Origin of the sequence: Natronocella acetinitrilica (genome assembly GCF_024170285.1) — a bacterium.
Taxonomy (GTDB): domain Bacteria; phylum Pseudomonadota; class Gammaproteobacteria; order Nitrococcales; family Aquisalimonadaceae; genus Natronocella; species Natronocella acetinitrilica.
Genome location: NZ_JALJXV010000003.1, coordinates 54,686 through 166,779, shown reverse-complemented (window position 1 = coordinate 166,779; position 112,094 = coordinate 54,686). Strand labels below are relative to the sequence as shown.

Below are 112,094 nucleotides of genomic sequence, written 5' to 3'. Positions count from 1 at the left end.
CGCTGATCGGCAAGCCCGTGTGCAGCACCTGGGGGGGTGTCCCGCGAATCAAGGTGACCCCGGGCAGCCAGCGCTTTGACGTCACCGCGACGGGACAAACGGCGGCCGGGCGCTCGCGCCGCGGACAGATCTGGGCGTTCGCGGAGAATGCGCCTGCGACACTTGCCAGCAGTTACTGGGTGGTCCGCGCCTCCGACCAGGTCGGCGGTCATACCGGCCAGGTCACTGCGGATGTGTACTGTGAGTTCTGACCGGTTGGACCAGAGACTGCTTGCAGAGACAGAGTCTTTATTTTATATTTGTTTAAATATAGAGACCCGATTGGCCAATGGAGGGCCGAGATCATGAAGATCATCCAAACGCTTCTCGCAACGGCATTGCTGGCGCTCGCCCCCCAGGGTGCGGCCTTGGGCGGTTCGCTTGACCCGACAGCGCCGGATCTCGCCGCGACACTGCTCGCCGAGACGCCGGTGCTCGCCTGGAATTTCAACCAGCTCGAGGCCAATCGTCCCGGTGCACGGAACAACGCCGCCATGGGCCCGAACGGATCGCTCGCCCCGAACTACAACGGTGCCACCGCACGGCGTGACAGCACCACAAGCACCGGCTCCCACACGGCCTGGTCCTGTGGTGTGTCCTGCCAGTCGGCCCCACCGCCACCACCACCGCCGAGCTGCGAGTGGAACGAGACCGGAACCTGGCCAAACTGCCAGTCTAACATTGGCGGCATCTAGGGCCGATCGACGTTCCGACAGTGGATCACGTCGGGACACCTCGCACCGCCTGAAACGCTTGCTCAAGCAGGCATAGCTTGGGAGACAACGAATCATGAAGATCATCCGAACGCTTCTCGCAACGGCATTGCTCGCGCTTGCCCCCCAGGGGGCGGCACTTGGCGGCGCGCTCGACCCGGCAGCGCCGGATCTCGCGGCGACACTGCTTGCCGAGACGCCGGTGCTCGCCTGGAATTTCAACCAGCTCGAGTCGAACCGGCCCGGTGCGCGGAACAACGCCGCCATGGGCCCGAACGGATCGCTCGCCCCGAACTACAACGGCGCCACCGCACGGCGTGACAGCACCACCAGCACCGGCTCCCATACGGCCTGGTCCTGTGGTGTGTCCTGCGAATCGGCGCCTCCGCCACCGCCGCCCCCGAGCTGCACGTGGCCGGAGGAAGGGACCTGGCCACATTGCTACTGGAGTGGCGGCGGCGCCGGCGCCTTTTAAGTACTGGCGTACAAGGGTGGCGCATGAGACGGGCCATCGGAGACACCCAGCCCCCTGTCGCCAAACCGCACAAAGGCCCTTCAGGGCCTTTGTGCACTCTTGAAACGCAGCGTGAGAGATCAGGCAGCCTCTCGCTTGTCGCCCTCTTCCTCCGCTACGTCCCCGGTCATCTCGTCAGCAAGCGCCGCGGCGAGCCGGGCCGCCCGACGTCGCTCACCCTCGGCCTGCCAGTTGTCGTACTCGGCTTCGGCGAGCAGAATGCGCTCAAGCGCCATCTGCGGCGCCAGGTCGGCGAGCTCCTCGCCCAGCAGCTCGCGGGCGATCTGGCGGCAGACGTTGTAGGCCTGCTCCAGGGTGATGGTTGCGTCCACGCTCTCGACCGCGGCCTGAAGACCCTTGTTCTCAAGCATGCATTCGGCGAGGCGGTCGGTGTCGTGTCCGGAAAGTCCGAGACGTCCTGTCAGTCGTGCAAGTTGCATGGCAACACTCCTTGTTCTTGTTGTTATGCTGGCACAATAGCACCGCATATTTATTTTCGCAAATATATTTTAAGCCCGCGGCATCAGAGCCGCGGGGCCATGGCGAAGCGCGGCTTCGCATCGAGCGTGTTCTCCTGGACGGGCTCATCGCCCTTCTCGAAATCCGCCCCGAGCTCGGCGCGCGCCTTCTTCGGATTGCCAAGCGCCTGGTCGAGCGCTGCCTGCAGCGCCTTCGCCATCTCCGGCAGCGTCCCCATGAGCGCCCAGAGCATGAGGTAGGTCTCGACCTTGGTCCCCTGTCCGGAGTCATCAATCGGGGATGTCAGGCGCTTCGCCGTCGGCGGGGTAATGCCGAGGATCTCCGCAAGCTGGCTGTGGTTGATCGGGTCGCGGCGGGCATACTCAAGATAGAGCTCGGCGCCAAGCGCGAGCTGGAGGAGTGCCGATGCCACCGCGGAGTCGCGGTCTTTCTCCTGCTCGCTCGCGGCCATCTGCACGATCATCTCATGGACACGCTCCGGCCTCTGGCCCGCCTGCTCGATCGCCGCCTGGACCTTCGGCGTCTTTGACCAGGCGTGCAGGCGCCGATAGTAGCCCTTCATCGCCGGCTCAAGCATGCCCGCGCGATGCCAGGCCGCAAGCCAGCTCTTGATGGCAACCCCACTCGCCCCGGGGCGGCTTGCATCGAGGATCCGGCCAACGGTTGGGTGGCGCACCCCGATCAACTCGGCGAGTCGCGTGTCGCTTGTCTTTTGCACCTGCTGCTTCATCGTTCGCAGCTGGGTGCTGAAGTCCGTCAGCGCCTCCGCTGCCTGCTGCTTGAGTCGGTCGCGAAGCGCGACAACGGACACGCGATTGGTGGTCATGGGCCATCCTCCTCTTATATTATTATTGTAAATATATTTTCAGCAATACGCAAATCTGCTATGATGAGAAAAAGACAGACGACCAGTCAGGTGCCCGCATGAGCAGACCATCGATCTTCAATCGTTACGTGAGCCTCGACCTTGAGACCGACTCGACCGACCAGCGCTTCGGTCAGCCGCTCCAGTTCGCCGGCATCGCCTATGACCCCAACTTCAGGGAGCTCGAGCGCCTGGAGATCTTCTCGCGACAGCGCCTGGACGTGGTCGGCCACCCCAAGGCAAACCTGGTCCATGGCATAAGCCCCCTCTGGCTTGCCGAGAACGGGGTTGGCGAGATGGCGCTCTTCCGGGCCGCTAAGCGCTTTCTGATGAAGGCTGAGCGCACGCTGCTCATGACCTACAACGGGGAGGGGTTCGACATCCCCATGATCCGCCATGGGCTCTTCCGCAACCTCACCGACCCGTACGAGCATGAGTACAAGAATGGCAACCGGCGCTTTGACCTCTATCCGTTCATGATGATGGTCCGGGCCCTGCGCCCGGAGCTCCTGAACTGGCCGGCGCCCGATCCCGAGACCGGTGCCGTTCGCCTGCGCCTTGCCGACATTGCCGCGGTCAACGGGATTGATGCGGAGAAGGCCCATGATGCGATCGCCGATGTCGCCATGGTGGCCGAGATTGGCGCCCGCGTTCGCGCCGGCAACCCGCGTCTGTGGAGCTATGCCACCGAGGTGCTGACCGACAAGAACCTCGCGAAATCGACGCTGGCCGAGCGAAAGCCCGTGATGCACTTCTCCTCGATCTATGGCGCAGCCAGGAACTGTGCCTCGGTGGTGCTGCCGATCATGAACGACCCGCGCACCGACAATCGCATCATCTGCGTCGACCTGACCCAGGACCCGAGCGATATGCTCACCCTCGACCACGAGCAGATCCGCCATTACCTCTATACCCCGAAGACGGAGCTGCCCGAGGGCAGCCCGCGGATTCCACTGGTGACCATCGCCGCCAACGCCTCGCCCATGTTCGTGCCGACCGACGGCATGCTGACCCAGGAGGTCATCGATCGCCTCGGCCTCGACATGGACGCGATCAACCGCCACGCAGAGATCCTTGGCGGTGCCGGCAACGACTTCAAGCGCCGCGCCTCCCAGGCCATGACCTCGAGCTTCCCCCCGGCGCGCCACGCAATTGGCTCGCTCTTCGATGGCTTCATGAGCCGTGGCGACAGCGCCGCACTGCACCAGCAGGTGCAGAAGAACGCAGATCACAACCCCCAGTCGCTTCGCCTGCACACCGCCGATGTCTTCAGCATTGCCGACAAGTGCGCGGACAAGGCCCGGGTGGCCGAGCTCCTCATCCACGCCAAGTACAGCCTCTTCTTCGACACCTACCACAAGCCCGAGGTGTTCGCGGAGACGCTCGATCGGCTACTGAACGCCGATGGCGAGGGCGGCGCAGGCCGCTTCTCCCCCAATGAGCTCCTCGCCTACACGCGCTATCTCGATGAGCGCGTCCATGGTGAGCAGAGCGGTGCTGCCATCAACGCCGAGGGGTTTGCCGAGGCGCTGAAGGAGGTCCGCATGGAGCCGCTCACCGACCGGGAGCTGAAGCTCCTCGATGCGGTGGAGGAGGACATGCGCCGGCGCCTGACCGCCGTTGACGTCCTGAAGGAGCTCTGTGAGGCGCTCACGCCCGAGGCCCTCGAAGAGCGCCAGCGCCGGCCGGAGATCGACCGCGTGCTTGCTTCGATCGCCGAGCGCCGTGGCGAGTCCTACGACCCCGAGTCGAAGGCCAAGCGCTGGGCGCGCCAGGGCGTTGATGCCCTGGAGCTTGGTTGAGCGAACGGCAGGCCGGCACCCGCCGGCCTGCCCGCATTGACGTCATCCACTATTCTGACTATAATATCCATTAAATTAACGTGGAGGGTTGCCAGTGTCAGGCGAACGTACAGTGAAGGTGGAATTCGAGCTCGATCAGGAGACCGCGCACAAGATGCGCCTTCTCGGCGGCGTGGGTGACTACAACGACGCAGCCCGGGGCATCGTTCTCTGGGCCATTCGCCGGGAGGAGCGTGCGCGTGGGGAGATCACCACCGAGCGCGGCCTCGGCGAGGAGACTCCCCAGGGCAAGGACAGCGGCGAGGAGCTTCGCTTCGACGACGAGCAATAGCGCAGGCGAGCGCCGCGCATGGCAAGCCGCCTGCACCGCTGGACATGAAAAACCCCTGCGCCGGGAGACCGGGCAGGGGTTTTTAGCGTCCGGCACGATCCGGTCAGCCGTTGCCGTAGCTGTAGCCGACCTGGTTCTGGTTGGCGGCGCGGCGGGCGAAATCAAGCCCCGCCTTGGCACTGCCAGCGCTGATGGTCACCGCCCGCGGTGCGGCCTCGGCCCCATCCAGGTGGTGGCCAATCGGCCGCCCAAGGCCGCTCGTCAGGCGCCGCGCGGTGCCAGCCGAGAGCATGCCACTCGCGTCGAGCTCGCGCACGGTGGCGACGAAGGCCTTGCTCGCGCTTCGCGCCCGGGCGAAGGACTGCTCGGCGCCGTGGCGATCGATCTCTGCGCGCACACCGATCATGGTGTTTCGCTCGATGAGATCCTCAAGGCTCGCGCTGGCCGGCACCACGCCCTCGAAACCGCCGGCGGCAATGTCCGCCCGGTTGGCGGCGTTGAGGTGATCTGGCTGGTAGCCATTGCGGGCGCTGTCGATCTCAACACGCAGCTCGCCATCGCCCTTGATGGTGGCGATGTAGCCCGGCCCGCTGGTGCTGGTCGCACCAAGCAGCGGGGCGAGCATGGCGGCCGCCTGCGCATTGATCGCCTCGGCGCGGCTACCAAGCCTCGCCTGAACGTCGATTGCGCGCTCCCAGGCCATGTTGGCCTGGCGGGCATTGCCGGCAGGCGCCATCCGGCGCACCTGCTCTGCGCTCAGCACGACCGCGCCGGCGTACATGTGCGAGCGGCGCACGCGGAAGCCCTCGGCGGTCTGCTGGGGCTTGATGAGCGGCGCCCCTGCACGATCGCGCACCAGGTAGAGCGCGCCTGACTGCGCATCCTCGACCAGGCTCGCCTCGCCCCGGGTCATGCCAGCGGCGTGCATGGCCTTGATGCTCGCATACTGGATGGCGAGCGCGTCGCGCCCGTTTGCATCGCTTGCCGAGGACACCTCGACCGCCACCAGGCGCGCCTCGCCATCAGCACCCCGGGTTTGGCGGAGGATCGGCTCGCCGCCGCCCTGCTCGAGCGCACGGCGCAGGACGCCGAGATCATCACCGCCGCCGAGCACCTGGCCGCGCTCGACGCTCACCGCCTCATTGAGGCTCGCCTCGAGGCGCTTGGCGCTCGCACCCACCCGGAAGCTCGAGAGCTCGGGGTTGCGGAGCACCGCGCGCATCAGATCGCCGACGTCCATGCGCTCGACGGCCATGCCCGCGCGATCACCAAGCGTTGCCTGCGCGGCGCCTGAGAGCCCAAGGAGCTCGGCGACGCGCTGCGCCGAGGCATCAGCACCCTCAAGCGTCATCACGCCACCGCGCGGTGCCTGCTCCCGCAGACTCACGCCGAGCAGATCGATGCCGGCCCCCTTTAGCTGCACCCGGGTCACGGGCTCCCCGCCCTGCTCAAGGGGGCCATTCACCAGGCGCGCAAGCTCGATGAAGCGGCCGTGCTGGTCGACGTGGCCGACACAGGCCTGGGCCGGGCGCGCGACGCTCTTCTCGAGCTCGGCGACTGCGGCGTTGAGATCTTCGTATGCCATGGTTGCTCTCCTATCCATCACTTTCCTTATTTTACCACTTATTTAATTTCTCGTGCCGTTTGCCGCTGATCCTGGCGCTCGCGGCGCAGAGCGGCCCGGTGCGCCGAGTGCTCAGTTTGTGAACTGCATCACAGTCTGGCTATTTTTTGTTATTGACAAATTAAATATTGGTCGTTATAATGGAGAAAGCTGAGGAGACCATACCGATGATTCTGACAATTCTATTCTACGCGTTGCTGTTCCTGCTGAACAACAGCGTTCACAAGCTTGCGACACCGCTGGAGACCTGGTTCGCGGCCTACGATCTGAGCGACCAGCTTCGGGCCTGGGGCTTTGGCATGGCGGACGGCGTGAATGACATCCTGATCTTTGTGTTCTTCACGCACCTCTTCCTGAACGCGATCAATGTCCGTCCGGTGCGCGCGCTGATCCTGCTCTTCTCGACGCGCTCTTTCCGGGAGCGCTACCGGGAGCAGGAGCGGATCGACCGCGGCGAAGGCTAAAAGAGGGGCCAGTGACCTGGCCCCTCTTTATTGTCACTAGCGCCGACCGCCTCCGAGCCGGTTCGCCAGGTTGTCCGCAAGGCGGTCGAATCGGCGGTCTTCGCGCTCCTCACGCGCCTGATCCTGCCGCTTGGCGGCCGCCTGCTGAGCCTGACTCTCTGCGCGCTTCTGATCCGAGGACACCTTGCCCGCGGCGCGCTCTGCCGCGCCCTTGTGAATCGATCCTGCGGCAGTCTTCATGGTCCCCTCCTGATCGAGCCCCGCCGCCCCGTTGTCCCCGCCGAAGGCGCCACCGACACCGGAACTGAACCAGGTGAGGATGGTGTCGGGCAGGGTCGCCATCACCTCGATGCACTTCTTCAGGATCATGACCGCCATTGCCGGGTAGAGGATCAGGATGGCGAGCACCTCCCAGATGCCGGTCGTCGTGTTGAGATCGACCACGGTCCACCAGATGCTGTTCATGATGGCAAAGCCCACGTAGCTGATCGTCATCGCGGCGACCAGTCCCACCACCATGAGCGGCGGGCGCGCTACCATTGCCGCCATGAGTGCCCAGGCGCGCTCCATGCGCGTGCCGCTAATACCCTCACCCTCCGGGGTCACCATCTGGGCAACCGCAAGCGGTGCCGCGACGAACCCCTCGATGACGGTGATGAGGTACTTCACCAGCATGACGATCCAGATGGTTGCCGGCATGAACGGGATGACAAAGGCGAGTGTGAAACCTGCGCCGAACATGAGGACGATCATCCCGGTGATGAGCGGGGCGATGGCCCGATAGGCGCCCTCAAGCCCGCCGGCACCGAAGAAACTTGCCGCCACGTTGCCGGACGCCCCAAAGGCCCCCGCGGCGATCCCGATGTTGGCGAGCGTCACCGTGGTCGTCACTGTCTGAATACCATGTCCGAGGCTTGTCACAACCTGGAACGGATTGGTGATCCCGGTATCCGAGGTCATGCTGCTGGAGAGCCCGAACTCCGTCACTGCGGGGTTCTTGATGGTGCCAAGCCCCGTGAGTGCGTCGAGGAGGGCTCGGGCGATGCTCCCGGAGAGGTTCGACCAGATCCCCCGCGCCGTGCAGTCACCCTCGCACCCAAGGACTGCCATGACGTCAGTATGGGTGGGCGAGGAGCCCATGCGCTCGATCTTGGCCTGCTCCACCAGCTTTGAGACGGCCGAGACGTCCTTTACGATTGCCTCACAGCCTGCCGATGAGTTACGGCTGAACCAGGAGCGCTGCCCCTGGCAATTGCCGATGTTGCCGACGTACTTTGCACTGCTTTTGACACCCTCGACGCTGGAAGAGGCCAGGTTCTGAAAGCGGTCGAGCTGCAGGAACCAGGCGCCGGCCATCGGCCAGCCACCCTGCTTCAGGCTGTCCCGATAGCCATCGACGTAGCTGGTGTCAGACTGGATCACCTCCATGGCCCGGGCAATGATCGCGTTGCTGGTGTTGCGGTCGAAGTCGCGGATGTCGGCTGCAATCTGCCGCACGCGTGGGGATGCGCCGTTGTACTCGACGTTGTCTGCGAGCACGCCCTCCCCACCACCAAGGCCAGGTCGACCAGCATACTCATCATCCTGTGCCGTCACGATAGCGCCCGCGATCTGCGCGAGCCCCTCCAGGCGCTCAACAACCACGATACCCCCGGCAACAGCAGCGTTGCCGCGCGCCCGCAGGATCACCGGGCTGAACGCGACGCTATTGAAGAGATTGCGTGACTGCTCGCTCTGCCCGATGGCGCCCTGCTCGCTGCTGCCGTCAGTGACGACGCCGGCATAATCATGGAGATTGATCGAGCCACAGCGACCCTGGTCGCCGAAGGCGATCGAGGTAATGGTGCCATCAGCGGGCAGCTGAAGCCCGCCGTTCTCCCGAATACCCCCCTGAATATCACGTCGGACCCGGTTGTTGTCACCGGTGCGAGCGACGTAAAAGCCCCAGCGCGCATCCCGCCCCTGGTCCTGCTGGACCTGGTACCAACTCTCCGCACAGACCAGCAGCTGGAGCTTGGTCTCCGTGAAGTCCATGTCCCCGGTATCGACAACGCCCGAAATCTGGGCGCCCGAGAGCAGTCCATCGACCGTTCCGTTCCAGGCGATGGTGGCCAGGCGATTGCCCACATCCACCAGCCCGAGAATCATGTGCTGGGCGGTGGAAAGCCCCCCTTCACCGGTCGGCATCAGAAGCCCGATACCAACGGAGATCCGGATCGGCAGCCAGACAGACGACCAGTTCTTACCGAGCACCGCCCCCTCATGGGCGGTGCGCACCACGCCGCCAATCATCACGTAGAGCAGGATGACCACGGCGAGGACCAGCCCGACCACGTTGGCAATGCCAGCCACCTGTGCGAGCAGCGTGCGCTGCTCGCTGGTGCCGAAGATCTGCTCCATGTAGACGGTAAAGAGGTTGTCGGCATCCACACCGGAGATGCGATCAATCCAGGTCGCCGCGTCAGAGCTCACGAAGTTGAAGGTGTCATCGGCCTGCGCATGGGCAACCGAGTAGGTGGCCACCAGCCCCACGCTGAGCAGAAGCAGAAAGACGATGCGGCGCATCACTGGTGTCCTCTTATTATTATTCTATTTTTTAATTCTATCATGGCTGATCGCGGGCGTCTCGCGCCCGATGCGCGCAGACGCGCCTGCGCCCCCGGGCGGCAACGCCTGGCCCTGGCCGATGATTGCCGCCTTGCCGCGGGCCCCGAGCGCAAGTGGCAGGAGCTCGCGGGGGTCCGCCATCAGGGCATCGAGCCAACGCGCTGCGTCGGCCCGCAGGGCATGGCCCCGCGGAATCGAGAAGGCGAGGCGGTTGACCCAGAGCATGCGCGAGAGGGTGACAAAGACGAGCAGCGCGACCGCCGTGAAGAGTACGCCGATCGCCAGCGCCACGATGTTCTCGGCCCCGATGATGCGCAGCACCCCGTAAGCGCTCGCCGCCATTACCACCATGCAGGTCATGCGCATGTTGCGATAGCGAAGGCGGAATTCATCCTCGCCCATCTCGTCGATGCTCTCGGTCTCGCCGAGATCAAGCGGCCGGATCGACTCCTCCCGCACCCAGGCGGAGAAGTCGGTGCCCGGCGTGAATGATTGCTTGAGCCATTTCAGCATGTCTTTTCCCCTATCCGATGCAGATCCCGCTGAACCCGATGATGTTCGCCAGGATGCAGCTGAAGACGTTGATGTTCATCGCGAGAATCCCACCGATGATGTGGGTGAGCGGCTTCGCGATGGTGCCCTCCTGCTGCTGCTGGCTCGCGCCGATATTCTTCAGCAGGTAGATGCCCTTCACGAAGTTGTAGAGCCCGACCACGAAGATAAAGCCGAGGATGACCGCGATGGTGTGCTCCGGCAGGTACTCGGAGAAGATGCTGTTCGAGGACGAGTCGATGCGAAGCGCGTCAGCGCTGAGCGCGAGCGCGTGACGCGAGTCGGAGCCCGAGAAACCCGGGTCAATGGTGCTTCGCATGACTATGTCGTAGGTCGCGCCGAGTGTCAGCAGCAGCGTTGCCGCGATACAGGACATCACCGCCCGTGAGAGCGGGAAGGAGTTCGGGTTCTCCCCCCAGCGCTTGAAGCCGTAGATGCCGATGCCAAAGAGCACGAAGCCGACCAGGTAGCCAACAATGACGATCAGCTGTGCGATCGCGGCAAACTGCGTCGCCACGAAACCAACGCCGTCGTTTGCCTGGGCGAGCGGCGCGAGCCCGAGGAGCCCTACCGCGACAAGCAGCCGCCAGGCCGCAAAGGAGTGCCTGGGCATGGCCTATTGCTCCAGCAGCGGCTGAATCATCAGCGAGAGCATGCCGGCATTGAGCGCCTCAAGGCGCAGCGACTGCCGGTAGGACTCCACCGCCATGAAGGTCTGGAAGGCCTGCATCGAGGCGGTGAGGCGAATCACCTCCTCGGGGTAGGTCCGGGCGCGGTTGCCAAGCTCCGCCTTGTCGGGGTGGGCGTTGGCGATGCGCTTCAGGAAATCCTCGGCCTCCTCGGTGCCCCAGCGCTGGGCGGAGAACTCCCACATGTTCTGGAACTCCGAGGGCATGTCATCGATGCTAAGCCGCGCCGCGCGAATCTCGCTCAGCGAGGTCGTCACCAGGCTGCGCAGGGCCTCGCGGCGCAGGTCGTTGATGCGCTGCTCGTTGGCCGCAACGCCGGCACCGAGGCTTGGCGATGTCTTCCTCTCGGGGAGCCCGCCGGTGATGATGTCGATCTGCCGGAAGGTCGCCTCGGCGGAGCCGTCGCGATCGGAGATATTGAGCCCATCGCCGCTGCCGCCAAGCAGCATCGAGGCGTCGGCGCAGCGATCGAAGCCAAGCTCATCACAGGCGCCGACCAGCTCGGCTGCCGCCTCGCGCCGCGAGCGCTCGAACTCGCCCGCGCTCTGCGAGAAGTTGGTGTGCTTCTCGACGATGCGCTGCTGGTCGTCGTCCTTGCGCTCGACCGCCGCACAGACCGCGTCCTCCATGCTGACCACGATGGAGACGTTGTCGCAGACGTCATAGGCGGGAATCGAGCGGGTGATCGCCCGGGTGTTGTGCAGGTCGGTGGCCCGCTGGTTGATCCGGATGATGGTGTTCGCCGTGGCGTTGTTCTGGTTCTGGATCGTGAGATCGCTGAGCGCCGTGTTGAGCGACATCGACTCCATCAGGACCATCTTCTCCTGCGCCCAGAAATTCATCGACTGCATGTTGCCGACGATGTTCTCGGCGAGGTTCGCGTAGTCGATGTTCATGAACTGCGCCTTCGCCGGCGCACTCACGCCAAGCGAGAGGGCCAGGGCGAGCGCTGCGGCGGCACCTGTCAGACGGGTATTCATGGCCTGCATGGGTCTGCTCCTGTCTTTTCCCCGGCTACAGGCCGGGTGTCATTGTCTTGTCGGTGGATGGCGCGCGGCGGGCGCGAGCCGAGTAGTCGGTGACCGCAGGCATCAGCTCCGCCGGGCGAAAGCCAAGCCGGCAGAGCCGCTTGACCACCGCCTCCTGGCTCTCCTTCAGCCGGCGCACCAGCGACTTGCCCTGGACGGCTGCCGGCGAGCTGCCGGCCACCAGGCTGTCGAAGTACACCAGGTTGTCGATGTGCGGCGAGGTGCCCCGAAACTGTAGCCGAGACATTGCAGCGCTCCCTGTTTGTGATATATTTTAATGGATATTAAATAACGAAACCCCGGTCGGCGTCAATCGACACGGCACAAAAACAAGAAGAGAGCGCGTGATGGCACAGCAGCCCCCGCAGGGTCAGTTCTTCTCCCCCGAGACGCAGAACGCGTTCTGGGCGAGCTTTCACCCGGATATCCGGGCCTTCCTTGAGCATCATGAGCAGGGGGAGGGCTGGACCTACGGCTTTGATGAGCTCCCGGATCTCTTCACGACACTCGCCGGCGCGCTGCCCCGGGTGGTGGAGGTCCCGTTGACCGCGCGGGCCGAGCGCGTGCTCCACGAGCTGATCCCGCTGCTTGCCGCCATGCCGCTTCGCCAGTGCCTCTCCGGGATTGCCTGGCTTGATGCGCGGGCCGATGAGTACGAGGGTGGCTGGGGTGTGGTCTGCTACCTGCACGCGACTCACATTGCGAGCACCGCCGACCCGGATGACGGCGTGCTGCCACATGCGCGCATCCTGGCAGAGCGCATCGACATGATGCTGCGCTGCCGGATCTCCGCCGATCTCTTCAGTCACATCTACCGCCTTAACAAGGGAGACATTGACCATGCCGCGTAACGCTCTTGCCGCAGTGGCGCTTGGCGCCGCACTTGCCCTGCCGCTCATCCCGGCTCCCGACGCGCTCGGCACCTTCCCGGGCGCCTCGCTCCTTGGCTCCGCCAGCGCCGAGGCGGGAATCTGTGCGCGCAACGTGCGCCAGCACCAGCCGCAGGTCCCGCGCCACTGCCAGAACATCGACATGCAGGTGCGCACCGAGGGCAATGCCGAGATCTCACAGAACCCGGATGTCCCGAACACCTGTGATCTGGGCCTCTCCATGCCCGGCCTGCCGGCCTTCGGGGCGAGCATCGGCAGCGGCTTTGACTCCTGCGCGATCCTCCAGGCGGTCACCGGACCGATGGTGCGCCAGGTCAACGCGCAGATGCAGGACACCGTCAACCAGGCGACCCAGCAGATCCAGAGCGGGGCCAACACCGGCCTGGATGCGGCCACCGGCGGTAATGTCGAGATGGACTCAAGTGGCAACGTCCGCGTGAGCCCGGATGACATCCTGCTCGACAACATCCAGTAGCGGCCACGCATGACGGCCGCGGCGCTGCCTGCGCTTGGCGAACGCCCGCTGATCCTGATCGAGGCGAGCGCCAAGCGCGAGTCCCTGCGTGGGGCACTGCTTGCGCTCGGGCTACCCCATGTCCGGGTGTTCTCGACCCGTGGGCGGCTCTTCGACTTTGCGCCTGCGCAAGGGTCGGGCCCCGGCCGCCTGGCGCCCGTCGACCCGGTGCTGGTGCGCCGCCTTCGCGGTGCGCTGTCGGACTGCACGGGGCTTGCCATTGCCACCGACCCCGACCCCGAGGGTGAGCTGATCGGCGCCCATGCAGCGGCCCTGCTTGGCGACTCCCCCCGCACGGTCGTACGCATCCACCTCGGCTCGCTCGACCCCGCAGGTGTGCTCCGCGCGCTCGATGCGCCGGGGCTGCCGGATGCGGACCGCGGCGACCAGGCGCGTTCGAGGCGGCTCTTCGACCGCCTGGTGGGCCATGCCTTCGCCAGACCTGCCAGCGCCGGCGCCCATGCCTATGGGGCACTTGGGCGGGTGCAGACGCCCTTTGCGGCCTCCATCAGCCAGGCGCCGCTCGCCACCACCGAGGTGCGCCTTGCCGTCTCCGAGGGGGCGGCCGACTATCTGATCGAGGCCGATCTCGATGCCCGCTGCCCGTACGCGCCAAGCGAGGTGGCCTACCAGCTCTCGCAGCAGTTCACGCAGGCCACACTTGCCAGCATCGCCTGGTCGACACCGGAGGAGACCCGGCCCGGGCAGTCACTCTTCGCGCTGATCGAGCGCGCCTGGGAGCATGGCTCGCCCTCTCCCGGCGAGACGGCCGCCGCCCTCCAGTCCGCCTATGAGCGCGGCTGCTCGTCCTACCCGCGGACGGCAGAGTCGGCACTCGGGCCGCACTCGCTTGGCGTCCTGGCGCGCTTTGCCGAGGAAAACGGCATCGTCTGGGCGTCCACGCGCGGGGCGGGCAGCCCGGCTGTGCATGAGGGCATTCACCCGCGGGATGCGCGCTATCTCGACGAGCGCGGCCGCGATCGCGCCAGCGACGCAGTCATCGATTCGCTTGTCAGCCACACCCGCGCGTATGCGACTGCCCTGCCGGGTGTGGCGTCGCCACTCGACCCCGGAGAGGCAATGGGCCACTGGGCCGTGCCGGCCGGCGTCGAGATCCGGCTGCTCCGGGCCGAGCGCCACTACTTCCTGAACCGAAGCGCTCTCTCCGAGCGCCTTCCCGCTGGCGAGCGCCTGGTCTGCCGAAGTCTCCCCGCCGAGCAGGCCGCCTTTCGCCGCCTCGCCGCGCTCGGGCTTTGCACCCCGGCGTCGATCCGCCATGCCGTCGCAACGGTTGTCAGGCAGTACGTGGCCGCCGATGGCAGCGCCAGTGGGCGCGCGCTCGCCGCCTGCCATCTCGCCGCCGACCATGCCCCGGCGCTTCTTGATCCGCGCACCGCGCACGCCATCCGCGAGGCCTTCAGTCGGGGAGCGGGTGCCGAGGAAAAGCTTCGCGGCGCACTCGAGGCAGCCGGCCTTGATCCGCGCAAGCTCCTCGGTGGCGGGACGAGCCTCGCGCCAGGCGCAGCACCAGCCGCCTGAGTGTTCCGCGGTTGCCAGCGCTTCATTTATTTTTTACTATATAAAAAACGAGGATTCGCCCCATGATCATCACCAAGCGCATGCAACGAACGGCCCTTGCCGTGGCACTGCTCATCTCAGCGGCCTCGGCCGCCGTGATCGTCTTCTACGATCCGCCGCCGCCGCCGGCAGTGGAGTCGGCGGTGGCGATGACCACCAATCCCTATGGCCACCGCACGCCGCTGGTCGAGGCGCGGGCGCTGAGAAGTGGTGCGATCCCTCCGCTCTCCCAGGCGCTTGCCAATGACAGCAAGGGCGAGCTCAGCCAGTACGTCCGGGCCTATCTCTACTATGCGAACAACATGCTGCTCACCCAGTCGCCGGTCACCGAGGCGCGGGAGATCGGCTTTGTCATCGACACCGCCCCCGGGCGGCAGTGGCGCATCGACTGGGATGATGCCTACCCGCTTGGCATCGCCTACCGGGGTGGTGCGATCTTTGACGCCGAGAAGCTCCAGCAGATGGCCTACGGGATCCTCCTTGAGTGGACCGGCCAGGACGAGTGGCAGTCGGCGGTGATCCGCTTCAATGGCCGCATCGACAACCCCGGACTCGATTTCAACCGCGCGCTCTACCATATCCACCAGGAGCTCCTCTCGCAGATCTATGTCCCCGGCATCCAGCAGAGCTCCGGGTTCAGGCCCCTGCCCTCGCTCTTCGAGGCCGATCGCATGATCGAGCGCGCGAGCCGCGAGGACACCTGGAGTGCGATCAGTCGCCAGTACCGCGAGAACAATATCGCACTGCTTGGCTATCTCCAGGGCATCCGCGGTGCGCGGGCGCAGTCCTTCAGTCAGGACGCCTACGTGGTGGTGAGCTACTTCCTTGGACCCGAGGCGATTCTCTTCGATCGCCTGCGAAACCACATCGGCGCCGATGTCGAGGGCTCGCAGAGCGAGGAGCAGCGCCGAGAGCAGCGCGAGCGCCGCGCCCAGGCCGAGCGAGAGCAGGCGCAGCGTGAGCGCGAGGCGGCCGAGATGGAGCGTCGCCGGGCCGATCGCGAGCGCGAGCGAAGGGGCCCGCCGGCGGCCACAGAAGGCCACCAGCGCTTCCTCCCGGAGTCCTTGCGCCAGTAGCAAAAAGACAGTACTCCAAACCCGGCAGAGCGCTCTGCCGGGTTCTTTTTCGCAACCCCTGCCCGATTTTTTTGTCTCGCCACTGACAATCTCTAATTTTCGCCTATACTTTTTCCATCGAGTTCTTCATACTCACTCGCGTTCCACTTGGGACGACAAACTGGAGGCAGAAAGATGCGAAACGCCGGCGACAAGGCCACGGGCCACACGGCATTGGTGCTCCATCTGTTGAGCCGCGAAGGCGTGCCCATGAGCAATCGGGAGATTGCCGAAAAGACAGGCATGCCGGCCTCCCAGGTCGGCAAGATTCTCTACACGCAGCGAAACCGCATGCCACCGACGGTCGAGCGTCAGATGATCCCCGACGAGTCCGGGACACCGCGAGACGCGCACGCCTATATCGGCGTTGAATCGCTGCCGACGCTGCCGGAAGAGTTTCAGGCCATCCTGGATAACGGCAAACCCCTCGAGAAGCCGCCGACTCCCGCCAAGGCGCCAGCAAAGAAAGCGAGCGGTGGCGCCAAAAAGACATCCAGGGCGACAAAGGCCCCGGCCAAGCCGAAGGCGCCTGCCAAGCGCGCGGCGCCTGCCAAGGCACAGAAGACGGAACAGCCAGTCGCCTCGGCGAACGAGATAGCGGCCCTTGCCGACAAGGTACTGCCGCTCCTTGCCACGCCGAGGGAGCTCGAGGAGCTTCGCCGCGAGCTCGGGGTGGAGCGCTCCACGCTCGTTGACGCGATTGGCCTGCTGGCCAAGGCCGGTCAGGCCGAGGTGACCAAGGTGATGGGGGAGGAGGTCGTCACGGCACTGGTTGAGATCGAGGCCGACGATGCCGGCGGCGACAGCGAGCTTCGCCAGGCCGTGCTCGGAGCCTTCGGCCCGCGCCCGCTACCCATGACCTCGATCTTTCGCAAGGTAAAGGGCTATGGCCAGGAAGAGATCAGCGAGACGCTGCATGCCCTGGTCGAGGAGGGTCTGCTGGTGCTCGATGCGGCGAGCTCGCCTGCCACCTACACCCTTGCCGAAGGGGTGCAGGAGGAGACACCCCCGGCGGAGCCGGAGCCAGCCGTGGAAGCGCGCACCGAGCCAGCCGCCAAGCCAGCCGCCAAGCCAGCTGCCAAGCCCGCGACACAAGCCGCGGAGCGCAAGCCAGCGCGGACCCGGCGCAAGGCCCCTGCTGCCCCTTCGCCTGAGCCCCAGGTGGCGGTCGAGGCGGCCAGTGACGAGCTCGCGAGCACCCTGGCAAGTCTGCGCGAGAGCATTCCGTCTGCGCCACCGAGCCAGGCGATGGGTGCTGGCAAGAGCCTCGCCGAGATCGGTGCCTATATCGAGGCGCTTGAGGCGGAGAACGCAAGCTGGCGGCGGTTCGCAACCGAGGTCCTCGAGAGCCTCTCGAAGGCGATGGAGAAGCGCTAGACAAAGGCGGTGGCGTTGCGCAGAGAGGGCCCTTCCGGGCCCTCTTTTTTTTGCCTTTTATATTGACATTTATTAATTAGATCATTATAATGATCGACGCTCCCACCAAAAGAGGTTCTCTCATGCAAGTCACTACCTCGACCCTGAAGTTCGTCATTCCCGCATTCGCCGGCGTCGCCACGTTCTTCGCGCTGGTGCAGTTGCCACTGGCGCAGTGGCTGATCGAGCAGCGCGCCATTCTCTTTCTTGGCGTCGTCGCTCTGCTCATTCCACTGATCGACGGGATCGTCCATGCGCTGCAATCGCATGGCGTCCCGGCGCTGCGCAAGGCAAACCGGCCGCGGCTTGCCGCGACCCTGGCGCTGTTGACCGCAAATCCCAATCTGCTCGGCCGGCGCCGCTAGGCGATACCCTGCCGCGACACGAGGCCCGCCACATGGCGGGCCTCTTTATTTTTGTGTTTTTAATTTGTACACTCAGGGCAAATGGAGGATTGCCCATGCGTGCTGCCGAAAGCTTTGTCTTTTCCTCGGAGCTCCCCTGCCGGGTTTCCGCCGAGGGCCTCGCCGTCAGATTCCGTGTCGACTATGACTGCCACCAGGTGACCTTCGCCTGCGTCATCGGGGATGTTGGCGGGCAGTGGCAGCGGGTGGTCTTCCAGGACCATCTGGACGTGGTCATCGCCGAGCTCGAGCGTGGTGTGGGGCTCACGATCGCGCTGCCTGGCTGTCGGCTGAAGCTCGATCCGACATCAACCGCTGCGCTTGCCGAGGCAGCGCAGCGTCTGCGCCACGACATCGAAACCTCCTCGCGGCGTGTGCACTGATCGGCCGGGGGCATGCGCCCCGGCAGCCGGCGCGCTCTGCCCGGCCACCGCGGCGCGCGCGGCATGCCGGCTCTCTGGCTGGACGCTCAGCAATCTTGCACTCCAGAGAACGCTCTATCTCGCCCAGATGCTGCATCTGGGCCGCCACGGCGTGGCGCTGATCAACGCCCCCTTCGAGGCCTGGGAGCGTGCCCCCGTTGTTGTTGCAGTCTACCGCCAGGCAAGTGCCTTCGGCGCGGCAGCGCTTTGCCATGTCTTCCCCGGGGCAGCCGAGGTCACGGATCCGCTGGCGCACGAGACGCTCAGGGTCACCGTCGCTGCGCTGAAGGCGCGCAGCGCTGTCGACCTGGTGGCCATCGCCCAGCCTCCCGGTGGCGCCTGGGCGCGGCGCCGCGGATGTCGTGGCAGCCCGCTCATCCCCCGCTCCGAGATCCTTGCCGAGTACCATCGGCGCACCGGCGCCTGACCATGCGAAAGGGCCGGTGGCAAAACGCCCCCGGCCCTTCCAGTTGCGACGCTCCGCTCAGGCGTCAGGCGGCAGCCTTGCGAGTCTCCCAGACCACCTCGCGCTCCCCGCGCACCAGTGCCGCGGTCACCCGACAGATGCCGTCTTGCTCCGGCGACTCGTAGAGAATCGGCTCAAGCACGCCCTCCAGCACGCTTCGCACGCCCCGCGCGCCGCTGCCACAGGCCATGGCCTTGTCGACAATCGCCTGCAGTGCGCAGGGCTCAAAGACGAGCTCATTGCCATCGGCCGCGATCAGCGCCTGGTACTGGCGCAGGATCGCATCCTTCGGCTCGGTCAGGGTTGCAATCATCTCCTCGGCGGTGAGCGCCTGGAGGGTGCTCACAACCGGCACACGGCCAAGGAACTCCGGCACCATGCCGTAGGCGGCCAGATCCTCGGTGGTCACCCGCCCAAGGGGCGCTGGCGCATCCGCGCTCACCACCTCCGCTGAGAAGCCGATCCGCCCGACCTTCTCGCCCCGGCGCTCGGCAACGAGCTTCTCCAGCCCCTCGAAGGCGCCGCCAAAGAGAAACAGGATGTTCCTGGTGTCGACCGACACCGTGTTGCCCTGCCCGGGGTTTTTCCGCGAGCCGCTGGTCGGCACCGAAACCACGGTCCCCTCGATGATCTTCAGGAGCGCCTGCTGCACGCCCTCGCCACTCACGTCACGGGTGATCGAGCGGTTCTCCGACTTGCGGGTGATCTTGTCGATCTCATCAATGTAGATAATGCCGCTCTGTGCCTTCTCGACGTCCCAGTCCGCGGCCTGGAGGAGCTTCTGCACCACCACCTCGACGTCCTCACCCACGTAGCCCGACTCCGTGAGCGAGGTCGCATCGGCCATGGCGAAGGGGACATCAAGGGCGCGGGCGAGCGTCTCGGCGAGCAGCGTCTTGCCGCAGCCGGTCGGCCCGACCAGCATCACGTTGCTCTTCTTCACGCGGATCGCATCAGATCCCTCATCGGTATTGATGCGAAGGCGCTTGTAGTGGTTGCACACGGCAACGGCGAGTGCGCGCTTGGCGCCCTCCTGGCCGATGACGTAGCCATCAAGGCTGGCATGGATCTCCCGTGGGGTCTGGAGGCGCTCTGCGCCATCGAAGCGATCCTGGCGCTCTGCATCGCGGACAATGCTCTCGCAGACATCGATGCATTCATTGCAGATCTTCGCCGTTGGCCCGGCAATCAGATGCCGAACCTCGGCCTTGGGCTTGCTGCAGAAGTTACAGAAATCGTTATCGGCCATGCGAACTCCTCCTCCCAGTTCACTGCATCATAGGGTGATTGACAATATTTGTCAATCAATAAAAAGACTGACGCGGACAGTCAGCCCCCTACTGCTCCCAGTCCAGTGCACTGAGCCGGCGAAGCGGCAGGCTGAATTCCCCGGACCTGGCGTGCTCGACCTGCAGCCCGGTGGGGCTGATCGGCACCAGGCGAAGTGCCTCGTAGCTCGCGAGCGCGCGGGTTCTTGCGCTGCGAAGGAAAAGCCTGAGTGCCAGCGGCTGCTCGCCGCGGCCATCGCCCGGGGAGAACACGAGAAAGAGCCCAGGGCGCTCAGGCAGCACGGCCGCCTCGCGCCAGCGGATATGGATGAAGTGCTCGTAGATCGCCTCCGGCACGCCGAGTGTTGCCTGCCTTGTGGCAAAATGCAGCCCGAACGCCCCGGAGAGGTAGGGGGAGAGCACGAAGGTGCGCCGCACCGTGCCCCGGAACAGCGCCTTGAAATTCTGCATCTCGTGGGAGAGTGCCAGCAGCATCGCTGCCTCCGGGACAACGGAGGTCGTGAAATCTGGGGCCGCGGTCATGGGTGTCCTCGCTTTTTAATTTTCCTGATATTATAATGGGCTCATCGGAAATAACCAGTGCCCGGGCAAGGAGCGGTTGATGAGTTCGGAACCAGAGGTGACACGGCGCAAGGTGCTCGATGCCATTGAGCTCTTCGAGCGCGTGATTGACGGCGACCCGCTGCTCGCATCCGCGGTGTTCTCCATCGAGGGTGAGTCGGTGCCGCTCTCGCTCATGATCGACCCGGCGGCCTGGCTCGGGCCACTGATGCTGCGATGTGACGAGCTCGCCACGGTCAGCCTTGGCGGGCGCATCTGGGACGCGGTGTACTGCTTTGATGATGACTCGATCGAGCGGCTGAGCGTGCGCGATGCAGCAGAGGTCGCGGACCTCAGCGATGTCGCGCGGGCAAGCTATGACAGAACGCCCCTCATTGCCGATGCGCATATCCCCGACGGGCTTCGCGAGCACTATGCAGCTCTCGCCATTGGCCGCACGCTCGCACTCTCGCAGCCCGCCCCGGGTCGTGCGCCGCAAGTGCGCATGCACCCGCTGCGCGGCTACTACGACGTGCCGGAGAGTCCCCCGAACGGACACATCCTGCCCTACCCCGGCCCCCTCAACGCCCGGCGCTCCGAGCTTAATGACTTCCTGCGCATGGCACGCCCTGCGGTGGCCGCCGCCCTGGAGCCGGCAGCCGCCCGCTCGCCGGCACCTGGCGGCAGGGAGTAGGGGCGCGTGATGCCAGCACGGGCGAAGTCACTCCCCGGGGGACAGGAGAAGGGCGAGGGGCTCGGCGAGCGCCGGGACTTCCTGCGCCGCATCTCGCTGTGGCTTCAATCCCTGCGGGAGATCGCGCCGCTGCTTCGGGCCTCCTCGGAGCTGCCATCGCCAAGCAACGAGACCCTGGTCGCCGGCTGCCGGGTCCATCAGATCGCCATCGCCACGGTCGCCGAGACCTTCGGACTGAAGCGCGATGATGCGACCCACGGCATGATGATCCACCGCCTTGCGCGCCTGCTCGCCGAGGTGCTCTCCGATCCGACGCTGCGCGAACACCTCGGCGGGCTCGATGATGAGGCCGTGCGCGGGTACTTTGGCGCGCTCGCCGCGCAGGTGCAGGCGAGCGGCGAGAATGGCGGGGCGGCAACACTGCGCCCGGTGCTCGAGGGGGAGGCCTCGGAGAGCTCCGATGATCTCCTGCTGCATCTGAAGCTTGCGCTACTCCCGCTCGCCCGGCGGATCCGCGCCGTATGCGATGACCTTGATCTTGGCGGCATCGCCGAGGAGTCGCTCTCGCGCAGCGCGGAGATTGCGGTCGAGCTGGCCCGGGATGTCGCCTACAACTGGAGCGAGCGCTCCAATATCCAGGATCGCCAGGCCCTCTTCCGCCTGGTGCTGCCCCACTGCGCCGAGATCATCTTTGATGCCTGGAGCGCGGAGCTTGTCTCGCGCCTGCACGCCGAGAGCCTGCCGGCGAGCTACGCGGAGGCGAGCGCCGAGCTGCTCGAGCTGGTGGGCGAGCTCCACATGGGCTATGACGACCACCCGGTGATGACCCTCGACTATCTGAAGGGGCGACTGCTTGCGAGCATCACCGGCCTCTGTGAGGCGCAGGGCTCCCGGGAGTTGCGCCCGTGGCAGAACCGCCGGGTGCGCATGGCCGCCGCCGTCCGCCTCCAGTCAATCGCCGCCCGCGCCTGGCAGCAGGAGGCCGAGGCGCTGATGGAGCGGCTGAACGCCATGGACGAGGCGACCTTCGAGGCCTGGTCACGGGATGCCGGCGCCGAGCCGATGGACTACCAGCTCTTCGAGGCCCGGTTTCTTGGCGAGGCACGCGGCGGGCGCACGCTCTTCACCCACCTTGCCCCTGACTGGGACCGTATCGCAGCGCAGGCCGGCAGCCAGCTTGCCACACTCTGGGGACTCTCCGATGCCTATTGCAAAATCCGCACGTAGTGCGCTCTGCGCACTCGCACTCGCCGGCGTGCTCGCCCTCGGCGCGCAGCCCCGTGCGCTCGAAGCAGCCGCCTTCCCGACGCTCGATCTCGCGAACCTTGCGATCAATGTCGCGCAGAACATGCTGAGCGCACAGATCTTCGCCGAGAAGCTGATGACCCAGGAGCAGTCGATGGCGTCGGCCTCCGATGACCGCGCGCGAGAGATCGAGCGCACCAACGAGGACACCACCAACCTCATCACCCGGATCAATCAGCGGATGACCGATCTGCACAACGAGGTGGCGCTCGCCGGCGCCTCGCCGAATCCCTACGCGTGTGAGGAGGTGAGCTACACCATCAGCACCGAGGAGGCCGCCTGCGCGGCCTGGGACTATGTCTCCGGGCGGAATCAGGAGGCGAGCGAGGAGAGCACGCTTGCCATCGAGGCGGCCGCCGCACGGGCGCTCGCCGCCGTGCGCGGGGAGACACCGCCGCAGGGGAGTGCCCCGGGGGCGTCGAGCCAGTACGTGCTCCACCCCAATCGCGAGCGCGAGGCGGCGATCCTCGCCCGCGCCGGACTGCCGCACCGCCCGGGCGTCTCCCGGGACGACCCGCAGTCGGCTGCGCTGGTCAACCCCGAGTCCTCCACGGATGCCGGGCTCATCATTGGCCACGCCGCCGAGACGCTGACCTTTGACGCCGACATGCAGCAGGCCGCCGAGGACTTCATCCGGCTTGCCACGCCGCCTGGCGAGAGCAGCCTCAGCACCAGCGCGCCCACCAACGAGATGATCGTCGGCGAGATGCGCAAGGTGCTCTTCAGGAATGCCGCCTACGCCACCATGCTTCGCCTGATTGGTGAGCGCGTGCCCGGCGAGGACGGGCTCAGCAGCTACGCCATGGTGGTGATCTCCGGCATGGCACTGACCTACCGCGACGACGCCGAGAAGTCGCTGATGGAGGTGCTCGCCGATGGCAAGCTCACCAACCCCGAGCAGGTCCAGCGCATCTACGCCCGGCTCCTCGCACAGCACGTCTGGCTCGCCGCCAGGCGCTACCGCGAGGGCCAGCAGCTCGAGTACCTCGCCGCCCTCCGCCTGGCCGCGATGATTGATCCGCCGCGCGAGTAGTACATGGCGAGATTCCTGAAAATATATTAAAATAATAAGAGCGAAACTAATCGAGACACAGGGAGGCGCTCCGATGGCGCAGGACCAGGACAAGATTTTCCGCGATACCGCCGATGTGCCGCCATCTCTGGACGACATGGACCAGGAGATGCCGGACTTCGGCCCCGAGCCGCCACCCGAGTTCGGCCCCGAGGTTCCATCGGGCCCCGAGTATGACTCGGAGACCCCGTTTGGGGCAGAGGCGGGCGGTGAGGCCGATGGCCCCGACCCCGACTTCAACTTCTCCCCGGACGAGATCCTCGCAATGTCGATCGAGGGCCTGCCAAAGCCACACCTCGGGCTCGATACCGCGATCACGCGGGCCGATCTCGAGACGGTGCTGAACGTCTGCCGCACCAAGGGTGCATCCCGCGGCGATGAGTGTGCGGTGGTTGACCGTCTCGCCGAGGCCATCCGCCCGCTCTCCGGGAAGGACAAGCTCACGCTGCGCAAGGTCGACGAGCTCTCGGGACTGAACGTCTTTGGCCCGCCGCCGGAGCCGGCTGCCTTTGCGAGCCAGGCCGCGAGCGCCGCTGCCGAGGCGGCCCCGGAGGCGCGCGCCGAGCCGGGCTCGCCTGCGGCCAACCGGCTGGACGGCGAGGAGCCAGTGGCCTCGCCCGAGGAGAAGGGGAAGGAGAAGCAGCCGCCCGGTCCGCCCTCGGTCATCGGTGCGCTCAGCATGCTCGCCTCCCCGGTGGCGACGGCGATTCGCACGCTGACCCGCCCGGCGAGGCCCTTCAACCTTGAAACCGCGGTTGGCGCCAAGCTGAACCGCCTCGACGGCAGCCGCAAGGCCCTTCGCGCCAATCTCCAGCAGATCGAGCTCGGTGTGGACGCCAAGGGCAACCCGCTCAGCGATCGCGCCATGCGCCGCCTGGCAGGCCGCCTGCCGGTCGGTCTTGATCGCTACGGCAAGGAGATGCAGCGGCTTGAAAAGCTAAACGCCCCTGGCGCGAAGCTCAGCGAGGAAACCCGCCAGCGCGTCCTCGAGCAGAGCAAGCTCGGCAAGAGCCTCGCCGATGACATGAACCGCTTTGCCAGCGAGCAGAAGCACGGGCCGCTGCGTAAGCAGATGGAGGCGCTCCAGAAGGCCGCCGCCGCGCTCGCCGAGACGCTCGCCAAGCTCTTCAAGACCCTGATGGGTGGTCTTCGCAAGGGTGGCAGCGAGCCGGCACCGCCAACACCCTGAGTGTGCGGCTAGTCGCTGGACGCCATCGCGGCCTCAAGCAGCTCCCCCACCTGGGCGCGGAGTAACTCCTCCGCGCCCAGCCCATCGAGCACCTGCTCAATCTCATCAATAAGCCTGCCCCGGCCGTCATCATCGCCCGCATGCTCGCCGCGCCCGGAGGCTTCTGCGAGTGCCAGCGCAAAGGCGCTCGCCTGGCCGCCAAGGCGCTCGATCAGCGCATCCGGATGGGCCTCGCCCTGCGGCTCCTCAAGGGGTTCCAGGTCCAGCGGCCGGTGCTCGATCAGCCCCGTCGCGCCGCCCTCGCGCTGCCAGACGAGATAGCAGGCAATCCCCTCCTCGCGAATGCCATAGCCGCCTTCACCGCGCAGGATGAGCGGCGCCTCCTCGCCATCCTCACCCCGCAGCCAAAGCCCGGGCGCACGCGTCTCGCGCGCCGCCGCGAAGGCGAGCGTCTGCCCATCGCCGATCGGCACGCTGAGGCCGACCGTCGCCACACCGCTCACCGAGAGGATGGCGAGCAGGTCCTGGGCCTCGCCCATCGGGGCGCCGCGGTGATCGGCCGGCATCACCGCCACGTCGCGCCCGGCGATCGCCTCGATCAGCGCGGCCCAGGCGCTACTGTCCGACCAGCGCAGCAGCGTGCGCCCGAAGAGCACCGGTCGCAAACGCTCCGCCGCCGCCTCCTCGAGGAAGACCCCCAGCGCGGTCAGCGCCGCCGCGCCTGGCGCATCCCCGCCGCGCAGGCTGCCAAGAAGCAGGTCCGGCAGGATTGCCACGCCGCGATAGTGTCCGCTCATGCAATGCGCCCCCCGTGGTGGTGATGATGCCCTGCGTCCGTCTGCGGGCGCAGGCAGAGCGGGCAGTGCCCGCCGGCCTCGGTCATGAGCGCCGCGCGCTCGTCATCGATCGCGGCAAGCCGCCTGGCACCCTCCTCGCTCGCACGCGCGCTCTCCGCCACCTGGCGTTCGATCGCGGCGGAGCGCTCGACCAGAGAGCGCATCAGCGCCGTATCGCGGGCCGCCCGTGCCGCGGGAAGGGTCAGGCTCTCGACGCCGGCCAGGGCCTCGATGCGGGCGCTGAGCCTGCCGAGATCCCGGCCCAACCGGGCAATTGCCCGCGGGCGCCCTGTGTCGAGCTTGCGCTCGGCGAGCGGCCCCGGCAGTGCGCGGATGGCTTTCGCCCTGGCAGTGAGCACCTCGAGCCTCGCCATGGTCGCGTACAGGCGCCCGGGGCGCTCGCGGGCTGCCGCATCAAGCCCCGCCTCGGGCGCAATCGGGCCCTGCGGCAGGCTTGCCAGTGCACCCAGGCGCGCCGCGTTCGCGGCGATGGCCTGGCCGCTCTGGCGGATCGCCGCGGCGCGCTCGCGTGCTGCCGCACTCGCCTGCATCCGCTCGGCGAGCGCTCGCAGGGCGGTGATCCGCTCATCGATGCCCCGAAGGGTTGCGAGTTGCAGCTTGACCCCGCGGAGCGCGCGCTCAGCGCGTGCCACCTCCTGGCGGCACTGGCGCACCCGCTCGGTGTGGGCGCGTACCAGGCGTGCGGCATGATCGCCTTCGCGGCCAAGCGAGAGGAGCTCCGCGCGCTGGTAGGTGGAGGTCTCCGCGCCGATCATGAAAAGCGGCGCGGCCTGCTCGCCGATGTGCAGATCGATGTCCGGGGCGGGCGGCATCGCCAGGTGATCGCTCACCCAGGCGGGCACGGCGGTGCCGCTGTCGCTCGCCGCGATCTCGCTGCCATCGGCCTCGAGCAGCGTGTAGGTACTCTTGCGGGCGCCCTTGCGGCGGTAGCGATAGCAGAGGGTCCGGCCCTCCTCGAGCCCAATCTCCACCTCGGCGCTGTCGTCCTGCTGGCCGATCAGCCCGGCAAAGCCCGCATTGTCTCGCGCCGCGCGCAGCGCGTGGACAATGGTCGACTTGCCGATGTCGTTATCGCCGGTGATGATGTTGAGCCCCGGCGAGAGTGCCAGTCGGGTGCTCGCATGCTGGCGGACGTTGCGAAGCCGGATGTGAGTGAGCCCAACGCCCTCGAGCCAGTCCTCGACCCCCGCCTCGCCCTCCCAGCCGACGAATGCGCTGTCCGCAGGTGCGTCGCTCGCCTCCACCTCGATCTGCCCGCGCGCACAGCGCAGGTGCAGCACACGGCCGAAGGGGGCGAGCAGTGCTGGCTTGTGGTGGCTGACGTAGAGCACCTGTACGCCGATCCGCCGGGCGAGTTCGCCCATGGCGCGCGCGAGCGCCGGGACGTAGTCCTCGCGCAGCCAGCAGTCGGGTTCGTCGAGGACAAGGAGACGGCGCTCGCGGCTTCGTGCAAGCACAATGAAGCGCAGCCCGATAGAGAGGAGATTCTGTACGCTGCCGCCCTTGTCCCGCAGCACGCTCTCGCGGCGTAGCCGCTCCCCCTCTCCCGTTTCGATCACCACCTCGAGCCAGCGGCGATTGTTCTTGACCCCCGTCTCGATGACCACGCGGTCCTGCGTGCCTGGCATGACCTCGCGCAGCAGCGTTGTCAGCAACTCCTCGAAGAGCGCGCGGCTGTTGCGGGTGAGGTTGTCCTGGGCACGATTGAGAACGTCCAGGATGGCGTCCTTCTGGTCGAGATAGGCGCGGTCGCGCTCGAGCGAGAGGATGAGTCCGGCCTTCTCCTCGATAAGGCGCTCGCGCACGCCCTCCATGCGCCCGAAGCGCTCGCGGCAGCGCTCAAGGCGCAGTCGCTGCGCCTCGGCCTTCTCAAGCGCGCTCACTGCCCGCCCTGCTCGGCGCGCTGGTTCTGCTGCTGATGCTGCTGGTAGGAAGCCTCGATGCGGGCCTGTGCCGCCTCGGCCTCGGCAATCTCCGCCTCGAAGCGCTCGAGGCTGCGGCCGAGGTCCTGCATCGCGCCGTTGTAGAGCTCGCGCAGGGCGTTGAGGTCACTGGTGCCAAACGCCTCCATGGCCTCCCGGGCGAGCTGCTCGCGCTGTGCCTCGAGTTGCTCGCGCTCGGCCTGGCGCCGGATCAGCCACTGGTTCAGCTGCTCCCGGCGGGCGTTGCACTGATTGATGCGCTCGACGATGCCGCCCTGCGCCGCTGACGAATCAGGTGCCTGGGTCATTCGCAGTCTCCGGTTGGAATGACCTTTAATATAGCATTAATGTATTAATTTGTCAATCCGCGGCCGTGATTCCCGCCGCCGTTGTTGCCGGGGTCTCGGTGATGCGGGTAGTAGCGGCGCGGCACCCGGGTGACTGACTCGATCTCCTCAAGGAATGGCGAGGCGCCCACCTGGGCGCGCTGGCCGAACTCAAGGCGGGAGTTCGAGTAGGTCATGATGAGCTCGTTCTGCGCGCGGGTCATGGCGACATAGAGAATGCGCCGCTCCTCGTCGATCAGCGCCTCCTGCTCGGTGCCTGGCATCGCCTTGCTGTCGAGGCCGATGATGAAGACGGTGGGGAACTCCAGGCCCTTGGAGGCGTGGATGGTCATCAGCCGCACCCGCGCCATGCGCTCGCGCTCCGACTCGTTGCTGTCCTGCTCCATCAGGGTGAAGTTGTCGAAGATGTCGGCGACGGTCTGGCCATTCTTCAGGCCCTGCTCGAAGCGCTCGAAGACGGTGGCGACGTTCGCGACCTGGGCCTCGAACACGGCATCGGCGTTCGGCTCCTTGCTGCGGCTTGCGGCAAGCGCGAGCTTCGGTCGCAGGTAGCGGTCCCAGAGGGCGCCAAGCACCTCGCGGACGAAGGCGGGGTCATCGCCATAGTGCACGCACTCGCGAAGCGCCTCGCGCAGCCCGACGAAGGGGGCGATCTTGGTGGCGGAGTCCTTGAGCGGATAGGCGCCATCGACCTTCTTGCCCTGGGTCAGGCGCTCTTCGGCCATCTGATCGAGCAGGCGCGCCACGTCGATGTTCCTGTCCATGTACTGCTTCTTGGCGCGCTCATCGGAGAGGCCCATGCGCGTGCACTTGAGCACCCGATAGCCGTCCTCCTGGGCGCGGTTCTTGAAGATGAAGCGCAGCAGCGCGATGGCGTCGCGCACCTCGGCGCGCTCGTAGAAGCTCTTGTCGCCGACCACCATGAAGGGGATGTTCTGGCGGATCATCTCGCGCTCGAGCTGCATCTTCAGCGAGCGGTTGCGATAGAGTACGGCAATCTCCGCGCCCTGGGCGCCGGCCGCGATGCGCTTTCTGATGCCCTCGACCACCACCCGCGCCTCGGCCTCGGCGTCGGCGAAGTCGACCACGCTTGGCTCGCGGGCGGCGGCCTTCGACTCGGCGAGAAGCTGGCCGTCGGAGAGCTTCTGCGGCATGGCCTTGGCGAGCGCGTTGGAGTGGCGGATGATGCCGGCCCCCGAGCGGTAGTTCCGCGGTAGCTCGAAGAGGCGCACGCCGGGGTGGCGCTGGCGCACGGTGAGGAAGATGTGGGTGTCGGCGCCGCGAAAGCCATAGATGCCCTGCTTCTCGTCGCCCACCATGAAGATGTTGCCGTGGCCCTCGGCGATCGCATCCATGATATTCATCTGCACGCGGTTGGTGTCCTGGTACTCATCGAGCATGATGTACTGGAAGCGCTCGCCGAGCTCGCGGGCAATGTGCGGCTCCTGACGGAGCATCTTTGCGGCCACCACCAGGATGTCGTCGAAGTCGATGCCGTTGTGCTCGCGGCAGATGTCCGTGTAGCGCCCCCAGGCGCGGGCGAGGATGCGCTTGAAGAGCGCATCATCCTGCCCCTGGCGGATCGTTGCCGAGTAGTCAAGGACGTCAAGGCCCTTGGCGCGGGCGATGGTGAGCTCCTTCTCGAAGCGCTTCTGCGACCAGTCGTTGTGCTCGATCTGGATCTGATCGTCCTCGGAGAGCTCGCTGAAGGCCTGGCGCAGGTACTTGCTGCTGTCGTTCTGGCTCAGGATCGCGCAGCGGTCCCCATCCGGCCCGTCCTCCATGTTGATGCCGAGGGTCTTGAGCGTCTTCGACTCCGGGTAGCCCTTCAGGATCTGGCTGAAGATGGTGCTATGGAAAGTGCCGGCGACGATATGCTCGCCCTCCGAGCCGCACATATCAAGCAGGCGGTTTCTGATCTCGCCGGCCGCATCATTGGTGAAGGTGACCACGAGGATGTTCGAGGCGTGCACGCCCCGGCGCAGGAGCTCGGCCGCACGGTGGGTCAGGGTCTTGGTCTTCCCCGTGCCCGCACCGGCGACCACCATGACCGGGCCATCGACAGCCATCACCGCGGCGCGCTGCTCGTCGTTGAGACTCGCGTGCAGCGCCTCGGGGTCCATCTCGGTCACCGCCGGCGGCAGCGGCCAGGCCTCATCGAACATGGTGCAGGTCCTCAATGTCGCATGCCCGGTGATGGGCTTGAATAAATATTTTAACTTATATTTTATAACCCCGCCACAGGCAGACTGTCGACTTATTTAGTTTAATGTATAATAATCGCTCCATACCAAGGAGAATCCCGATCGTGATGGCGCCAGACTTTCCACCCGATCCGTCCGGGCATCGCCCGGTGCCGGCCCATGTCCAGGAGCAGTGCGTCAACTATGCGGCTGCGCAATACCAGATCCATCCCCTGGTGCTCCATGCGATTGCGGAAGTCGAGGGCGGGCAGATCGGGATGGCAAGCCGCAACGCAAACGGCACCTATGACCTTGGCGTCATGCAGATCAACACCATCAACCTGCCGCTGATCGAGCGTCACTTCCCGCGGGTTGGCTGGCGCGAGCTCGTCTGGAGCCCGTGCGTGAACATCGCGATCGGCGCCTGGTTCCTGCGCCGCAAGATCGACGAGGTCGGTGGCGATTTCTGGCGCGGGGTGGGCAACTACCACTCCGCAACGCCCCGTCACCACAACCGCTACAAGCGCCTGGTGCATGACACCTACCAGCGCCTGCGGGCCGAGCGCATGGCGCGCGCGGCCAACTAGAGCAACCACCAGGGGGATACAGCCGCGCATGACTGCCGTCATCATCACCGAGAAGAAGGATCAGGCCGAGCATATCGCGAAGGCCCTTGGCATGCGCCTGGGGCGGGGACAGTTCGAGGGCACGCTTGAGGGCCGTGCGGCACGCATGCTCTGGGCGCGCGGGCATCTGCTGACGCTAAAGGGCCCGGAGGAGGTGAAGGAGGGGCTTGGCTGGAGCGACCCCAAGGCGCTTCGGCCGATCCCGCGGGTCTTCGAGACGCGTGTCGCGGAGCTCCCCGGTGCGCCCGCTTCCGCGCAGCCGAAGGTCTATGTAGATCGCATCCGTCAGGCGCTTCGCGGCGCCTCCGAGGTCATCATCGCCACCGACTCCGATCGCGAGGGCGAGGCGATCGGCTGGGAGGTGCTCGAGCACCTTGACTACCAGGGGCGCGTGCGCCGCGCCTGGCTCGCCGAGGGGCTCGACAAGAAGAGCATCCAGAAGGCCTTTTCGAGCCTGCGCGGGCCAGAGGAGACCAAGGGCTGGTTCCGCGCCTCGGAGGCGCGTGCGCGCTCCGACTGGGCCTACATCTTCCCGGTGCGCGCCTACACCTACTATGCAAGCTACAGCTGCCTTGGGCCGAACCTCGGCCGTGGCCAGGGGCGCGCCCGAGTGGTCTCGGTCGGCCGCGTGCAGGCGCCTGCGCTCGCGATGGTGGTGGCGCGGGATCTTGAGATCGAGCAGTTCGTCGCCGTCGACCACTACCGCGTCTACGGGCGCTTTCAGCTCGGTGACGGTGAGGCGCGGGCTGCCTACGACCCGGAGGTGAGTGATGCGCAGATCGCCGCCGCCCCGCCCGGGGTGACCTGGCAGCCGTCAAAGCGCGTGCCGAAAGACGAGGAGTCCGAGCCCCTCGACACGCCGCTTTTCACCGGCGAGGCGGAGGTGGCAGCGTTCGAGGCGCGGCTTCGCGCGGCAGGCGCCGCGAGCCGGGTCGTTCACTACGCCGAGCGCGAGCGAAGCGAGGACCCGCCGAAGACCTTCGAGCTGGTCGACGCCCAGGAGGCGATTGCCCGGGCCTGCGGGATCTCCGCCTCGCTCGCCCAGACCGTGCTCGAGGACCTCTACGAGCAGGGATGGACCTCGTATGCGCGCACCGCCCACTCGGAGCTGCCGGCGAATCTCTATGAGCCGGCTGAGAGAAACGGCATGATCGCTGCCGTGAGCGCGCTGCCGGCGCTCGCCAGCCAGGCCGCCACCGCCAGGGCAATCCACGATGGCGCGCACCCCGACTACCGCCCCTTCCGCCCGGGCGTTTTCTCAAGCAAGCCGATGGAGCACTACGGCATTGTCCCCACCCACCAGGTGATGGGCGAGGCCGCCTTCGCCGCACTCAAGCCCGCGAAAAGCGGGACCTCGGGGCGCATCGAGCACACCGCGGAGCACCTGCGCGAGGCCTACCGCCTGGTCGCCCAGCGCTTCATCCAGGCGCTTTACCCGCCGGCGCGCTTCGCCGTGCAGGAGGCGCGGATCACGGTCCCCTGCCCCGATCTCCTCGGCCATCCCGAGAGCCACTTCAAGGCGCGCGGCCAGCGGCTCATCGATGCCGGCTGGCGGGCTGCCTTCGGTGCCGGTGACAGCGAGGACACGACGCTGCCAAAGGCGGCCGAGGGGGCTGGCTGTGCGCTGATCGATGTCGAGCGCGAGTCCTCGAAGACCTCGCCGCCGCCGCGCTACACCCAGCTCTCCTTCCCCAAGGCGATGAAGAACATTGGTCGCAACGTCCGCGACCCGAAGCTCCGCAAGCTGCTGCGCGACAGTCAGGGCCTGGGGACGCCGGCCACTCGCAGCAAGATCATCGAGACGCTGATCGCCCGAGAGTACGTGGCGGTCGAGCGCGGCGGCAAGCTTGTCTCCCAGCCCAAGGGCCGGGATCTCATCCGCGCGCTGCCACAGTGGCTTGCCTCGCCGGAGACAACGGCGGTCTGGGAGGACTTCCTGGTAAAGATCTGCGCCCAGAAGGATGACGTCCAGGCGATCGACATGCGTGATCGCTTTGTCGAGAAGCAGATTGCAATGATCGAGCGCCACCTCGAGGAGCTCGAGACCCGCCACCTGAACAACCTCGGGCCCCGTCAGCTCACCTCATCGAAAGTGAGCAAGAAAATGGCGGACTTCATTCGCACGCTCGCCGAGCGCAAGGGCATCAGCGTGCCGCGTGGCACGCTGAGCGACCCGGCACTGGCCCGCGCCTTCCTCGATGAGCACGCTCCAAAGCGCGACCCCGGTGACACCGGGCCAAGCGAGGGGCAGCGGGACTTCGCACAGAAGATCATCGCGAGCCTGCCCGCGGGCACCGAGGCGCCCGACGATGTGCTCACCGACCGCGCCGCCTGCAAGCGCTTCATCGACAGCCACAAGGACTACCTGCCGCCCTCGGAAGGCATGGTCCGCTTTGCCCGCACGCTGGCCGAGCGCCTGCCCCCTGAGGAGCGCCCGGACATCGAGGCGATCGTCGCCCACTCGGGCAGCTGCAAGGCCTTCCTGGACAAGCACGCCGGCGCAGCGAAGGGCAAGGGGGGCGCCGGCGGCAAGGGCGCTCCGCGCAAGGGTGCGCCGCGCAAGGGCGGCGCCGGCAGGCCAGGGGCGCGCTAGGCGCACCTGGCAGGCAGGGCTTCAGCGGCGGGTTTGCGCTGCGCTAGCGCGTCGGCGGGGTCGAGCGAAGCCGTGCTGCGGCATCCCGCTCTCTCGCCGCGGCAACCGGGTCTGCCGCGAGCAAGACAGCCCGCAGGTCGTGTGCTGCCGGGAAGCCCCGGGCGCCGAGCGCTTCGAGGGCGGCCAGGGCGGCATCGCGTTGCGCGGCGCCATCAAGCGGGAAGAGTGCGCTCTGGACGCTGAGCCAGGCCGCGGCGAGCTCCTGCTCCGCCGCGCGCCGAGCGACCTCGTCGCGCGCACTGAAGCGTGAATCGACGTAAAGCGCGGCATCCGCCGGATCGAGCAGCCGCCACTCGGCGCGCAGCACCCCCTCGCGGTAGCGGGCATGGCGATCAGTTGGTGGCAGGGCGTGATAGTAGGTGCGGTAGTGGGCGTGGGCGCGGGAGAGATCGCCGGCCCGAAGGGCCAACCCGGCAAGCAGTGGCAGCGCCTCGGTGGCGCCGCCATCGGCCGCCTCGCGCAGGAGCGTCCGTGCCTGCACCGCATCCCCTGCCGCAAGCGCCATCTCACCCTGGCGCAGTGCCGCCTTCGGGCTGCCGATCAGCGACCAGGCCTTGACCACGACCCGCTCGCCCGTTGCGAACATCGGTCCGGAATCAACAAGCGCGGCGATGAAGCCGAATCCGATGGCAGCGGCAAGCAATGCCGGGCGCAGGTGGCGTCGTGCGCCCGAGAAGGCCCATGCCACGGCCGCCAGCACGGCAAGCGCGCGTACCAGGCTGCCCCAGTCGGTCGGCTCGCCGCTAGCCGCCCCGTTCATCACGGCGATGAGCGCCACCTGCAGGCTGGTGAGGCTCGCCAGCGCCGCGGCGCCAGCAATGCTCATGACGAGTGCGATCAGGATGAGCGAGAGGATGCGAAGCGCCTTCCAGACTCCCTTCATGCCCGCAATCCCGCAACGCTCGCGGTGACCGCGAGGCGCTCGCGGTGGCGCGCCGGCAGCAGCTCGCGAAGACGCGCACGCATATCGACATCATCCGAGAAACTCTCCGCCGGTCGGCCGAAGAGATAGCCCTGGGCGTGGGTGATCTCCGGGAATGCGGTGCGCAGGAAGTAGAGCTGCTCGGGGTCCTCCACCCCCTCGGCGACGACGCTTGCGCCGCACTCCGCAGCAAGCTCGATGGCCTCGCGAATCAGGTTGTAGTCAGCGACCGAATCGATCGCCGCGCGCACGACGCCGCGGTCGATCTTGATGCGGCCAACGCCGCTCAGGCGCTCAATCATCTGCACCTGCGCGGGCGTTGCGGCGAAGTCATCGATGGCGATACTCGCGCCGAAGGCGGCGAGCAGCTCGGAGAAGGTCTCCGCGATGGCCGGGGCGCAGAGCGCCTGGCGCTCGGTGACCTCGAACTGGATCGACTCCGGGTGGGGGTGGGTTAGCAGCGCCCGCTCAACCAGGCGCAGGTAGTCGAGCGAGCAAATGCTCTGCGGCGAGACATTGATCGACAGGTGCCGGTGGCGCCCGCTTGCGCGGGCATCGAGTGCCTGGCGGGCGAGCACCAGATTGAGCACCTGGGCGTCAAGCGCCCCCGCCTCGCCGCTGGCCTCGATCCCTGCGATCAGCCCCTCGATGCCGCCCTCAGCCACACCTGGCAGGCGAAAGAGCGCCTCGTGGGCACAGACACGGTGGAGTGGCCCGCAGACGCTGACGATCGGCTGATAGGCGATCGTGGCTTGATTCAGATTCACAGGCCGCTCCCTGTTTCGAATTTTATAATCATTATATTAGAAAAACCGATCTGCAGCGACCCGGTAGGCAAGGCGCATGTAGTGCGCAGCGAAGCCTGCCACCAGCAGGACCGGCGTCAGCCCGCCGAGCAGCGGGAAGGCAAGGGTTGCGGTGAGCATGGTGGCCGGTGCGATCCAGTGCTCCCGCAGCGCACCGGGCAGTCGACTCGCGCGGTGGCGCGCGCGCAGCCGCGCCTCGAGGTCGATGGCGGCGGCAAGCGTGATGCCGGCAAGGCTCGACAGGGCGAGGGTGGGCAGGGCCGTCGCTGCCAGGATGAGCTGAATGATCCGGTGGGCCCGCGTCATGCCAGCACCCCCGCTTCCCCCTCGCCGGCCGCCTGCGCGGCGCGGTACTGGGGGCAGTCGCGCTCACCGCGCCACCAGTACCACTGAATGGCATGCGGGGCGAGCGCCTCGAGGGCCGGCGTGCCTGCCAGCGCGCCGGAGAGCAGACACGGCTTGATCTCGCCGGCGTGCTGGAAGCACTCGACAGCGCAGGGCTCGCGCAGCTCGGCGAACGCCAGGCGCAGCGCCTCGACCTCAAGGTCAAGCGCGCACCCGGCGATCAGCTTGCCGCCGATCCGCCGCTCGTGGAGCCCGTGGGTCAGCACCGCCCCCCAGGGCGAGGCAAGCCCTGGGCGGTGACGGGTGTACATGACGATTGATACGCGCTTTAGGCTCATACGCTCCGCCCTGTTGGAATCATTAAATAATAACCAGTATTTTATTTTTGGTCAAGGATGGCCTGGTTGCGGCGATTGGTTTATTATATGGATTGAATCAAAAAAGTGGGGGTTCCATGGAACGCAAGGTTCTGCGCTCGGCCATTGCCCGCCCGGCGCCATCCGGTGTGGCTATTGCGGTTCGTCGCGAGCAGGTGAGGCGCGCACGCGTCCGCCGGCGACGGCTTGTCGCCGGCACGGGGCTCGTCGGGCTGGGCGCTGCCCTGGTCGGCCTTGCCTTTGTGACCCAGGCGTTGCCGGGGTGGGTGGTCCTCAATACCGTGCGGGTGCTCAACGCCGGGCTCCCCTTCGAGGCGGTCCTGCCGGCCTCCCAGTCGCTGCTTGCCAATGGGCGCGTTGCGCCGGTTGCAGGCTTCGTGATGTACGCGCAGCTGCTGCTTGGCGCACTTGCCGCCTACCTGGGGGGCTTTCTGATCGCCAATGCGCGCTACCCGGAGCGGCGGCTGAAGAGTCTCCTGACGGTGGGCTACTGGACGCAGTTCCGCGCCGGCTTTGCGATGCCGGTCAGTCGCAGGCGCGACAGCGCGACCACGCGACAGGAGTCCGCCAGCTAAAAAACGCCCCCGGCGGCTTGCCGGGGGCGCTGTTCTCGGGCAGGTTGGAGTGCCTCAGGCGGCGTGGCCGTGGAGCTTTCGCATCGCCTCGAGCTTCTTCACCCTGCTCTGCACAGCCTCGGAGTCGTCGCCGGCGATCTCGCGCTGGCGCTCGATCGCCTCCTCGAGTTCGCGGAAGAGATCCTCGACCTCGGCCTCCTTCGCGCGCAGCTCCTCGGTACGCTTGCTGGTCTGCGCCTTGGTCGTGGTCGCCTTGCGCACCGGCCGTGCCGCGCCCTTGGCAGTGGTCTTCTTGCTCTCGACCAGCTCGACCTGCTCCTCGATTGCCTTCTCCAGGCGGCGCAGGCTCTTCGCCTCGCTCGAGTTGCGGGGGAGCGCCTGCTGCTTGATCTCGGCGCGAAGCTCACGGGCGTTGTCGCGCAGCTTCTTCAGCTTGCGCTCCGCGCGCCCAGCAGGGCTCATGCGCGCCTCGAACTGCTTGATCAGCTGCGTGATCTCGGCGATCTCCTTGCGCTCGATGGCGATTTTCTCGGCCTTGCTGCGGGCCTTGCGGCCACGGATCTTGCCGTTCGCGGTGATGTTCCGCGGCGTCTCCTTGTTGGGGAGCTGCTCGAACTCCGCCAGGCGCTGCTCGGCAATCTTCAGCCGGCGGTCGAGTTGGCCCAGCGTGTCGAGCTTGCGGCGCCCGGCACGGGCCCGCCCGGCATCGGGATCCGCAACATCGTCGGCGTCGATGGGCTTCATGCGCCGCTTGGAGCGCAGCGCATTGAGCTCGGCGAGCGCACCCATCATCGCTTCCTCGGCGCGGTGCACGTGGATTTCAATTGGCAGCGGCGGGCGGCCAACCGAATTGACCTTGAGCTCCGCGGGCATCTTGTCCCACTCATCATAGGTCGCACCGAGATCCGGCAGGGCATTGAACTGGTCCTGCACCTGCTTCTCCTCGCGCCGGGCGGCCCGGAAGGCCTGCTTCGCGGCCTTGATCTGGCCTGCCTTGGCGCCGTCCCGGGACTCGACTTCCTCGACCACCCGGCGCGCCTCGCTGACGCGAGCCTTCGCGGCGTCAAGGCGCTTGGCGACACGCATCCGGTCGGAGGCCACCTTGCGCACGGCACGTCCACGCGGCGTGCGCTCCTCCTCGGGGAGCAGACTCAGCAAGCCCTCAAGCTCGCTCTCACGCGCCTCAAGCTCCTCGCGGGCCCGAACCACGGCGCGCTCAAGCACCGTCTTCTCATCCTCTTTCGGACGACCCCGTCCATCGCTTTGCTTCTTGGCGGCTGCTTCTGCCATGTCAATCAACCTCTTGGGTCTGTGTTACCGGGAAGTGAGAGGCCCTCTGGGCCATCTCGACCATCTACAATACCTTCAATGCCACGAAGTATAGGGGCAAATTTCATATTCTGCAAATTACATCGCGTCAAGTTTTTATATTTTTTACCTTCAATTCTTTTTTACATGAAAAACAAATACTTGAAGTTGCAGATAGGCGACGTCACGGGGGCTTGACAGGGTCGGCGCTAGTAGATGTGCCAGTAGGGGCAAAATTACAGAAGCACTAAATTAACTCAGGCCGCCACGGCTGTGGCTAGCAGGGACTCGATGTCCTCCGGCGTCACCTTTGCACCGCGGAAGAGGCCGGACTCAAAGCCGCTCTGCTCCTCGGCGCCGCGGGCAAGGCGCCCGAAGCCGCGCTGGCGCAGCTCGCCCTGTGCGATCTCAAAGCCGTCATTGGTCCCGAGCACGAGCTCAAGGCGCGCGCGGGTCTCCGGCTGGAGCTGGTCGAGCGGGCGATCGGCGCCCATCACGAAGGTCCCGTTGCCGCCCTTTCGCGCCAGGCGCCCACGGATCTGGTGGAGGGTCATGGCGCCGTAGACGTTGGCGTCGACGACGTAGAGGAAGCGAAGGTCGGGGATGGTGATGCCGATCTCGAGCACCGAGGTGCTCACCACCACATCGAAGGCGCCGGCCTTGATGGCGGCGATGCGCTGGACCTTGTCATCGCGCTTGAGCCCGCCATGGAGCATGCCGACCCGGCCCGGGAAGCGGCGCTCGAAGGCGAGCGCGGCGTCGGTTACATCGCGGATGCCCGCGGAGATCGCCGTCTCGCCAAGCGCGATGGCCCCGGCTACGCCTGCCTCTGCGAGCACCTGTGCGAGCGTTGCGTCCACCCCGCTCTCGCCGCTGTAGGTCGCCACCAGGTGGCTCTCCAGGGCGACGCCCTGGGCGAGCGCGGCCGGCGGCAGCTGCCGGGGGTCGTTGATCTGGGCGAGGCGACTTGCGCCGTTTGCGCGCATCAGCCTGATGGCCGCCTCGATCTGCCCGCCGGCCCGCGGGATCGCGAGCAGGTACTGGGACTTGTCGCTCTCGCGCGTTGGGTAGAGCACGACTGCCTTGTAGCCGCTGGCAACGGCGCGCTCGATGCCGGCGAGTACGCGCTGGCCCTCATCCGGGCCGATCAGGTGGGAGCGGATGTGCTTTTCAACCGGCATGCTCTGGATCCGGCTGATGCCCTTGTTGCCGAAATTCATGAGTGCGGCGGTGCGCGGGATCGGTGTCGCGGTTGCCTCCAGGCGGTTGGTGCGCGGCCCGACCAGCACCGCACGCTGCTCGGTGCCGAACTTCTGCTGCTCGTCGATGACCAGAAGATCCACCGCCAGCGGCTCGGGCAGGGCCTTCGCCCAGTGGAGGATGGCCGAGGTGCCAACGATCACCGGTTTGCCCGCGAAGGCCTCGGTGCGACCGTGGCCGGAGACCAGCAGCTCCACCGGCAGGCCGGGGAAGAGTTCGCGCAGCTCATCGGCCACCTGGGTTGCGAGCAGCAGGTTCGGCATCATGATGACGCTCTGGTAGCCGGCCTTGCAGGCGGCGGCCGCCGGCAGGCCGTAGGCGAGTGTCTTGCCGGAGCCGACATCGCCTGTCAGCACCCGGTCCATCGGGCGCTCGGCAACCAGGTCCTGGTAGATATCCCAGATGGCGCGGCGCTGGTCGCGAGTCGGCTGGAAGGGCAGCGCCTGGACCAGGGCGGTCAGGGTCTCGAGCGGGATGCAAAGCCCCCCTGCCCCGGTCTGCGCGGACTCGCCGGCCGACTCGCGCCCGGCGTCATCGGGCCGGCAGCGCTCGGTGAGTGCGCCGAGGGCGTTGATCCGCCGCACGGCGTCCATGGCGAAGCCCACATCCTCGGGGGTGATCGGGCGGTGCAGGCGCTCAAGGAGAATGCGAAGCGAGGCGCAGTCAACGCCTGCGCGGCGGAGGATCTCCGCCTCCGGCATGCCGATGGTGCGGATGATGTGCCCGATGCACTCCTCCATGTGGGCCTGCAGGGCGATCAGGACGTAGCGGCCCACCGTCTCCGGTCGCACCGCCTTCTCCTTGCCGGGGTAGCGGGCGACGATTCGCCCGAGCTCGTGGGCGGGGATCAATTCCGGGCTCTTCAGTGTCAGCCGGTCGCCCCAGGTCTCGACCCGGGTCAGCACCGAGATGAAGGACCCCTTGCGAAGCCCCTGCCAGGGTGCGACCAGTCCAAAGACGGTGATCGAAGCCTCGGAGATGCCGTCACTCACCATGAGCGAGGCGCGCGGCGGCTTGCCGGTGTCGCGATAGACCTTCACGCCACTGACAAGCTTGAGGCGCAGAAAGGCGCGCTCGCCGCTTTGCCGTGCACCCTCGAGCGTGCCGGTGGTGCGGCGAAGATCGAGATACTGCTGCGGGGGCAGCAACAGGAGCTCCTCCGGCGCGTTGATACCAAGCGCCTTCAGTCGCCCCATGGCGCGGCCATCAAGGCCCTTGGCGGTGCTCATTGTGCGCGCCCCGCACCGAGTGCTGCATTGCGGCTCTCGATCTGCTCAAGCCAGCGCAGTGCGGCGTCCCGCGGGGGCTCATCGGCGTCGTTGTGGCGGTTGATGGCGTTTAGCACCGCCTCGCAGTAGGCGGTTGCCTCGGGCATCTCGGCCGAGGCCCGGAGCACGCGCTGGTAGCGCGCCTCGCTCGACCACCGCTCAAGCTCGCGGGTGACCGCATGGGGGTCGCTGTTGCTGCGCAACGCCCGCTCGATGAAGGCCGTGCGCGCAGCCATCGCCTCGCGGGCATCGGCAATCGTGCCAAGTGCATAGAGTGCGCGATCGCTGCCGAGCCCTGCCTGGTCCATGCAGGCCGCAATGGCCGGCTCATCCAGGTGGCTGCCAAGGCGGCGCTCGATATCGGCAAGCATCGCCTGGCGATCACTGGCAACGCCAGCACCCGGCACCAGGGCCGGGAGCATGAGTCCTGCAAGAACGGCTGCGGATAGCGCGCGCATGAATCCTCTCTTTAATTGAGTCTTTATTATATTGATCCATGTGCCCGGGCGCAAGGCGCGCTGTCCTCAGTCCGGGGTCAGCAGCGCGCTCAGGCGGCGAAGCTCCCAGGCGATGGCATTGACCTCGCCCTGGCGGCTCGCCAGTGCGGGGGTGCCGCCGGCCATGGCGGCCCGGCGTATCGCGACGAGAATGCACCCCATCTCGCTGTTGGCCCGCCGAACGCGCTCTGCGAGCGAGGCCTGACCCGTCGCCCTCGCCTCCCGAGAGGCGAGGCGAAGCAGCACCTCCGGCATGCAGGCAAGATAGAAGTCGGCGGCCCCGGGGCAGGCATCGGCGAGCTCGCCCACCCAGCGCACCCGGCGCAGGTGGGTGAGGTAGGACTCCTCCAGCGCGGCGGCTCCGAGTGTGCGCAGGGTGCGCAGGAAGGGCGCGCCGATGCCAGCCTGGGGGAGACTTCGCAGCAGTGCCGAGCAGTAGTCGAGGCCAGCACTCTCGCCAAGTGCGCCTGGCAGGATCCACGCACAACCTGCTGCCGCCTCGAGGCGGCTCATGGTGACGCCATGGGCCTCATCCCAGGCCTCGGTGATGGCGCGCGGGGCGAGCGAGCGCGCCCCGACCCGGAGCCTGCTGTCCGGCGGCAGATCACTCACCAGTGACAGCGCCGCGCGCAGCGCCGCGGCACTGCCCCGCAGCGCATCAGTGCCAAGGTCGTGGTGACCCAGGGCGAGAAGCCGGCGCATGGCGATCGGACAGATGCCAAGGAGCAGTGCCGACTCCGCGCCTGCCGGCTCGCGCAGCAGCGCCTCGCAGCCAAGCGCTGCCGCACCGGACGCCTGACGCACGCACTCGGCGATGAGTGTCGCATCATCGACCACGCGCAGTGCGCTGCCTGCCGCGAGGCAGCGCGCTGGCGGTACGCCGCAGGCAAGCGCGAGGCGCCGCACGAGGCGCTCGCGTGCGCAGCCCGATGCGCTAGGCATGGCCAAGGGTCTCCGCGCGCGGCGTGCCGGCCAGCCGATAGATGCCGCGGGCCCACTCGATCTTCTCCTCGCCGTCCTCGCTATCGCAGCCCTTGCCCTCTTCCGGTTCTTTCTCAATGCGGCCAACGAACGGTGCATAGTTGAGCGCCATGGAGAAGCCGAACTTCGCGGTCGGCTCGCCCACCAGGGCGTCCTCCATCTCCTTCTCCCGGCGCATGAGGTCCGTGCCGCCTGCGAGGAAGCGGGCGAGCGCGAACTCCATCTCCGGGAGCACCACCGTGGGGTCGCAGGGGGCGAGTGCCCGCACGATCCCCTGGTCGTCGATGACAAACCGCCCGCTCTGCGCGATGACGCCGCGAAGCGCCTCGATTGTGACCATCTTCGAGTAGGGCCGCGGCGCCTTGTTCCAGGCGCGACTGAGCGCCTGGTGGACGGATTCGATATCCACCGCCTCGCAGACCGAGAAGAGCTTGTCGAGGTTTCTCAGCAGGCGGTTACGCCCGGTTGCGCCGAAGAAAAACCAGGCGCCGTCGCAGACCCAGACGACATCGGCGCGCAGGTTCGCCGCGGCGCGCACGATGCGAAGCCGGTGCTCCCATTGAAGCGCCCCTGGCAGGGCGCTCGCCAGCGCCTCGACGCCGCAGGCGCCGTTATGCGGGACAAGCTGCCGGGCGCGGGAGAGTGCGAACTCAAGGTGCGGGATATCGGCCTCGGAGAGCACCACGCGGCGCTCATCGACGCTGTAGACCGCAGCCTCTGGCGCGGGGGCGTCGAGTACGTCGAAGGCGCGCAGCACGCCCTCGATCCGAAAGCCCGGGGTGATGATGCCGCGCGCGACCAGCGCTGCCTCCAGGGCATCGGCGGCCATGGGGATCAGATCCTCGATCACCGCATGGGCACGACCGAGTACGCCGGGGATCTCGCCGGGTGCCGCGCGCAGCGCGCCGGCCACGCGGTTGGTGATCTGGCGCACGCTCTCGCGGGTCAGGCCGTGGGGCGTGCCGGCGCTCTGCATGGAGCAGCCGCCGCGACCATCGAGCCCGAAGTAGTTGAGGGCGATCTCGTTGTTGCGCTCGCTGCGCGAGCCGGTATCAAGGCGCGCCAGTGCATCGGCGAGCGCCCGCTCAAGAGAGGGAGACGACATGGTGAACCTCTTATTATTGTTATGGGTCCGGTCTTTGTGGCCGGACTCTGGTTCTCACCTGTCAAAACAATAACCGAGGTTGTCTTTATTTTCAAGTTAATTTATTCTTTTATTGTCAACCCAGGAGGAGTCCGATGGCTCAGGTTCTACGCGGCCAGTATCTTCAGGCCTTTGAGTCGCTGCGCGCCCACCGAGATCCGGGCAGTGCGGCGGCGCGGCGGGGCGAGGCGTACAATCGCGCGCTCCGCGCTCACCTGCTGGACTGCCAGGTGCGCAGGCAGCCGCTCGCGATGGCGGCCCTCGAGGCCTACTGTGTGGAGCTTGTCGAGGCGGTCGAGCGCGCCGAGCGGCTGGGGCCGGAGGGGGAGGAGCGGCTCTCGCCGCCGCGTCTTTATGCCGCGCTCGAGATGGCGCAGTACAACCCCGAGGTGCACGCGCGGGCGCCCGGGGAGGGTTCTGACTTCGTGCTGCGGATGCTGATTCCCGACGCCGAGCTCTCCCGCGCCGAGATCACGTGTCTTGCCGCGGCCCTCTCCGCGAGCCATGAAGCGGCCTACCAGGCGCTTAGCCTGGTTGCGATCCGCCTTCGCATGAGTCGCGCGCCGCGCGCCGAGCGCATTGCACGCCTTGAGGCGCTCGCCCTGCGTGAGGCGAGCAGGGCGCTCTCGCGTGCGCTGGCCGATCAGGGCCTCGCGCAGGCGCCGGCACCGAAGACGCGCCGCCAGCGCCTGCGCGACTGGTGGCTCATCTCCGGCGTCTAGCAAGCCCCGGTGCCCCGGGGTGAGGCGCTTTGTCTAGTCGTCGCTCTCTTCGCCGCCGGCATCACCCACGGCGTAGCAGCCCTTGTCGGGGTTGGTGATGGTCACCTCGCCGTCGAGATAGGAGCGGGTCTCGCCAACCTCACCGACGTAGACGAAGTTGTGGCCGTTGTAGAGGGCGTTGACCAGGCGGCAGCCGCGCTCGTCTTGTACCGACAGCGTCACGGAATTCTCGCCGAAGGCCCAGTCGCCCGGCGGGATGTCGGAGAGGTAGCCCGCGGTCACCAGGTCTCCGATCTGCGCTGGCATGCGCCCTGCGCGATCGGTGCGGTAGAAGTTGATCGCGCCGATGATCTGCTCGGAGTTATTGATGGCGCCGGCGGCGTCGGCGCGTGCGCGCTGATTCTCGACCTGGCTGCCGACGTAGTAGATGGACGCGATGGCAAGCGCTGCCACCAGCGCGATGCTGATGATGGAGAGGACGAGATTGAACACGGTTGCGACTCCTTTCTTGTTGTTGTCTTGACGTCGCGGCGCCTTTCACCACGACTATATATTTTTCATTTAATTAAATCAACCTGGTTGCCTAGAGCATGCCCTCCATCACCTGCATCATGGGCAGGATGATGAGTGCGAAGATGATGACCCCGGCGATGGTCATGGAGAGCATGGCCACCGACTGGAGCATGGGCCCGAGGGCCTCGACGCGGATGCGGTAGAGCTCCTTGTACTGCACGCCGATGTTCGAGAGCGAGTTGGCGATCTGCGCCTTGTCCATGCTCGATGAGAGTGCGGCGCGGTCTGTCGGGTGGAGGCTTCGAAGCGAGTTCGACCACTCCCGCCCGGCGGCAATGGCGTCGGCTGCCTTCTCCATGTCCGCGCGCAGGGCGCCCTTGCGCATGGTGCCGGCGGTGAGCAGGATCGCATCGCGCAGGCGCACGCCGGTGCCAATCAGCATCGAGAGCCCGTAGAAGGCGATGTAGTTGTAGCGGGCGAGCACCAGGTCCTTGAAGTAGGGAATGCGCAGGATGACCGCATCGGCGCCGCGGGGGAAGAGCACCCGGCCGACGGTTGAGAGCAGCCCCAGGGCGGCCATAAGCGCGAGTACGCCGATGATGAGATAGGAGATCGCATAGGAGAGATCCACGGCCCAGTCGACGTTCACGCTCGAGGAGTAGGCGCGCATCATGGGGTTGTCCATGACCTTGGGGTAGCCGTAGAAGACGGTGCCGACAATCGCCACCATGGAGAGCAGCATCACCGCGATCGACTTGATCATGGTGGCGTTGCCGCCCTTTCGGATTGCGATCATCTCGCGCTCGAACTCGGCGGCGTCGCGAAGCGCGCGCCAGGTGTCGCCGGACTTCGAGCCGGCGGCGATCATCGCCACCACGTTCGGCGGGAAGTGCGGCTGGCCGACCTCCTCGATCGCCCGTGGCAGATCGGCGCCTGACTCGACCTTGATCAGGAGCTGGTGGGCGACACGCTTGATGCCGCCGGAGAAGGTGTTGCGCATGAGCTTGAGCGACTCGCCCTCGCCGAGCTTCGAGGCGAGCATCTGCGAGAGGCGGGTCATCATGATCTGGCGCTCGGGGAAACTGAGTCCGCCGATCTGTATGCTGAAGGTCTTCTTGACCGACAGCACCTGGCCCTGGCGCGAGGCCTTGCGCTCGGCGTCCTGGGCGTCGACCGCGTCGACCTCGATGACCTGGGTGCCCTGGCGGCCGTGAATGCGTGCCTTGTAGTGAGCCATGGATCAGCACTCCTCCTGGTTGTCGCCTGGCTGCCCGGGGCGAGCCGCATCGGGCGCGGTGGTGGCCTCGCCCTCGCCGGCCTCGAGGATCGCCTCGGCCTCGCCTGCGAAGACGCGCACCAGCTCCTTCTTGTTGGTCACACCCTCGCGGTACTTGCCAACGGCGTCCTCGACCACCCGCGGCCACCAGCGCTCGCCATTGATCATGCGCTCGACCTGTTCCTCGTCGTGGAAGTAGGCACACTCGGAGACGATGGTCCGCCCGCCGTAGCCGGAATCAAGGCAGCGCTTGCAGCCGGCGCCGCCGCAGTGGCGGCAGGTGGTGCGAAGGAGCTTTTGCACCAGCACCGAGCGCAGCAGGTAGCGGAGCTCGTTTGCCTCCACACCGATGTCGCGCAGCCGCCCGACGGCGTTGTGGATGGAGCTCGTGTGCAGGGTAGCGAGCACCATGTGGCCGGTCTCCGCGGCCTTGATCATGTTGCGCGCGGTGTCGGCATCACGCACCTCGCCGAGCACGATGACGTCGGGGTCGGCACGCATGAATGCCTTGACGGCGGAGGCGAAGTCAAGCCCCACGCCGGGGTTGATGTTGACCTGTGCGACGTAGGGTACGCGGTACTCGACCGGATCCTCCACCGAGTAGATCGAGCGCCCGAAGCGGTCCATCTCGCGGATCGAGGCGTTGAGCGAGGTGGTCTTGCCCGAGCCGGTCGGCCCGCAGATCAGGCAGAGCCCGTCGGCGCGGGTAAAGCCGCGGCGCCACTCGGCGATATTGGTGATGCCGAGGTTATCAAGGCGGGGGTTCACCGCGTCGGGGTCGAGCAGCCGGATGATGATCTCCTCGCCGTCGACCACCGGCACGGTGGCAACGCGCATGTCGACCATCTTGCGCTTGTACTCGATCTGAAAGCCCCCGTCCTGGGGGCGGCGGCGCTCGGAGAGATCCATGTGTGAGCGATCCTTGATGCGCGCCGAGAGCGTGTGGTACTCATCAAGATTGCCCTCATGGACAATGCGGCGCACGCCAAGATGGCGGAAGAGGATCGAGTAGGAGCGATCGCGCGGGTTGATGTGGATGTCGGAGACCCCGCCGGTCAGCGCCATGCGCACGATGCGGTCAAGCAGCGACTCCTCGTCGCCCTCGCGCACCCGATCGAGGTCGGCCAGGTACTGATCGAGCTTGCTCGAGACGAGCGGCACGAAGTGCAGGGGGCGTGAGTCGAACTCGCCAAGCACCTCGCGCACCACGGCCTCCGGCGAGAGCGTTGCGATGTAGAGATCGTCCTCGGTCTCGGCGACCACCATGGTGCGCGTGTCGATCAGCGCGTGATTGGGGATGGTGGAGACAAAGACCTGCTCATCGACGATCTGGTCCGGGCTTCGTGCGAGCACGGCCTGGACGTAGTCCTGCTGGCGGATAAAGCCGTTTCGAATGAGGATGCTGCCGAGATCCTCGCGGGTCACCTCCTGCTCGGCGCGGGCGGCGGCGAGCACGTCCTCTGAGACCATGCCGCTCTCGGTAAGGAAGTTCTCAAGCGCTGTTGCGTTTCTCATGCTGTATCTACTCGCTGTAGCCGGTCAGCCAGACGGTGACGGCGAGTGCCGTCTGGCCGTTGGAGCCGGGTGCGGGGAGTGACGCGGTGCGCTCCCCGCAGCTGTCGTTGAGGATGAAGGAGCCGGGCGACTGGCGGCGCTCGAGGATGACGAGCGCGCGCACGATCGGCTCGGACGCCGTGCCGCTCGCGCAGCTGTAGTAGCCGCCATGCGCGCTGCCAAAGCCCCAGGTGAGTCCCTGCGGCGTTGGCGGCAGGAAGGTGTACTCGGGGATGAAGTCGGCGTGGGCGGCCGGCGCGAAGCCGGTGGCATCGACATAGTCGCTGAACCCGTCGCGAAGGCGCATCACGCCAGGCTCCATGCGGTCGGCCCATTTTGATGCGTAGCCCGCACCCGGGTTCAGGTAGCTGATCGTCGAGAGCATCAGCGCGGCCGAGAGCGAGATCGAGACGAGGACGAGGAAGAGCTGGCCCATGGCGGCGCGCTACCGGGCGCCAAGGCGGCGGCGGATCAGCGCCTCAACCCCATTGGCAGGGCGCATGTAGGCAAGCCCCAGGCCTGCGACACCGAGCGCGAAGGCAAGCGCGCTGCCGCTTGCCATGCCGTAGATGATGACGGCGGCTGCCAGGACGTAGTCGAGCACGTGCAGGGCACGGCGGATGCGATCGATGCGGGTGATCATGGCGGCACTCCGTAGCTTGTTATTATTATGTCGTTTATTTTATACGAAAACCCTGAAAAGACAAGCCGGGGCATGCGCCCCGGCCTGTAGGTCCTTCAGCTTCGGCCTGTCTTAGCGCACGTAGTAGAAGGTGTGCTCAGCGGCATCTTCGCTCCCACCAGGTGCGGACTCGAAGCAGCCGAAGGTGCCACCCTGGCTGGTGGTTGGCAGGTCTGCGACAACGCTGTCGCCGTCTTCACGACCGGCTTCCTTTTCCATCTCGAGGCAGACTTCGGCGTTGTTGCCGACCACGACGAAGTTGGAAACTTCCGCGCCACCAACGGTCAGGTCAGCCACGGCCCATCCGGAATCGGCGTTCACGCTGCCGGGCACGGCCGGGGGGGCAGACAGGTAGCCAGCGGTAACCACTTGGCTGATCTCGCGCTTCACGCCGCCGTTGTCCTGGGCGTCCATGATGGTGGCGCCGTTCAGCTGCTGGCCCTGGTTGATCAGGGTGGCAGCGGTGGCCTTGGCGGAACCACGGGACAGCGCGTCGCCGCCGTAGTAGATGGAGGCGAGGGCCAGGGCTGCCACGAGGGCGATGGAAATCACGGTGATGATCAGGTTAAACATGGTCGCATTTCTCCTTATTGTTTTATGCGATTGGTGTCGTTGATCGACAGGTTTAGTCTAGGGCCCTGGGGCCTTCCCCTCAACATTAAATAAACATCAATTTTGTCTTTATTCCGCCTGGCGTGTCTTTTTCATGGCGTTCGGCACTGATTTTTGCCTGCGCCTGACAGGCTGGTGCCCCAAAAAAGTGCGAGCCAGGGAGGCCCTGGCTCGCAGACAGTGCACAGCCCTGCGCCTAGTTTGCGCGGCGGAGCACCAGGTTCAGCTGATGCTCGCCACAGCCCTCGCCGGCGCAGAAGCCCTCAAGCGCGTAGTCGGTGCAGGCAAGGATGACAGCGGAGGCCTGCGCATACTGTCGCTCAGGCGCAGCCAGGCGGCGCTGTGCAATCTCCACCTCGGCACCCCGTCGCAGCACCTCAAAGCCAAGCGCGCTTGCCGCACGTGCGCAGGCCGCAGCCGTATCCGGCGAGGAAAGCCGGCCCTCGACCACCCCGATTGCCTGCTCGTGGGTCTGCGCCACCAGGTAGCCGGTTGCCCCCAGGCAGGCGGTTGCGGCAAGCAGCATCAGTAGTGCCGCCAGTAGATTCGTACCCTTCATGATCGTTGTTCTCCCAGAGTCCGTGCCGGCGGGGCCCTACGCCCCGCCCGCCTCGTGATAGCGCACCGTGAAGACCGTCTCCCCCTGGCGCTGGATACATTGCAGCGTGCGGTTGGCAGCCACCCGCTCACCAATGCGCGCCGCCCCGCCCTCGATGGCAAGCGCCTGGCAGAGCGCGCGCTCGGTGATCGGCAGAAGAAGTGCGCCATCCTCGCCGAGCGTCCACTGCCCGCCACTCGCCACAACGCTGCGGGGCACGCCCGGCAGTGCCGCGATCGCCCGGGCGCTGACAAGCTCACGCAGGTCGGCACCGGCGCTGAGCGCCTCCCCACCCTCACTCTCATGACGCTGGATGGCCCGGGTCAGCGCCCGTGCGCCACCGAGGATCTGCGAGCGGGCAACGCGCAGGTGCGCCGGGAGCATCTCCTCGGGCTCGGCATTGCCATCGCCGCGATCCCCGGTGCCGGCTGACTGCGTCTCGGCGCGCGCCTGTGTCCGGCTGCCAGGGCGCGACTCGCGCACGCCCGGTGCATCGACCACCCCGGCAGTGACCGCCTCATCAAGGGCCGAGCGCACCTCATCGCCGACAGTCTCAAGGACTTCGGCAATCACCGCCTCCTCGGGCTGCACGTAGACAGGCTGCTCCCAGCGCCCGCCCCGGAAGCGATGCTCCTCGACGAAGTAGCCTTCGCGCATCGCCGGGAAGCGCTCGATCGGCAGCTGCGTCACCTTCTGCGCCGTGCCGTCCACCACCTGGTGCTGCTCCGCGTTGCCAAGCAGCACGAACGCGCCGAGCGTTGCGCCGAAGGCGATGATGCTGACACTGAGCAGCGCGGCGGCGAAGTTGATGAGCCCGACGTGAAGATTCTGGTAGGGCTTCAGGCGCGGCCCCGGCTTGATCGGCATGCACTCCGCCGCCTGCCCCTCCGGGAGCAGCAGCGCCTGGTAGCCGGAACGGGTCTTTTGCACCCGCAGCACCCGGGTGCCGGTCACCACGTGCACTTCCTCGGCGAGCTCAAGGTGCTTCAGGATCCCGGGCAGCAGCGCGCGCTGCGCACCGCCCTCGTGGATCTCGTAGGCGCAGCCGCCGGGGTAGCGCGTCACCCGGTAGGCCGCGCGGCTGATCGAGTAGCCATGGCGGCGGATAAAGCCGCGGGCAAAGCTCTCGGCATCCTTCGGCGCGACACCCGGCAGGAAGTCGACGACGATGCGAACGGGGGTCTTCTCAGTCGAATTCATACTGTCTCACCGTGGGTCGCACGACAATGAAAAGGGCCCGCCGCTCGACGCGGTCGGCACGATGGCCAAGCGGCAGGCGCTCAAGCCCGCCGAGTGTGTTGCGGTTGTCGCTCACCTGGTCATAGGCGATGCCGCCCACCACGACCGTCTCCCCGGCACGGATCTGGGCGATGTCGTTGAACGACTGCTCCTGGATATTCGGCTGGGTGAGCGTGCCGATCTGGTTGCCGGCCTGGAGCTCGACGAAGGCGAGGATGGAGTTCAGCTCCATGTCCATGTCGATGGTGACAAGGCCCGTCTCCGCGTCGTAGATCGGCGTCATCTCAATGGTGAGCCCCTCGCGCGCGGTCTTCGTCGAGGCGCTGCCAAGGCTCGTGTTCTCATTGGAGGTCACACCGACGTTATCGACATAGGGCACCTCGTTGCCGCTACGGATGCGAACCGGAGAGCCGGAGAGCGTCTTCAGCACAAGATTCTGTGTCGTCTGCGCATTGCCATAGGTGCTAAGCGTCGAGAGCAGTCCGTTCAGGCTGAACTCGCCGCCGCGCACCAGGAGCTCAATGCCGCTGCCGGAGAGCTTGGCGCCGAGCGTGCTCGCCGCAGCCCCCGCGGACTCGGCGGTGGTGTTGGCAGCCAGTGCGAGGATCTCACCGGTGCCGTCCCCGATCTCCGCCCCCGGGGTGTTGCCGCCGTTGCCACCGTTGCCACCACCGAAGTTGACCGGACCACCGCGGGTATAGCTCGCACCCATCGCACTCCAGTCAAAGCCCCGTCGGGTCTCGCGGTTTAGCTGCACGGAGACCACCGCCACCTGCAGGCTCACGGTGGCAGCGTTGCCGGCCACGCGCTTGAGGTAGTCGAGCACCATCGCCTCATCGCCCTTGTTGACCTGGAAGGCCACGGTGCCAGAGCCCCGGGAGGTGACGATGTTATGGGCGCCAAGCGAGGCGAGCTCGGATGCGACCGCGCTCATGATCTCCGCCTCCTGGGGTACTTTCACCACGTAGCGCGAGCGCTCCTCGATCGAGAGAATCCCGTCGCGCCAGGTGAAGGCGATATCAAGCGAGCTCGAGATCGCATCAAGGAGCTTGCCCACCGAGCCCGCGTAGTGCGGGACCCACACGCCGCGATCGGCGAGCGCGTTGTCGTTGACCATGGTGGGGATCCCCATCAGGCCAAGCGAGTAGGTGAAGTCGGCCAGCGTCGAGCCGCGATTGAGCGAGAGCTCGATGTACTGCTCGGCAAAGCGCCGCGGCAGCGCCTCGGGCGCGGTGACGACCAGCGGCGTGCCGAGCCGCTCGCTCACCAGCGCCGGGGTCAGTGCCCAGTCATCGATCGCGCCGGCGACGGCTTCCTCGCCGGCGCCATCCGGAAAGCTACTCGGCAGGGTCGCGCAGCCAGTTGCGAACAAGGCGCAGGCAGCGACTAGCGACAAACTGCTCCGCAGCCTCCACGAGGTAGCAGGCTTTCGGCTGAAAATGGAAGACATCGACTAGCTCCTGGTTGATTGTTGTTGTTCCAATGAAGCGCGCGGCGGCAAGCACCCGCGCATGCTGCTCGGCCGTGAGTGCATCGGGCAGACGCGGCTCATCAAAAGCCTCCTCGTCGTCCGCGTCGATCGCCGGCGGCTCATCGAGGATCTCGAGGTCGCGCTCAATCGGCTTGGGCTCGACCACCACCGGTGCCGGTCGCTCGAAGGGGTTGCCGCGCGCCTCCGCGCTGCCGACGGCCAGTGTCGCGGCAAGCGCGAGCGCCAGGCCGAGCGCCAGGCGCGGGGCCGGGCCTGTTGTTGTCGTTGTCACGTTACCCACCTCTCTCTCCATGGTCATGCGCTCGCCGCCTGCGGCAGCCTCGCGTTCGCTGTCTGGTGCTCGCCGCCCTCGCCGCGGCAAAACGGGCACTCCGCGCCGTAGACACGGGGCTCTCCGGTGCTGATCACGCGCGCCGCGCAAGCCTCGCAGCTGCCAAGCATCACGCCACCGCGCGAAAGCCCCTCGAGCAGGGCCGCGGCGCGATTGATATCAATGACAGACCCCGGGTGCAGCGCGCGATAGCTCCGGTAGGCGGCGAGCAGCCGCTCGCCCGGGATGAGCGCAGTCCTCGCGGCATCGATGAAAAGCGCGAGATGGCTTGCCTGGGCGCGACGGCGGTGGGACTCAAAGAACCACTCGAGCGACTGCGGTGTTCGCCCGCGCGGCGGGCCGGCCGCTCCGGTCACCTCGCGGTAGACCTGGATGGCAAGGCGCCGCGGCAACCCGAGTAGATCGGCGGCCACCGCCGAGCGCGCACCCATGCGACAGAGCTCGGCACAAAGACCGATCCGCCGCGAACGCTCCACCAGGCCCTCATGCTCAGGCGTCATGCAGCGCCCCCTTGCGCGGATAGGCGATCAGGGCGGAGCGCCGCGGTCTTGCCGCGCGCACCCGCCCAAGGAGTTGCGCGTCGAGGCGAAGCGCGAACACCGGCACCGCGCTCTGCGCGATCTCGGCGATCATCTCCCGGCTCATCTCGGCCACCACGCCCACCATCTCCTCGGCAAGGCCAAGCCGCCAGGGCGCCTCATCGGGGAGGCGCTGGCAGATCTCGCGGGCGATCATCAGAAAGTCGCGATTGAGCGATACGATATCGGCATCGGCCATCTTGTTGTTATTATCCGGCAGAGTTCCTGTTGGCTATTAATATACAGAAAATTAATAGCCAATGGAATAGTGCGCTAGACGCCGAGCGCTGCTGCCGCCTCGTCGAGCAACCGGCTGATCCGCGCGTGGCGATCGGCGCGGGTTCGCTCGCCCTCGGCAGCGGCCTCCTCGCGGCTCGCCGCGGCGGCGGCCTTTGGTGCCGGCCGCTCGGGGGCCTCAGTGCCGTAGTCGAGGGTGACGGCATCCGTGCCGAGGAGATCGCGCAGGTCGCGCAGCAGCGGCTCGGAGATGGCGGTGTTGTAGTCATCGCCGAGCATGAGGCGCAGCGCCCCATCGGCGCGGTGGTAGTTCACCTCGATCGGCGAGTTGCCCCGCTCATGGGCGAGCAGCAATCCCTTCAGGTCCTGGAGCACGCCCGGGCCGATCGTCCTGCTGTCGATCTCAAGGGTCAGGCGGCAGTTCAGCTGCTCGCGCAGGCCATTGATGTCGAGCAGGCGGCTTGCCGAGATCTCCATCGCCTCGCGGCGGCGGTTGTAGCGCAGTGCCCCGTCGACGACAACAATCGCATCCTGGGCGATCAGGTGCCCATACTCGGCAAAGGTATTCTGGAAGACGCTCACCTCGGTGCGCGCGCTGCCATCATCGAGGGTGATCACCGCGCGCTTGCCGCCCTTGGCGTTCAGCACCCGCAGATCGGTGATGATGCCGGCGACCTTCACCGGGCGGGACTGGCGCGAGGCGGCGGCGTCGCCATCGAGGCTTCGGCCCAGGCACTCGGCGATGCTGCCGGTGATGATCTGCGAGAGTTCGGCGCGGTGGCTGTCGATGGGGTGTCCGCTCAGGAAAACGCCAAGCGAGGCGCGCTCGCCTGCAAGACGCTCCTCGATGGTAAGCGGCGCGGCCTCGCGGTAGCGCACCACGCTTCCCGGTGGCGCGTCGCCGAAGAGATCCTGGCTCGCCGGGGCGCTTTTCGCCTGCTTTCTCGCCGCCGCCTGGATCTCGGGATAGGAAGCAAGCAGCACCGAGCGCTCCTGGCCGAAGGCATCGAGCGCGCCGGCGCGAATCGCCGCCTCGAGCTCGCGTTTGTTCGGGTTGCAGCGCAGGCAGAAGTCGAAGAGATCCCGGTAGGGTCCGCCCCTCTCGCGCTCGCCGATGATCCGCGCCACCGCCTTCTCGCCGATCCCCTTCACCGCCTCAAGCCCGTAGAGAATGTCGGTGCCGTCGAGCGCCCGGAAATAGGCGCCGGAGCGGTTCACGCAGGGCGGGCGGATGGCAAGGCCCATGCCGCGGGTCTCGTCGAGAAAGCCCACCAGCTTCTCAATGTGCGCGACCTCCGAGGAGAGCACGGCGGCCATGTACTCGGCCGGGTAGTGTGCCTTGAGAAACGCGGTCTGGCAGGCTATCAGCGCATAGGCGGCGGAGTGCGACTTGTTGAAGCCGTAGGCCGCGAACTTCTCCATCAGCTCGAAGATCCGTGTGGCCGTGTCGCGCTCGATCCCATTGCCAACCGCGCCGTCGATGAACTTCGAGCGCTGCTTCTCCATCTCGGAGGCGATCTTCTTGCCCATCGCCTTTCGCAGGTTGTCGGCCTGGCCGAGGGTGTAGCCGGCGAGCGTCTGCGCGCACTGCATCACCTGCTCCTGGTAGACGAACACGCCGTAGGTGTTGGCGAGGATCGGCTCGAGCAGCGGGTGGGGGTAGGCGATCTCGGCAAGCCCCTTCTTGCGGTTGATGAAGTCATCGACCATGCCCGACTGGAGCGGGCCGGGGCGGAAGAGTGCCACCAGGGCGATGATGTCCTCGAACGTATCCGGCTGCAGGCGCTTGATGAGATTGCGCATGCCCTGGCTCTCGAGCTGGAAGACGGCGATGGTCTCCTGGCGCTTGAGGAGCGCGAAGGTCTCCGGGTCCTCCATGTCGATGGTGAGGATATCGAGCGCCGCCTCGCCGCTCGCCTTGCGGTTTGCGTTGATCGCATCGAGCGCCCACTTGATGATGGTGAGGTTGCGAAGCCCGAGGAAGTCGAACTTCACAAGCCCCGCAGTCTCGACATCGTCCTTGTCGAACTGCGAGAGGAGCCCGCTGCCGTCTGCATCACAGTAGAGCGGCGTGTGGTCGGTCAGCTCGCCGGGGGCGATCAGCACGCCACCGGCATGCTTGCCGACCTGGCGGGTCAGTCCCTCGAGCTTGCGGGCGTGATCGATCACCTCGCGGACGTCGCCATCGACCTCGTAGAGGTGGGCGAGCTCGGGCGCGGTCTCCATCGCCCGCTCGAGCGAGATGCCAAGCTCATCGGGAATGAGCTTCGCGACACGGTCGCCGAACATGTAGGGGTGGCCAAGCGAGCGGGCCACGTCGCGCACCACCATGCGTGCCGCCATGGTGCCAAAGGTGATGATCTGGCTGACCGCCTTCTGGCCGTACTTCTCGGCGACGTAGCGAATCACCCGATCGCGGCCCTCCATGCAGAAGTCGACGTCGAAATCGGGCATCGAGATCCGCTCGGGGTTGAGAAACCGCTCGAAGAGCAGATCGTAGCGCAGCGGATCAAGGTCGGTGATATTGAGCGAGTAGGCGACCAGCGAGCCCGCGCCGGAGCCACGCCCAGGGCCGACCGGCACGCCGTTGTCCTTCGCCCACTGGATGAAGTCGGCGACGATCAGGAAGTAGCCCGGGAAGCCCATGTCGTTGATGACGCCAAGCTCATAGGCGAGGCGCTCGTCATAGGCCTTGCGGGTCTCATGGAAGTCAGCAGCGTTGCGCTCATAGAGGAGATCAAGCCGCGCCTCCAGGCCCTGGCGCGCGCTCTCGGCGAGAAAGCCTGCCTCGTCCATGCCGGCGGGCACGGGGAACTGCGGCAGGTAGTTGGCGCCGAACTCGATATCAAGCGAGCAGCGCTCGGCGATCGCGAGCGTGTTGGCAATCGCCTCGGGGACGTCGCTGAAGAGCTCCGCCATCTCCCGGGGCGTCTTGAGCGACTGGTGCGGCGTGCTTCGCGCCGTCTCCTCGACCTGCAAGCGGGCGACCGGCGTGCCGGCGGCGATCGACTCACGCACCTCGTGGGTGGCGTAGTCGCCGGGGTCGAGGAAGCGCACCGCGTTGGTCGCCACCACCGGCAGCTCGCAGGCATAGGCAAGCTCAAGTGCGCCCTGGTTGTAGCGCTCGTCCTTGGGGTGGCCGGTGCGCTGGAGCTCGATGTAGAAGCGCCCCGGGAAGCGCAGCGCGAAGGCGCGGGCAAGCTCGGCGGCGAGTGCCGTTTCGCCGCCAAGAAGCGCCCGGCCAATCTGCCCGCGCCGCCCGCCGGAGAGCGCGATCAGCCCCGCCCCGTGGGTGTCGAGCCACTCCTCGTTGTAGAGCGGCAGCGCGTCATCGCTCGCCCGACCCTCGGTGTACCCCTGGGAGATGAGCCGCGTGAGGTTGCGGTAGCCCTGCATGTTCTGGCAGAGCAGCGTCAGCATGCCGTTGCCGCTCGCACCGGTGAGATCGATCTCGGCGCCGACAATCGGCTTCACTCCGGCCTTGATCGCCTGCCTGTAGAAGCGCACCATGGCGAAGAGGTTGGCGGCGTCGGTCATGGCCACCGCGGCCATGCCCCGCTCGCGCACCGCCTCAAGGAGCGCGGGAATGCGCACCAGCGAATCTGACAGGGAATACTCGGTATGCACCCCGAGGTGCACGAACTGACTGGCTGGCATCGACTCACCCTCTGCTCTGATTTCATTATTATACTATTTTTTCACGCCAAAACCCATCGCCGGTTGACGTTTTATACATCCTTAATTATATTAGTCCTCTCACAGCGAGGACATCATGCAGATTGATCCCAATGCGCTCTACTCCCTGGTGGCCGAACAGGCCGTGCTCGGCCGCCTGCTGGCAGCCCCTGGCGACACCGCCCGCATCGCCGGCGCCCTGGATGCCGGGGACTTCCATGTGCCGGAACACCGCACGCTTTTCTCGGCGATCAAGACCCGTCGTGGCGAGGGGGCGCCAAGCGACCCCCTGTCGGTGGCGGACGCGCTGCGAAGCGAGGTCAATCCCGAGTACGTCTCCGGGCTGCTCGCACAGGCCTCGGCCAGTGATGCGGTGGACGGCCATGTGCGGCTGCTGCGCGACTACACCGCGCGGCGCGATGTCGCCGCCCTTGGCCAGGCGCTCATTCGAAGCGCTGCCGACCCGCAGGTGCCCGGCGCCGATGAGCTCCTCGGGCGGGTGCGTGCACAGAGCGAGTCGGTGGTGCGCGCCGGCACCCGCGGTGGCGGCCATGCCCGGAGCTATCGTGATCTCCTCCCGCCCTATCTCCAGGATCTGCGCGAGCGCACCGAGCGGGGCGACAGCATCACCGGGCTTTCCACCGGCATTGACGACTTTGACCGCCTCACCCTCGGGCTCCAGCGCCAGGACCTGGTGATCCTCGCCGGGCGCCCGTCCATGGGCAAGACGGCGCTTGCCATCAACATCGTCGAGCATGCCTGCGCGCTCGGCAACCGCGCGCTCATCTTCAGCATGGAGATGCCGGCAAGCTCGCTCCTCCAGCGCTCCTATGCCTCGGTTGGCGAGATCAACGTCCAGCGGCTTCGCTCCGGCAAGCTCTCGCAGCTCGAGGAGGCGCGCCTTGCCGAGGCGACCGAGAAGCTCGCCAACTTCAATATCCGCATCGATGACCGCCCGGGGCTGACCCTGGATGCGCTCTCGGCGAGCGCCCACCGCGAGCACAACATCGAGCCCGTGGACCTGGTGGTGGTCGACTACCTCCAGCTCATGAGCGGCTCGCGCACGGCGAACAACACCAACGACCGGGTGAGCGAGATCTCCCGGGGCCTGAAGAACCTCGGGCGGGAGCTAAACGCCCCGGTCCTCGCGCTCTCGCAGCTCAACCGAAGCCTCGAGCAGCGTCCCGACAAGCGCCCCGTCGCCTCGGATCTGCGCGACTCGGGCAGCATCGAGCAGGACGCCGATCTCATCATGTTCGTCTACCGCGACGAGGTCTACCACCCGGATACGCGCGACAAGAACATCGCCGAGCTGATTGTCGCCAAGCAGCGTAACGGCCCGATCGGCACGGTGCGCACGCGCTTCGCCGGCGAGTACTCGCGCTTTGGCAACCTGGCGCTGTAGCCGCGACCGCCCTATTTCATTGATGATATAATAAAGACTTACTCGCACGGGGACGGCCATGGACTTCAATCGACCGATTTCGATTCTGGATACGGAAACCACCGGTTTTCTGGCGGCACCACGGCCTGGCAGTGGCGATGAGGCCGACCGGATCATCGAGCTTGGCGTGGTCAAGCTGCCCCAGGGCCGGGCGAGCCCGGCCGAGGCGCGGACGCACTACCAGCAGTACACCCACCCGGAGCGCGAGATCCCGCAGTCTGCGGTCGATGTCCACGGGCTTCGCCTGGGCGATGTCATCCGTCTCTCGGAGGGCAGGCGCTTTGTCGACGTGGTCGACGATTTCCTCGCCTTTGTCTCCGGGACCACGCTGGTCGCCCACAACGCGAGCTTTGATGTCAGCTTCCTGAACGCGGAGCTTGCCCGCTGCAACAAGATTCTCGGTGAGGAGCGTTACGGCAAGATCGATGACTATGTCGATGGCGTCTTTGACTCGCTGCGCTACGCCAACGTCTGCCGCCCGGGCAAGCAGAACAACCTGAACGCGCTCTGCCTGCACTACAGTGTTGACACCAGTGGGCGTGAGTTCCACGGCGCGCTGCTCGACTGCGAGCTCCTCGCCGAGGTCTTCATCCGGATGACCGGTGAGGAGCGGCGGGTCGCGCTCTCCCCGAACGCAGGGCGCGAGCGCTTCGCAAGCCGTCTTGCGCCAACCCCCCTGGTGCGCCCGAGCGAGGCCGCCTTGCCGGTGATCCGGGCAAGCGGTGCGGAGCGTGACGCCCATGAGCGGCTGATGGCGCGCATCAGCCAGTCCTCGGAGAGTACGCCGGGCTGGCCCTCGCCCTGAGTGCCCTCGCCTACCCTGGCCTATCCTGGCCTACCCTGGCCTACCCTGGCCGGGCGGGCCGTCAGCCGCCCCGGGGTCGATGGCAGGGCGAGTCGCGGATCAAGCGTGTAGCTGCGCTCCTTCGCTAAGCCAACGCACCCTCGCCGGAACAGGGCGCGGTGGCTTAGCGAAGGATTCCAACGCCCACCATCACTGCGCCCTCACAGGTCGAGCTTTGAATCAAACGGGAGGGCCGTCCCGCAGCTGTTTCTCGCCCGCAGCGCCCGCCGTTCATCCGGCGTGCCGTACACCGCAATCTCCCCGTCGCGCGCGCGCTCGGCCTGCTGCCTGTGGCTGATCCGCCGCATCTCCTCGCTGCTGACGATGACCCTGAATCCACGCGCCCTGTCGTCCTGACCTGCCATTGCCCTGACTCCCCTGCTCCCGACACGCTCCGTCCCACGGCGACTCCCCAAGACTAGCCCGCAGCGCTCTGCCAGGCAACAAAAGCGCCCGGCCCCAGAAGCTGGAGCCGGGCGCTCACACAGGGCTTCCAGGCCCTAGAGCCCGATCGCCCGCAACAGGCTTCGCATGTCGGCATAGCCGACCACGATATCGCCCTCGCGGGTGACGATCGTCGGCGTGCCCTGCACATCGAAGATGTTGCCAAGCAGGTAGTGCTCGTAGACCGGGTTCGCGCTTCGCTCCATGCCCTCTGGCAGGTTGGCGCAATCGCTCTGCGGGGCGAAGCCCGAGGCCTTCACCGTGTCGAGCGCGAGTTGCTGGTCACGCGCGCACCAGACATTGCCCCACTGCTCGACCTGATCATCGGCGCGCGGGCCGGGGCCACGGGCGAGGATGCGCGGGTAGAAGAGGTAGCGCACGGTGACGCCGGCCGCCTGCAGCCCCTCGATGTCGTTATGCAGGCGCTGGCAGAACGGGCAGGTGTAGTCGGTGAAGACCAGGATCTCGGCACGCTCCTCGCCGCGGGCCTCGTAGTTCACCGTCCAGTTGTGCGGCACTGCCGCGACCATCTCCCGGGCCCGTGCGCGCTGCACGCCGGCGGAGACGCGGCTGCCCTCGGCGTCGAAGCCGACCTTCGGGATCCGCGGGGCGTCGCGTGAGGTCTGCACGTACCAGGAGCCCACCACCACGCCAGAGCTATCGCTGCTACCATCCGTGCCCGTGACGCTGCTGATGTCCGCATCCGGCACGCTGGCGGGGTCGACGACCTCGGGCTCGGCTGTCGGCACGCCGGGCTGCGCCTGCGCGATCTGGTTGCCGCCACCGGGACCGCCGGTGTTGCGGCGGACCCGCTCGATCAGCTCCTCGCGAAAGGCGCTCAGCGCAGCAGCGTCCATCTCGCCCTGGACAGCCTGGGCACGCTCATCACCCAGGGCGCGCTCGGGGACAAGCGCACGGGCCTGGGGTGCAATCCCGGCGCGCTGTGGCTGCGACCCGGCCACCGCGGCGTCCGCGCTGGCGGCGAAGGGTGAGCGTGCGGCTTCGTTGATCGCGGCCTCGGCCTGCTCGATTGAGCGCACCACGGCACTCACGTTGCGACCGGCTTCTGTGTCGATGAGATCGCCCGCGAAGGCAAAGGGCGCCTCCTCGTGGACATAGAGCACGCCCTCCGGGGTCTTCACCCGCACGAACCCCTCGAAGGGGCTGGTGCGCGCCTCATGCACCGTGAGCCCTGGCCAGTGCGCGGCAAGGCGCTTCGCGATCGCCTCACGGGCCCCGCTATCGAGTTCCTCGCCGCGACTCTCGCTGCCAAGCGAGAGGCTGACCGCCGGCGCGTTGGCCTTGGCGCTCGCAGCCAGGAGCCTGGCATCGATCTGGTTGCCAATGAAGCCCCACAGGGCCCACGCGGCGATGCCGACCGCGCCTGCCATGAGCAGCAGGCAGAAGATGCTGATGAAGAAGCTGCCCTTCCCCTTTGTGCCTTGCGTCGTTTCACTCATTCGAATCGTGCCTCCATTGTGATTTGATCGTGTCCTGCGCCGCGCGCAGGCCCATGGGTTGCCCTCTCCGCGAAGGCCGTGGTTTTTGTGCTCGACAGGCGGCCGCTCACGGCGAGACACCGGCGATATCGATGGCCGGGGTGGGCTCGACGACGCCGATGCGCGCCAGGTAGGCGTCGGCCACTTCGGCGAGCGAGGCAAAGCGCTCGCGCCCGTGGCGGTATTCGTGGCGGTGGCGGTTGTAGGGCATGTCGATTAACGCCACGCGCTCGACCACCCCACTCTCGCGGGCGTCATCGATGTGGTGGTCGTTGTCATCGACGATGAGCGAAAACTGTCGGCCGGCGGCGCGGTAGGTCGTTGACTTCCGCTCGCCCCAGGGGACGACCATCAGCCCGTCGACGCGCACCCGGTAGGCCTCCAGCCACTCACGGGTAATCGCCTCGCCGCGGGGGTGAAAGCCCCGTGCGGTGCAAAGGTGCACGCGGTTGCCGCCCGCGCGCAGGGCCTCGATGGCCTTGAGCGCGCCTGGCATCGGAGCCGCCTCCTCGAGCAGCCGTTCGTGGCGAAGCGCCTCGAGCATCTCGTCATTGGAAAGCCCATAGATCGCGGCCAACGCGTAGTAGTCGGTCACATGCTCGGGACCCAGGCGCTTGCCGGTCATCGCGTTTAGTGTGCGGTAGATCGAAGCCCCGAGGTCGACGACGACATCATCGACGTCGAGAATCACATCCTGCTGCCCTGCCTTGCCTGTGCCCATGCCAATCTCCTAGATGAGGAACCAGATGTCCTGGGCGATCGCGAGCACCGCGACGCCAATAAGAAGTACGAAGCCACTGCCGATCACGAGAGATTCGGTGCGCGGGCGAAGGCGCCTGCGCGCCGCACTCTCCGCGGCGGCAATCACCACGTGCCCACCGTCAAGCCCGGGGATTGGCAGCAGGTTGAAGACCATGAGGTTGACGCTGAAGATCGCGATGAACGCGACATAGGGCATCCAGCCCATGGTGAGCACCTCAAGGGAGATCTCCGCGACGCCGACCGGCGAGGCGACGGCGCTGGTCGGGATGTCGGCACTGACGAGCGAGACCAGCACGGAGAACACCAGGGCGCTGGCATCGCGTGTGCGCGTGATGGCTGCTGAGAGCGCCTCGATCGCGCCCGGCTCCCGGATCACCAGGCGCTCCAGTGGAATCGTGTCGACCGCAGCCGGGCGGAAGCCGCCATCGGCGAAGATCCAGCGCGAGTCACGCGCCACCCCATAGCTCTCGCCACCGAGGCGCGCGGTCGTGCGCGCACCGCCGCCATCGACCAGGGCAAGCTCGACACTGCCGCCGCGAATGTCCCGCACGACCCGCTCGGCGACATGGCCCCAGTGGACCACCGGGTGGCCGTTGACGTGGGTGACCTGCTGGCCCGGAGAGAGCCCCGCCGCCGCGCCGGGCCCACCGACCTCGACCTCGCCGATGATCGCCGGCACGAAGACCACATCCTGGACTTCCACGGCGAAGAAAAGCGCGACGGCGATGAGCCCGTTGGCGGCCGGGCCTGCCAGTGCAATCACGATGCGCTTCCAGGCGGCGATGCCATCAAAGGTCTCGGCGAGCGGGATGTCGCTCCCCTGCCTTGCGGCCTCCTGCTCGCTCAGCCGCTCGGGGTCACGGGCCATCTGGATGAAGCCGCCAAGCGGCAGCCAGCCGAGGCCGAAGTGTGTGCCGTGGCGGTCGCGAAAGCCAATCAGCGCGCGGCCGAAGCAGACCCGGAAGGCGAGCACGCGCACGCCAAAGGCCCGGGCGGCCGCAAAGTGGCCAAGCTCATGGAGCACGACAAGCAGGTTCAGCGCCACCACGAACACCGTGACGCCAACCACCACGCTGACTAGGGCCTCGCCCATTGCTGACTGCCTCCGGCCGGTTGTGTTCATTTAATATACGGAGTATTATTAAAAAAGTCAACGCGGAGTGGACATGCGGATCGCGGCGATCGACAGGGTCATTGGACACATCAACCAGGCGACGCCGCTTCGGCGCTGGCCGCTTGCCGACCAGCGGCTGCTGGCACTGGCCTGCGTGCAGCCAGCCGGGGAGGGTGCCGAGGCCGCTCGCGCGCGCCTGCGGCTACTGACCCACCTTTTCAACGCCCGCGACGGTGCGCCACCCGCCTGCATGCTGCGTCTCGCCGCCGGCATCGCTCCGCTCGAGCGCGAGCGCCTTGCCGTTGCTGCCGCGCACCTGCGGGCCACGCTGCCGATCGCCTCCCGGCGACGTCACCCAAGGTTGCCGCCAGTCCGCTAGCGGTAAATATTTTTACGAAACTAAATAAGGAATTGGTATACTGGGGCCATGGAGGAACAATCGATGCCAGAGTACACTGCCGCGCCCATTCGGCTGCTTGAAATTGCCAACCGCCTGGATACGGACATGCTTGCCGCCGACGCGAACCCTGACGGCTACGCGTGGGACGATCTCATCCAGTGGTTCTCAAAGCACGAGGTGTCGGCCAACAAGGACGGGCGGGCCTATGTGCCTGCGATCCTCAAGGACCCCTCGGCATGGCAGCGCACCCGGCTGACACCCAACGCCGCGCGCGCCAAGGCGAGCAACCTGCGCTTCGCACTCGGCCACGTGGTGCGCGAGAAGCGGGGGGCCCCGAAGGTCATCGAGGCGATCAGGGAGCTGCTCCAGACCCACCCCAAGGAGTACTTCGAGCGCCAGGTCGCCGACGTCATCCGCCGCACCTACGCGGCCGATCAGATGCAGGGGCACATGAGCCTGGCAGAAAACGCCCGCCGCCTGGTGGGCCCGGTCGCCACAACACTCGACGTCACCGATCGCGCCGTCTTCGAGACGCTGCGCGAGGTCATCGAGCGCACCGACGAGCCGCAGTACCGCAATGACGAGAATGTCGAGGCGATCACCATGATCGTGCTCGACCTGGACAAGCCGGGTGCGATCGATGTCGCCCGCGAGGTGTTCGCGGACTTCGACTACATCGTGCACTCAACGCACAGCTACTCCCAGGCCACGCCCCACAAGTTCCGCATGCTGCTGCGCCCCGAGGCGCCGATCAGTGCCGACGACTGGCGCCAGGCCTTCGACTGCCTGGCAGCCGCGGTGGAGGTCGACACGCAGTGCAAGAACCGCTCGCGGCTCTACTACTTCCCGAGCATCGCGCCGGATGCAGGCATTCGGCCGCACTGGGAGCTGAACAAGGGTCGCCCCATCACGCTCGAGGCCATCCACGCCATTGGCCGCGATCACGGCTTTGACCCGGCCAAGGCGGCCGCCATGGCGAGTGCCGCGCGTGCGCCCCGCGCCGGCGAGCCGCTGCCCGGGGATGCCCTGGTGCGCGACTACACCGGCGCACTGCGCAAGGCCTCCGAGCGCTCGCGGGTCTTCTCGGCGATGCGCTACCAGGACTACCTCGCCTATCATGCCGATGCGCTGAGCGCGCTTCGCGACAGCGACTCCCGCCATGGCTTCGCGCTCAGTGTCACGCAGCGCGAGGCGAACCGCTTTGGCCCGGCCATGAACTTCCACCGCGTGGTGGAGTTCATCTTCCGCGCAAGCCTCGAGTTCTCCTCGCGCAGCGCCCTTGACGGCAACACCGCCGAGGAGCTCCCGGAGCTAATCGAGACCGCGCTGGTGAAGGCCGGCCACGAGACCCTGGACCCGTCGATCAGTGCCCTGATCCAGGACGCCGTCGACAGCGCCATTGTCGCCGAGCGCGATGGCGAGTGGCTGCTCGACCAGCCAGGCGAGGAGCCACCGCTCACTGATGCGCTCGCCGCACTCTACGCCGAGTATGACTATGGGGCGCTTCGTGAGCGCCACAGCGAGGCGCTGGCCGCCTTCGCGAAGGACAGCAAGGAGACGCGGATCGCGAACTTCGCAACCCGTGTGCTTGCCGATGAGCACAGGCGCACCCCCGGCCGACTCGATCTCCCGGCGCTCGCCGAGTTCATCTACAGGAACGCGCTTGATCACGTCGCCAAGAGCTCTCCGGAGTGGCTACGCCCGCCGCGGCTTGTCGCAACACTCGACATTATCGACGGGCGCCTCTGCGCCGCCGGCATCCTGCCCGTCACCGGGCGCGCACGGGAGCGCTACCAGGTCGAATGGGAGAAGTCACTCGCCCGGGCACGGACAAGCGCCCTCGATAGCCACCGCTGGCAGTACACGGCCAATCCGCTGCCTGACACCCTCTCGCTCAGCGCCTGAGCAGGGCCCGTTGACGCGCCGCCGCCCGCCCCGGGGCGGCGCGCCCGGGCAATCATGCCTTCAATCTTCCCTTTTTGCCAGGGAATGTTTTATACTATTTAAAATAATAAGAATCCGTCAGGAAGGATCATGCACATGGATATGCTCGATTCCCTGCGCCGCCACCACGCGGCGAATGGACACAGTTACGTCTGGCCCGATGATGCCGACGCGAAGCGCCTGCGTCGCTGGCTCGCCGAGCAGCGCGCGAGAAAGGCCGCCGGTACGCTCGATGCCGAGACCACGGCGGCGCTCGAGGCGCTCGGTGTCGACTGGAGTGCGCACGGTGCGCAGTGGGAGAAGTGGGAGCGGCGCTACCTTGAGCTGCGCGCCCATGTGGCGACCCATGGGAATCCCAACATCTCGCAGCTGGTCCGGGGCCTGGGGCCCTGGCTCTCCGCGCAGCGCGTGATGTACCGACAGGGCGTGCTGCGCGATGGCCGCCGGGTGCTGCTCGAGCGCCTTGGCGTCGACTGGAACCCGCAGCAGCGCCTCGACAGGCGCTGGGCGCGCAAGCTCCGTGAGCTCGAAGTCTATCGCCAAAAGCACGGCCACTGCAACGTGCCGAGAAAGACAAACCCCTCGCTTGGTATCTGGGTGAGTGCGCAGCGCACGGCGCGCAGCAAGGGGCTCCTCAGCCCGGAGCGCTGCCAGGCGCTCGAGGCCCTCGGCTTTGCCTGGTCGGCGCGTCGCGGCCGCACGGCCGAGCGCGCGGGCGCTGCCTGATAACAGGCCGGCGCGCTCGCGCCGACCCGTTATCAGAAGTCAGGTCCCCCGGGGCCTCCGGCGCCTGCGCGGTTTTCTTGCTGTGGCTGCGCCGCGTCCACCGACCAGTCCATGGTCTCCGCCGGGATGGTGTCGAAGGCCGCGGCCACCTCGATCATGCTGACCGGATCGAGCGCGAGCGCGCCCATCCAGGTCTTGAGACCGGCACGATAGGCCGCCTCGTCGCTGGCATAGACCAGCAGGCTCTCGGCGATGAAGTCCGGCGTGTAGAAGCCGACCGCCTCGGGGGGGTTGGCCGCGGCGATGGCATTGTAGCGCTCGATCAGCGCATCGAGCCCGACCACCGCGCTCAGGCGCTCGATGCGCGCATGATCCTTGTCGCGCAGGAGCACCAGGAGCCGGCAGAGCAGGGTTGGCAGGGCGGGAGCGCGGACCTCGAGCGCCTCGCCACCGCGGTGGATGGCGGCGACCAGCATGCTGCCTGGCTCACTGCCGGCATCCGGCACCCGAAGCGGGCCGTAGCAGTAGTCATCGGGGGCGAGGTCGAAATCGATGTCACGGCGCCCTGCGGCGTTGAGGGCGCGGCGAAGCCGCTCGGCGAGCGCCGCCGCCCTCGGCCCCTCGATACCGGGGATGAAGAGATCCACGTCGCCGGGTACCTCCGGCAGGCCGTGTGCGGCCATCGCCATGCTGCCGATCAGCACGATCCGCCGCGTCGAGCCAGGCCGGCCCGGCTCGATCACATCTCCCAGGCAATCGAGTGTCTGCTCGAGCGCCTCCCGCCAGTCCGTGAGCATGTCCATCGCCCCTTCTTATTATTTTAATGTTTATTTTATCACGGGCAGCGGGACGGGCGCCCGGGTTTATTCCCCGGCGAGCACGGCGCGGGTGAGTGCGCGAATGTCGATCACGTCCTCGGCGGCGCGGTGGCGCCTGTCATCGCCGGCCTCCATGGCCTCGAAGAGGGCGAGCGCCTGCGCTCCCCCGGCCCGCTTGATGTACTGCCGCAGGCAGCCCACCTCGAAGTCCATGGTGTAGGGCGTCTGCTCGAAGAGCCGCTCCAGCCAGAAGTGGTCATAGTCCCGGGCGTCGCTGTAGACGGTGAGCCCGGAAAGCGCACGGTTTAGCGCGCGGGCAACGAGCAATGGATCGCGGCCCTCGCGCGCCAGGCGCTCGCGCGGGATGCCGTGGATCTGCTCACTCTGCGCATCCCAGTCGTCCCAGTCCTCGCAGAGCTCCGGGTTGACCAGGCAGGCGACTGGCGCCTCGCCGTCGATCTGGTAGCCGACCTCGATGGGGTAGGAGCGATCGGAGAGGCTGCTCGCCTCGATGTCGATCAGATGCAGTGCTGCCATAGTTGTCTGGTCCAGGATGATCCGGGCGCACCATTGCGCCCGGGCGAAGAGTCTAGCGGAAATCAGATCGCCGTCGAGTAGTGGGCGGCGAGGCGCTCGGCGAGCACCGGTTCGGCAACGGCGAGCAGCGCCCTGGCATGGGCGTGGTGGTCATCACCACGAAGCCCCTGCAGTGCCTCGACAAAGCGGGCCTCGAGATGGGCGGCGTCGCGGTGACCGAGGGCCAGGGGCTCGCGCAGGCGGTGCGCGGAGGACGAGGCCGCGGGTTGCGCGATGACGCGCTCTGCGGCCTCGAGAATCCGGGCGACGATGTGGTCGGCATCGGCAGGCGTCTGCGAGGCGCCGAAGACATGATCGTAGTCGGCGGCAATGCGCCAGTCGCGCTCGATGCTTGCAGCCTGCACCAGGCGCTTCGCGCAGCTCCCGGCCGCCTTCACCTGGTCATGCGCGCGCTCCAGCGCGTAGCGCTCGGCGTGGCGACGGAAGGCAAGCTCGACCGGGCAGTCGATGAAAACGGTGATGCACTGCCAGCCAAGGGCTTCGGCGTTGCGCTTGACCTGCACCGCGCCGTTTGGCTCGACCACGATGGCGACCGGCCGGCCGCGCGCAAACTGCGTCGAGAACGCCTCGCGGGTCGCGCCGTAGTGCTGGCCGTTGAAGCCGATGTGCTCGAGCATCTCGCCGGCGTCCACGGCCGCCTGGAACTGCTCGGGCGTCACGAAGTGGTAGTGCTGGCCGTTGACCTCATTGGGTCGGGCGTCGCGGGTGGTAGTGCTGGTCACCTCGCCAAAGCCATGGCGCGAGGAGAGAATCTCGGCGACGTGGGACTTGCCCGAGCAGCTCGGGCCCGTGAGAGTGACGATCAGTGCTGTCATTGTCTTTATCTCCCTGGCGCCTAGAAGAGCGCGTTGTTGTTGGTGGTGGTCACCGCCACCGCGGCGACGCCCGGGGCGCCTTTCTTGCCCGCAGCGCGATCGGCTGGGGGCCTGGTGTCCGCCGGGTCCTGGCCCTTGGCGGTCTTGCGGTTGACCCCCTCGATAACCAGTGGCCCGGGCGGCTCATCGGACACGGGCTCGGCTGCGGCGCGCTCGAGCAGGTATTCACGGTCCTGCAGGTGCTCGACCATGAGCTGGAGGCTCTCGCGGCCGTTCCACTCGTTGACGTCGAGACGGAAGACGAGCTCCACGCGCCCACGAAACGGCAGCTCCCCCTTGTCGACCACGTTGAAGGCGATCGCCTCGAGCGTGCGACCACCGCCAGCGGGACGCAGGTGGAGTTTCAGGTGAACCTCCTTCAGCACCCGATAGTCCACCACCTCGAACTCACCGGCAAAGCGCGGCTCCTCGAATCCCTGCCCCCAGGGGCCGAGTGCGCCGAGCAGTTTTGCAGTCTCGATGGTCAGGGTCTCCGCCGGCGGGTTCACGGCGTCGACCTCGATCACCCCCTCGAGGATCTTCGGGTCGATCTCGCGCTCCGCGGTCTCGCGTGCGGCCGCGCGGAAGCGCTCCAGGTCCTTGTGCTTCAGCGTGCAGCCGGCCGCACCGGCGTGGCCGCCGAATTTCTGCAACACGCCCGGGTTTTCCACCTGCAGGCGGTCCATGAAGTGCTTGAGGTGGAGGCCTGGGATGGAGCGCGCCGAACCCTTGATCTCGGCCTCATCGAGCACGGCCCTTGCCGCCGCGCGCTCGGCCTCGCTCGCGCTCTCGCTTGCCACCACGACACGCGCCTCGCGGGTCGCGCTGGTATCGGTGAAGGCGAAGACCGGCAGGTTGTAGCGCTCCTTCAGGCGCGAGGCGACAAGCCCCACCACGCCCTCGTGAAAATCGGGATTGTAGACAACGATCACCCGGTCATCCGGGTCCCTGTCGGCGAGGATGTCGCGGGCGTCACCAATCATCTCCCCCTCGATCTCGCGGCGCCGGCGATTGGTCTCATCGAGGGCAAGGGCGCGCTCGGCGGCGCGCTCCGGATCACTCTCGAGCAGCGCCTCGATGCCAAGCACCATGCTGTCAAGACGCCCGGCTGCATTGAGTCTGGGGCCAACGGCAAAGCCGAAGTCCGCGGCGCGGATCTTGCCGATACTCCGCTTGCCGACCTCGAGCAGCGCCCGGATGCCCGGGCGGACATTGCCGGCGTTGATCATCTCAAGCGCGCCGGCGACCAGGATGCGGTTGTTGCGATCAAGCGGCACCATGTCGGCGACGGTGGCAAGCCCCACCAGGTCGAGCAGCCGCGAGAGCCGCGGCTCGGTACGGTCCTTGAAACGGCCGAGCTCGCGCATGCGGGTGCGCAGTGCGGCAATCACGTAGAAGGCGACACCGCAGCCACAGAGCGCCTTGCTCGGGAAGGGGCAGCCGGCCTGACTCGGGTTGACGATGGCGTCCGCCGGCGGCAGCTCGCCCTTTGGCGGCAGGTGGTGGTCGGTGATGACAAGATCACAGCCCCAGGGCAGCGCCTTCACCGCCTTCGCCCCATCGACGCTGCTGATGCCGTTGTCGACGGTGATGATGAGATCCGGGCGATGCCCCTCCTCGATCATCAGCTCGACGACACCCGGCGAGAGCCCGTAGCCAAGCTCGCGGCGTTGCACGAAGTACTCCGGGCGCCGCCCGAGCATCTCCAGTCCCTCCACCATGGTCGCCGTGGCGGTGGCGCCATCGCAGTCGAAGTCGCCAAGGATCATGATGTTCGAACCGGCATCGATGTGCCTGAGAATCACCTCCACGGCGCGATCCATGCCGAGCAGCTGCTCGGGGGGCAGCAGGCCGGCAAGCCCGTAGTGGACCTCCTCAAGGCGCTCGACGCCGCGATTGCGCAGGATGGTGTCAACCAGCGGGTTGTCATGGACGCGCGTCGAAACCTTGGCCTCGCGCTGCGCAATGGGTCGGATTCCCGTCATGGGTCACTCTCCAGGGCCTTGAGCAGTTAAAATAATTTTACCACAACAAAATAAAGGGAAAATTGATTGATAGTAAATTATATCAGATCAGGGCTGTCCGGTCAATGCGGTGGCCGCGCCTGTCTTGATAATTATTGAAAAAATAATTACAATAAGGCCAATGGTCTCATGAGGTGTCGAATGGCTGCTGGCGGCGAAGCGCGCGATCTGCGCATTGATGGGGTGGTGCTGCGCGCCTTCGCGGGCCCGGGCTTCTCGCTGTTGCGCCTGAAGGCCTTCGGGCGCGAGGCGTTGCCGGCGGCGGCGGTCGATCGCGATGGCGTGGTGGCGGTCTACTGCCCGACCGGTGTGATCGAGGCGCCTGGTGGCGCCGATGCCATCCAGGCCGGGCAGCGACTGACCGTGCGTGGCGCCCTCCACCGCCACCCGCAAAAGGGCCTGCAGCTTCGCGCCGCGCGCGCCTACCCGACCCCGAAGCGCCAGCACACCCGCGAGATCCTGCGCTCGAGCTTCTTCCCGGGCATCAGCCGGGAGGTCGCCGAGCGGCTCTGGAAGGCCTTTGGCTACAAGGTCTTCGAGGCGATCGAGACCCGCCCCGCCGATGTCGCCTCGGTGGCAGGTCTTGAGCCACGCAAGATGGCCTATATCGCGGATGACCTGGCCCGCTTTCGTGACGTCGAGGACGACTACTTCTTTCTTGGCGAGCACGGCCTTGACGCGCGCCACCGTGATCATGTGGTGCAGGTCTTTGGCGCGCGCACCCGCCCACACCTCTCGGCGAGCCCCTTTGATGTCCTTGGCGTCTCCGGCTGCCCCTGGTCGAGCGCCGACGCCCTTGCCCAGAGCCTGGGCGTGGCCGCGGACTCCGATCAGCGCATCGCCCAGGCCCTGGAGCACGCCTTTCGCAAGGGGGCTGACGCCGGACACACCGCACTGCCCGAGCGCGGCCTGCTGCGCAAGCTCGAGGCCGAGCTCTCGCTGCCGCCGGCGCGCATCCGCGATGTGCTCGAGGAGGCGATTGGTGCCGGCGAGCTTTGCCGCGTCCAGGACAGTGAGGCGCGCAGTCTCTTCGCCGCGCCGCACGCAGCCAAGGTCGAGCAGGGTATCGCCCTCCACCTCGCCCGCCTGGCGCGGGCGCCAGCACCGCGGGATCGCTTCGTCCCCGGGCCCGAGGATCACTTTCTCTCCGGCGAGCAGCGCGCCGCTGTAAATCTCTCCCTCCAGCAGAAGGTCGCGGTGATGACCGGTGGCCCAGGTGTTGGAAAGACCACGGTGCTGCGCTCCATGCTGAATCAGTCAGAGCGCGCCTTCCCCGGCCTTCGCATCGCGCTCGCAGCACCCACGGGCAAGGCCGCGCAGCGCATGAACGAGTCGACCGGGCGGGAGGCGCGGACGATCCACTCGCTCCTCGAGTACTGCCCCGAGGCGGGCTTTCGCCGCCACGCGGGCAACCCGCTTGAGGTCGATGTGCTCGCCGTGGACGAGTTCTCCATGGTCGACGCCGAGCTCTGCTACCGCCTGCTCGAGGCGCTGCCCGATCACGCCAGGCTGATCCTGGTTGGTGACCGCGACCAGCTGCCCTCGGTCTCCGCGGGTGCGGTGCTTGCCGATCTGATCGGCTCAGGGGTGGTGCCGGTTGCCGCACTGACCCAGGTGCAGCGCCAGGGCCTCGACAGCCAGATTGTTGCCAACGCCCATCGCGTGAACCGCGGCGAGATGCCGCTTGTCGGCGAGCACGGTGGCGACTTTCACTGGATCCACGCCGAGGACGATCAGCGCATCGCCCGCTACTGCGAGGAGACACTCACCCGGACGCTGATCGGCGAGCACGGCATGGCGCTTGCCGACTGCCAGGTGATCACGCCCCAGAAGCGCACCCCCGCCGGCGTCGATGCGCTGAACCTGCGGCTGCGCGACCAGGTGAACCCCCGCCGCCAGGGCCAGTGGTTCCGTCACTACCGGACCGAGTTCCGGGTCGGGGACCGCATCATGCAGACGCGTAACGACAAGCGCCTTGGTATCGCCAACGGGGATATCGGGCGGATCGTCACGGTGGCGGGCGGCGGCAGGCAGGTCGTGGCGAGCTTCCACGGCCGGGACCTCGCACTGAGCGCACCGGACTTCGACACCATGCGCCTTGCCTACGCGATCACCACCCACAAGTCCCAGGGCTCGGAGTACCAGGGGGTGGTGTTCGCGGTGAGCGGCTCGCACGTCAACATGCTCACCCCGCGGCTGGTCTACACCGCGATGACCCGCGCCAAGGGGCAGCTCTACATGGTGGGCGACATGAACGCGCTTCGCCGCGGGCTTGCCAATGACCGCAGCTTCCATCGCATGACAGGACTCCAGGCCCAGCTCCAGCGTGCGTTCGCCGACATCGAGCGCTGCCCGGAGATGCTCGCGGCCACCCAGGCCGCGCTGAGCGAGACTCAGACGGGCACAGCCGCAGCCGCACCGCCACGGGAAGGGGGCCGCGCCGGTCCTGCGCTAAGCGTCGATCCGTCACTGCTCGCCGAGGCAAGTGCAGCGCTCGACATCTAGCCGCCCACCCGGTCGGCTCCAAATGAAGAAAGAGCGCCCGCGATTGACCGGCGCCCCTTGTCGTGCCACCACAGGCGCCGCCTAGAGGACGCCCTTCACCACGATCGCCCCCACGGTCAGCATCAACACCGTTACGCAGGCCGTCACCAGGGCGATGTTGCGCTCGGTGGCCAGCCGCTGGATGGTCGAGCGCTGCTCGAGGATCACCGCATTCTGGCGGCGAATGCGGCCGTTGGCCTCCTCGCGCACCCGCAGGATGCTCTTGCCGACGCGCTCGTTGGCGCGCTTTAATGTGCGCACCTCGGACTTCAGCGCCTTCTCGCTCGCCCGCAGCGCCTTGATATCGGCGCGGGCCTTTTCGAGCTGCTTGCGCACCCGGGCGAGCTGCTCGGCGGACTTGCGCATCCGCGCCACCTCGGCACGCAGCCGCTTGTGCTCCGCCAGGTCAACGCCGCCCTTGCCCCGCTCGGCCTCGTGGAGCACGCGCATCTCCGCGCGGATCCCCTCGGCACGGGCGTGCGCCTCCAGGCGCTCGCGCTCGAGCTCGGCCTCAAAGTGGGTGAGGAGTTCCTGCTTCTGATCGGCCAGCGCCTCACTGATGGCATTGGCACGGGCAGCACGCGCTTCCTCCATGCGCCGCTCGAGCTCCGCGAGCTGCGCCTCGAGCTCGGCCTCCAGGGCGATGGCGCGACTCTCATACTCCCGCGCCTCGGCGCTTCTGGCATGCAGCGACTCGACCAGCTCGCCGTTGTGCTCGGCGGTGCGCTCAAGCTCGGCGCGCAGCGCCGCGGTGCGCTCTGCACTCTCGCGCTCACGCAGTCGATCGCGCACCAGGTGGAACTCCGAGGCGCTGCCTGGCTTGCGGCCAAGCGCATCGGTGACCCGGGTGACCTCGCGGATGATCTCCGCAGCGCTCTCGCCGTGCAGCCCGAACGCGTACTTCGCCTTCAGCGCCTGGACGTCAGTCGCCCAGCTCTCCCAGTCAAGGCCCAGGCCCGACTCGGTGTTGCTGACAAACTCGCCCATGGTCTCAAAGCCAACGGCACTCGCCAGCGAGCCGATGGAGACCGGGGTCTCGCGCTCAGCCGCGCTCTCGCCAAGGGCATGGCCGGCGGCCTGGAGCACGGCCTGCACGCGCAGGGTCCAGTTGGCCGACTCGATCGTCGCCAGCAGCTCCCGCAACTCCGATGAGCGGCGGTGCGCGTCGATTGGGATTACCACGCTTTGCGTCTGTTGCATCATCACTCTCTCCGGACGGTCATGCCGGCAGCGGGCTACCCGGCCGGTCATTGTTTTAATATACATAAAACTAATAAAAGCGGCAAGCCGGGTCGGTCCGCTTTCCGGATTTCCAATAATAAGTTAAAATATAAATACAGAAACCGGGATGGAGAGACGATGATGGCGAAGGGTCCACGGCCAGTGCAGGTGCTGCGCGATGTGTTTGGCTACCAGCACTTCCGCGGCGCCCAGGCCGATGTGATCGAGCCGGTGATGGCCGGGCGTGATGTGCTCGCGCTGATGCGCACCGGTGGCGGCAAGTCGCTCTGCTACCAGGTTCCAGCGCTCGCCCTGCCCGGCACGGCGATCGTGGTCTCACCGCTGATCTCGCTCATGAAGGACCAGGTGGACCGGCTCCAGGCGCTCGGCGTCCCTGCCCAGGCGCTGCACTCCGGGCTCGCGCCGGAGGAGGCGCTCTCGGCGATCCAGGGTCTTCAGCGCGGCGCGTTCAAGCTTTTCTATGTCGCACCCGAGAGGCTGCTCCGCGCGGATTTCCGCCGCCTCATGGGCAGTCTCGATATCAGCTTTGTCGCCGTCGACGAGGCGCACTGCGTCTCCATGTGGGGGCATGACTTTCGCACCGCCTACACACGCCTCGCCGAGGCGTTTGCGGAGATCGAGTCCCATCGCGGCAGCCGCCTGCCGCGCATCGCGCTGACCGCAACGGCAACGCCGGTGGTGAGAGCCGACATCGTCTCCGAGCTTCGCATGCAGGATCCCGCCGAGATCACCAGCAGCTTTGCCCGGGAGAATCTTCGCCTCTCCTTCAAGGCGGTTGCCGACAAGGACGCCGCCCTCGATGAGCTCCTCGCACGACACGCCGAGGAGCCGACCCTGGTTTACGCCTCGACCGTGCGTGCCGTCGAGGAGATCTACGAGCGGCTGTCGAAGACGCGCGATGATGCGGCGCGCTACCACGGCCGCCTCCCCTCGGCGATCAAGCACCGCGAGCAGGAGCGCTTTCTCCTGAACGACGCACGGCTCATGATCGCCACCACGGCCTTTGGCATGGGTATCGACAAGCCCGATATCCGCAACGTCATCCACTACCAGATGCCCGGCACCATCGAGTCCTACTACCAGGAGGCCGGTCGCGCCGGGCGCGATGACGCGCCCGCGGTCTCCTACGTGCTCTACACCAGGCGCGACCGCCGCCTGCACGAGTTCTTCATCGATGCCGCCTACCCCAGGGCGGAGGTGGTGGAGTCGGTGCGCCAGACGATTGCCGCGATCACCGACGACCTGCCGGTGGCGGTCACCTTCCGGGAGCTCGCCGACATGTCGGCCGAGCCCATGCAGCCTGCCCACGCCGAGTCGGCGCTGCGCATCCTCGCCGACCAGGGCGCGGTCGAGCTCGAGGGCTATACGGCAGGCCAGGGCAGCAGCGTGGTGCTGGGGGAGCGCGAGCGCGCGGTCTCCCTCGACCATCTGGCCGAGCGTCGCCGCCTGGCCTTCGACAACCTGGCTGCCATGGAGCGCCTGGCCACCACCTCGCTCTGCCGCACCCGCAACATCCTGCGCCACTTCGGCGAGGAGCCGGCGCGCGAGGAGTGCGGCAACTGCGATCGCTGCCTGGCGCGGGATCTCTCGCGTAACCGCCTGCACGGGGATATCGACACGCCCGCCTTCCTCGCCGCCTACCGCCTGGTGCGGGACAACCGCGAGCGCCTGAGCCGTGGCCGTCTTGGCGAGCTGCTCTGCGGCCACCGCGATGCCCGCACCCGCCGCCAGGGGCTCGATGCGCATCCGGACTTCGCCGCTCTCGCCCACTACAGCGAGAGCGACATGCGCCACCTCCTCAATCGCCTGGAGCGCGAGGGGTTTCTCTCCCCCGGCTCCTCGGAGAGCCCGCGACTTTGCCTGACGGACAAGGCCCATGCGGCCGCGGCAGCCATTGAGGCGGCGCCCGATGAGCCGAGCTCCGGTCGTGCCAACGCCCCGGCGCGCCCGAAGGCGCCCTCGGCAGGCAGGAGTGTCGCCCTGCGCGACGCCATCCTCGAGCTTCGCGCGAGACTCGCCCGTCAGGCCGACAAGCCCGAGCTGATGGTGCTGCCAAACGCCCTGGTCGAGCGCCTCGCGAGTGCCGAGCCGACAGAGGAGCAGGCCCTGCTGGCCGCCGGCCTCAGTGCGGCGCGCATTCGCCTTTTTGGTGCGGATCTGCTTCGCCTGGTGCGCGAACACCAGAGCGCAAAGGCCGTTCGGGTCCAGGCCGATGATGGCCCCGGGGGGCTTTTCTGATGGCGGGCGTGCTACCAGGGCCGCCGGGCGCGCGTCCGATCAGCGGGCACTACACCGGCGTGGGTGCGCGGGCTGTCCCCCCCGATGTTGCCGCGCTCATGCAGCGCATCGCGGAGCGGCTTGCCGGGCGCAACTGGGTGCTTCGCTCAGGCGCGGCAGCGGGCTCCGACAGCGCCTTTGCCGCCGGCGCCGGTGAGCGCTGCGAGATCTACCTCCCCTGGCCACGCTTCAACCCAACCGGCGGGACGATCGCAGTCCCGATCGTGGTTGCCGAGCAAGCGCGATGGGACGCCGCCGTGGCGCTCGTGAGCCGCCCGGATATCTACCCGGAGTCCGTGAGACGCAAGCCCTCGACACTGCGCCTCCACGCGCGCAACGCCTTCCAGGTGCTCGGCGCTGATCTTGCCACCCCGTCGCGCTTTCTCATCTGCTGGACGCCCGATGGTGCGTGCACGCGCGCGGACTACCGGCTCGGGGTGACCGGTGGCACGGGGATCGCGGTCAACCTGGCCGACGCCTGCGGCGTGCCGGTCTTCAACCTGGCACGCCCGGAGCACCGGCTGCGCGTCGAGAGCTGGCTGCGCGCGGCGCCGGCACCGACAACGGGAGCGCGGGCGGCATCCGCCGACCCGTCCCCTTCATGAGCGAACCAACGGAGAGCGACATGGTGAGAGAAGGCATGCTGATTGTGGCCGATGGCGGCGAGGGCGCGGGCAAGACCACCGCGATGAACGCACTCGAGGCGGCGCTGCGTGCCGAGGGGCACACGGTGGTGCGCACCCGGGAGCCCGGCGGCACGGCGCTTGCCGAGGAGATTCGCGGCCTTGCGCTGTCGATCCGTGACGAGGTGCTCGACCCCCAGGCCGAGCTCCTGCTCATGTTCGCCTCCCGCGCGCAGCATGTGGCGAACGTCATTCGCCCGGCGCTGGCCCGGGGTGCGGTGGTGCTGTGTGATCGCTTCACGAGCTCGACCTTTGCCTACCAGGGGGCCGGGCGCGGCCTCTCGCGGGAGCGGATTGCGCTGCTCGCCGAGCACTTCCAGGGGGGTGTCACGCCGGCGCTGACGGTGGTCTTCGACATCGACCCGGCGATCGGCATGGCGCGGGCGCGCGGGCGTGGCGCACTCGATCGGCTTGAGTCCGAGCGCATGGACTTCTTCGAGCGGGTACGCGCCGACTACCTGCGCCAGGCGAGCGAGGATCCCGCACGCCACCTGGTGGTGGACGCCTCGCGCTCGCCCGAGCGGGTCGCGGCGGCGGTGATCGAGCCTGTGCTCGAGCGCTGCGCGCCACTCCTCGCCCGCCGCGTCGAGCGCGCTGTCGCCACCAGCGAGGGGCCGGCATGAGCGACAAGGGTGCGAGAGTCCATCCGTTTGCGGCCCACCGCCAGCGTGTGATCAGCGAGTCGACCGAGCGCTCCGGCGCGCTGCTTCGCCAGATCCAGGCGCGGCGGGCAAGGGCGCGGGCAGCAAACCGGGACGAGGAACCGGGCGGCCCCGAGGGGCCTGCCGGCCTCTAGCCTGTCTCTAACCTGTCTCTGGCCTGTCTCTGGCCTGTCTCTGGCCTGTCTCTGGCCTGTCTCTAGGGCGAGGTGTTCCGGGGGTCGCCGCCGGCGTCGGCGATGAGGCGGCGCACGACACCCGGGTGCAGGTGAAGGTCATTGCCCTCGGCATCACGAACGCGCACACACTGCTCGCCGCCATCCGGGTCAAGCCCCACAACCACCAGGTCCCGTCCGCTGTGCGGGTTGAAGAACCCGGCGCCAAGCCAGGCGTCCTCAAGCCCCAGTGCGCGGGCGCGCTCCCTGTAGAGCGTCGCATAGACCCGGTCGGGCTCCTCGCGCAGCAGTGTCACGTTGGCCATGATTCCAAGGGCGTTGCTCACCACCGGGGTCTCCGGGCAGTGCAGCCCGTGCTTCGCGGCCACACGGCGAAGCGCGCGACGGATGTCGGCCGCCACGCGCTCTGCAAGCTCAAGGTCGGTGCTATCAGCGGGCATGGCGCTCGAAGGCCTCCAGAATCGAGGCCTTGCTGAAGCGCCGCGGGCGCGGACCGCGGTGGGCGACGTCCTGGACGCGCGCCGGGTCGGTGCGCCGCTGCGCGCGCAGAAGCCGTGTTGCCACCGCGTTCAGACGGCAGCGCAGCAGCTCCTCGTAGCCGAGATAGCGCCAGCGCTGTGTCAGCTCGCCATTGCCGTCATAGACATAGACCTTGACGCGGGTCGGCGAGATGACCTCCTCGACGTAGTAGTCGACGAGCAGGCCATCGCGACTCACCTGCGTGATCACATCACCAATGGAAAACTGCTGCATGTTCTCAGCCATCAGGGGGTTCCTCCAATACCCCCATGATAGCCAGTTTTATTAATTTTGTCAAAATAAAATAAGATCAGTCCGGTCGGCGGTGGTGTCCGCGGGGGCCGACGAAGTCGCCGCGGCGGCTCTGCCAGTACCGGGACTGCGTCTCGCCGCGCAGACAGGCGCTATCAAGTGTCTCGAACGCGGCCAGCTCGCGGGTCAGGAGGTGCGCCTCGCTGCTCGTCATCTCGAGGTAGGCCGCGTTTTCAAAGCGGCTGATCCGGCAGAGCTCGAGTGGCTTGCCGTCGCGCCCGATCGGCGCCTCGCCAAGGCGCATGCGCTCAATGCTCCGGCCAAGGGTGCCCGCGAGATCGGGATTCGGTGCGCCTTCCTTGACGATCAGCCGGTGCAGGCTCTCGCGCTCTGCGAAGGTGCTCTCGCCGATATTGATCCGCTCATGCTCGATCAGGTCGTGGTGCTGGTAGATGCGGGCCGCATCGACTGCCGCCTCCCGATCAAAACGCCCGGCGAGGCTTGGGTAGATCTGCGCACTCCAGCGCTCGACCCAGCGCTCGAGCTGCTCGAGGTGGGCGGCGGGCAGGCGCTCGGAAGCGAGGCCATTCGCGGCGCGCACCCAGGCCTTGCGCTCCTCAAGGGGCGTTCGCTCGACGCGGCGCTCGAGGCGCCTGGTCTGCCACTCCACATTGTTCAGTGCATTGACGAGTTGCTCTGACATGTCGGGCTGATAGAACTGCGGCTCGACATCGGCGCCACCGGCAAGAGCGGTGGCGCTGGCAAGGGCGAGGCTCAGTGTCAGGGCGGTCAGGATTCGGGGCATCATGGCGGTCTCTCCGCGTTAGAGGTCTAGGGTTGGTTGTTGGGGGGCTGCCGCGTGCTGGAGGAGCAGACCCGCACCGTGCTCGAGCTGATCGAGTGCGGGGCTATCCCCCAGGGTGAGCAGCATGCCAAGGGCAAAGGCCGTACCGATCGGTGCCCGCCCTTCTGCCACCGCCTGCCAGCCACCAGGGCCGGCAAGGCTTCTGGCCTCGGCGGTGCTGGTGCGAATGGCAATCGGCCTGCCTGCGGACGCGGCCCGCCTGAGTCCGTCGAGGGCGGGCAGACGTGCGACGCCCTCGCAGTAGCGCGGCAGAAAGACATGGCGCGTGGTATCGACAAGGCTCATCACCTCGCCGTGCCAGACGCAGCCCATCGGCTCCTCCTCGCGCTCCCAGGGCGCCAGCGGCGCGTCGCCGCGCCCGAGAAGCCCGTGGCCGGCCCAGTGCCAGTAGCGCGGCCCCGGGCCGCCCCTGGCATCGGCAAGGCGGGGGTAGAGGCGGAGGTAGCGCATCGCGCAGGCGAGTGTTGCCGCCTGCCGACCGCCGTCAAGCCGCACGGGGCCGATCGATTCCGGGCGCAGTGCGGCGTAGAGCCCGGCTGCATGCGCCCCGAGGTCGACCACCAGGCCGCCGCGCGGCAGCCTGGCCGGCTCGCGCGGCCCGAGTACGCGCACCCACACGCGAGCCCCCGGCGGCGTCTTGTCGGCGCCTCTCGTCACAGGCTCAGTCACCCGCAGCCTGGTTTCGCACCTCGCCACCGAAGGCGAGCGCGAGCGCCGGGAAGAGCTCGCGCACCGCACCGATATGCAGCGCGAACTCGGCGTCCTGGCGACTGATCTCGTCGTCGTGATCGATCGCCTTGATGTTGTCGCTGACCAGGCCGATCGGCTTGATGCCCTTCAGGACCATTTTCTCGGTCAGGGTGAAGGTCACGTTGTCCTGGTGGCTCAGCTCAAGCTCGCTGATGTACTTGTAGTCGGCCAGGTACTGCCGCAGCTGCTCGTCGTTGTTGAGCTCCTGGCCCTTGTAGTTGATGCTGCCGGTCCCATCGCCGTCCTTCAGCACGCACTTCATGCCGGCCTCGAACGCCTCGGGCAGGTCGTTGTTGCGCATCCAGTTGGAGATGATCTCCCGGGGTTCGTGGTTGAAGCGCACGAATGAAAGATTGTGTTCGGTCTTGCGCAGCGCACCGCGCAGCTGCTCGACGAAGGCATCGGCCTTGTTGGCGCTGGTGGTCTCGACCAGCAGCAGCCCAAGGCGCGTGTCGATGTAGCCGCGCATGCGGCTTATCTGGGGGAAGGCCCGCGGCAGCAGTTCGTCGAGAATCCGCTGCTGGAGATCCTCCTTCAGGCTCTTGTCGATCTTGCGCCCGGGCTGCTGCTCCTGGATCTCGCGCACCAGCTCGTTCATCCGCTCGCGGATCACGCCAGCCGGCACCACCTTCTTCTCGGTCTGCAGGGAGAAGAGCATCGCGGCCTGAAGCTCATGAACCAACTGCCCCTCCCCGCCAAGCGGCGCGACCCAGCCCGAGCGCTCGGCCTCGGTCGGCGCACAAGGGGCAAACGGGTGTTCGGCAAGGCCCTCGGCCAGGACGTCGGCGCTCACGCCAGCGCCGTCAAACTGATAGACGGACAGGTTCTTCAGCCAGCTCATGTGCTTCTCCAGGTGGTCGGTTGGAAATCTGTTTTCGATTTAGAATAGCAAGTATATATTCGGTCAGCGCTCCTGTCATCCTCTTTTTCTGCTTGAATTTATATATGTGAAACTATATCATCGCTGCTGTTACCCACCCTTCGCCAGACCCTGGAGAGAGCCTTGGGCGCGTCCATCAATAGTGTCATCCATGCCTATCGGCAGGACTTCGAGGCGCTCGCCGAGAGCAGCAACGACCCCACGGTGACTGCCCTGCGCGGCCTGTTGCGCTTCTTCCGGGAGTGGATCGAGCCCTTTTCCCATCACGACGTGCCCGCCGAGGACCTGGTGCAGGAGGCCTGGCTTGCCGTCATGGAGGCGCTGCGCGGCTATGACGAGAGCAAGGGCAGTCTGGCGGGCTATGCCAGGGCCTTTGTGCGCCGGGCGCTCAATGACTATGTGAACGCCAACCAGGAGGTCGTGCGGATCGCCGAGACCCGTGCGCAGCGCAAGGTGCTGAACAACATTCGCAAGCTCTGCCCGGATCTCGCCCGCCTCTCCGGGGCCGACGCCGAGCGCGTCGCCCGCTACCTTGGCGTGTCGCCAGGCGATGTCTGGCATGTCGTGCGGATGCTGCGCTCGACCAGACAGCAGATCGCCGAGGAGCCCGATGCCGACACCCCGGGCGCCGTGGCCGTGCTTGCCTGCCCCGCCGGCGGGCCCGAGGCGTGCCTTGAGCGGGAGACGCAGCGCCGTGACCGCAGGGCCTTTCTCACCCGCTGCCTTGCAGCGCTCTCGGCGCGGGAGCGTGAGGTGGTGCAGCTGCGCTGGCTCTGCCCGCGCGCCGAGCCCCGGGAGGGTATCGCGCTTCGTCTTGGGGTGAGTGCCGAGCGGGTGCGCCAGATCGAGAGCGCGGCGATCAGCCGGCTTCAGGCCATGGCGGCCTGAGGCGCTCTCCCCGGCGCTAGCCGCGGTAGCGTTCGATCAGGGTATCGAGCGTGCGCACCAGGCTCTCCCGATCGGCCACCGCAGGCGCCGGCTCGGCGCCTTGCACCGGCGCACTCACCTCGAGATCAAGACTCCCCCGACGGTAGGCCGCGCGTAGCTCCCGATACACCCGCGAGAACTCGGCGCGCAGCGCATCCGACGCACGGGTTCGAAGCTCGTGGGCGCCGACCCGGCGCCGTGCCTCGGCGACGAGCGGGTGAATCGCGCAGGTCCCGGGCGCGCTCGCCGCGGCCAGGAAGGCCGCGCTGACGCCCGGGGCGTCGCAGGTGTCGATCGCCGCGAGGCAGTGCTCCGTGAACTGGTCCATGGTGGGCGGGTGCTGTGCGAAGGGCTCGGCGCTCGAGAGCGCTGCCTCGCCGGCGCGCACGTCGCTCGCGCCAAGGCCCGCCTCCGAGAGCGCCGCCGCCCAGTACTGCGCACGGGCCTGCTCCTCGGATTGCTCGCGGCGCGGCCAGAGCGCACCGTAGCGAAAGCCAAAGCCCCGGTGCAGTGCGGCCACCGCCTCAAGGATGTCGGTGTCGCCCTGTGGTGCGCGCTGCATCTCGAGTGCGAGATCGATGAAGGCGCGGCGCTTCGGCGGGTAGTTCCGGTAGGCCGGATCCGCCTTCACGCGCTCGTGCGCCGCACGCAGTCCCGCGGCGCTGACTTCGGCGCGCTCGAGTTCGCGCACCCAGTCGGCGAGCATCAGGGCCTGCTCCTCGGCGCCGCCGCGCGACCAGAGGCCGCGGTACTCGGTGGCGAAGTCGCGATTGAGCTCGGTGAAGGCGTCGATCAGGGCCGCACGGGGGTTCTCGCTCATGCGCTCGCCACCTGGCGCGCCACGCCCTGCTCGCCGGCCTCAAGGAGCTCACGCAGACGCGCCTCAACGGCCTGGGTGCTCGGCGCACCCGCCGCAGCACCACCGCTTGCCACCGTCAGCCACTTGCGGATGAGCCGTGGCATGCCGCCAGCCGGCGGCCGACGCTCGGGGTTGCGGCTGAGCCAGGAGAAGAGATTATCCATCTCGACGCCGAGCGAAACCCCGGGGAACTCCTCGCCAAGCGAGCGTGCAAGCGCCCCGCTGACCGGGATCGCCTCGCCGCTCTGGTGAAAACGGCTGGTCGGCAGCCAGCCGCTGTAGCGCGCGCAGTCACGTTCAGCGGGCGGCAGGTAGAGAATCTCGGGCTCCTCGCCAATCAGCTGACTGACCCGCGCAAGCGTGCTCCGCTCGATCCGCTGCCCGCCCCGGGCATGGCGCCTGGCGAGCTGCGCCTGCGTCTCGCGCAGGGACTTCTCCGGGGCAATGAGCGCTGCGAATGTGTAGACAAACACACCGGTCTGCGGGTGCGGGTGTCGCTGGATGAGCCCGCCCCGCGGCGCACAGAGCTTGTCGAGGAGCGCAGCAAGCACAGCCTGATCCTCCTCGACCCAGGCGGCGAGCGCGGCGATGTCGCTCGGCGCGCTCGCCGCCTCGCAGCGCTGCCAGACCTGGTCAAGCAGGTCACGGAAGAGGCCGCGCTCGGCGCGTGTCAGTGCCTTGTAGTGGCGGTTTTGCTGGAGCGCTGCGGTGTCGAGCGCACAGGGACTGGTCATCGGGTTGAGGCCCTCTGAGTTAATTTGATGTGAATATATTATGATCGCCTCCCGGCGTCAACAGACACCGGCGTGGCATGCCGTCCAGACAGCATGATATAATTCAATTTAAATAATAACAGGAGTTTCCCATGGCCGCGATCTCGACACGGAGTGTTGTCCTCAAGGCGCTTGAGAAGAGCGTCCGCCACCTGCCTGTCCCCGGCGTCAAGGCCGATGAGTGGGCGCGGCGGAAGGCGGACTATGCCGATGAACTGATCGAGCAGGTCGCACGCCCCGAGGCGCAGCTCTATCTGGACTTCGCGCTCGCCAAGGGCGATGTCGAGTCGGTGACCCGCGAGCGCGCGATCTGGCATGTCCGGCGTCTGTCGGGATTCGGCGGCTCGGACATGGGTGTGCTTTTTACCAACTACCAGGGTGGCGTGACACCGTTTGCCGACGTCCTGCATGATCGCGCGGTGATCGCGCAGAAGCTTCTCATCGAGCTGCCCACTCCTGCTGCCGGCGAGGACGGCGCCGAGGATCGCCACCAGATGATCCGCGGCAATGTCTTCGAGGGTCCGATCGAGCAGGCCTTTTTGCGTGGCCACCGCGAGTTTGGCCTTCGCCCCGACACGGAGGGGCGTGAGCGCCTGCGCGCCTGGCACGCCGAGCGCGCGGCGGCCGCCCCGGAGACCCTCGCCATGCCCTGGCTCCAGGGCTCGCCGGACGGTCTGTATCTGGATCGCTTTGGCAAGCGCTGGCTCGTCGATTTCAAGGCGCCCTCGGATGAGTCGGGTGTGCGCGCCCACATGAGCGAGATCCCGCAGTTCTACGAGGGGCAGCTCCTGCACTATGCGCTGATCCTGCGCGAGGCGGGGATCCCGGCAGACCATGTGGCGCTCGCGCCCTTCTCCTGGTCGCGGATGCGTGTCGAGCGCTGCTCGCTTGCGGTGACCGATGAGAAGCTCGCGCTGATCGAGCGGATTGGCGATCACTACTACTACGACCACCTGCTTCGCCTTGAGCTGCCGAAGCCACGCTTCTCGAACACGCTGGTGCGCCTGGAGGAGATGGATGAGAAGCTCGCGCAGCGCCTTCGCAAGCTCGTGGCCACGCGGAAGTCCAAGCGCTGGGCCGAGGGTATCGAGGAGACGCTGGGAGCGTTGATCGAGCAGGACCTCCAGCGCGCCGGCATCGATCCTCTCAGTGTCGAGGGGACAGTGGATCTTGGCATCATGCGGGGTGCCCGTCGGCAGTACCGCAGCATTGACACCGTGCTGCTGAAACACCGCGCCCACGAGGCGGGTGTCGACGTGGCGGACGAGTCGCTCTACCGCACCAGCGAGAAGTTCGTGCTCTCGACACCGCGCTCGAAGAACAGCCCGCATCTTGATGCGATCGCAGGGCTTGGCGAGCGCGCCGAGCGCGCCGGTGAGGATCTGCTGATGGACCTTGAGGAGGATGGCTTTGAGCTCTGATGAGGGTGGCATCAATCTGGTGCTCTACCCGCGGGAGTACAATCGTCGCGGCGAGGAGCACCTGCACTCCGTTCGCGGCGTGACGCAGGATGGCCGCGAGGTCAACGTGAAGCTTCGCATTGCGAAGAGCCTGCGTGATGAGGCGAAGGCGCCACGCATTGCGGAGTTCGCCCGCACCGACCGGCGGGCGAAGAGTGCCTGTCTCGCTTCCGCGGACAATGGGCCGGAGCGCCGCGAGGGTGTGCTGCTCTTCTCCCGGGCGATCCCCGAGGGGGCCGGGCGGCGCGGGGTGCAGGACTACGTGGCGCGCTGGGCCGTTGTGCTGGCCGAGGATGCCGAGAGTCCGGATCCGGTGTTCGGTCTGGGCCGCCTTGAGGTGGTCCGGGACGCATCGCGCGCCCGCGCGGGCGGTAGCGCACTGAGCCCGGCCGCGGCCTCCGCGCTCGAGAGTGATCCGCGGAGCTATCTCTACCCGGCCATCGTCTATCACGTGGAAGCGACAGCGCGTCTCCCCGGCGGCTCCCCGGAGGCCGCCGAGACCGCCATTGCCGCTCTGATGGAGGCGCGCACAGCCGCCGGCATTGCCGGTGGCGCACTGATCCGCTGTATCAACGCCGATGGGGTCTGTGTCGGCGAACCATCGGAAATCTTCGTTCGTTTTGCGCGGGGGTCGAACGGCTATGAGTCGGGTGCTGCACGGGTGCGCGCCCATCTGGCCGAGGAGCGCCCGGTCTGGGCACGCGCTCGCGAGGGGGAGCTCCTGGTCACCCCGCTCTCCCGGATCTACCACGGTGCGGCGGGCGGCAGCTACTTCGGCTCGAGCGCGCGCTACCAGAGCCTGACTCGCGCTTTCTTTGACGCCGCCGGCGATCCGCAGCTCTGCCGCGTCGCAATCCGGGTCAAGCACTATGCCGACTCCGGTGTGACGCAGCTCTACCGCCTCTACCCCCTCTCGCCGCCACTCGGTGGCCCGGGGCAGCTTGACGGGGATGGGGGGTTCACGCTCCCGGGTGCTGCTGATGCACTGAAACCGGCGTTTTCGCCGCCCGGTGCGGCGGACTGGATCGAGCGCCCGCTGGTGCGCCTCGGCGGTCTGCCGCCCGCGCGTGCCGCCTGGCTGCTGGATGCCGCGCGAGACCCGTCCGACAGGGCGCCGACGGCGCAGGGCGCCGACGGCGTGCCCGAGTCCGTCCCGCAGGCGCCGCATGCTGGCGAGCCTGAAGCGCTCGCGCAGGCTGCGGTTGCCGACGACTCGCCACCCGCGACTGCGCCAGGCGCCGCCGAAGCCGGCCTTGATGCGAACGTGACGGGGCGCGACGGCGAGGACGGTTTGTCAGTGGGGCGGGACGCCGATGCGCATGGCGTGTTGTCGCAAGACCCCGGGGGGTTGCACGGATCCTCCCCCGAGACCGATTCGGAGACTGATTCAGGGAGGCAGCCGCCGAGTGAGGGGGCGCCCGACAAGCAGGCAGCTGACCTCACCGCGCCTGCCGAGGCCGATACCCCGCAAGCCGAGAGCGCGCCTGCGCAACTCTCGGGACTTGCCGCCTTCATGAAACGAAACCGCCAGGGCTAGGCGCTTGCCGCGAGCGCCTCTGACTGCCCTGACCGGCGCCGGGCAGGCCCGCGCTCGCGACGCTGGAAGCACTCCAGTCCCTCGCCGAGGTTGAAGAACGCATGCTGCCAGAAGAGTCGCCCGTAGCCATCGAGCCGCTCATCGATGGCGGCGGCCGAGCGCTTGGCCTCGTTACCCCGGCGGCGCTCATCCTCACTGAGAGCCGTGTTCTCGGCACGCTTTGAAAGGCGGGCGACCTCGGCGTGGAGCGCCTCGCGGGCGGCGCGCAGGGCGAGCTCCTCGCGGGCGATTGTGACCGGGCGCAGCCACGCGGAGATGCTCCGGCCGTTGTCGGCGGCGAAGAACCGTGCCGTGGTGAGCGCAACGCCGTCGGCGCCAACCTCCTTGAACATGGCAGGGCGCTGGCCCTCGGCCGGGTAGAAGAGACCCACAAACCCCTCTTTTCGCGTTGCCGCCTCCGGCCCCTCCTCGCACTCGAAGTAGGCGAGATGGCAGGTGGCATCATCCCGGGTCATGGGGTCACGATAGGCGAACGGGATATCGCCGGTGAACGCCACCATGCGGGTCTTGCGCTCGCGCTCCTCGACGACGACACCCTCCCCGCCCGGGTGTAGCCGCAGGATCTCCCCACGCCCGGCGCTGACACGCTCCGCCCTCGCCTCGCTCTGCGCGGAGACCTGGACGCGGAAGGCCTTGCCCGCGCCGCGCGGCGGCATGACCAGGTAGCCATCGCGCACCTTTCTCGCCCGCCAGTCCCGGCGTAGCGCCTCGCCCACCAGGACGATGCTCTCACCCATGCGCAGATGGCCAAGGGGTGTCACCTCAAGCTTGCTGCCATCGGCAAACGCATCCCCCGGCGCCATCAGGCGGGTTTTCCCCTCGCGGTTCATGATCCTGTAGCGCCCATCCTCGCAGCGCACGGCCTCGTAGCTGTCACTGACCTCGCCGCCGACCCCGAACTGCACGTTGAAAACCTCGGCGATCACCTTGCGCTTGTCGCCAGCCTGCTCTGTCATGACACACCCATCCCGACTCAATCCCGACTGTAAATATATTTTAGCGTATATTTTTTATGGCCGCCACCGATCCAGCCTATTGATCCTAAAATATACAGGAAGCGTTGCCATAACAGGCGTAGTGCAACCAGCATTGTACACTTATCATACAAAATAAGTTGACAAAGAATTGCATTATGTATATATTAAATGATAACCCAACTCAGCGGATGGACCGGGGAATGGAACCTAGAGGTAGAGACAATGAACAACAAGGCTGTTACGCCGAGCAACAATGACCCGGTTGCTGCCGGGGCTGCGCCCCGTCACGAGAGCCTCGATAGCGAGGCGCTCTACAGTCAGCAGGTCCGCAACATCGATGTCCTCTCCCGGGAGGAGCAGCTTGCGCTTGTGCGCCGCGCGCAAGGTGGCGATGCGGCCGCCCGCGAGGCGTTCCTCGAGGCGAACCTGCGCCTGGTCATGAAGGTTGCCAGGGACTACAGCCACACGCCGCTGCCCTACATGGACCTGGTCTCCGAGGGGAATTTCGGGTTGATGCGCGCCGCTGAGCTCTTCGATCCCGAGGCGGGCTTCGCCTTCTCGACCTACGCGGTCTCCTGGATTCGCTACCGGATCGAGCGCGCGCTCCAGCGCCAGTCGCTCACCGTGCACGTGCCGTGCACCACGGCGCGCCAGGTGGCCAAGGCGAACAACACCCGCCGTCGACTCCAGGGCGGCACTGATGGCCCGGTGAAGACCGCCGACGTGGCGGCCGCGATGGGGGTCGATGCCGGCCAGGCCGAACACCTGCTCGCGATCTCCGAGTGCATGTCCTCGCTTGACGTGCCCCTGGGTGAGGGGTCCGCCGAGCGGGTGGTGGATGCCATTGCGGATCAGGGCGCCGATGTGCTCTTCGAGCTCGACAGTGCCGATCAGCGTCGGGTCGCCGAGATCGCGCTCGCCGGGCTTGATGATCGCACGCGAACAGCCGTGGTCTATCGCTTTGGCCTCGGCGGTGGCGATCCGATGACGCTTGCCGAGATCGCCGATGTCATCGGCGTGACCCGCGAGCGGGTCCGGCAGATGGTGGCAGCAGCACTGCCGCTGATGGCGCAACGCCTGGTCGAGGCCGGCATCGAGCCCGAGGATGTGCTCTGCGCCTAATGGGCTGACAGGCCGCGATCGCAAGAAGCCCCGGCTGCGCAACTGCGCGCCGGGGCTTTTCTCTGTGCGGACTCCGAGGCGGCCCTCAGGGCCTCCGGACAGGTTCTGCGCCGGGCTCCTCCTGAGCGACGAAGGACAGCGCAGCGAGGCCCTCGGCGGCCGGGATGAAATCACGGGGAAAGTGCTCGCGACGAACCAGGCGATTGACACCCGATTCGGTCCTGACCAGGAAGTCTCCCGGCAGCGCCCGGGAGAGTTGCCCGCTCTCCGGCTCCTCGATGGTGGCGCACCCGGAGAGCTCAACAGCCGCCATGGCCCGCCTTGCCCGGCAATAGACACCGCCCTCCCCTGCCCGGGTCTCGCCAAGCGGCACGTAGAGGGCATCGAAGAGCCCGCGGTTGATCGCAAGTGGCTCGCCATCCGGCACACTCGGGAGCCGGATTGGCACACCGGGCGCCTGGCGTTGCCAGTCCTCCGGGGCGAAGATCCGCCGAATCGTCACCCGGTGCGCGCCCACCTCGGCGAGCACCGGCACGGGCCGCGGCATCACGTGAAAGACACCCGGCTGCTCATCGATGTCGAGCGTGGTCCCGTCGATCATTCTGCTTGCCCCCACCTGTTATCTTTATTATAATGGTTATTAAATAATGTCACAAGGGCGACGCACGCTGCCCTTCTGTGTAGGGACGTATCTGATGCTGCATCGCCTGGTCGACATTACCGCGCTTTCGCAGGCCGAGGAGTGCCTGCGCGACGCGCTGGCGCACGATGAGTCGATCGGCCGCGCGCTCGCGGAAGCGCGCGATCAGGCCGCGGCTGATGCAGCAATCGAGAGCGTTGCGATCTCGCGTCTTCGCGGCGAATTGCTGAACGCAAGAGCGCTTCGTCGCCATGCCAAGGAGGTGGTGCGTTTTCACCGCCTGGATGACGATGCGCGGCGCTTCCATCGCATTGCGCTTGCCGGGCTCGATACGGATATCCTTGAGCGCGCCCATCGCGGCGCGCTCCTCGGCGCACAGGCCCGAGACGACCTCATCGACGTCACCGAGGAGGCGCGCCATCACTGGGACTATCTTCAGGACGCGCAGAACCTCGCGCTCGAGACCCGCGCCGACATGCTCGCCGAGCCGGGTAACCAGGCTCTTGCGAACCGCGAGAAGCGCGCCTTCAACACCGTCGTCAGGGCGCGCCAGGAGATGAACCTCCTCCTCGGAAAGCGTGTCTCCCTGCTCCAGCGCTCGTCCTATCACATGGGATTCCGCGCCCACCTGCGGCGGATCCTTGTCGCGCAGTGCACGGCAAGCTGGGATCGGCTGGTGCGCGCGCATGCATCCGCCACCAACACTGCCCCGGCCTGCAACGACGAGTCAGCCGCGGCACCGCTCTCGCGTCTGCGCTAGGCGCTCGCCGCCAGGCGCGCCCTGGGCTGTTGCCCGGCAGCACCTCGCCGCTCCTGGATCTCGCAGTCGAGTGCCGCATAGGGGCAGCGCTCGCAGCTTGTACAAAAATCCACCGGGTTTCTCTCCGCCCTGGCATCCGGGTCGGCGCCGATCGCCTGGAGCACGGTGCGCCGGTAGTCGCGGTTGATCGTGAAAAGACGCAGGTGGGCGCCATGGAGTCGGACACGCTCGGCTGCGCCCTCCTCCGCAAGCCCGTACTGCCGGAGGTGTCGTCCGATTGCCTCGGAGCGAAGCCAGTGCGGCATCGCCTCACCGAGTGGCAGACCGACGTTGTCCTCATCGATCAGGCGCCGCATCTCAAGCGCGAGGTGCGAGGTGCTCGACTGGCGGTAGCCCGCGGCAATCAAGTTCTCAAGCGCCTGGGAGAGCACGGTCGCGGGCTCGAGCTTCTCGATCGGCGTGGCGCGCTGGCGCTCGAGCGCGGTGTCGACGCCGTCAATGAAGTCCTGGCGGCCACTGAGTCGCGCCAGCACTCGCAGCGGGGCTGCGATCTCGTCCTCGCGGTTGGTCTTGTCGGCGACCAGCTCGAGGTAGGCCTCGCGCATCCGCGGCACGTTAGCGAACACCCAGCTGTGGGCGTCATTCCTGACCCGCCGCAGGGCCTCGGGCGGGAGTTTCTCGCGGCCGTGGAAGTCTGCCAGCGCGGTCAGCGGTGCACGGCGCGTGTTGATGCTGAGCATCCGGGTGCCAAGAATCGGATCGGTGCCGGTGCCGGTGTTCGAGATGATCTTCACGCCGAAGAAATTCATCGTCACGGGCCGCATGGTGCGGCTGTCGGTCACCACCTTGCAGGCGGTGCTGCGTTTGTAGCTGACCTTGAGCACCTGGACCATCTCCGAGAAGTTCCCCCGCGTCTTGCCGCCACCGCGCTGTGCGATCGACTCGAGGTCGTCGATGACTACAAGCCCCCCGGACTCATCAATGATGCGGATGATGGTGGCCGGCGTGGTCTGGCCGATCATCACCGCGTTGGCCGAGACCTCCGAGAGTGCGGTGCTGAGCTCCGACTTGCCGGTCCCGGCCGGCCCCTGCAGCTGGATCAGCGGGACGGCATCGAAGACGCTCTGCCCGTAGGTAAGGAGCGCGGTTGCGGTCAGGAGCCAGTAGTCGGAGTCGTGCGGGAGCCACACCCGGGAGCGCAGGTGCTCGACGATCTCCCCGGCGATCTCGCCCAGATCCATCGACGGCGGCCGCCCCGCCAGGTAGTCGTTGATCGCATCCCACTCCCAGGTGCCGTGGCTATTCGCCTTTGGCATCCTGTCGATCAGTGTGCCATCGGAGAGGCGCAGAACGTGCTGTGCGCTGTTGACATCATCCGGGGCCTCGGACGTCCGGGCCGTCAGCACCTGGCGGTCGCTTCGGATCACCACCGTTTCGACCTGTTCAGCGAAAAACGACTCGCCGCTCTTGTCAGCGATGTGGCGCCCCACCAGGGTCTGCACCGGATAATAGAGCGCACCGTTGTGATAAGCGCAGTTGACATCGATCGGCCGGTAGGCGGCCCGGCCCTCATAGGGTGGTAGCAACGCGCTCCCAGCATCCGCATCACCATCCGCGCAATCGCCCTCCTCCACCTTGAGTGGCCTGCGACCGTCGCACTCGGGGGCTGACGGTGCAGCGAAGTAGCGCACGTCCTCGGACTGCGTCTGCGCCCCCCCGTCGGGGCCCTCGGCATCGGGCTCGGCATGGGCAGGCGGCCTATTTCGATCCGAATGATCTGCCTCGGAGTCATTGTATAGGGTGATCGACGCCCGAAGCGCTAATGCAACCGCGAGACGCCGCCAGCCGTCGATATGCTCGAGCGCCGCCGCGATGGCGGCATGGTTGTGTCCCGCAGCATGAAGCCTCTCGCTGAATGCGGCGCGACGATCGGCATAGCCTGCGGAAAAGTCCTCACCGATGACCGTCTCATCGTCCACGCCGCAGGCATGCTGCCACGCGCGCAGGGCCTCAAGGCGGGGCGTGATGCTCGGGTCATCCATCCACTGGGTCGGCGGACGGGCGTCGAGGAACGCGAGAGCAAGCTCACGGTAGCGAAGCGCAATCGGTTCGTGGTTGAGAAGCGGTGCGCGCCTTTCTGTCTTTCTGCGCTTCACGAATTCGGTGAGCCGGCGGAGCAGGCCTCTTAGCGACACGCGGGGGTCCCCCTTCTATCCGCACCCCGGGCAATAGGCTCGGAGCCTCAATGGCTTACCGGCATTTATTCATCATTTGCTGGCACATGTCAAGCCGCATTCTGTCGCATGTCCCAGTAATTAATGGAAAAATAATGTGTGCCAGCGGGTGTTCCAGTGTCCTTGCCGGGAGGTGCCATCGTCGCGGGCGGTCGCCCGCGTCGCGCACCTGCCCTGAACTCGGTTGGGTTCGGTGATGGTTGTCTTTTCGCGCCGGCAGCGGTCTTTTCGTCGGGGGCATCGGCAGGGATCCGTCCGGAGGCCGGCCTCACGCTCTGCGAGTCCCTGACGGTAAGCTCAACACGAGGCTAATGGATGATGGAGACCGTGGATCGGGGCCCGTACTGAATGACGCGCGCGCGAGCCGCTTCGTCTTTACTGCAGGGTTGCCAGCCGGACAGGCGGCCGACATCGTCGCGTCGTGGGCCGCGCAGCCTTCATGCGGCACACATAAAAGAGTGTATATATATACAGTCCTATCGCTTGACTGGTCGACATCCCGGCGAAGAGACCGGCCACGCAGCCCGTGGTGCGCTAACACCGGGTGAAGACCCCCGGCGGCCCTGAAGCCGTGCGGATCGGTGGGCCCGCCGGCCACCCCCCGTGGGGTGCCCGACAAGCGGAGGGTCGTGCGTGAGCCACGCAGGACATCTGGCGCCGCACATGCTTTAAGTCCACGGCTCTCGAGACTCCCGCGACAAGCCACCGGGCATTGAGCCCCTGCCCTCTTCCCGACCGCCGAGCCTACCGGGCTCCGTCATCAGGTCGGTGATTGCGGTGCGCTCTGCCTGCTTTGCGCCGCTGGACCGTCTGGGCTCGGCCACCGCCAACCGATGCTGCCGCTCTCCACGCCTATCATCTCTCCGCTCCGCCACGCCCGGGAGCTTGTTCCCGCCGCGTTCGGGGAAGGTCCTCGCCGCATTGATGTCTTGAGCGTGGCCGGCACGGGCGTGACGCCTGGCGGGGCCTACCAACGCGCCGGACTCAACGGACAGGGGGTGTTCGACGTCCGCCTCTCAGCCGACGAATCAGGTCGCCGCGTTGGGCAGGGGTTAATGAGTCTCGCTAATGCCCGAAATTGACACCCACACGGTGCGGCCTCACCTGCCTCAGCCTGCACGGTGTAAAGCACCTTCCACGGTGGAAGGTGCGAGCGGCCGGCGCTGTTTGGGTCATGAAATGAACTGGCATGAATGTCCTTGCGCTGGCGCTCGTCCATGGACGCACCGGTCCTGATCACAGGTCAGCAAACTCTCGCATAAGCTTCGGCGCCTTATGCGTCCCAGGGCAGACCTGCCAACGCCCTGCTCTCTAAACTCGGCTTGAGTCCTTGGGCTGAAGCCGCGACGCCTCTTTACCTGACGCTGGTCGATCGACGGTGTTTCGCCCCCTTTGCGACCCGCCTCCCCCCGTTCTTTAAAACGAGATCCGGCTCGTCTGAGCAGCGTCGGGACCGATGGATTTGGGACACTGCCGTATGCGAAACCCTGGCTTCCCGCTTGTCAGGGTTCTGCTCGCCTGTTTCTTGCGACCCTGTAAGAGCGCACTGCCATGGCGCAGGGTCCGGCCGAAGCGAGCTCCTGGCGCATCGCCCTATCTCCAGGTGATGGTCCGTTGCCGTGCGCAGGGGTGAGCGAGCAAGAGTCCGACTCTCACAGGCATACAGGCACGGTGTTCTCGAGCCGATGCGGTGCCAGGGCGCGATAGCATGGTCCCGTCTGACCAGTGTGCTGGGGCGAGCGCTCGATCGATGTCTTCGATCCGTTGCGCTGCACACCCCTGGGTGGAAGGGCGCAGCGCAGCTGGCAGTTGAGCTGGATCCCAGACCCCTCAGGGCAGGAGAGCTCTCGTGAAAGCCAGCGCAGGCAAGCACCAGGATCGGCAACCGCTGCGCTTTCTGCCTGAGGTGGTATGCGTCTCTGCCATCGGGCTGGCGGTGTTCGAGCCATGGTTCGGGCATCACCCCCGCGCTGGCTAACTCCTCAACCGAGTTACGGCGATGGGCGGGGGCCAGGTGGGGTCCTGGCAACTTCCACGATGGAGGTTGCCAGGACCGACTCTGCTCCGCCAAGAATCGGGATGCACTCAATCTCCTGCTCGACTGCGCCCAAACTGCGGCACCTTCCACCGCGGAAGATACGCGAGCCAGTGCTCGGGACTCCTGGCGTCACCGCCATCGCCCAATCGCACAAGCCGAAGTCAGCCGCCCGACTAGCTAACACACTCCACTGCCCGTGGAACCTGCACCACTTGGAGATAGGGTTGGCGGGAAAGGCCGCGGCAGCGGAGGCGAGCAAATCGCGCCTCACCGGGCCCTGGGGCAGATAGTGCGTGCAAGGGGGCCCGCGAGCCCCGTCAGATTCCACGGTGGAAGATGCCTGATCGTCAGCCCGCGCCTCCCGGCGTCACCATCATAGGGCACCGGTATCGCCCGGGATCTCTCGGCGAAATGCCATGCGCGCCTTTGGTCAGACGCTGAAGTCGATGGGGCCTGATTGGTGGAATAGGGCACTTCGGCCGAAGTGCACACTCGTGCCACACCGAGGTCGGGAGGTCACAGGGCACGCAAAGCCCCCTGCAGTTCCGGCAGCTTCCACTGTGGAAGCTGCCTGGCCCGCACCGGCCGCCACGAGCAACGGCACGCCCTGTATCGGCCGCCGGACGGCATCCAGACTGCTGCACCTTCCACAGTGGAAGATGTGCAATCGCCAGCCCGCGCCTCTCGGCGTCACCACCATCGCGCACTGGTATTGGCCCCGATGTCTCGACCAAAGGGCATGTATGGCTGCCGTTAGACGCTGACGCCCAGGGGTGCTAATTGTCGGAATAGGCCGCTTTGACGGAGGTGCACGCATCGAGTTTCGCCGCGGTGGCAGCTTCCACGGTGGAAGGTGCCCAGCCATCAAACCGGTGAGCCGGTGGCCGCGCAGAGGCAAACCAGGACGTTAACCAACAGCCTCGCCGCCTCACTGCGAACCCGGCGCGGAGGAGGGCGGGGTCGCCAGCTCAGTCCATCCAGACTAAGGGACGCGTTCAGCGACTGCGTGGCAGCACCTGTGCCAGAAATCCCAGCGGAGTGCGGCCCGCCCCAGAAATGATATCAATCGCATCAAGCGCGCAGAGCGGGGGCGCGCGCCACCCCCTTCCAAGACTCTTCTTGTCATTGCCGCGAGACGGCTTGAGGGCGATCAGTCAGCTGCATGAATACGGCAGCTTCCACTGTGGAAGCTGCCGCGTGATACGCCGACACCAGGCGGACGTAGAGTTTCGGCGTCGCCTGTTCCACGCTATGGCATCCGGCCAATCCTGCCAGTCTCAACAGCGTATGCCGATCCTCCGCATACGCTACCGGCGCGCGGGGTGGGGGCGCAATCCGGCGCGGCCCGCGGTGTAGGAGACAGGTCCGCTGGGGAACAGAATAGTAGGGGAGGGGGGTCAGCGTATTGGGCGTTGGCGAGAGCCAATGCAGTGCCAGAAACTTCCTGATTCATTCCTGTAAAAAGCTTTTTCCTCAGTTATTTACTGTTACCTATAAAAACCCCTGTGGCCACAGTATGCTCGTGTTACCGCAATACTTGCGTTTTCCCTCACTTTGCATTAAAAACTCTCATAAGCCGATAACATGCAAAGCCCATGAACTTCTTGATAAATATGCTTTTTAGCGACACTGCTCGCGAGAACTGCCTACAATGGAGTCCCAATGGACGATCAAAGCTTCGCTAATCTCTCCGCCTCCGGCGCCCACCTCCATGAGTTTCTCCTCAATGCGTTGACCGAGCCGAACTATCGCAAAACACTCCCGGAATTCGGCATCAGTCGGTTGTCCCAGCTCGTTGGCGTGAGCACGCAGCATATTCGCAATCTTGAGAAAGCGGGTACGCTGCCAGCGCCCCGCACCGTCAAGAGCGGAGCACTAAACCGCCGTGTCTACAGCCTAGCCGACGCTGACCGTATCAGGAAGATCCTCAACATTCAGGTGTCACGCCCGGCAGGCTCCCGTGCCCTACGCGTCTCATTTTCGAACCTCAAGGGCGGCGTAGGGAAGTCCACCTGCAGTGTGTACTTTGCTCAATACGCCGCCCGTGCGGGCTACCGTGTGCTCCTGGTGGACATGGACCCTCAGGCCTCGGCGACCAGCGTTTTCGGCTATGTCCCCGATCTCCACCTGGTTGAGAACGACACCATCTACGATGCGCTCATGGAGGACCCTTACTCCATCCAGGACAAGATCCGCGAAACCTACTGGCACAAGCTCTCCCTGGTGCCGGCCATGATGGACCTCCAGAACGCCGACTTCATGCTGCCGATCGCAGAGGAGAACAACCACGAGACGATGGGGACTGCCATCTTTCGCCTGCGCCAGGCGATTGAGGTTGTTCGCGATGACTACGACATTATCGTCATCGATACGCCACCGAGCATGGGGATGCTCTGCTTCAACACCTTCATGTCCGCTGACTACATCATCGCGCCGTTCACCCCGCACATGTTTGACTTGGCCTCCTCGGTCCAGTTCTTCCGGATGCTCGCGACCGTCATGCAACATGACCCGGACCACCCGCTTCGCAAGATGAGCATCCTGGTCAACCGTCATGACCACTCCGTTGAAGCGAGGCGCACGCACCAGATGCTGTTACAGACGTTCGGCAATTACGTTCTTGCCAATTACGTCCGCCAGACAATCGAGGTGCACAAAGCCTCGTCGGATCTTTTGAGCGTCTATGAGATCGACGAGGTGCGTGGCTCCATGGAGGCGCATCGTAACGCCATTCGCATGTTCGATGCGGTCAACGAGGAAATACTGACAAACATCCGCATGCTCTGGCAGGAAGAACTCCATGCGGTCGAGCAGCAGAGGATTGAGGCATGAGCAGGAAGAAGGGAGTCCCACTCCAGCAGCGCGCCATCGATGAGCTCAAGCGCGCGGAGAAGGCCGGTGAGAAGCTTCCAGAGTCGCGTGTCGCCGAGCTTGCCTTTCGGGGCCAGGGCAGGGCGCCGGCGCCGCCTGGAATGCGTCGCGCTTACCAGCGCAGAGCCATTGACCCCAACAAGATACGGCCCTGGGCTTACGCCGATCGCCATGACAACGAGATGACGCACCTGGACCGACTAGCGACCTCGATGAAGGAGCATGGCCAGCTCGCCAACATCATCGTCCGCCCGCTGCCCCCGAACGATACCAGTGAGCACGACTATGAGCTTTTGGTCGGCAAGGTGCGCTGGGCATCGGCCAAGAAGGCCGGTCTGGAGGCAGTAGACTGCGTGATTCGTGATGTTGATGATCGCGAGGCCTACATACTGATGCGCGAGGAGAACACGCAGCGCCAAAACCCCTCGCCGCTCTCCAACGCACGCTCGCTCAGCAAGGCGATCGGCCCCGACGGCATATTCAAAACGCAGGACGAGGCGTGCAAGGCACTTGGGTCCAGCCCCGCCGCGATCTCGCGCTATCTCAAGTTCGCGACAATCCCGGATGACGTGCTCGATGTGATCAGCAACCCTTTCGAGATCGCCACCAAGATGGGCCTCGAAATCGTCGATCTCATTGCCGAAAACTGTCGTGCCGAGATCGTCGCGCTTGCCCCGGAAATCAACAAGACGATCCACACCCCGGAGCAGTTGCGTGAATCGGTGTTCGCCCTACGCGGGGGGCGCCCATGGCCTGCGGCGGGCACTACGCCCCCGGCGTCGAACGACACACCCCCCGCAGCGGCGTCAAAGCCCGTTTCTGCCCCTCAAAAGCAAGTCTTCCACCTGGCCGATGGGCAGCGCTCCATGGAGTGTGCGCGCACGACGCGCGGCGTCACCGTGCGCATCCCCGTCAAAACCGTCGAGCGCATTCCTGCGGATCGGCTCGATGAGCTCGCCGAGAAGATGGCGGAGCTGGTAAGCGCCTACGCTGATCAATCGTCATCGGAGGGGAGATGAGCAGTGTCCTGCCGCCACCGCCGGATATGGATCAGCGCTCGCCGCCAGTGTTCACCTTTGTGGCTGACCCAGGCGAGGCCATGGACGCATACAATGAGTTGCGCGCCGCTGACGTGATCAGCGCCCAGTCTCATGCACTGCTCGACGCCCTGACACAGCTTGCCGCCGACGACAAGGAGAGGCGAACGGATTTTGTCTCCCTGGTGGATATTCTCAACATATCCCGATCGACGCTTCTGCGTCGGCTGAACCCCTTGCTGAAGTCCGGCCTGGTCGAGAAGCACGCCGGGGCCTCCCACAAGGGGAAACACACGGAGTTCGTGTTCAGTGACCCGCGCAACGTCAAGGGCCTGACCAACGGGGAGGGCGAGTCGAGCAGCCAGTTTCCGGCGCGATGGAGTGTCACGGAGCATGACAGGGAGATCATCGAGTCCCAGCGCCCCCTCGACCTCAGCCGAAAAGCGGATGGTGACTTTATCCCCGAGGAGTTGAAATTCTCCATCAAGGGGGAGGCGCTCAGTATTCTGGGACTGTTCTCTGCGCTGCCCTCTTCACCGAAGAGCGCACTGGCGGAGCAGGGCTACGTCACCAACGTCCATATTGGCCCTTACCGCATGCAGGTGGAGGTACGCCCCCAGCAGGGTTTGCGCACGGTGACGGCGCTCGACCTGCGTGTTCTCGCTGCCATCATCACGCTGGTCCATCGCCAGATCGCGGCGGGGACGCCAGCGGTCAATCCGTTTTTCATTCGCGTCGACTCGATTATTGAATTGTTTCGCCGAGCTGGTGATGTGTACGAGGAGCGCGAGCGAGGGGGGAAGGCAAAGCGGAGCATCCTCGGCAGCATCGAGCGATGGGAGACCACGCAGTTCCGCATCACCCACGTCCCTGAGTCAATCCAGAACTTCTACCATGGGATGATCCGCGTGCGAACCGGTATTCGCTTTATTTCCAAGGTCGCGGATCTATCGAAGTACGATGGTCGTCATTTCATTCCCGAGCGGCTGGGGATCTCGCTCGATGAGGAGTTGCTGCGGCGAATCAAGGACCCCTCCGGGCGCTTTCTGGCATCAATGACGCGCGAGTGGTTGATCGAGCGCAATCCGACCGCGCTCATGCTCTCCACCTTCTGTCGCCGCTTCATTCAGCATGGGCACAGCCCGCGCACGCTCTCCCGGGAATTCGTGCATGCGGAAACCGATCCGAAGAGGCCGCAGCGAGAGTTCTACCGGTCGTTGCGCACGCTCTTCAGTGAGCGTTTCGTCGCGAGCAAGGGTGCGGCATTGATCAATGGCTACTATTTCCTCATTGAGCGGGGGCCCCCTGAACGCTACGTGATCTGGGCCGATCCGGAGCACCAGACCCTTGGGACGCGTAGCTATAAGGCCTATATCGACAGTCGCGGCGATGAGAGGGGTGACTAGCCGGGGCCTGAAGGCCATCGGGCCAGGTGCCCACGAACAACCGCAGCCCGCACATCGCCTTCCAACAGTTGCCTGACAGGGGGTCGTTCAGAATCGTGGGATTCGGTCCACGTTGTGAACAACCCCCAATCGCCTGCTAGCGCACCCATGGAATGCCCGCTCGTTGTCGGTCGATTCGGCGACGAGCGAATCAGGCATGCGGGGTTGTTCAGGATTGTGGGATAAGGTCCACGTTCATGAACAACCCCTCGGCGCAGGACATCGTCTCTCGAAAAAGTCCGGTTGGCGGGGGTTTGCGGGCATCCTGGGGGGTGCTGAGTAGCCGGGAGTAGGGGAGGGTCGTTCAAAATCGTGGAATAAGGTCCACGTCCATGAACAATCCCGTCGTGACTCACCCTCATGCGAAGCCGTGCTCGCCCGGCCTTGTGTCTTGCCGGGTGTGGATGACCTGCTGGGAGGTTGTTCAATAGTGTGGGACAGGGTCCACGTTTTTTGGTGAAATCCAGGGTTCCGGGGTGTGAGTGCGCTAATCAGACCCCTGTTTGCGAGTGATTCTGGTCATTGCGCCTGCTTGGAATTCTTCGTGAAGCGACCGCATTCTGCTCCGAACAGGGCTTGATGGCTTGCCAGTTCGCGCTTCATCACAGGTTCGGCGGCCGCGGACGTGCTCGGCTACTCCTCCCAGACGGGGGTGTCACCCTCCTAGCGCATGGCATTCCTGCTCCCCGGGGGGCAGGAGCCCGTTTAACCCGAGCTCAGGATGTTCGTTACTGCACGCATCGGGGGCGCTGTCTGATGGATGCCCCATCCATGGAAGGTCGGCCCGGACTGTAGGGCGTGTTGCTTGCCGTGATCCCTTGAGGATGGCCGTGGCGTTTGCTCTTGCCCTGGGCTGTTGGTCCCTAAAGGCCGGGATATCAAGATCCGGGGGCTCGTTGTTGCCGTTGTCCTTTTGCTGATAGACTGCTTTATCACGGCGTTTGCCAGTCCCCTCACCATGGCTTGATCGGTTATCCCCGCTATCCACAGTGTACAAACTTACTTTGTATTTGTAGTATCCCTTATAGGCGCATTTTTCATTATCCTAGTCAGTATCTTAGGCGTGGTTTAGGCGTGTGACCGGCGTGTTTGATGGTTGCCCTCCGGCTTTCCGTGGTTGACCGCGCCTGTTTGATGGTTGTCCGTCTTGGCCTGCTGGATTGACCAGCCCCGTGGATGAGGGGTTATCCACAGGCCGCGCGTTGCTCGTGTCGCCTGGCCTTTGCGGCTGCCTTTGGGAGGTTTACCTGCGCAAGGTGCTTCCCTCCGGGCGAACAGTACCGTATAATTAATAAAGTTAAAAATATAAAGAACCAACCAGGAGCCCCTCATGACTTCCAGGAAACAGTGGGTCGTTGCCGGCGTGGACGACGGCTTCGATGAGACGAAGATCGTCCTTGGCGATGGCACCAGCTTCCGGATGCCCTCGCGTGCGCGCGCCGGTGAGCTGAACCGGATCGACATTAGCGGCACGGCGCAGAAGACGGTATTTCTGTACCAGACCCGGGATGGGAAGTACACGGTGGGCCGGGATATCGACCGCGCCGACTCGACGGCAAGCGACGATTATCCGCTGAGCGCGATGAACCGTGCCGTGGTCACCCATGCGCTGCGCGAGGCCGGTGTCGAGGCTGGCGCGGAGCTCTTCCTCTGTAGCGGTCTGCCGGTCAAGAAATTCTACCGCAAGGGCACGCTCAACACGCCGTTCATTAAGCAGAAGAAGCAGAACCTGCTTGAGAACGATGTGGTGGCCGAGGACGGCACGGCGCTTGCGCGCATCGCCCGCCATGAAGTGGTCTCCGAGGGCATCGCCGCCTGGATGGACTTTGTCATGCAGCGCAATGCCTCGGGCAAGCTCGAGGTGAACGAGGAGCTCGTCGCACAGCGCATCGGCATCGTTGATATCGGCGGTCGCACCACCGATATCGCGGTCATCCGCGACTGGCAGCTCGACACCGAGCGCTCCTCGACGGTTGAGGTGGGCATGATCGCGGTGCGCGAGGCCCTGCGCGAGGCGATCAGCGAGGAGTACGATGTCGAGGTCAACGACCAGGAGCTCGCCCGGGCGCTCACCGACGGGCGGATCCGGATGTGGGGCAAGGACCAGGATGTGAGCGCGATCGCTGCGGGCGCCATCAAGGTCGCCGTCAACCGCATCAGGAGCGAGACCATGCGCCGCCTCGGCCGGGCCGCGGACCTCGAGCAGGTCATCTTTGTCGGCGGCACCGTGGTGGCCATCCAGCGCCACCTCGAGGGCTGGTTCCCGAACCAGGTGATCGGGACCGACCCGTCATTCGCCAATGCCCGGGGCATGGCCAAGTACGCCGAGTTCATTCTTGCCGCGCAGGGCGCCTGAGGCGTCCGGCGGGGGAGGGTGGGCGATGCGCCATCGCATGACGGTCAACCTCTATGACGAGAATCCGCTCGATGCGGATCTGCTCGACTACTTTGCCGACCTCGGCCGCAGCCGCCGCCAGGAGCTCCACCGGATGCTCCTGTTGGCCGGCTACAACGCCCTGGTGCGCAACCGAAACGCCCAGGAGGCGGTGATCCAGGCTGCCGATCCGCTGCTGCTCGGGGCGCTGCTTGACGCCTCGAGGAGCCTGTCTGGCGGCCCGCCGGCGCCAGAACCCCACGCGGCAAGGACAGCGCCACCGCAGGCACCGACGCCGCGCAGGCCTGATCTGCCACCCACCAACCCTGCGGCGTCGCCAACCGAGAGCGAGGATGACGAGGATGGGGCAGGGGAGGGCGGTGAAGGCGTGCTGCTTCGCCCCGATGATGATGCCATTGACGACGCCGGCGCCATAGTTACGCCGTCCGGCGCACGTGTCATCGAGGCGCCGGACTTCGAGGATGCGGGCGATGAGCCAGAGGACCCCATGGCTGTCCTGCGGCGCATGCACGGGGGCTGATCCGGGTCTGGATTTCCGTCCGGTAACGGAATATTATATAAACACTAAAATAATAATAAGAGAGCGATCTCATGGCAGGCGGCTCCAGCGACAACAACACGAACGACGTCTTTTTCATCATGGTTCTGGTCATCCTGATGATCGCGGTCATGGTGCTCCAGCACAACTTCCACTTTGTCGCGGCGGCCTGGAAATACCTGCGGATTGCCGAGTTCACCCTGGTGAGCTGGATTCCCGCCTGGGTGCCTGTCTACGGCAGTCTTGAGATCCGCGAGGCCGTGGATTTTCTGAAGACGACGCCGTCAACGGATATTGTGCCTGATACCGTGGTCGCCATGGACAATCACTTCGCGCGCTATTTCAGCTGGCTGCCCGGGCTCCTGCTGGTCGCGCTTGGCGTCAAGCGCTTTCGCGCCACCGAGTCGGTGACCCAGCGCTTCAACATGGAAGAGCTCCTCAGCCACAACCTGCCACTCTACCCGTTCGTGCGCGATGCCGCCGCCGATCATCCCGAGGCGCTTGATATTGATCTTGATCGCGATGACCCGAAATCGGTCCGCTACGCCTCGGCCATGCGGCCGATCGAGTTCGCGACCCTCTCGCCGCCCATGGGCCTGGAGGCGCTGGCGAAATCGCCCAAGGGCAGGCAGTACCGCCAGCCGATCTGGGATGGCAAGAGTGGCGATGTCGACTGGGATCTCGCCGAGCGCTCCTTCGCCACCCAGCTCGGCGCGCGCTATGCCGGCTTCGCGGCGCTCTCGGGTACCGAGCGGCGGATCGCGGAGATGCTCGTGCCGCGCCTGGAGCTCGCCGACCGGGCGATGATGGGACTGGTGCGCCGCTACGCCCGTGCCCATCTCCCGGGACTCGTTGGTGCGAAGAAAACGGCCGGGACGCGCATTGACCCGGAGGATCTCTCCCCTGGCCGCCTGGTGATCTTCAACGCCGTCAAGAATGCGCTGGCGACAGCCCTGGTGCGCCACCGCAAGGAGTGCCGGATCAAGGCTGGGGCGGCGCTCGACCGCCAGCAGGCAATCGACTTCACGAAGAAGATGCTGAGTGACCGCAGCCTGAAGACCATCGCCCGCTCAAATCCGGTCAAGGAGGCCGGGCGGCGCGTGGTGGCCGAGGATGTCATGGCTGCCCACGGCTATGTCCGCCCGGCGCTGATGAGCCTCCTCGATGAGGCGCGCAAGTCAGGCGTGGTGGCGCCGGTGGAGTTCTCCTGGCTCAAGGGTGAGGATCGAGCGCTCTGGTACTGCCTGCACTCGGTCGGGCGCAAGACGCCGTTTGTGGAGGCCGGTGGCGCGTTTGCCCACTGGGAGATCGAGCGGCTGATTGGCCGGTCGCTCAACAGACCCGAGGTGCATGCGGCCATTGAGGCGCTGATCAATTCGATCCGCCCCCAGATGCCGGTCGCCGAGCGCAGTGCGGCCTGACACGCAGGCGCGCACTAAAAATAACAATAAAAATAAAGGAATCTCATCATGTCGGCCGAACAGGTGCATGGCGTACAGAACAACGCCGATCTCAATCCCGGGCTCATTCAGCGCGATACGCGGCCGCTTCGCTTTCGCATCCATGATTTCGTCGCCGACACCGGTGGCTTCATCCTGATCATGCTCGGCGTGATCGTCACGCTCTGGCCGTTCGTCTTTTCGGTCCAGGTGTTCGATGTGCTCTTCATCATCGGCATCCTCTTCGCCTGGTATGCCTGGAGCAAGCACCGCTCCTATCCCTTCCGCAGGCCGATTGCGCAGAGCGGCGATGGGCTCATGTATTTCGGCAACGACCGGCAGACCGATGCGGGTCTGTGGTTCTCGAACGACGACGCCCGCACCCACATGCTTGTCTTCGGCTCGACCGGTAGCGGCAAGACCCGCTTTCTGCTCGGCATCTTCTACCAGGCGATGCTGATCGGCTCAGGCGCGATCTATGTCGACGGCAAGGGCGACAACACGGTCTGGTGGCTCGCCTTCAGCCTCTGCCGGCGCCTTGGCCGGGAGGACGACCTGCTGGTGATGAACTACCTCACCGGGACCGGCGAGGACACCAACCGCATCACCAACTCGAACAACCCCTTCGCCTACGGCAATGCCGAGCAGCTGCGCTCGCTCGTGGTCGGCCTCATGCGTGAGTCCGGTGGCGGGGATGCGATGTGGAAGGGGCGGGCGAGCGCCATGCTGGGCGGCCTCTTGAAGGCGCTGACGACGCTGCGTGATCGCGGCGAGCTCGAGCTCGACATCGCAACGATTCGCGCCCATATCCCGCTCGACAAGATCATCATGCTGGCGCTGCGAAACGACCTCCCCGAGTCGGCACTCAAGCCCCTCCAGGGCTACCTGGCGGAGCTCCCCGGCTACAGCGAGATCGACGCCGCCCAGGGCGCGCTCCAGCAGAAGTGCTACGAGCAGCACGGCTACCTCGCGATGCAGCTGACCGAGGTCATGGCCGATCTCACCGACACCTACGGTCACATCTTCGGCTTTCGCCGCGGCGAGATCGACTTCAAGGACGTGGTGTTTAACCGCCGGCTGCTTTTCGTGATGCTACCGGCTCTCGAGAAGGATCCCGACGCCCTTGCCGGGCTCGGCAAGCTGGTTGTCGCCGGCGTGCGCTCGGCGCTCGCACCGGCGCTTGGCAACGCGGTTGCAGGCACCCGCCGCGAGGCGGTCGAGCAAAAGCCGAGCAACGCCAAAGTACCCTTTATAATTATCCTCGACGAATATGGGTATTACGCGGTGAAGGGCTTCGCCGTTGTTGCCGCGCAGGCCCGCTCGCTTGGGGTGAGCGTTGTTTTTGCCGGGCAGGACTACCCCTCCTTCAAGCGCGCTTCCGAGGAGGAGGCCGCCAGCGTGCAGGCGAACACCAACATCAAGATCTTCATGAAGCTCGAGGATCCGAAGGAGACCTTCGACATCGCCCAGGCCCGCGGTGGCGAGGCGAAGGCGACCCTCACCTCGGGCTACGAGGCAAAGGGCGCCGCCGGGCTCTACGCCGATCAGAAGACCGCGCGGATTGACAGCATGAAGCGCGTCAATCTGCGCGATCTCACCAGCCAGAAACCTGGTCAGGCGCATGTGATCAACGGCGACACCATCAGCCGTGCCCAGCTCTTCTACGCCGACCCCTTCGAGGTGCCGGAGATCAAGCTGAACGAATTCCTCCAGATCGAGAACGTACCAAAACACGTCATCGACCAGATCAACGAGGCGTTCAAGCGCTTTGAGCAGGTGGTCGAGAAAGGCGGGCTTGGCGCGCTGGATGCGGATGATGAGGCCCGCGGCCCCTCGCAGCTCGATCCTGGCCTGAAGACAATCTTCGCGGACCTTGCCCTGGTGGGTGAGCGGGGGCTGAGTGGCCATGAGGCGGCGGTGGTCGCCCTGGGCCTCTCCGAGGTGCGCGAGCAGATCGAGGACTATGAGGCGGAGGTGGTTGCCGGGCTTCGCACCGACGAGCCCGCCGAGACGCCGGCGGCGCGGATCGAGCCGAAGCCTTCACCTGCCAGCGCGAAGCGCGGGGCAGAGAAGCGCGCGGCCGGTGACGCCGGCCGCGAGAGCCCGCATGCCGCGCCCGAGCACCCGGTTCGCGCCGAGCGCTTTGCTGATGAGCGCCAGATGGTGCTCCTTGAGGACGCGCACGCACCGGAGCGCTCGGTGCGCCCTGAGGCCACCAGGCGCGCGGAGGAGTTCGAGGCGCTGCTCTCCGGAATCGTGCTCCGCCAGGCCGAGGCAAGCGCGGGTCGGCCGCTGACCGTCGCAGAGCGCGCCGACGCCGCACCCCGCAGCCAGCTCGAGGCCTCGGGTGCGCGCGCGGGCCTAAGCCGCGAGGAGAGCGCCGAGGAGGCGGCCAGCACGCTTGAGACGCTCGGCGAGTCACTGCGCTACCCGGCGGGGCCGGTGCCGGAGAAAATCCCCCAGGAGGAGATTGCACAGACGCTGAAGGAGCTCCTGAAGCTCGTCGATGAGCAATCCCAGTTCTGATTCGCTGGCAGGGCAGGGCAGGGCGTCGCTGGCATGGTCAGCGGCGCCCTTGGCTTCAGGCGGCAGACGGTGGGTCGAGGTAGAAGTTTGTGCGCTCCACACTTTCAAAGCGCCCGAAGAAGTCGCTCTCGGCGACCAGCGGCCGGTAGGCCCGCTCACCGCCAGGCCCCTTTACCAGCACGCGGATCGCGCGGTAGTCTTCGCCGATGGCGCTAAAGCGCGCGAGGCTACAGCGATACTGGATGTCACCGAGGCGAACGCCCGTGCTCTCGGCGATCGCGGCCGCGGCCTTGCGCTTGGCGGCCAGATCGAGCGCGTTCGCCCCACCCAGGAAGGGGAGCTTGTCGCGGGCGAGCAGTCGTGCGCTCGCACTCACTGGGTCGACCATCGCGCGTGCCCGGAAGCGCTCCCAGAAGAAGGCATCCGTCAGGTAGGCGAAGTGGCGGATGTCGCTCAGCATGGCCGAGAGCTGTGCCGCCGCACTTGCGTCCTCCATGACCTCGTTGATCGCCCGCAACAGCAGGATCTCAAAGCCGATCGCCGTCTTGTGGGCATAGACATGGCGGAACATCCCGAAGCGGGCCAGCACGAAGTTCTCGAACTCGGGGAGGCCCTTGCGGTTGACTGCGATGCCAAGCCACTGCTCCTGCGCCTGATAGCCAAAGCGCAGGTTGTTGGCGAGATTATCAAGGCTGTAGAGACCGTAGGCCACACCGGTGTAGCGACTGTCGCGGAGCAGGTAGTCGCCCTTGTCCGCATCAAGCTCCCCGGAGATGATGTCGCCGAGCAGGCCCATGACCAGGGCGCCGGCGCCCTCTGGCGCCGTGGTGCCGGGTGCAATCAGCCCCCACGCCGCGCTCGCCGCGGCACAAAAGCGCTCGGACGGCCCGCCATCTGTGGTCTCCATGACATTCAACACATCCTGGACCATGGACTCGCTGCCGGCAGGGAGGCGCTCGCTCAGGATGGCGTGGGCGCTCCTGATGGAGTAGTGCTCGTGCTCGAGGTGGGTGGGTGCCTGGCTGTAGAAGCCACCAACGTCAACCCCTGCCCAGAGCCGCTCGAACTGGCCCTCGGCGTCGATCATGGCACGGATCGCGGGTGCCGACTCCATCTGGTGGGAGAAGGCGCCATGGCCCGTGTCGTGGAGCAGTGCGGCCAGGCGCAACACCGAGGCGAGATAGGCAACGCCTGCGCTCGCCGCATCCCCGGGCTCGCCAAGCCCCAGGCGCTTTCGCTCGTAGCGCGCGGCATCGAGCATGGCGTGGAACATCCGCTGGGCCACATGCATGACGCCGATGGAGTGGGCGAAGCGGCTGTGCGTCGCGCCGGGGAAGACCAGGAAGAGCACATCATTCTGGGCAATATGGCGCAGCCGCTGGAAGAGCGGGTGGTCGATCACGCTCTTCTCGTGATCGAGCAGCGCAATGGCGCCATGGACCGTGTCCATGACGCTGGTGTTGTGGGCAAGTTCGATCGACATGGGGCCTCCTCGGCGCCGAATCATCATTATTATAGCGTTTTCAAAAGAGTTTGTCATCCCTGCTGATTGTTGATATAATAAACATGAAACTAATAGGGTGATCCTCATGCAGCCAGGCTCTTCCACGCCGAAAGGCGGCTTTCTGCTCTACCCGCGCGCCTATCACCTCGATGAGAGTGATCCTGCGCGTAGCTTTGTTGACGGCGTGACGCGCAAGGGGCGCGAGATCCGGGTGCACCTCCAGCCGACCGAGGAGATGGCTGCGGCGGTGCGCGATTCGAGCTCGAAGACCCTGCCCGATCTGGCGCGGTTCGCCCAGAGCGGTCGGCGGGCGAAGAATCCCTGCGCGGCCTCGGCGGATAACGGCCCGGACGCCCCCTGCGGGATTCTCCTGATCGAGCAGGTCTTTGAGATTGACCGCGCCAACAACGTCTGGGGCGGGCGCTGGGCGAGTGTGCTGCGCGCCGGCCCCGAGGATGCCATGCCGGCGATTGGGATCGGCTATCTCGAGATGAACGTCTTCTCGAGGCTCAATGAGGAGGCGAGCGTTGCCAGCGAGGAGATGTGCCGGATTCGCCAGGCGATCGACGCCGGCACCCACCCCGCGCCGATCGAGGGGGAGGAGCGCATCAGCGCTCTGCGCGCCCAGGTGCTTGGCGCACAGACCAAGCGCTTTACCGGCGTCATCCTCCGCCCGCACGAGTCACTCTACCTGCCGGTGGTCACGCCCGAGGCGCTGGCGGGCGCCCTGCGCGGGCCGCTTGAGCACTACACCCGGCGTGGCATGTACGGCGGTGCGCTGATCCGGGTGCGTCGTGATCTGGTGGTCGACTCGAAGCTCTCCACCCAGATCGACATGCAATACCACGCAGCCGAGCGCCGGGTGAAGTCCTTCGACGAGGTGTTTGCCGACTTCCTGCGCTACCAGGCGAAGGGACTACTCGCCGCCGCGCGGCGTGATGCCAACGTGGTGGTCGAGATCATCCCGATGCTGCGCATCAACTGCGCAAAGCACGGCAACGAGCGCTACGGCAATGAGCTTGCGCGCAGCGCCACTGCGACGCCGAAGATCGTGAAGACCTTCGTCGATCGCGAGCACCAGCAGAGCATCCTGACCGAGCTTCGCCGCACCAAGGGCTATCTCGCCTCCCAGGTGGCGATCCGGGTGGCGGAGATCTACGACGGGGAGAGTGCGGGCAACCTCATACTCTCATCGATCCACGCCTTCTCGCCGGCCATCGGCAATCCCTACGAGATCGACCCCACGGGCCGTGCGGCCTACACCCTCGATACCCGCAAGCCGCCAGCCGGGCACACGCAGAACGCCGCCTGAGAGGGCGGCGCCTGGCGTTCCATCGGGCAAATCGGGCCTTAGCGAAGCCGTGGGTGGAAGGGCAGGCAGGCGCTTGGTTGCGCCTCCAGCAGTCCGCGGCTGCTGACCCGGAAGCGGCACTCCTCGCGAATCGCCTCGCGGCAGCCGCAGTCGCCCAGAATCGCACTGGGCCCGCGGAAGCCGAGCATCGCGATGCAGGCGGAGAGCGTGCCGGAGAGTGACTCGCCGCGAATCCCGTCGCGTGCCCAATCGTTGGTCGACTGGCCATCGATCTCAAGGCCCGAGGAGGGGGCGCCGGACATGCAGTTCCCCGATGGCCCGGCGAGCGCCGTCGACGCCGGGGCGAGTGCCACCGCCACGGTCAGGGCGAAGGCGAGTGATGCAAACAACAGGCTGCGCATGGCGGACACCTCTTTATTTTTCTGTTAATAATATGCTACCACAGCCCCGGCGAATTAAGCAGCCTCTTCCTTCTCAGCCTGCGCCGCCTCAACAATGCTTGCCAGGTAGCGGCAGTAGATGCTTGCCGCGATCACATGGGCCTCGTTCAGTGCGGCGCGGAAATGATCGAAGGCCTCCTGCTGGAAGATCACCGTCGGCGACTTCTGCGAGAGCGAGGCGAAGGGGATGGTCCGCTTGAGGCTCTCCATCGCGTCGTTAAGCCCCATCCAGGCGTTGTCGGCCTGGGAGAGGAGGATCTGTCGCGCCGGCTCGACAAGCGTGTACCCGGGCTGGATCAGCGCCACCGCGTCGAGCCTCTCGGAGAGCGCCATGAGCGCCTGCATGCGCAGTGCCTGCGGATCGATGTCGTCGGGGTCCGCCGGCAGCTCGAGCGTGATGCGAAGGGTCGACTGCATCTCGCTTGCGAGCGCCTGTGGGCGCCAGTGCTCCGGGAGATGGCCGGCCGGGCAGTGGCGATCGATCAGCGCGTCGATCAGCTCGACCGTAGCCGTATTCAGCGTCTCAAGTGCGGCGTCTGCCGTGAGCCACTCGCCGCGCAGGGCATAGTAGGCGCGGCGTTGCTGATCGCTCACCCGCTCGAAGCCGAGCGGGTCGAGGAGGCTGTCCGCCTCATCCCGGGCGTAGCTCGCCTGCAGCGCGCGGATGCGCCCGCCGATGAGGCCGGATGAGAGGTGCTGGTCCTCGGTAAGCCCGGTCTGGCGGGCGAGGGCGCGCACCGCCGGCGCGAGGCTCGTGGCGAGCAGCGGGTCGTCGAGACTCAGGTAGAAGGCGCTTGAGCCCGGGTCGCCCTGGCGGCCCGATCGCCCGCGCAGCTGCTCGTCGATGCGCCGCGAGCGGTGTCTCCCGACACCGATCACGCGAAGCCCACCTGCGGCGAGCACCGCCTCGCGCCGCCGCAGGTGGGCCTCCTGGTCGCCGTCGGCGAGGCTGCCACCGAGCAGGATATCCGTTCCGCGCCCGGCCATGGCGGTTGCCACGGTCACCTGCGCCGGTCTGCCGGCCTCGGCAACGATCCGCGACTCCTCGCGGTGGTAGTTGGCATTGAGGAGGTTGTGGGCGATGCCGCGCGCGCTGAGCGCCCGGGAGAGCGCCTCCGAGGCCTCGATGCTGGCAGCGCCAAGGAGTACCGGCTGGCCGCGCGCAATGCACCCGCTGACATCGTCACAGACCGCACGCAGGCGTGCGGCATCACCGAGGTAGATCCGGTCGGGCTCGTCGGCGCGCTGCACCGGACGGGCTGTCGGCACCGCCACCACCGGCAGGCCGTAGACCCGCTCGAAGCTCTCAGCGGCGGTCATGGCCGTGCCGCTCATCCCGCCAACGCGCTGGTAGAGCCCGACGAAGTCCATCACCCGCACCCGGGCAAGTGTCCCGGCCTCGCGGCTTCGCGCCGCACCGCTCGCGACCTCCACCGCCTGGTGCACCCCCTCGCTCCAGGAGCGATCCGGCGTCGGGCGCCCGGTGCGCGGGTCGATGATCACCACGCGATCGTCCTCGATCACGTAGTCGCGACCCACGCGGTAGATGCTGCGCGCGGCGATCGCGTTCTCCAGTGCGCGCACCAGGTGGAGATTGCCGGGCTGGTAGAGCGCGTCACGGGAGATGATGCTGCCTTCGGCGAGCGCCCGGCGCTCAAGCGCGGCATAGGCGCCGGAGCGCATCACGACGCGCTTGGTCTCCTCGATGGCGACGGCGTCAACCGCGTCGTCCCCGATCAGCCCCTCCTCGCGGGTGCGCTCGACCACCTGCACGCGAAGCCCGCGGGCGAGGCCGTCGATGCCCTCGAGCACGTCGATCTCCGAGTCGAACTCCTGGGAGATGATGAGCGGCGTCACCGCCTCATCGAGGAGCACCGCGTCGGCCTCATCGACGATGAGCGAGGCGCGCTCGCCACCGGGACTCACCTGGTCCTCGGCGCGGTAGGCGAGGTTGTCGCGCAGATAGTCGAAGCCGAACTGCTGCACAGTGCCGTAGACCACCGGCATCCGGTAGGCCGCGCGGCGGGCATCGCCCGGGGAGTCCGCAATGATGGAGCCAACGCCAAGGCCAAGCGGGGTGAGCACGCCGGCGGCCTCGCGGGCATCGCGCTCGGCCAGATAGTCATTGGCCGTTGCGACATGCACGCGCTCGCCAAGTGCGGCCCGGGTTGCGGCGGCGATGGTCGCGACAACCGTCTTGCCCTCGCCGGTGACCATCTCGACGATGTTGTTCTCAAGCATGCAGAGCGCGGCGAGGATCTGCGGCGAATGAAGCCGGAAGCCATGATACCGCTCCGCTGCAACAACGGCGCAGGCGAGTGCGGCAAGCGCATCGGGGGCAGCCTCGCCGGCGCGCATGGCTTGAAAGCGCGCGGTCGAACCGTCCCTGAAGCTGTGGGTGTCGGCGAGGCTTCGCACGCGTCGTGCCTGCACGGTCAGCTTTCTCAGGGTCTTCTTGCGCAACAGCGATCGGATCAGTGGCAGCAGCAATGTCGCTCTCCGGTTCTGGCTGGCGAGATCGCCAACCTACCATGGTCTAGCGGGCAGTCTACCAGAGCTTGCCTGTAATTTAAATAACGGATATAAAACTGGCGAATCGCCGGCCGGCATGATTAAATAAACCGAAATCAAAATATCAATGGAGGCATCATGGGACTATTTGGCTGGCGGCGCGCCGCTGATGGGCGAGTGGCGGTGACAG

General features: G+C 66.5%; 105 protein-coding genes (2 of these 105 running past the window's edge). 47 read left to right on the top strand and 58 right to left on the bottom strand.

Annotated features, from left to right (window positions below; translation table 11 throughout):
• The 3 genes from J2T57_RS06725 to J2T57_RS06715 form a co-directional block, all read left to right on the top strand.
• Positions 1 to 251 carry the 3' end of a type II secretion system protein gene (locus tag J2T57_RS06725; RefSeq protein ID WP_253476130.1) on the top strand. Its footprint begins 1,462 nt before the window's first position, so the window shows 251 of its 1,713 coding nt (coding positions 1,463-1,713); its start codon lies beyond the left edge, outside the window; the stop codon is at positions 249 to 251.
• A 93-nt stretch (positions 252 to 344) separates the two neighbouring features.
• The gene (locus J2T57_RS06720; protein ID WP_253476128.1) at positions 345 to 734 is read left to right on the top strand and encodes a hypothetical protein; all 390 of its coding nucleotides are present in this window, start codon (positions 345 to 347) and stop codon (positions 732 to 734) included.
• 94 nt (positions 735 to 828) lie between these two features.
• A complete protein-coding gene (locus tag J2T57_RS06715; RefSeq protein WP_253476126.1) occupies positions 829 to 1,227 on the top strand; it encodes a hypothetical protein in 399 nt (132 codons plus the stop codon).
• A gap of 119 nt (positions 1,228 to 1,346) precedes the next feature.
• Here J2T57_RS06715 and J2T57_RS06710 read toward each other — a convergent pair whose 3' ends face one another.
• The gene (locus J2T57_RS06710; protein WP_253476124.1) at positions 1,347 to 1,706 is read right to left on the bottom strand and encodes a hypothetical protein; all 360 of its coding nucleotides are present in this window, start codon (positions 1,704 to 1,706) and stop codon (positions 1,347 to 1,349) included.
• A gap of 83 nt (positions 1,707 to 1,789) precedes the next feature.
• Positions 1,790 to 2,572, bottom strand: a complete 783-nt coding sequence (locus J2T57_RS06705; protein ID WP_253476122.1) for a hypothetical protein — start codon at positions 2,570 to 2,572, stop codon at positions 1,790 to 1,792.
• 98 nt (positions 2,573 to 2,670) lie between these two features.
• On the opposite strand from J2T57_RS06705, the gene sbcB reads away from it, so the two are divergent.
• Together sbcB and J2T57_RS06695 are read left to right on the top strand one after the other, a co-directional pair.
• Positions 2,671 to 4,413, top strand: a complete 1,743-nt coding sequence (gene sbcB / locus J2T57_RS06700) for an exodeoxyribonuclease I (protein ID WP_253476121.1) — start codon at positions 2,671 to 2,673, stop codon at positions 4,411 to 4,413.
• A gap of 94 nt (positions 4,414 to 4,507) precedes the next feature.
• On the top strand, positions 4,508 to 4,744 hold the full coding sequence (locus tag J2T57_RS06695) for a hypothetical protein (protein ID WP_253476120.1): 237 nt from the start codon (positions 4,508 to 4,510) through the stop codon (positions 4,742 to 4,744).
• A 103-nt stretch (positions 4,745 to 4,847) separates the two neighbouring features.
• On the opposite strand, the gene J2T57_RS06690 is transcribed toward J2T57_RS06695, so the two are convergent.
• On the bottom strand, positions 4,848 to 6,329 hold the full coding sequence (locus J2T57_RS06690) for a hypothetical protein (RefSeq protein WP_253476119.1): 1,482 nt from the start codon (positions 6,327 to 6,329) through the stop codon (positions 4,848 to 4,850).
• Positions 6,330 to 6,535: 206 nt separating this feature from the next.
• Between J2T57_RS06690 and J2T57_RS06685 the strand changes: the two genes are divergently transcribed.
• Positions 6,536 to 6,832 (top strand): hypothetical protein, encoded by a 297-nt coding sequence (locus J2T57_RS06685; protein ID WP_253476118.1) that lies wholly within the window; start codon positions 6,536 to 6,538, stop codon positions 6,830 to 6,832.
• Positions 6,833 to 6,868: 36 nt separating this feature from the next.
• Here the strand turns inward: J2T57_RS06685 and J2T57_RS06680 are convergent, their stop codons facing one another.
• The 5 genes from J2T57_RS06680 to J2T57_RS06660 are packed head-to-tail and all read right to left on the bottom strand — an operon-like array spanning position 6,869 to position 11,955.
• Positions 6,869 to 9,397 (bottom strand): DotA/TraY family protein, encoded by a 2,529-nt coding sequence (locus tag J2T57_RS06680; RefSeq protein ID WP_253476117.1) that lies wholly within the window; start codon positions 9,395 to 9,397, stop codon positions 6,869 to 6,871.
• A 24-nt stretch (positions 9,398 to 9,421) separates the two neighbouring features.
• Positions 9,422 to 9,952, bottom strand: a complete 531-nt coding sequence (locus J2T57_RS06675) for a hypothetical protein (RefSeq protein WP_253476116.1) — start codon at positions 9,950 to 9,952, stop codon at positions 9,422 to 9,424.
• A gap of 10 nt (positions 9,953 to 9,962) precedes the next feature.
• On the bottom strand, positions 9,963 to 10,604 hold the full coding sequence (locus J2T57_RS06670; RefSeq protein ID WP_253476115.1) for a hypothetical protein: 642 nt from the start codon (positions 10,602 to 10,604) through the stop codon (positions 9,963 to 9,965).
• 3 nt (positions 10,605 to 10,607) lie between these two features.
• Positions 10,608 to 11,669 carry a hypothetical protein gene (locus J2T57_RS06665; protein ID WP_253476113.1) on the bottom strand — a complete coding sequence of 354 codons (1,062 nt, stop codon included), beginning with the start codon at positions 11,667 to 11,669 and terminating at the stop codon, positions 10,608 to 10,610.
• A gap of 25 nt (positions 11,670 to 11,694) precedes the next feature.
• Positions 11,695 to 11,955 carry a hypothetical protein gene (locus J2T57_RS06660; protein WP_253476111.1) on the bottom strand — a complete coding sequence of 87 codons (261 nt, stop codon included), beginning with the start codon at positions 11,953 to 11,955 and terminating at the stop codon, positions 11,695 to 11,697.
• A 100-nt stretch (positions 11,956 to 12,055) separates the two neighbouring features.
• Between J2T57_RS06660 and J2T57_RS06655 the strand changes: the two genes are divergently transcribed.
• The 8 genes from J2T57_RS06655 (at position 12,056) to J2T57_RS06620 (ending at position 18,474) form a co-directional block, all read left to right on the top strand.
• The gene (locus J2T57_RS06655; RefSeq protein ID WP_253476108.1) at positions 12,056 to 12,559 is read left to right on the top strand and encodes a hypothetical protein; all 504 of its coding nucleotides are present in this window, start codon (positions 12,056 to 12,058) and stop codon (positions 12,557 to 12,559) included.
• Positions 12,549 to 13,073: a hypothetical protein gene (locus J2T57_RS06650; RefSeq protein ID WP_253476106.1), complete on the top strand. Its 525-nt coding sequence runs from the start codon at positions 12,549 to 12,551 to the stop codon at positions 13,071 to 13,073. The genes J2T57_RS06655 and J2T57_RS06650 overlap by 11 nt, the downstream gene beginning before the upstream one ends.
• 9 nt (positions 13,074 to 13,082) lie before the next feature.
• Complete coding sequence (locus J2T57_RS06645) at positions 13,083 to 14,651, top strand: hypothetical protein (RefSeq protein ID WP_253476103.1); 1,569 nt, start codon at positions 13,083 to 13,085, stop codon at positions 14,649 to 14,651.
• Positions 14,652 to 14,713: 62 nt separating this feature from the next.
• Entirely contained in the window at positions 14,714 to 15,766 is a 1,053-nt protein-coding gene (locus J2T57_RS06640; protein ID WP_253476100.1) for a hypothetical protein, read from the top strand.
• Positions 15,767 to 15,940: 174 nt separating this feature from the next.
• Entirely contained in the window at positions 15,941 to 17,182 is a 1,242-nt protein-coding gene (locus J2T57_RS06635; protein WP_253476097.1) for a helix-turn-helix domain-containing protein, read from the top strand.
• A gap of 122 nt (positions 17,183 to 17,304) precedes the next feature.
• On the top strand, positions 17,305 to 17,586 hold the full coding sequence (locus J2T57_RS06630) for a hypothetical protein (protein ID WP_253476094.1): 282 nt from the start codon (positions 17,305 to 17,307) through the stop codon (positions 17,584 to 17,586).
• A gap of 95 nt (positions 17,587 to 17,681) precedes the next feature.
• The gene (locus J2T57_RS06625) at positions 17,682 to 18,008 is read left to right on the top strand and encodes a hypothetical protein (protein ID WP_253476091.1); all 327 of its coding nucleotides are present in this window, start codon (positions 17,682 to 17,684) and stop codon (positions 18,006 to 18,008) included.
• On the top strand, positions 17,998 to 18,474 hold the full coding sequence (locus J2T57_RS06620; RefSeq protein WP_253476088.1) for a Panacea domain-containing protein: 477 nt from the start codon (positions 17,998 to 18,000) through the stop codon (positions 18,472 to 18,474). Before J2T57_RS06625 ends, J2T57_RS06620 begins: the two co-directional genes overlap by 11 nt.
• Positions 18,475 to 18,538: 64 nt before the next feature.
• Here the strand turns inward: J2T57_RS06620 and clpX are convergent, their stop codons facing one another.
• Positions 18,539 to 19,762: an ATP-dependent Clp protease ATP-binding subunit ClpX gene (gene clpX, locus J2T57_RS06615; protein ID WP_253476086.1), complete on the bottom strand. Its 1,224-nt coding sequence runs from the start codon at positions 19,760 to 19,762 to the stop codon at positions 18,539 to 18,541.
• A gap of 88 nt (positions 19,763 to 19,850) precedes the next feature.
• Positions 19,851 to 20,324 (bottom strand): hypothetical protein, encoded by a 474-nt coding sequence (locus J2T57_RS06610; RefSeq protein ID WP_253476083.1) that lies wholly within the window; start codon positions 20,322 to 20,324, stop codon positions 19,851 to 19,853.
• Between the two features lie 79 nt (positions 20,325 to 20,403).
• On the opposite strand from J2T57_RS06610, the gene J2T57_RS06605 reads away from it, so the two are divergent.
• From J2T57_RS06605 to J2T57_RS06590, 4 genes are all read left to right on the top strand, one after another.
• Positions 20,404 to 21,036 carry a hypothetical protein gene (locus J2T57_RS06605; RefSeq protein WP_253476080.1) on the top strand — a complete coding sequence of 211 codons (633 nt, stop codon included), beginning with the start codon at positions 20,404 to 20,406 and terminating at the stop codon, positions 21,034 to 21,036.
• Between the two features lie 9 nt (positions 21,037 to 21,045).
• On the top strand, positions 21,046 to 22,263 hold the full coding sequence (locus J2T57_RS06600) for a hypothetical protein (protein ID WP_253476077.1): 1,218 nt from the start codon (positions 21,046 to 21,048) through the stop codon (positions 22,261 to 22,263).
• Positions 22,238 to 23,374, top strand: coding sequence for a hypothetical protein (locus tag J2T57_RS06595; protein WP_253476074.1), 1,137 nt, complete (start codon positions 22,238 to 22,240; stop codon positions 23,372 to 23,374). Before J2T57_RS06600 ends, J2T57_RS06595 begins: the two co-directional genes overlap by 26 nt.
• A gap of 73 nt (positions 23,375 to 23,447) precedes the next feature.
• On the top strand, positions 23,448 to 24,602 hold the full coding sequence (locus J2T57_RS06590) for a hypothetical protein (protein ID WP_253476071.1): 1,155 nt from the start codon (positions 23,448 to 23,450) through the stop codon (positions 24,600 to 24,602).
• Between the two features lie 8 nt (positions 24,603 to 24,610).
• Here J2T57_RS06590 and J2T57_RS06585 read toward each other — a convergent pair whose 3' ends face one another.
• From J2T57_RS06585 to J2T57_RS06570, 4 genes are read right to left on the bottom strand one after another with little or no spacing between them, the layout of a single operon-like run.
• Positions 24,611 to 25,399, bottom strand: a complete 789-nt coding sequence (locus J2T57_RS06585; RefSeq protein ID WP_253476068.1) for a hypothetical protein — start codon at positions 25,397 to 25,399, stop codon at positions 24,611 to 24,613.
• Positions 25,396 to 27,342, bottom strand: a complete 1,947-nt coding sequence (locus J2T57_RS06580) for an AAA family ATPase (protein ID WP_253476065.1) — start codon at positions 27,340 to 27,342, stop codon at positions 25,396 to 25,398. The genes J2T57_RS06585 and J2T57_RS06580 overlap by 4 nt, the downstream gene beginning before the upstream one ends.
• The gene (locus J2T57_RS06575; RefSeq protein ID WP_253476061.1) at positions 27,339 to 27,689 is read right to left on the bottom strand and encodes a hypothetical protein; all 351 of its coding nucleotides are present in this window, start codon (positions 27,687 to 27,689) and stop codon (positions 27,339 to 27,341) included. Before J2T57_RS06575 ends, J2T57_RS06580 begins: the two co-directional genes overlap by 4 nt.
• Positions 27,690 to 27,733: 44 nt before the next feature.
• Positions 27,734 to 29,893, bottom strand: coding sequence for an ATP-dependent helicase (locus J2T57_RS06570; RefSeq protein WP_253476059.1), 2,160 nt, complete (start codon positions 29,891 to 29,893; stop codon positions 27,734 to 27,736).
• Between the two features lie 146 nt (positions 29,894 to 30,039).
• On the opposite strand from J2T57_RS06570, the gene J2T57_RS06565 reads away from it, so the two are divergent.
• On the top strand, positions 30,040 to 30,498 hold the full coding sequence (locus J2T57_RS06565; RefSeq protein WP_253476797.1) for a lytic transglycosylase domain-containing protein: 459 nt from the start codon (positions 30,040 to 30,042) through the stop codon (positions 30,496 to 30,498).
• A gap of 28 nt (positions 30,499 to 30,526) precedes the next feature.
• Positions 30,527 to 33,130 carry a DNA topoisomerase gene (locus J2T57_RS06560; protein ID WP_253476056.1) on the top strand — a complete coding sequence of 868 codons (2,604 nt, stop codon included), beginning with the start codon at positions 30,527 to 30,529 and terminating at the stop codon, positions 33,128 to 33,130.
• A 43-nt stretch (positions 33,131 to 33,173) separates the two neighbouring features.
• On the opposite strand, the gene J2T57_RS06555 is transcribed toward J2T57_RS06560, so the two are convergent.
• Genes J2T57_RS06555 through J2T57_RS06540 form a run of 4 tightly spaced genes read right to left on the bottom strand, consistent with a single transcriptional unit; the run spans position 33,174 to position 35,601 of the window.
• Positions 33,174 to 34,073, bottom strand: coding sequence for a hypothetical protein (locus J2T57_RS06555; protein WP_253476053.1), 900 nt, complete (start codon positions 34,071 to 34,073; stop codon positions 33,174 to 33,176).
• Positions 34,070 to 34,879 carry an EAL domain-containing protein gene (locus J2T57_RS06550; RefSeq protein ID WP_253476050.1) on the bottom strand — a complete coding sequence of 270 codons (810 nt, stop codon included), beginning with the start codon at positions 34,877 to 34,879 and terminating at the stop codon, positions 34,070 to 34,072. The genes J2T57_RS06555 and J2T57_RS06550 overlap by 4 nt, the downstream gene beginning before the upstream one ends.
• Before the next feature lie 36 nt (positions 34,880 to 34,915).
• A complete protein-coding gene (locus J2T57_RS06545; RefSeq protein ID WP_253476048.1) occupies positions 34,916 to 35,224 on the bottom strand; it encodes a hypothetical protein in 309 nt (102 codons plus the stop codon).
• On the bottom strand, positions 35,221 to 35,601 hold the full coding sequence (locus J2T57_RS06540; protein ID WP_253476045.1) for a hypothetical protein: 381 nt from the start codon (positions 35,599 to 35,601) through the stop codon (positions 35,221 to 35,223). The genes J2T57_RS06545 and J2T57_RS06540 overlap by 4 nt, the downstream gene beginning before the upstream one ends.
• A gap of 116 nt (positions 35,602 to 35,717) precedes the next feature.
• Between J2T57_RS06540 and J2T57_RS06535 the strand changes: the two genes are divergently transcribed.
• Positions 35,718 to 36,215, top strand: coding sequence for a hypothetical protein (locus J2T57_RS06535; RefSeq protein WP_253476042.1), 498 nt, complete (start codon positions 35,718 to 35,720; stop codon positions 36,213 to 36,215).
• Positions 36,216 to 36,269: 54 nt separating this feature from the next.
• On the opposite strand, the gene J2T57_RS06530 is transcribed toward J2T57_RS06535, so the two are convergent.
• The 5 genes from J2T57_RS06530 to J2T57_RS06510 form a co-directional block, all read right to left on the bottom strand.
• A complete protein-coding gene (locus J2T57_RS06530) occupies positions 36,270 to 37,505 on the bottom strand; it encodes a hypothetical protein (protein ID WP_253476039.1) in 1,236 nt (411 codons plus the stop codon).
• A 275-nt stretch (positions 37,506 to 37,780) separates the two neighbouring features.
• A complete protein-coding gene (locus J2T57_RS06525; protein ID WP_253476037.1) occupies positions 37,781 to 40,012 on the bottom strand; it encodes a DEAD/DEAH box helicase in 2,232 nt (743 codons plus the stop codon).
• Positions 40,009 to 40,509, bottom strand: coding sequence for a hypothetical protein (locus J2T57_RS06520; RefSeq protein WP_253476035.1), 501 nt, complete (start codon positions 40,507 to 40,509; stop codon positions 40,009 to 40,011). The genes J2T57_RS06525 and J2T57_RS06520 overlap by 4 nt, the downstream gene beginning before the upstream one ends.
• A 66-nt stretch (positions 40,510 to 40,575) precedes the next feature.
• The gene (locus J2T57_RS06515; RefSeq protein ID WP_253476033.1) at positions 40,576 to 41,490 is read right to left on the bottom strand and encodes a hypothetical protein; all 915 of its coding nucleotides are present in this window, start codon (positions 41,488 to 41,490) and stop codon (positions 40,576 to 40,578) included.
• Entirely contained in the window at positions 41,483 to 42,634 is a 1,152-nt protein-coding gene (locus J2T57_RS06510; protein ID WP_253476031.1) for a hypothetical protein, read from the bottom strand. Before J2T57_RS06510 ends, J2T57_RS06515 begins: the two co-directional genes overlap by 8 nt.
• A 134-nt stretch (positions 42,635 to 42,768) precedes the next feature.
• Between J2T57_RS06510 and J2T57_RS06505 the strand changes: the two genes are divergently transcribed.
• The gene (locus J2T57_RS06505; protein ID WP_253476029.1) at positions 42,769 to 43,395 is read left to right on the top strand and encodes a hypothetical protein; all 627 of its coding nucleotides are present in this window, start codon (positions 42,769 to 42,771) and stop codon (positions 43,393 to 43,395) included.
• A gap of 33 nt (positions 43,396 to 43,428) precedes the next feature.
• Here J2T57_RS06505 and J2T57_RS06500 read toward each other — a convergent pair whose 3' ends face one another.
• The 13 genes from J2T57_RS06500 to dnaE all read right to left on the bottom strand — a co-directional run bounded on the left by J2T57_RS06500 (position 43,429) and on the right by dnaE (position 56,164).
• Positions 43,429 to 43,887, bottom strand: a complete 459-nt coding sequence (locus J2T57_RS06500) for a hypothetical protein (protein WP_253476027.1) — start codon at positions 43,885 to 43,887, stop codon at positions 43,429 to 43,431.
• Positions 43,888 to 43,978: 91 nt separating this feature from the next.
• A complete protein-coding gene (locus J2T57_RS06495; RefSeq protein WP_253476025.1) occupies positions 43,979 to 45,145 on the bottom strand; it encodes a type II secretion system F family protein in 1,167 nt (388 codons plus the stop codon).
• Positions 45,146 to 45,148: 3 nt separating this feature from the next.
• Entirely contained in the window at positions 45,149 to 46,699 is a 1,551-nt protein-coding gene (locus J2T57_RS06490; RefSeq protein WP_253476022.1) for a GspE/PulE family protein, read from the bottom strand.
• 7 nt (positions 46,700 to 46,706) lie between these two features.
• The gene (locus tag J2T57_RS06485) at positions 46,707 to 47,174 is read right to left on the bottom strand and encodes a hypothetical protein (RefSeq protein ID WP_253476019.1); all 468 of its coding nucleotides are present in this window, start codon (positions 47,172 to 47,174) and stop codon (positions 46,707 to 46,709) included.
• A 9-nt stretch (positions 47,175 to 47,183) separates the two neighbouring features.
• Positions 47,184 to 47,381, bottom strand: coding sequence for a hypothetical protein (locus J2T57_RS06480; protein WP_253476017.1), 198 nt, complete (start codon positions 47,379 to 47,381; stop codon positions 47,184 to 47,186).
• A 111-nt stretch (positions 47,382 to 47,492) separates the two neighbouring features.
• Entirely contained in the window at positions 47,493 to 47,993 is a 501-nt protein-coding gene (locus J2T57_RS06475; protein ID WP_253476014.1) for a hypothetical protein, read from the bottom strand.
• A 235-nt stretch (positions 47,994 to 48,228) separates the two neighbouring features.
• The gene (locus tag J2T57_RS06470; protein WP_253476011.1) at positions 48,229 to 48,591 is read right to left on the bottom strand and encodes a hypothetical protein; all 363 of its coding nucleotides are present in this window, start codon (positions 48,589 to 48,591) and stop codon (positions 48,229 to 48,231) included.
• Positions 48,592 to 48,627: 36 nt separating this feature from the next.
• Positions 48,628 to 49,830 carry a hypothetical protein gene (locus J2T57_RS06465; protein WP_253476009.1) on the bottom strand — a complete coding sequence of 401 codons (1,203 nt, stop codon included), beginning with the start codon at positions 49,828 to 49,830 and terminating at the stop codon, positions 48,628 to 48,630.
• A complete protein-coding gene (locus J2T57_RS06460) occupies positions 49,817 to 51,241 on the bottom strand; it encodes a type II secretion system protein GspD (RefSeq protein WP_253476006.1) in 1,425 nt (474 codons plus the stop codon). The genes J2T57_RS06465 and J2T57_RS06460 overlap by 14 nt, the downstream gene beginning before the upstream one ends.
• Entirely contained in the window at positions 51,207 to 51,659 is a 453-nt protein-coding gene (locus J2T57_RS06455; protein WP_253476004.1) for a hypothetical protein, read from the bottom strand. Before J2T57_RS06455 ends, J2T57_RS06460 begins: the two co-directional genes overlap by 35 nt.
• Positions 51,656 to 52,192: a FlhC family transcriptional regulator gene (locus J2T57_RS06450; RefSeq protein ID WP_253476001.1), complete on the bottom strand. Its 537-nt coding sequence runs from the start codon at positions 52,190 to 52,192 to the stop codon at positions 51,656 to 51,658. Before J2T57_RS06450 ends, J2T57_RS06455 begins: the two co-directional genes overlap by 4 nt.
• A complete protein-coding gene (locus tag J2T57_RS06445) occupies positions 52,182 to 52,469 on the bottom strand; it encodes a flagellar transcriptional regulator FlhD (protein ID WP_253475998.1) in 288 nt (95 codons plus the stop codon). The genes J2T57_RS06450 and J2T57_RS06445 overlap by 11 nt, the downstream gene beginning before the upstream one ends.
• Before the next feature lie 74 nt (positions 52,470 to 52,543).
• Complete coding sequence (gene dnaE / locus J2T57_RS06440) at positions 52,544 to 56,164, bottom strand: DNA polymerase III subunit alpha (RefSeq protein ID WP_253475995.1); 3,621 nt, start codon at positions 56,162 to 56,164, stop codon at positions 52,544 to 52,546.
• A gap of 115 nt (positions 56,165 to 56,279) precedes the next feature.
• Here dnaE and dnaB point away from each other — a divergent pair, with 115 nt between their 5' ends.
• Both dnaB and J2T57_RS06430 read left to right on the top strand, forming a co-directional pair.
• The gene (gene dnaB, locus J2T57_RS06435) at positions 56,280 to 57,587 is read left to right on the top strand and encodes a replicative DNA helicase (RefSeq protein WP_253475992.1); all 1,308 of its coding nucleotides are present in this window, start codon (positions 56,280 to 56,282) and stop codon (positions 57,585 to 57,587) included.
• 58 nt (positions 57,588 to 57,645) lie between these two features.
• Entirely contained in the window at positions 57,646 to 58,431 is a 786-nt protein-coding gene (locus tag J2T57_RS06430) for an exonuclease domain-containing protein (protein WP_253475989.1), read from the top strand.
• A gap of 200 nt (positions 58,432 to 58,631) precedes the next feature.
• Here the strand turns inward: J2T57_RS06430 and J2T57_RS06425 are convergent, their stop codons facing one another.
• The 4 genes from J2T57_RS06425 to J2T57_RS06410 form a co-directional block, all read right to left on the bottom strand.
• Positions 58,632 to 58,835, bottom strand: coding sequence for a hypothetical protein (locus tag J2T57_RS06425; RefSeq protein WP_253475985.1), 204 nt, complete (start codon positions 58,833 to 58,835; stop codon positions 58,632 to 58,634).
• A 135-nt stretch (positions 58,836 to 58,970) separates the two neighbouring features.
• The gene (locus J2T57_RS06420; protein ID WP_253475983.1) at positions 58,971 to 60,374 is read right to left on the bottom strand and encodes a thioredoxin fold domain-containing protein; all 1,404 of its coding nucleotides are present in this window, start codon (positions 60,372 to 60,374) and stop codon (positions 58,971 to 58,973) included.
• 106 nt (positions 60,375 to 60,480) lie between these two features.
• Complete coding sequence (locus tag J2T57_RS06415) at positions 60,481 to 61,134, bottom strand: 5' nucleotidase, NT5C type (RefSeq protein WP_253475981.1); 654 nt, start codon at positions 61,132 to 61,134, stop codon at positions 60,481 to 60,483.
• A gap of 9 nt (positions 61,135 to 61,143) precedes the next feature.
• Positions 61,144 to 62,268 (bottom strand): M50 family metallopeptidase, encoded by a 1,125-nt coding sequence (locus J2T57_RS06410; protein WP_253475979.1) that lies wholly within the window; start codon positions 62,266 to 62,268, stop codon positions 61,144 to 61,146.
• Positions 62,269 to 62,341: 73 nt separating this feature from the next.
• Here J2T57_RS06410 and J2T57_RS06405 point away from each other — a divergent pair, with 73 nt between their 5' ends.
• The 3 genes from J2T57_RS06405 to J2T57_RS06395 all read left to right on the top strand — a co-directional run bounded on the left by J2T57_RS06405 (position 62,342) and on the right by J2T57_RS06395 (position 65,359).
• Positions 62,342 to 62,668, top strand: coding sequence for a hypothetical protein (locus tag J2T57_RS06405; protein ID WP_253475977.1), 327 nt, complete (start codon positions 62,342 to 62,344; stop codon positions 62,666 to 62,668).
• 63 nt (positions 62,669 to 62,731) lie between these two features.
• Complete coding sequence (locus tag J2T57_RS06400; RefSeq protein ID WP_253475975.1) at positions 62,732 to 64,594, top strand: hypothetical protein; 1,863 nt, start codon at positions 62,732 to 62,734, stop codon at positions 64,592 to 64,594.
• Between the two features lie 135 nt (positions 64,595 to 64,729).
• Positions 64,730 to 65,359 carry a helicase associated domain-containing protein gene (locus tag J2T57_RS06395; RefSeq protein WP_253475973.1) on the top strand — a complete coding sequence of 210 codons (630 nt, stop codon included), beginning with the start codon at positions 64,730 to 64,732 and terminating at the stop codon, positions 65,357 to 65,359.
• Positions 65,360 to 65,391: 32 nt separating this feature from the next.
• Here the strand turns inward: J2T57_RS06395 and J2T57_RS06390 are convergent, their stop codons facing one another.
• The 4 genes from J2T57_RS06390 to J2T57_RS06375 form a co-directional block, all read right to left on the bottom strand.
• The gene (locus tag J2T57_RS06390) at positions 65,392 to 66,162 is read right to left on the bottom strand and encodes a hypothetical protein (protein ID WP_253475971.1); all 771 of its coding nucleotides are present in this window, start codon (positions 66,160 to 66,162) and stop codon (positions 65,392 to 65,394) included.
• Positions 66,163 to 66,222: 60 nt separating this feature from the next.
• A complete protein-coding gene (locus J2T57_RS06385) occupies positions 66,223 to 66,714 on the bottom strand; it encodes a hypothetical protein (RefSeq protein ID WP_253475969.1) in 492 nt (163 codons plus the stop codon).
• A gap of 62 nt (positions 66,715 to 66,776) precedes the next feature.
• A complete protein-coding gene (locus tag J2T57_RS06380) occupies positions 66,777 to 67,589 on the bottom strand; it encodes a guanylate kinase (RefSeq protein ID WP_253475967.1) in 813 nt (270 codons plus the stop codon).
• Positions 67,590 to 67,609: 20 nt separating this feature from the next.
• On the bottom strand, positions 67,610 to 69,613 hold the full coding sequence (locus J2T57_RS06375) for a single-stranded-DNA-specific exonuclease RecJ (RefSeq protein ID WP_253475964.1): 2,004 nt from the start codon (positions 69,611 to 69,613) through the stop codon (positions 67,610 to 67,612).
• A 180-nt stretch (positions 69,614 to 69,793) separates the two neighbouring features.
• On the opposite strand from J2T57_RS06375, the gene recD2 reads away from it, so the two are divergent.
• Positions 69,794 to 72,157, top strand: coding sequence for an SF1B family DNA helicase RecD2 (recD2, locus tag J2T57_RS06370; RefSeq protein ID WP_253475960.1), 2,364 nt, complete (start codon positions 69,794 to 69,796; stop codon positions 72,155 to 72,157).
• An 81-nt stretch (positions 72,158 to 72,238) separates the two neighbouring features.
• On the opposite strand, the gene J2T57_RS06365 is transcribed toward recD2, so the two are convergent.
• Positions 72,239 to 73,399 carry a coiled-coil domain-containing protein gene (locus tag J2T57_RS06365; RefSeq protein WP_253475957.1) on the bottom strand — a complete coding sequence of 387 codons (1,161 nt, stop codon included), beginning with the start codon at positions 73,397 to 73,399 and terminating at the stop codon, positions 72,239 to 72,241.
• A 156-nt stretch (positions 73,400 to 73,555) separates the two neighbouring features.
• On the opposite strand from J2T57_RS06365, the gene J2T57_RS06360 reads away from it, so the two are divergent.
• From J2T57_RS06360 to J2T57_RS06345, 4 genes are read left to right on the top strand one after another with little or no spacing between them, the layout of a single operon-like run.
• Positions 73,556 to 75,676, top strand: coding sequence for a RecQ family ATP-dependent DNA helicase (locus J2T57_RS06360; protein ID WP_253475954.1), 2,121 nt, complete (start codon positions 73,556 to 73,558; stop codon positions 75,674 to 75,676).
• Complete coding sequence (locus J2T57_RS06355) at positions 75,676 to 76,320, top strand: hypothetical protein (protein ID WP_253475951.1); 645 nt, start codon at positions 75,676 to 75,678, stop codon at positions 76,318 to 76,320. Before J2T57_RS06360 ends, J2T57_RS06355 begins: the two co-directional genes overlap by 1 nt.
• Entirely contained in the window at positions 76,317 to 77,021 is a 705-nt protein-coding gene (tmk, locus tag J2T57_RS06350; protein ID WP_253475948.1) for a dTMP kinase, read from the top strand. Before J2T57_RS06355 ends, tmk begins: the two co-directional genes overlap by 4 nt.
• Positions 77,018 to 77,194, top strand: coding sequence for a hypothetical protein (locus J2T57_RS06345; protein WP_253475945.1), 177 nt, complete (start codon positions 77,018 to 77,020; stop codon positions 77,192 to 77,194). Before tmk ends, J2T57_RS06345 begins: the two co-directional genes overlap by 4 nt.
• Positions 77,195 to 77,256: 62 nt before the next feature.
• On the opposite strand, the gene J2T57_RS06340 is transcribed toward J2T57_RS06345, so the two are convergent.
• From J2T57_RS06340 to J2T57_RS06320, 5 genes are all read right to left on the bottom strand, one after another.
• Positions 77,257 to 77,673, bottom strand: a complete 417-nt coding sequence (locus J2T57_RS06340) for a hypothetical protein (protein ID WP_253475942.1) — start codon at positions 77,671 to 77,673, stop codon at positions 77,257 to 77,259.
• On the bottom strand, positions 77,663 to 77,998 hold the full coding sequence (locus J2T57_RS06335) for a hypothetical protein (RefSeq protein ID WP_253475940.1): 336 nt from the start codon (positions 77,996 to 77,998) through the stop codon (positions 77,663 to 77,665). Before J2T57_RS06335 ends, J2T57_RS06340 begins: the two co-directional genes overlap by 11 nt.
• Before the next feature lie 64 nt (positions 77,999 to 78,062).
• The gene (locus J2T57_RS06330; RefSeq protein WP_253475937.1) at positions 78,063 to 78,812 is read right to left on the bottom strand and encodes an HNH/ENDO VII family nuclease; all 750 of its coding nucleotides are present in this window, start codon (positions 78,810 to 78,812) and stop codon (positions 78,063 to 78,065) included.
• A gap of 15 nt (positions 78,813 to 78,827) precedes the next feature.
• Positions 78,828 to 79,526, bottom strand: a complete 699-nt coding sequence (locus J2T57_RS06325; protein WP_253475934.1) for a hypothetical protein — start codon at positions 79,524 to 79,526, stop codon at positions 78,828 to 78,830.
• Positions 79,527 to 79,530: 4 nt separating this feature from the next.
• Positions 79,531 to 80,460: a recombination-associated protein RdgC gene (locus J2T57_RS06320; protein WP_253475931.1), complete on the bottom strand. Its 930-nt coding sequence runs from the start codon at positions 80,458 to 80,460 to the stop codon at positions 79,531 to 79,533.
• Positions 80,461 to 80,622: 162 nt separating this feature from the next.
• Between J2T57_RS06320 and J2T57_RS06315 the strand changes: the two genes are divergently transcribed.
• Positions 80,623 to 81,387 (top strand): sigma-70 family RNA polymerase sigma factor, encoded by a 765-nt coding sequence (locus J2T57_RS06315; RefSeq protein ID WP_253475928.1) that lies wholly within the window; start codon positions 80,623 to 80,625, stop codon positions 81,385 to 81,387.
• A gap of 16 nt (positions 81,388 to 81,403) precedes the next feature.
• Here J2T57_RS06315 and J2T57_RS06310 read toward each other — a convergent pair whose 3' ends face one another.
• Both J2T57_RS06310 and J2T57_RS06305 read right to left on the bottom strand, forming a co-directional pair.
• A complete protein-coding gene (locus tag J2T57_RS06310; RefSeq protein WP_253475925.1) occupies positions 81,404 to 82,246 on the bottom strand; it encodes a hypothetical protein in 843 nt (280 codons plus the stop codon).
• Complete coding sequence (locus J2T57_RS06305; RefSeq protein ID WP_253475922.1) at positions 82,243 to 83,019, bottom strand: hypothetical protein; 777 nt, start codon at positions 83,017 to 83,019, stop codon at positions 82,243 to 82,245. The genes J2T57_RS06310 and J2T57_RS06305 overlap by 4 nt, the downstream gene beginning before the upstream one ends.
• A gap of 131 nt (positions 83,020 to 83,150) precedes the next feature.
• On the opposite strand from J2T57_RS06305, the gene J2T57_RS06300 reads away from it, so the two are divergent.
• Positions 83,151 to 84,479, top strand: coding sequence for a hypothetical protein (locus J2T57_RS06300; RefSeq protein ID WP_253475919.1), 1,329 nt, complete (start codon positions 83,151 to 83,153; stop codon positions 84,477 to 84,479).
• Complete coding sequence (locus J2T57_RS06295; protein WP_253475917.1) at positions 84,469 to 86,055, top strand: hypothetical protein; 1,587 nt, start codon at positions 84,469 to 84,471, stop codon at positions 86,053 to 86,055. Before J2T57_RS06300 ends, J2T57_RS06295 begins: the two co-directional genes overlap by 11 nt.
• Here the strand turns inward: J2T57_RS06295 and J2T57_RS06290 are convergent.
• Positions 86,052 to 87,071, bottom strand: coding sequence for a hypothetical protein (locus J2T57_RS06290; RefSeq protein ID WP_253475915.1), 1,020 nt, complete (start codon positions 87,069 to 87,071; stop codon positions 86,052 to 86,054). The genes J2T57_RS06295 and J2T57_RS06290 overlap by 4 nt on opposite strands.
• A 243-nt stretch (positions 87,072 to 87,314) precedes the next feature.
• On the opposite strand from J2T57_RS06290, the gene J2T57_RS06285 reads away from it, so the two are divergent.
• Positions 87,315 to 88,214, top strand: a complete 900-nt coding sequence (locus J2T57_RS06285; protein ID WP_253475913.1) for a sigma-70 family RNA polymerase sigma factor — start codon at positions 87,315 to 87,317, stop codon at positions 88,212 to 88,214.
• Positions 88,215 to 88,299: 85 nt separating this feature from the next.
• Here J2T57_RS06285 and J2T57_RS06280 read toward each other — a convergent pair whose 3' ends face one another.
• Positions 88,300 to 88,815 carry a hypothetical protein gene (locus J2T57_RS06280; protein WP_253475911.1) on the bottom strand — a complete coding sequence of 172 codons (516 nt, stop codon included), beginning with the start codon at positions 88,813 to 88,815 and terminating at the stop codon, positions 88,300 to 88,302.
• Positions 88,816 to 88,909: 94 nt separating this feature from the next.
• Between J2T57_RS06280 and J2T57_RS06275 the strand changes: the two genes are divergently transcribed.
• A complete protein-coding gene (locus tag J2T57_RS06275; protein ID WP_253475909.1) occupies positions 88,910 to 89,614 on the top strand; it encodes a hypothetical protein in 705 nt (234 codons plus the stop codon).
• Here J2T57_RS06275 and J2T57_RS06270 read toward each other — a convergent pair.
• Positions 89,611 to 91,809: a hypothetical protein gene (locus J2T57_RS06270; protein WP_253475907.1), complete on the bottom strand. Its 2,199-nt coding sequence runs from the start codon at positions 91,807 to 91,809 to the stop codon at positions 89,611 to 89,613. The genes J2T57_RS06275 and J2T57_RS06270 overlap by 4 nt on opposite strands.
• A 1,888-nt stretch (positions 91,810 to 93,697) precedes the next feature.
• On the opposite strand from J2T57_RS06270, the gene J2T57_RS22160 reads away from it, so the two are divergent.
• The 8 genes from J2T57_RS22160 to J2T57_RS06235 all read left to right on the top strand — a co-directional run bounded on the left by J2T57_RS22160 (position 93,698) and on the right by J2T57_RS06235 (position 106,137).
• On the top strand, positions 93,698 to 93,826 hold the full coding sequence (locus tag J2T57_RS22160) for a hypothetical protein (RefSeq protein ID WP_301289195.1): 129 nt from the start codon (positions 93,698 to 93,700) through the stop codon (positions 93,824 to 93,826).
• 1,722 nt (positions 93,827 to 95,548) lie between these two features.
• A complete protein-coding gene (locus J2T57_RS06265) occupies positions 95,549 to 96,718 on the top strand; it encodes an AAA family ATPase (protein WP_253475905.1) in 1,170 nt (389 codons plus the stop codon).
• Positions 96,715 to 97,776, top strand: a complete 1,062-nt coding sequence (locus J2T57_RS06260; RefSeq protein WP_253475903.1) for a ParB/RepB/Spo0J family partition protein — start codon at positions 96,715 to 96,717, stop codon at positions 97,774 to 97,776. The genes J2T57_RS06265 and J2T57_RS06260 overlap by 4 nt, the downstream gene beginning before the upstream one ends.
• On the top strand, positions 97,773 to 99,200 hold the full coding sequence (locus J2T57_RS06255) for a hypothetical protein (protein ID WP_253475901.1): 1,428 nt from the start codon (positions 97,773 to 97,775) through the stop codon (positions 99,198 to 99,200). The genes J2T57_RS06260 and J2T57_RS06255 overlap by 4 nt, the downstream gene beginning before the upstream one ends.
• Positions 99,201 to 100,569: 1,369 nt before the next feature.
• Positions 100,570 to 101,595 carry a ParM/StbA family protein gene (locus J2T57_RS06250; RefSeq protein WP_253475898.1) on the top strand — a complete coding sequence of 342 codons (1,026 nt, stop codon included), beginning with the start codon at positions 100,570 to 100,572 and terminating at the stop codon, positions 101,593 to 101,595.
• 25 nt (positions 101,596 to 101,620) lie between these two features.
• Complete coding sequence (locus J2T57_RS06245; protein WP_253475895.1) at positions 101,621 to 102,154, top strand: hypothetical protein; 534 nt, start codon at positions 101,621 to 101,623, stop codon at positions 102,152 to 102,154.
• Positions 102,155 to 102,225: 71 nt separating this feature from the next.
• Positions 102,226 to 103,593 carry a secretion/conjugation apparatus DotM-related subunit gene (locus J2T57_RS06240; protein ID WP_253475892.1) on the top strand — a complete coding sequence of 456 codons (1,368 nt, stop codon included), beginning with the start codon at positions 102,226 to 102,228 and terminating at the stop codon, positions 103,591 to 103,593.
• Positions 103,594 to 103,641: 48 nt separating this feature from the next.
• The gene (locus J2T57_RS06235) at positions 103,642 to 106,137 is read left to right on the top strand and encodes a TraM recognition domain-containing protein (RefSeq protein WP_253475889.1); all 2,496 of its coding nucleotides are present in this window, start codon (positions 103,642 to 103,644) and stop codon (positions 106,135 to 106,137) included.
• A 55-nt stretch (positions 106,138 to 106,192) separates the two neighbouring features.
• Here J2T57_RS06235 and J2T57_RS06230 read toward each other — a convergent pair whose 3' ends face one another.
• Positions 106,193 to 107,620: an HD domain-containing protein gene (locus J2T57_RS06230; RefSeq protein ID WP_253475885.1), complete on the bottom strand. Its 1,428-nt coding sequence runs from the start codon at positions 107,618 to 107,620 to the stop codon at positions 106,193 to 106,195.
• A 106-nt stretch (positions 107,621 to 107,726) separates the two neighbouring features.
• On the opposite strand from J2T57_RS06230, the gene J2T57_RS06225 reads away from it, so the two are divergent.
• A complete protein-coding gene (locus J2T57_RS06225; RefSeq protein WP_253475882.1) occupies positions 107,727 to 108,953 on the top strand; it encodes a hypothetical protein in 1,227 nt (408 codons plus the stop codon).
• Positions 108,954 to 108,991: 38 nt separating this feature from the next.
• On the opposite strand, the gene J2T57_RS06220 is transcribed toward J2T57_RS06225, so the two are convergent.
• Together J2T57_RS06220 and J2T57_RS06215 are read right to left on the bottom strand one after the other, a co-directional pair.
• Positions 108,992 to 109,354: a hypothetical protein gene (locus tag J2T57_RS06220; protein WP_253475879.1), complete on the bottom strand. Its 363-nt coding sequence runs from the start codon at positions 109,352 to 109,354 to the stop codon at positions 108,992 to 108,994.
• 54 nt (positions 109,355 to 109,408) lie between these two features.
• On the bottom strand, positions 109,409 to 111,883 hold the full coding sequence (locus tag J2T57_RS06215) for a preprotein translocase subunit SecA (protein ID WP_253475876.1): 2,475 nt from the start codon (positions 111,881 to 111,883) through the stop codon (positions 109,409 to 109,411).
• 159 nt (positions 111,884 to 112,042) lie between these two features.
• Between J2T57_RS06215 and J2T57_RS06210 the strand changes: the two genes are divergently transcribed.
• Positions 112,043 to 112,094, top strand: partial view of a tetratricopeptide repeat protein gene (locus J2T57_RS06210; RefSeq protein WP_253475873.1) — the 5' end (the start) only. It continues 716 nt past the right edge of the window; 52 of the gene's 768 nt are visible here — the first part of the coding sequence; its start codon is at positions 112,043 to 112,045; its stop codon lies off the right edge, out of view.

Bases quoted from the DNA above. Each gene is read 5' to 3' on its own strand.
- J2T57_RS06515 (WP_253476033.1), bottom strand. From the start codon at position 41,490: ATGCCTAGCGCATCGGGCTGCGCACGCGAGCGCCTCGTGCGGCGCCTC.
- J2T57_RS06680 (WP_253476117.1), bottom strand. From the start codon at position 9,397: ATGCGCCGCATCGTCTTTCTGCTTCTGCTCAGCGTGGGGCTGGTGGCC.
- J2T57_RS06605 (WP_253476080.1), top strand. From the start codon at position 20,404: ATGAGTTCGGAACCAGAGGTGACACGGCGCAAGGTGCTCGATGCCATT.
- J2T57_RS06610 (WP_253476083.1), bottom strand. From the start codon at position 20,324: ATGACCGCGGCCCCAGATTTCACGACCTCCGTTGTCCCGGAGGCAGCG.
- J2T57_RS06650 (WP_253476106.1), top strand. From the start codon at position 12,549: ATGCCGCGTAACGCTCTTGCCGCAGTGGCGCTTGGCGCCGCACTTGCC.
- J2T57_RS06470 (WP_253476011.1), bottom strand. From the start codon at position 48,591: ATGAAGGGTACGAATCTACTGGCGGCACTACTGATGCTGCTTGCCGCA.
- J2T57_RS06665 (WP_253476113.1), bottom strand. From the start codon at position 11,669: ATGCAGGCCATGAATACCCGTCTGACAGGTGCCGCCGCAGCGCTCGCC.
- J2T57_RS06380 (WP_253475967.1), bottom strand. From the start codon at position 67,589: ATGACAGCACTGATCGTCACTCTCACGGGCCCGAGCTGCTCGGGCAAG.
- J2T57_RS06245 (WP_253475895.1), top strand. From the start codon at position 101,621: ATGCGCCATCGCATGACGGTCAACCTCTATGACGAGAATCCGCTCGAT.
- J2T57_RS06335 (WP_253475940.1), bottom strand. From the start codon at position 77,998: ATGGCTGAGAACATGCAGCAGTTTTCCATTGGTGATGTGATCACGCAG.
- J2T57_RS06495 (WP_253476025.1), bottom strand. From the start codon at position 45,145: ATGGCTCACTACAAGGCACGCATTCACGGCCGCCAGGGCACCCAGGTC.
- recD2 (WP_253475960.1), top strand. From the start codon at position 69,794: ATGGCTGCTGGCGGCGAAGCGCGCGATCTGCGCATTGATGGGGTGGTG.
- J2T57_RS06645 (WP_253476103.1), top strand. From the start codon at position 13,083: ATGACGGCCGCGGCGCTGCCTGCGCTTGGCGAACGCCCGCTGATCCTG.
- J2T57_RS06485 (WP_253476019.1), bottom strand. From the start codon at position 47,174: ATGGGCCAGCTCTTCCTCGTCCTCGTCTCGATCTCGCTCTCGGCCGCG.
- J2T57_RS06320 (WP_253475931.1), bottom strand. From the start codon at position 80,460: ATGAGCTGGCTGAAGAACCTGTCCGTCTATCAGTTTGACGGCGCTGGC.
- J2T57_RS06260 (WP_253475903.1), top strand. From the start codon at position 96,715: ATGAGCAGGAAGAAGGGAGTCCCACTCCAGCAGCGCGCCATCGATGAG.
- J2T57_RS06230 (WP_253475885.1), bottom strand. From the start codon at position 107,620: ATGTCGATCGAACTTGCCCACAACACCAGCGTCATGGACACGGTCCAT.
- dnaE (WP_253475995.1), bottom strand. From the start codon at position 56,164: ATGCCAGCCAGTCAGTTCGTGCACCTCGGGGTGCATACCGAGTATTCC.
- J2T57_RS06365 (WP_253475957.1), bottom strand. From the start codon at position 73,399: ATGATGCAACAGACGCAAAGCGTGGTAATCCCAATCGACGCGCACCGC.
- J2T57_RS06410 (WP_253475979.1), bottom strand. From the start codon at position 62,268: ATGGGCGAGGCCCTAGTCAGCGTGGTGGTTGGCGTCACGGTGTTCGTG.
- J2T57_RS06450 (WP_253476001.1), bottom strand. From the start codon at position 52,192: ATGACGCCTGAGCATGAGGGCCTGGTGGAGCGTTCGCGGCGGATCGGT.
- J2T57_RS06480 (WP_253476017.1), bottom strand. From the start codon at position 47,381: ATGATCACCCGCATCGATCGCATCCGCCGTGCCCTGCACGTGCTCGAC.
- J2T57_RS06635 (WP_253476097.1), top strand. From the start codon at position 15,941: ATGCGAAACGCCGGCGACAAGGCCACGGGCCACACGGCATTGGTGCTC.
- J2T57_RS06535 (WP_253476042.1), top strand. From the start codon at position 35,718: ATGGAACGCAAGGTTCTGCGCTCGGCCATTGCCCGCCCGGCGCCATCC.
- J2T57_RS06445 (WP_253475998.1), bottom strand. From the start codon at position 52,469: ATGGCCGATGCCGATATCGTATCGCTCAATCGCGACTTTCTGATGATC.
- J2T57_RS06455 (WP_253476004.1), bottom strand. From the start codon at position 51,659: ATGACCATGGAGAGAGAGGTGGGTAACGTGACAACGACAACAACAGGC.
- J2T57_RS06530 (WP_253476039.1), bottom strand. From the start codon at position 37,505: ATGGCAGAAGCAGCCGCCAAGAAGCAAAGCGATGGACGGGGTCGTCCG.
- J2T57_RS06360 (WP_253475954.1), top strand. From the start codon at position 73,556: ATGATGGCGAAGGGTCCACGGCCAGTGCAGGTGCTGCGCGATGTGTTT.
- J2T57_RS06600 (WP_253476077.1), top strand. From the start codon at position 21,046: ATGCCAGCACGGGCGAAGTCACTCCCCGGGGGACAGGAGAAGGGCGAG.
- J2T57_RS06490 (WP_253476022.1), bottom strand. From the start codon at position 46,699: ATGAGAAACGCAACAGCGCTTGAGAACTTCCTTACCGAGAGCGGCATG.
- J2T57_RS06525 (WP_253476037.1), bottom strand. From the start codon at position 40,012: ATGAGCACCGCCAAGGGCCTTGATGGCCGCGCCATGGGGCGACTGAAG.
- J2T57_RS06340 (WP_253475942.1), bottom strand. From the start codon at position 77,673: ATGCCCGCTGATAGCACCGACCTTGAGCTTGCAGAGCGCGTGGCGGCC.
- J2T57_RS06405 (WP_253475977.1), top strand. From the start codon at position 62,342: ATGCGGATCGCGGCGATCGACAGGGTCATTGGACACATCAACCAGGCG.
- J2T57_RS06625 (WP_253476091.1), top strand. From the start codon at position 17,682: ATGCGTGCTGCCGAAAGCTTTGTCTTTTCCTCGGAGCTCCCCTGCCGG.
- J2T57_RS06280 (WP_253475911.1), bottom strand. From the start codon at position 88,815: ATGATCGACGGGACCACGCTCGACATCGATGAGCAGCCGGGTGTCTTT.
- J2T57_RS06400 (WP_253475975.1), top strand. From the start codon at position 62,732: ATGCCAGAGTACACTGCCGCGCCCATTCGGCTGCTTGAAATTGCCAAC.
- J2T57_RS06590 (WP_253476071.1), top strand. From the start codon at position 23,448: ATGGCGCAGGACCAGGACAAGATTTTCCGCGATACCGCCGATGTGCCG.
- J2T57_RS06510 (WP_253476031.1), bottom strand. From the start codon at position 42,634: ATGTCGTCTCCCTCTCTTGAGCGGGCGCTCGCCGATGCACTGGCGCGC.
- J2T57_RS06265 (WP_253475905.1), top strand. From the start codon at position 95,549: ATGGACGATCAAAGCTTCGCTAATCTCTCCGCCTCCGGCGCCCACCTC.
- J2T57_RS06290 (WP_253475915.1), bottom strand. From the start codon at position 87,071: ATGACAGAGCAGGCTGGCGACAAGCGCAAGGTGATCGCCGAGGTTTTC.
- J2T57_RS06430 (WP_253475989.1), top strand. From the start codon at position 57,646: ATGGACTTCAATCGACCGATTTCGATTCTGGATACGGAAACCACCGGT.
- J2T57_RS06375 (WP_253475964.1), bottom strand. From the start codon at position 69,613: ATGACGGGAATCCGACCCATTGCGCAGCGCGAGGCCAAGGTTTCGACG.
- J2T57_RS06575 (WP_253476061.1), bottom strand. From the start codon at position 27,689: ATGACCCAGGCACCTGATTCGTCAGCGGCGCAGGGCGGCATCGTCGAG.
- J2T57_RS06385 (WP_253475969.1), bottom strand. From the start codon at position 66,714: ATGGCAGCACTGCATCTGATCGACATCGAGGCGAGCAGCCTCTCCGAT.
- J2T57_RS06505 (WP_253476029.1), top strand. From the start codon at position 42,769: ATGGCTCAGGTTCTACGCGGCCAGTATCTTCAGGCCTTTGAGTCGCTG.
- clpX (WP_253476086.1), bottom strand. From the start codon at position 19,762: ATGGCCGATAACGATTTCTGTAACTTCTGCAGCAAGCCCAAGGCCGAG.
- J2T57_RS06690 (WP_253476119.1), bottom strand. From the start codon at position 6,329: ATGGCATACGAAGATCTCAACGCCGCAGTCGCCGAGCTCGAGAAGAGC.
- J2T57_RS06310 (WP_253475925.1), bottom strand. From the start codon at position 82,246: ATGAGCGAGAACCCCCGTGCGGCCCTGATCGACGCCTTCACCGAGCTC.
- J2T57_RS06565 (WP_253476797.1), top strand. From the start codon at position 30,040: ATGGCGCCAGACTTTCCACCCGATCCGTCCGGGCATCGCCCGGTGCCG.
- sbcB (WP_253476121.1), top strand. From the start codon at position 2,671: ATGAGCAGACCATCGATCTTCAATCGTTACGTGAGCCTCGACCTTGAG.
- J2T57_RS06425 (WP_253475985.1), bottom strand. From the start codon at position 58,835: ATGGCAGGTCAGGACGACAGGGCGCGTGGATTCAGGGTCATCGTCAGC.
- J2T57_RS06220 (WP_253475879.1), bottom strand. From the start codon at position 109,354: ATGCGCAGCCTGTTGTTTGCATCACTCGCCTTCGCCCTGACCGTGGCG.
- J2T57_RS06655 (WP_253476108.1), top strand. From the start codon at position 12,056: ATGGCACAGCAGCCCCCGCAGGGTCAGTTCTTCTCCCCCGAGACGCAG.
- J2T57_RS06570 (WP_253476059.1), bottom strand. From the start codon at position 29,893: ATGTTCGATGAGGCCTGGCCGCTGCCGCCGGCGGTGACCGAGATGGAC.
- J2T57_RS06670 (WP_253476115.1), bottom strand. From the start codon at position 10,604: ATGCCCAGGCACTCCTTTGCGGCCTGGCGGCTGCTTGTCGCGGTAGGG.
- J2T57_RS06560 (WP_253476056.1), top strand. From the start codon at position 30,527: ATGACTGCCGTCATCATCACCGAGAAGAAGGATCAGGCCGAGCATATC.
- J2T57_RS06685 (WP_253476118.1), top strand. From the start codon at position 6,536: ATGATTCTGACAATTCTATTCTACGCGTTGCTGTTCCTGCTGAACAAC.
- J2T57_RS06235 (WP_253475889.1), top strand. From the start codon at position 103,642: ATGTCGGCCGAACAGGTGCATGGCGTACAGAACAACGCCGATCTCAAT.
- J2T57_RS06705 (WP_253476122.1), bottom strand. From the start codon at position 2,572: ATGACCACCAATCGCGTGTCCGTTGTCGCGCTTCGCGACCGACTCAAG.
- J2T57_RS06475 (WP_253476014.1), bottom strand. From the start codon at position 47,993: ATGTTTAACCTGATCATCACCGTGATTTCCATCGCCCTCGTGGCAGCC.
- J2T57_RS06255 (WP_253475901.1), top strand. From the start codon at position 97,773: ATGAGCAGTGTCCTGCCGCCACCGCCGGATATGGATCAGCGCTCGCCG.
- J2T57_RS06710 (WP_253476124.1), bottom strand. From the start codon at position 1,706: ATGCAACTTGCACGACTGACAGGACGTCTCGGACTTTCCGGACACGAC.
- J2T57_RS06630 (WP_253476094.1), top strand. From the start codon at position 17,305: ATGCAAGTCACTACCTCGACCCTGAAGTTCGTCATTCCCGCATTCGCC.
- J2T57_RS06715 (WP_253476126.1), top strand. From the start codon at position 829: ATGAAGATCATCCGAACGCTTCTCGCAACGGCATTGCTCGCGCTTGCC.
- J2T57_RS06540 (WP_253476045.1), bottom strand. From the start codon at position 35,601: ATGAGCCTAAAGCGCGTATCAATCGTCATGTACACCCGTCACCGCCCA.
- J2T57_RS06555 (WP_253476053.1), bottom strand. From the start codon at position 34,073: ATGAAGGGAGTCTGGAAGGCGCTTCGCATCCTCTCGCTCATCCTGATC.
- J2T57_RS06285 (WP_253475913.1), top strand. From the start codon at position 87,315: ATGAACAACAAGGCTGTTACGCCGAGCAACAATGACCCGGTTGCTGCC.
- J2T57_RS06675 (WP_253476116.1), bottom strand. From the start codon at position 9,952: ATGCTGAAATGGCTCAAGCAATCATTCACGCCGGGCACCGACTTCTCC.
- J2T57_RS06720 (WP_253476128.1), top strand. From the start codon at position 345: ATGAAGATCATCCAAACGCTTCTCGCAACGGCATTGCTGGCGCTCGCC.
- J2T57_RS06275 (WP_253475909.1), top strand. From the start codon at position 88,910: ATGCTGCATCGCCTGGTCGACATTACCGCGCTTTCGCAGGCCGAGGAG.
- J2T57_RS06225 (WP_253475882.1), top strand. From the start codon at position 107,727: ATGCAGCCAGGCTCTTCCACGCCGAAAGGCGGCTTTCTGCTCTACCCG.
- J2T57_RS06355 (WP_253475951.1), top strand. From the start codon at position 75,676: ATGGCGGGCGTGCTACCAGGGCCGCCGGGCGCGCGTCCGATCAGCGGG.
- tmk (WP_253475948.1), top strand. From the start codon at position 76,317: ATGAGCGAACCAACGGAGAGCGACATGGTGAGAGAAGGCATGCTGATT.
- J2T57_RS06305 (WP_253475922.1), bottom strand. From the start codon at position 83,019: ATGACCAGTCCCTGTGCGCTCGACACCGCAGCGCTCCAGCAAAACCGC.
- J2T57_RS06420 (WP_253475983.1), bottom strand. From the start codon at position 60,374: ATGAGTGAAACGACGCAAGGCACAAAGGGGAAGGGCAGCTTCTTCATC.
- J2T57_RS06345 (WP_253475945.1), top strand. From the start codon at position 77,018: ATGAGCGACAAGGGTGCGAGAGTCCATCCGTTTGCGGCCCACCGCCAG.
- J2T57_RS06660 (WP_253476111.1), bottom strand. From the start codon at position 11,955: ATGTCTCGGCTACAGTTTCGGGGCACCTCGCCGCACATCGACAACCTG.
- J2T57_RS06545 (WP_253476048.1), bottom strand. From the start codon at position 35,224: ATGACGCGGGCCCACCGGATCATTCAGCTCATCCTGGCAGCGACGGCC.
- J2T57_RS06330 (WP_253475937.1), bottom strand. From the start codon at position 78,812: ATGATGCCCCGAATCCTGACCGCCCTGACACTGAGCCTCGCCCTTGCC.
- J2T57_RS06640 (WP_253476100.1), top strand. From the start codon at position 14,714: ATGATCATCACCAAGCGCATGCAACGAACGGCCCTTGCCGTGGCACTG.
- J2T57_RS06585 (WP_253476068.1), bottom strand. From the start codon at position 25,399: ATGAGCGGACACTATCGCGGCGTGGCAATCCTGCCGGACCTGCTTCTT.
- J2T57_RS06240 (WP_253475892.1), top strand. From the start codon at position 102,226: ATGGCAGGCGGCTCCAGCGACAACAACACGAACGACGTCTTTTTCATC.
- J2T57_RS06395 (WP_253475973.1), top strand. From the start codon at position 64,730: ATGGATATGCTCGATTCCCTGCGCCGCCACCACGCGGCGAATGGACAC.
- J2T57_RS06595 (WP_253476074.1), top strand. From the start codon at position 22,238: ATGCCTATTGCAAAATCCGCACGTAGTGCGCTCTGCGCACTCGCACTC.
- J2T57_RS06300 (WP_253475919.1), top strand. From the start codon at position 83,151: ATGGCCGCGATCTCGACACGGAGTGTTGTCCTCAAGGCGCTTGAGAAG.
- J2T57_RS06415 (WP_253475981.1), bottom strand. From the start codon at position 61,134: ATGGGCACAGGCAAGGCAGGGCAGCAGGATGTGATTCTCGACGTCGAT.
- J2T57_RS06250 (WP_253475898.1), top strand. From the start codon at position 100,570: ATGACTTCCAGGAAACAGTGGGTCGTTGCCGGCGTGGACGACGGCTTC.
- dnaB (WP_253475992.1), top strand. From the start codon at position 56,280: ATGCAGATTGATCCCAATGCGCTCTACTCCCTGGTGGCCGAACAGGCC.
- J2T57_RS06390 (WP_253475971.1), bottom strand. From the start codon at position 66,162: ATGGACATGCTCACGGACTGGCGGGAGGCGCTCGAGCAGACACTCGAT.
- J2T57_RS06465 (WP_253476009.1), bottom strand. From the start codon at position 49,830: ATGAATTCGACTGAGAAGACCCCCGTTCGCATCGTCGTCGACTTCCTG.
- J2T57_RS06520 (WP_253476035.1), bottom strand. From the start codon at position 40,509: ATGCGCGCGCTATCCGCAGCCGTTCTTGCAGGACTCATGCTCCCGGCC.